Origin of the sequence: Streptomyces hoynatensis, assembly GCF_003626535.1 — a bacterium.
Classification (GTDB): Bacteria; Actinomycetota; Actinomycetes; order Streptomycetales; family Streptomycetaceae; genus Streptomyces; species Streptomyces hoynatensis.
The window spans coordinates 1-113,365 of the sequence record NZ_RBAL01000015.1; the positions used below are offsets into that span (position 1 = coordinate 1).

The 113,365-nt window shown below is 74.6% G+C and carries 95 protein-coding genes, 1 tRNA gene, 5 pseudogenes and 1 riboswitch (1 of these 102 cut by a window edge); of the genes and pseudogenes, 48 read left to right on the forward strand and 53 right to left on the reverse strand.

The window, feature by feature from the left end; translation table 11 throughout:
* The 5 genes and pseudogenes from D7294_RS22335 to D7294_RS22355 all read right to left on the reverse strand — a co-directional run.
* A partial coding sequence (locus tag D7294_RS22335) for a 3-hydroxyacyl-CoA dehydrogenase NAD-binding domain-containing protein (protein ID WP_120682577.1) occupies positions 1-2,371 on the reverse strand: 2,371 nt, incomplete at its 3' end.
* A 75-nt stretch (positions 2,372-2,446) separates the two neighbouring features.
* On the reverse strand, positions 2,447-3,661 hold the full coding sequence (locus D7294_RS22340; RefSeq protein ID WP_120682579.1) for an acetyl-CoA C-acetyltransferase: 1,215 nt from the start codon (positions 3,659-3,661) through the stop codon (positions 2,447-2,449).
* A 113-nt stretch (positions 3,662-3,774) separates the two neighbouring features.
* Positions 3,775-4,911 (reverse strand): annotated as a pseudogene (locus D7294_RS22345) (acyl-CoA dehydrogenase family protein); the annotation flags it as partial.
* A complete protein-coding gene (locus D7294_RS22350) occupies positions 4,908-6,092 on the reverse strand; it encodes a CaiB/BaiF CoA transferase family protein (RefSeq protein WP_120682583.1) in 1,185 nt (394 codons plus the stop codon). The gene D7294_RS22350 and the pseudogene D7294_RS22345, both read right to left, overlap by 4 nt.
* A 255-nt stretch (positions 6,093-6,347) precedes the next feature.
* Entirely contained in the window at positions 6,348-7,574 is a 1,227-nt protein-coding gene (locus D7294_RS22355; RefSeq protein ID WP_120682585.1) for an ROK family transcriptional regulator, read from the reverse strand.
* A 162-nt stretch (positions 7,575-7,736) separates the two neighbouring features.
* Between D7294_RS22355 and D7294_RS22360 the strand changes: the two genes are divergently transcribed.
* The 3 genes from D7294_RS22360 to D7294_RS22370 are packed head-to-tail and all read left to right on the forward strand — an operon-like array spanning position 7,737 to position 10,969.
* Entirely contained in the window at positions 7,737-9,050 is a 1,314-nt protein-coding gene (locus D7294_RS22360) for an ABC transporter substrate-binding protein (RefSeq protein ID WP_120682587.1), read from the forward strand.
* Positions 9,051-9,054: 4 nt separating this feature from the next.
* Complete coding sequence (locus tag D7294_RS22365; protein WP_120682589.1) at positions 9,055-10,092, forward strand: carbohydrate ABC transporter permease; 1,038 nt, start codon at positions 9,055-9,057, stop codon at positions 10,090-10,092.
* A complete protein-coding gene (locus tag D7294_RS22370; RefSeq protein WP_120682591.1) occupies positions 10,085-10,969 on the forward strand; it encodes a carbohydrate ABC transporter permease in 885 nt (294 codons plus the stop codon). Before D7294_RS22365 ends, D7294_RS22370 begins: the two co-directional genes overlap by 8 nt.
* A gap of 109 nt (positions 10,970-11,078) precedes the next feature.
* On the opposite strand, the gene D7294_RS22380 is transcribed toward D7294_RS22370, so the two are convergent.
* The 3 genes from D7294_RS22380 to D7294_RS22390 all read right to left on the reverse strand — a co-directional run bounded on the left by D7294_RS22380 (position 11,079) and on the right by D7294_RS22390 (position 13,981).
* On the reverse strand, positions 11,079-11,333 hold the full coding sequence (locus D7294_RS22380) for a hypothetical protein (protein WP_120682593.1): 255 nt from the start codon (positions 11,331-11,333) through the stop codon (positions 11,079-11,081).
* Positions 11,330-11,599: a hypothetical protein gene (locus tag D7294_RS22385; protein ID WP_120682595.1), complete on the reverse strand. Its 270-nt coding sequence runs from the start codon at positions 11,597-11,599 to the stop codon at positions 11,330-11,332. The genes D7294_RS22380 and D7294_RS22385 overlap by 4 nt, the downstream gene beginning before the upstream one ends.
* A gap of 288 nt (positions 11,600-11,887) precedes the next feature.
* Positions 11,888-13,981 (reverse strand): bifunctional serine/threonine-protein kinase/ABC transporter substrate-binding protein, encoded by a 2,094-nt coding sequence (locus D7294_RS22390; protein WP_158674682.1) that lies wholly within the window; start codon positions 13,979-13,981, stop codon positions 11,888-11,890.
* A 261-nt stretch (positions 13,982-14,242) separates the two neighbouring features.
* Between D7294_RS22390 and D7294_RS22395 the strand changes: the two genes are divergently transcribed.
* Positions 14,243-15,322 (forward strand): aminotransferase class V-fold PLP-dependent enzyme, encoded by a 1,080-nt coding sequence (locus tag D7294_RS22395; RefSeq protein ID WP_120682599.1) that lies wholly within the window; start codon positions 14,243-14,245, stop codon positions 15,320-15,322.
* Positions 15,323-15,360: 38 nt separating this feature from the next.
* On the opposite strand, the pseudogene D7294_RS22400 reads toward D7294_RS22395, so the two are convergent.
* Positions 15,361-15,759, reverse strand: a pseudogene (locus tag D7294_RS22400) (endonuclease V); the annotation flags it as partial.
* A 2-nt stretch (positions 15,760-15,761) separates the two neighbouring features.
* Complete coding sequence (locus tag D7294_RS22405) at positions 15,762-17,213, reverse strand: glycine hydroxymethyltransferase (protein ID WP_120682603.1); 1,452 nt, start codon at positions 17,211-17,213, stop codon at positions 15,762-15,764.
* Positions 17,214-17,261: 48 nt separating this feature from the next.
* Positions 17,262-17,352, reverse strand: a riboswitch (ZMP/ZTP riboswitch).
* A gap of 123 nt (positions 17,353-17,475) precedes the next feature.
* Here D7294_RS22405 and D7294_RS22410 point away from each other — a divergent pair.
* Positions 17,476-17,763, forward strand: coding sequence for a dodecin (locus D7294_RS22410; RefSeq protein ID WP_120682605.1), 288 nt, complete (start codon positions 17,476-17,478; stop codon positions 17,761-17,763).
* Positions 17,764-17,975: 212 nt separating this feature from the next.
* On the opposite strand, the gene D7294_RS22415 is transcribed toward D7294_RS22410, so the two are convergent.
* The 7 genes from D7294_RS22415 to D7294_RS22445 form a co-directional block, all read right to left on the reverse strand.
* On the reverse strand, positions 17,976-19,193 hold the full coding sequence (locus tag D7294_RS22415; RefSeq protein WP_241562552.1) for a cytochrome P450: 1,218 nt from the start codon (positions 19,191-19,193) through the stop codon (positions 17,976-17,978).
* A 176-nt stretch (positions 19,194-19,369) separates the two neighbouring features.
* A complete protein-coding gene (locus D7294_RS22420; RefSeq protein ID WP_120682607.1) occupies positions 19,370-19,960 on the reverse strand; it encodes a GTP-binding protein in 591 nt (196 codons plus the stop codon).
* Positions 19,935-20,309: a DUF742 domain-containing protein gene (locus D7294_RS22425; RefSeq protein WP_120682609.1), complete on the reverse strand. Its 375-nt coding sequence runs from the start codon at positions 20,307-20,309 to the stop codon at positions 19,935-19,937. Before D7294_RS22425 ends, D7294_RS22420 begins: the two co-directional genes overlap by 26 nt.
* Positions 20,306-20,707 (reverse strand): roadblock/LC7 domain-containing protein, encoded by a 402-nt coding sequence (locus D7294_RS22430; RefSeq protein WP_120682611.1) that lies wholly within the window; start codon positions 20,705-20,707, stop codon positions 20,306-20,308. The genes D7294_RS22425 and D7294_RS22430 overlap by 4 nt, the downstream gene beginning before the upstream one ends.
* On the reverse strand, positions 20,704-21,837 hold the full coding sequence (locus tag D7294_RS22435; protein WP_120682613.1) for an ATP-binding protein: 1,134 nt from the start codon (positions 21,835-21,837) through the stop codon (positions 20,704-20,706). Before D7294_RS22435 ends, D7294_RS22430 begins: the two co-directional genes overlap by 4 nt.
* Before the next feature lie 372 nt (positions 21,838-22,209).
* Entirely contained in the window at positions 22,210-23,160 is a 951-nt protein-coding gene (locus tag D7294_RS22440) for a PfkB family carbohydrate kinase (RefSeq protein WP_120682615.1), read from the reverse strand.
* A gap of 262 nt (positions 23,161-23,422) precedes the next feature.
* The gene (locus D7294_RS22445; RefSeq protein WP_120682617.1) at positions 23,423-24,214 is read right to left on the reverse strand and encodes a helix-turn-helix domain-containing protein; all 792 of its coding nucleotides are present in this window, start codon (positions 24,212-24,214) and stop codon (positions 23,423-23,425) included.
* A 290-nt stretch (positions 24,215-24,504) separates the two neighbouring features.
* Here D7294_RS22445 and D7294_RS22450 point away from each other — a divergent pair, with 290 nt between their 5' ends.
* Positions 24,505-25,320 (forward strand): SAM-dependent methyltransferase, encoded by an 816-nt coding sequence (locus D7294_RS22450; protein ID WP_120682619.1) that lies wholly within the window; start codon positions 24,505-24,507, stop codon positions 25,318-25,320.
* A gap of 150 nt (positions 25,321-25,470) precedes the next feature.
* Here the strand turns inward: D7294_RS22450 and D7294_RS22455 are convergent, their stop codons facing one another.
* The gene (locus D7294_RS22455; RefSeq protein ID WP_120682622.1) at positions 25,471-26,391 is read right to left on the reverse strand and encodes a helix-turn-helix domain-containing protein; all 921 of its coding nucleotides are present in this window, start codon (positions 26,389-26,391) and stop codon (positions 25,471-25,473) included.
* A 91-nt stretch (positions 26,392-26,482) separates the two neighbouring features.
* Entirely contained in the window at positions 26,483-26,728 is a 246-nt protein-coding gene (locus D7294_RS22460) for a DUF397 domain-containing protein (protein WP_120682624.1), read from the reverse strand.
* Between the two features lie 292 nt (positions 26,729-27,020).
* On the opposite strand from D7294_RS22460, the gene D7294_RS22465 reads away from it, so the two are divergent.
* Positions 27,021-27,647, forward strand: coding sequence for an ATP-binding protein (locus D7294_RS22465; RefSeq protein WP_158674683.1), 627 nt, complete (start codon positions 27,021-27,023; stop codon positions 27,645-27,647).
* Here the strand turns inward: D7294_RS22465 and pdxR are convergent.
* Together pdxR and D7294_RS22475 are read right to left on the reverse strand one after the other, a co-directional pair.
* Positions 27,586-29,079 carry a MocR-like pyridoxine biosynthesis transcription factor PdxR gene (gene pdxR, locus D7294_RS22470; protein ID WP_120682801.1) on the reverse strand — a complete coding sequence of 498 codons (1,494 nt, stop codon included), beginning with the start codon at positions 29,077-29,079 and terminating at the stop codon, positions 27,586-27,588. The genes D7294_RS22465 and pdxR overlap by 62 nt on opposite strands.
* A gap of 232 nt (positions 29,080-29,311) precedes the next feature.
* Entirely contained in the window at positions 29,312-30,100 is a 789-nt protein-coding gene (locus tag D7294_RS22475; RefSeq protein ID WP_120682628.1) for a thioesterase II family protein, read from the reverse strand.
* Positions 30,101-30,309: 209 nt separating this feature from the next.
* Between D7294_RS22475 and D7294_RS22480 the strand changes: the two genes are divergently transcribed.
* Positions 30,310-30,394 (forward strand) — tRNA-Leu (locus D7294_RS22480).
* Between the two features lie 100 nt (positions 30,395-30,494).
* Here the strand turns inward: D7294_RS22480 and D7294_RS22485 are convergent.
* Positions 30,495-30,746, reverse strand: a complete 252-nt coding sequence (locus D7294_RS22485) for a hypothetical protein (protein ID WP_120682630.1) — start codon at positions 30,744-30,746, stop codon at positions 30,495-30,497.
* A gap of 83 nt (positions 30,747-30,829) precedes the next feature.
* A complete protein-coding gene (locus D7294_RS22490) occupies positions 30,830-31,162 on the reverse strand; it encodes a MazG-like family protein (RefSeq protein ID WP_120682632.1) in 333 nt (110 codons plus the stop codon).
* Positions 31,163-31,293: 131 nt separating this feature from the next.
* Here D7294_RS22490 and D7294_RS22495 point away from each other — a divergent pair, with 131 nt between their 5' ends.
* Positions 31,294-31,914, forward strand: a complete 621-nt coding sequence (locus D7294_RS22495) for a hypothetical protein (protein ID WP_241562554.1) — start codon at positions 31,294-31,296, stop codon at positions 31,912-31,914.
* 52 nt (positions 31,915-31,966) lie between these two features.
* Here D7294_RS22495 and D7294_RS33415 read toward each other — a convergent pair whose 3' ends face one another.
* Together D7294_RS33415 and D7294_RS22505 are read right to left on the reverse strand one after the other, a co-directional pair.
* Positions 31,967-33,118: a hypothetical protein gene (locus D7294_RS33415; RefSeq protein WP_241562555.1), complete on the reverse strand. Its 1,152-nt coding sequence runs from the start codon at positions 33,116-33,118 to the stop codon at positions 31,967-31,969.
* Positions 33,119-33,147: 29 nt separating this feature from the next.
* Positions 33,148-33,783: a TetR/AcrR family transcriptional regulator gene (locus tag D7294_RS22505; RefSeq protein ID WP_120682634.1), complete on the reverse strand. Its 636-nt coding sequence runs from the start codon at positions 33,781-33,783 to the stop codon at positions 33,148-33,150.
* A gap of 142 nt (positions 33,784-33,925) precedes the next feature.
* On the opposite strand from D7294_RS22505, the gene D7294_RS22510 reads away from it, so the two are divergent.
* On the forward strand, positions 33,926-34,684 hold the full coding sequence (locus tag D7294_RS22510; RefSeq protein ID WP_120682636.1) for an SDR family NAD(P)-dependent oxidoreductase: 759 nt from the start codon (positions 33,926-33,928) through the stop codon (positions 34,682-34,684).
* A 48-nt stretch (positions 34,685-34,732) separates the two neighbouring features.
* Here the strand turns inward: D7294_RS22510 and D7294_RS22515 are convergent.
* The 8 genes and pseudogenes from D7294_RS22515 to D7294_RS22550 all read right to left on the reverse strand — a co-directional run.
* Positions 34,733-35,142, reverse strand: a pseudogene (locus D7294_RS22515) (Tn3 family transposase); the annotation flags it as partial.
* A 65-nt stretch (positions 35,143-35,207) separates the two neighbouring features.
* Positions 35,208-35,716: pseudogene (locus tag D7294_RS34025) on the reverse strand (Tn3 family transposase); the annotation flags it as partial.
* Positions 35,653-36,642, reverse strand: a complete 990-nt coding sequence (locus D7294_RS22525; protein ID WP_120682640.1) for a dienelactone hydrolase family protein — start codon at positions 36,640-36,642, stop codon at positions 35,653-35,655. The pseudogene D7294_RS34025 and the gene D7294_RS22525, both read right to left, overlap by 64 nt.
* 451 nt (positions 36,643-37,093) lie before the next feature.
* On the reverse strand, positions 37,094-37,477 hold the full coding sequence (locus D7294_RS22530; protein ID WP_147450897.1) for an SH3 domain-containing protein: 384 nt from the start codon (positions 37,475-37,477) through the stop codon (positions 37,094-37,096).
* A gap of 449 nt (positions 37,478-37,926) precedes the next feature.
* The gene (locus D7294_RS22535) at positions 37,927-38,439 is read right to left on the reverse strand and encodes a hypothetical protein (protein WP_120682644.1); all 513 of its coding nucleotides are present in this window, start codon (positions 38,437-38,439) and stop codon (positions 37,927-37,929) included.
* The gene (locus tag D7294_RS22540; RefSeq protein ID WP_120682646.1) at positions 38,436-41,798 is read right to left on the reverse strand and encodes a CHAT domain-containing protein; all 3,363 of its coding nucleotides are present in this window, start codon (positions 41,796-41,798) and stop codon (positions 38,436-38,438) included. Before D7294_RS22540 ends, D7294_RS22535 begins: the two co-directional genes overlap by 4 nt.
* A 296-nt stretch (positions 41,799-42,094) precedes the next feature.
* Positions 42,095-42,334 carry a DUF6332 family protein gene (locus D7294_RS22545; RefSeq protein ID WP_120682648.1) on the reverse strand — a complete coding sequence of 80 codons (240 nt, stop codon included), beginning with the start codon at positions 42,332-42,334 and terminating at the stop codon, positions 42,095-42,097.
* Between the two features lie 84 nt (positions 42,335-42,418).
* Positions 42,419-44,029, reverse strand: a complete 1,611-nt coding sequence (locus D7294_RS22550; protein ID WP_120682650.1) for a serine hydrolase domain-containing protein — start codon at positions 44,027-44,029, stop codon at positions 42,419-42,421.
* A gap of 84 nt (positions 44,030-44,113) precedes the next feature.
* Between D7294_RS22550 and D7294_RS22555 the strand changes: the two genes are divergently transcribed.
* From D7294_RS22555 to D7294_RS22570, 4 genes are all read left to right on the forward strand, one after another.
* Positions 44,114-44,767, forward strand: a complete 654-nt coding sequence (locus D7294_RS22555; RefSeq protein ID WP_120682652.1) for a TetR/AcrR family transcriptional regulator — start codon at positions 44,114-44,116, stop codon at positions 44,765-44,767.
* Between the two features lie 156 nt (positions 44,768-44,923).
* Complete coding sequence (locus tag D7294_RS22560; RefSeq protein ID WP_120682654.1) at positions 44,924-45,658, forward strand: hypothetical protein; 735 nt, start codon at positions 44,924-44,926, stop codon at positions 45,656-45,658.
* A gap of 32 nt (positions 45,659-45,690) precedes the next feature.
* Positions 45,691-46,995 carry a sensor histidine kinase gene (locus D7294_RS33785; RefSeq protein ID WP_277751110.1) on the forward strand — a complete coding sequence of 435 codons (1,305 nt, stop codon included), beginning with the start codon at positions 45,691-45,693 and terminating at the stop codon, positions 46,993-46,995.
* Positions 46,992-47,711 carry a response regulator gene (locus D7294_RS22570; RefSeq protein ID WP_120682658.1) on the forward strand — a complete coding sequence of 240 codons (720 nt, stop codon included), beginning with the start codon at positions 46,992-46,994 and terminating at the stop codon, positions 47,709-47,711. Before D7294_RS33785 ends, D7294_RS22570 begins: the two co-directional genes overlap by 4 nt.
* A 35-nt stretch (positions 47,712-47,746) precedes the next feature.
* Here the strand turns inward: D7294_RS22570 and D7294_RS22575 are convergent, their stop codons facing one another.
* A complete protein-coding gene (locus D7294_RS22575) occupies positions 47,747-48,211 on the reverse strand; it encodes a hypothetical protein (protein WP_120682803.1) in 465 nt (154 codons plus the stop codon).
* Between the two features lie 250 nt (positions 48,212-48,461).
* Here D7294_RS22575 and D7294_RS22580 point away from each other — a divergent pair, with 250 nt between their 5' ends.
* On the forward strand, positions 48,462-50,102 hold the full coding sequence (locus D7294_RS22580; RefSeq protein WP_120682660.1) for a translation initiation factor 2: 1,641 nt from the start codon (positions 48,462-48,464) through the stop codon (positions 50,100-50,102).
* A gap of 59 nt (positions 50,103-50,161) precedes the next feature.
* Here the strand turns inward: D7294_RS22580 and D7294_RS22585 are convergent, their stop codons facing one another.
* Positions 50,162-52,141 (reverse strand): hypothetical protein, encoded by a 1,980-nt coding sequence (locus D7294_RS22585; protein ID WP_241562569.1) that lies wholly within the window; start codon positions 52,139-52,141, stop codon positions 50,162-50,164.
* 335 nt (positions 52,142-52,476) lie between these two features.
* Complete coding sequence (locus tag D7294_RS22590; protein ID WP_120682665.1) at positions 52,477-53,070, reverse strand: lytic polysaccharide monooxygenase auxiliary activity family 9 protein; 594 nt, start codon at positions 53,068-53,070, stop codon at positions 52,477-52,479.
* A gap of 979 nt (positions 53,071-54,049) precedes the next feature.
* Between D7294_RS22590 and D7294_RS22595 the strand changes: the two genes are divergently transcribed.
* From D7294_RS22595 to D7294_RS22620, 6 genes are all read left to right on the forward strand, one after another.
* Positions 54,050-54,994: a carbohydrate ABC transporter permease gene (locus D7294_RS22595; protein WP_120682667.1), complete on the forward strand. Its 945-nt coding sequence runs from the start codon at positions 54,050-54,052 to the stop codon at positions 54,992-54,994.
* On the forward strand, positions 54,987-55,910 hold the full coding sequence (locus D7294_RS22600; RefSeq protein WP_120682669.1) for a carbohydrate ABC transporter permease: 924 nt from the start codon (positions 54,987-54,989) through the stop codon (positions 55,908-55,910). The genes D7294_RS22595 and D7294_RS22600 overlap by 8 nt, the downstream gene beginning before the upstream one ends.
* Before the next feature lie 32 nt (positions 55,911-55,942).
* Positions 55,943-57,265, forward strand: a complete 1,323-nt coding sequence (locus tag D7294_RS22605) for an ABC transporter substrate-binding protein (protein WP_120682671.1) — start codon at positions 55,943-55,945, stop codon at positions 57,263-57,265.
* A 165-nt stretch (positions 57,266-57,430) separates the two neighbouring features.
* On the forward strand, positions 57,431-58,582 hold the full coding sequence (locus D7294_RS22610; RefSeq protein WP_241562556.1) for a Gfo/Idh/MocA family protein: 1,152 nt from the start codon (positions 57,431-57,433) through the stop codon (positions 58,580-58,582).
* Positions 58,579-59,517: a DUF6807 domain-containing protein gene (locus tag D7294_RS22615; RefSeq protein WP_120682675.1), complete on the forward strand. Its 939-nt coding sequence runs from the start codon at positions 58,579-58,581 to the stop codon at positions 59,515-59,517. The genes D7294_RS22610 and D7294_RS22615 overlap by 4 nt, the downstream gene beginning before the upstream one ends.
* Positions 59,511-60,257, forward strand: coding sequence for a cupin domain-containing protein (locus tag D7294_RS22620; RefSeq protein ID WP_120682677.1), 747 nt, complete (start codon positions 59,511-59,513; stop codon positions 60,255-60,257). The genes D7294_RS22615 and D7294_RS22620 overlap by 7 nt, the downstream gene beginning before the upstream one ends.
* Positions 60,258-60,358: 101 nt before the next feature.
* On the opposite strand, the gene D7294_RS22625 is transcribed toward D7294_RS22620, so the two are convergent.
* Complete coding sequence (locus D7294_RS22625; protein ID WP_120682805.1) at positions 60,359-61,447, reverse strand: LacI family DNA-binding transcriptional regulator; 1,089 nt, start codon at positions 61,445-61,447, stop codon at positions 60,359-60,361.
* Between the two features lie 547 nt (positions 61,448-61,994).
* Here D7294_RS22625 and D7294_RS22630 point away from each other — a divergent pair.
* Positions 61,995-62,447, forward strand: a complete 453-nt coding sequence (locus D7294_RS22630) for a PGPGW domain-containing protein (protein WP_120682679.1) — start codon at positions 61,995-61,997, stop codon at positions 62,445-62,447.
* Between the two features lie 30 nt (positions 62,448-62,477).
* On the opposite strand, the gene D7294_RS22635 is transcribed toward D7294_RS22630, so the two are convergent.
* The 4 genes from D7294_RS22635 to D7294_RS22650 form a co-directional block, all read right to left on the reverse strand.
* Positions 62,478-64,166 (reverse strand): ABC transporter substrate-binding protein, encoded by a 1,689-nt coding sequence (locus tag D7294_RS22635; protein ID WP_120682681.1) that lies wholly within the window; start codon positions 64,164-64,166, stop codon positions 62,478-62,480.
* A 183-nt stretch (positions 64,167-64,349) separates the two neighbouring features.
* A complete protein-coding gene (locus D7294_RS22640) occupies positions 64,350-66,641 on the reverse strand; it encodes an NACHT domain-containing protein (RefSeq protein ID WP_120682683.1) in 2,292 nt (763 codons plus the stop codon).
* A gap of 331 nt (positions 66,642-66,972) precedes the next feature.
* Positions 66,973-67,173, reverse strand: coding sequence for a hypothetical protein (locus D7294_RS32655; protein ID WP_206619545.1), 201 nt, complete (start codon positions 67,171-67,173; stop codon positions 66,973-66,975).
* Between the two features lie 447 nt (positions 67,174-67,620).
* The gene (locus D7294_RS22650; protein ID WP_206619546.1) at positions 67,621-68,277 is read right to left on the reverse strand and encodes a TetR/AcrR family transcriptional regulator; all 657 of its coding nucleotides are present in this window, start codon (positions 68,275-68,277) and stop codon (positions 67,621-67,623) included.
* 246 nt (positions 68,278-68,523) lie between these two features.
* Between D7294_RS22650 and D7294_RS22655 the strand changes: the two genes are divergently transcribed.
* Positions 68,524-68,754 (forward strand): hypothetical protein, encoded by a 231-nt coding sequence (locus D7294_RS22655; RefSeq protein WP_194117762.1) that lies wholly within the window; start codon positions 68,524-68,526, stop codon positions 68,752-68,754.
* On the opposite strand, the gene D7294_RS22660 is transcribed toward D7294_RS22655, so the two are convergent.
* From D7294_RS22660 to crtI, 3 genes are read right to left on the reverse strand one after another with little or no spacing between them, the layout of a single operon-like run.
* Positions 68,736-69,815 carry a Rieske (2Fe-2S) protein gene (locus tag D7294_RS22660; protein ID WP_241562557.1) on the reverse strand — a complete coding sequence of 360 codons (1,080 nt, stop codon included), beginning with the start codon at positions 69,813-69,815 and terminating at the stop codon, positions 68,736-68,738. The two genes, D7294_RS22655 and D7294_RS22660, sit on opposite strands and share 19 nt — an antisense overlap.
* On the reverse strand, positions 69,812-70,786 hold the full coding sequence (locus tag D7294_RS22665) for a phytoene/squalene synthase family protein (protein ID WP_120682685.1): 975 nt from the start codon (positions 70,784-70,786) through the stop codon (positions 69,812-69,814). The genes D7294_RS22660 and D7294_RS22665 overlap by 4 nt, the downstream gene beginning before the upstream one ends.
* A complete protein-coding gene (gene crtI / locus D7294_RS22670; protein WP_120682687.1) occupies positions 70,783-72,324 on the reverse strand; it encodes a phytoene desaturase family protein in 1,542 nt (513 codons plus the stop codon). Before crtI ends, D7294_RS22665 begins: the two co-directional genes overlap by 4 nt.
* 433 nt (positions 72,325-72,757) lie before the next feature.
* On the opposite strand from crtI, the pseudogene D7294_RS22675 reads away from it, so the two are divergent.
* The 3 genes and pseudogenes from D7294_RS22675 to D7294_RS32535 form a co-directional block, all read left to right on the forward strand.
* Positions 72,758-73,642: pseudogene (locus tag D7294_RS22675) on the forward strand (deoxyribodipyrimidine photo-lyase); the annotation flags it as partial.
* A 68-nt stretch (positions 73,643-73,710) separates the two neighbouring features.
* A complete protein-coding gene (locus D7294_RS32530) occupies positions 73,711-75,036 on the forward strand; it encodes a lycopene cyclase family protein (RefSeq protein ID WP_194117763.1) in 1,326 nt (441 codons plus the stop codon).
* A complete protein-coding gene (locus tag D7294_RS32535; protein ID WP_194117764.1) occupies positions 75,033-76,664 on the forward strand; it encodes an FAD-dependent oxidoreductase in 1,632 nt (543 codons plus the stop codon). Before D7294_RS32530 ends, D7294_RS32535 begins: the two co-directional genes overlap by 4 nt.
* 17 nt (positions 76,665-76,681) lie before the next feature.
* On the opposite strand, the gene D7294_RS22690 is transcribed toward D7294_RS32535, so the two are convergent.
* Positions 76,682-77,818, reverse strand: a complete 1,137-nt coding sequence (locus D7294_RS22690) for a DUF1152 domain-containing protein (protein ID WP_120682689.1) — start codon at positions 77,816-77,818, stop codon at positions 76,682-76,684.
* 337 nt (positions 77,819-78,155) lie between these two features.
* On the opposite strand from D7294_RS22690, the gene D7294_RS22695 reads away from it, so the two are divergent.
* The 6 genes from D7294_RS22695 to D7294_RS22720 all read left to right on the forward strand — a co-directional run bounded on the left by D7294_RS22695 (position 78,156) and on the right by D7294_RS22720 (position 83,685).
* The gene (locus D7294_RS22695; protein WP_120682691.1) at positions 78,156-79,562 is read left to right on the forward strand and encodes an STM4012 family radical SAM protein; all 1,407 of its coding nucleotides are present in this window, start codon (positions 78,156-78,158) and stop codon (positions 79,560-79,562) included.
* Positions 79,563-80,147: 585 nt separating this feature from the next.
* On the forward strand, positions 80,148-80,717 hold the full coding sequence (locus D7294_RS22700) for a GTP cyclohydrolase I (protein WP_158674684.1): 570 nt from the start codon (positions 80,148-80,150) through the stop codon (positions 80,715-80,717).
* An 11-nt stretch (positions 80,718-80,728) separates the two neighbouring features.
* The gene (locus tag D7294_RS22705) at positions 80,729-81,115 is read left to right on the forward strand and encodes an MDR/zinc-dependent alcohol dehydrogenase-like family protein (protein ID WP_120682695.1); all 387 of its coding nucleotides are present in this window, start codon (positions 80,729-80,731) and stop codon (positions 81,113-81,115) included.
* 16 nt (positions 81,116-81,131) lie between these two features.
* The gene (locus D7294_RS22710) at positions 81,132-81,635 is read left to right on the forward strand and encodes an SLOG cluster 4 domain-containing protein (RefSeq protein WP_120682697.1); all 504 of its coding nucleotides are present in this window, start codon (positions 81,132-81,134) and stop codon (positions 81,633-81,635) included.
* Between the two features lie 20 nt (positions 81,636-81,655).
* Entirely contained in the window at positions 81,656-82,447 is a 792-nt protein-coding gene (locus D7294_RS22715) for an NUDIX domain-containing protein (RefSeq protein WP_120682699.1), read from the forward strand.
* Positions 82,444-83,685, forward strand: a complete 1,242-nt coding sequence (locus D7294_RS22720; RefSeq protein ID WP_120682701.1) for an MFS transporter — start codon at positions 82,444-82,446, stop codon at positions 83,683-83,685. The genes D7294_RS22715 and D7294_RS22720 overlap by 4 nt, the downstream gene beginning before the upstream one ends.
* A gap of 64 nt (positions 83,686-83,749) precedes the next feature.
* Here the strand turns inward: D7294_RS22720 and D7294_RS22725 are convergent, their stop codons facing one another.
* Positions 83,750-84,691 (reverse strand): alpha/beta hydrolase, encoded by a 942-nt coding sequence (locus tag D7294_RS22725; protein ID WP_120682703.1) that lies wholly within the window; start codon positions 84,689-84,691, stop codon positions 83,750-83,752.
* Between the two features lie 336 nt (positions 84,692-85,027).
* Here D7294_RS22725 and D7294_RS22730 point away from each other — a divergent pair, with 336 nt between their 5' ends.
* Genes D7294_RS22730 through D7294_RS31645 form a run of 4 tightly spaced genes read left to right on the forward strand, consistent with a single transcriptional unit; the run spans position 85,028 to position 90,092 of the window.
* The gene (locus D7294_RS22730) at positions 85,028-85,669 is read left to right on the forward strand and encodes an isochorismatase family protein (protein WP_120682705.1); all 642 of its coding nucleotides are present in this window, start codon (positions 85,028-85,030) and stop codon (positions 85,667-85,669) included.
* A 3-nt stretch (positions 85,670-85,672) separates the two neighbouring features.
* Positions 85,673-85,924 (forward strand): phosphopantetheine-binding protein, encoded by a 252-nt coding sequence (locus D7294_RS22735; RefSeq protein ID WP_120682707.1) that lies wholly within the window; start codon positions 85,673-85,675, stop codon positions 85,922-85,924.
* Positions 85,921-89,886 (forward strand): non-ribosomal peptide synthetase, encoded by a 3,966-nt coding sequence (locus D7294_RS22740; RefSeq protein WP_120682709.1) that lies wholly within the window; start codon positions 85,921-85,923, stop codon positions 89,884-89,886. The genes D7294_RS22735 and D7294_RS22740 overlap by 4 nt, the downstream gene beginning before the upstream one ends.
* Entirely contained in the window at positions 89,883-90,092 is a 210-nt protein-coding gene (locus D7294_RS31645; RefSeq protein WP_241562558.1) for an MbtH family protein, read from the forward strand. The genes D7294_RS22740 and D7294_RS31645 overlap by 4 nt, the downstream gene beginning before the upstream one ends.
* A 107-nt stretch (positions 90,093-90,199) precedes the next feature.
* Here the strand turns inward: D7294_RS31645 and D7294_RS22750 are convergent, their stop codons facing one another.
* Positions 90,200-91,423, reverse strand: coding sequence for an isochorismate synthase (locus D7294_RS22750; protein ID WP_120682713.1), 1,224 nt, complete (start codon positions 91,421-91,423; stop codon positions 90,200-90,202).
* A 235-nt stretch (positions 91,424-91,658) separates the two neighbouring features.
* Here D7294_RS22750 and D7294_RS22755 point away from each other — a divergent pair, with 235 nt between their 5' ends.
* The 7 genes from D7294_RS22755 (at position 91,659) to D7294_RS33425 (ending at position 100,975) form a co-directional block, all read left to right on the forward strand.
* On the forward strand, positions 91,659-92,465 hold the full coding sequence (locus D7294_RS22755; protein WP_120682714.1) for a 2,3-dihydro-2,3-dihydroxybenzoate dehydrogenase: 807 nt from the start codon (positions 91,659-91,661) through the stop codon (positions 92,463-92,465).
* 104 nt (positions 92,466-92,569) lie between these two features.
* Entirely contained in the window at positions 92,570-94,198 is a 1,629-nt protein-coding gene (locus D7294_RS22760) for a (2,3-dihydroxybenzoyl)adenylate synthase (RefSeq protein ID WP_120682716.1), read from the forward strand.
* 276 nt (positions 94,199-94,474) lie between these two features.
* A complete protein-coding gene (locus D7294_RS22765) occupies positions 94,475-97,582 on the forward strand; it encodes an FAD-binding and (Fe-S)-binding domain-containing protein (protein WP_120682718.1) in 3,108 nt (1,035 codons plus the stop codon).
* Positions 97,583-97,643: 61 nt separating this feature from the next.
* On the forward strand, positions 97,644-98,324 hold the full coding sequence (locus D7294_RS22770; protein WP_120682720.1) for a cytochrome c oxidase subunit II: 681 nt from the start codon (positions 97,644-97,646) through the stop codon (positions 98,322-98,324).
* On the forward strand, positions 98,321-100,009 hold the full coding sequence (locus tag D7294_RS22775) for a cytochrome c oxidase subunit I (RefSeq protein ID WP_120682722.1): 1,689 nt from the start codon (positions 98,321-98,323) through the stop codon (positions 100,007-100,009). The genes D7294_RS22770 and D7294_RS22775 overlap by 4 nt, the downstream gene beginning before the upstream one ends.
* Positions 100,006-100,374, forward strand: coding sequence for a hypothetical protein (locus tag D7294_RS22780; protein ID WP_120682724.1), 369 nt, complete (start codon positions 100,006-100,008; stop codon positions 100,372-100,374). The genes D7294_RS22775 and D7294_RS22780 overlap by 4 nt, the downstream gene beginning before the upstream one ends.
* 73 nt (positions 100,375-100,447) lie before the next feature.
* Positions 100,448-100,975, forward strand: coding sequence for a cytochrome c oxidase assembly protein (locus D7294_RS33425; RefSeq protein WP_241562559.1), 528 nt, complete (start codon positions 100,448-100,450; stop codon positions 100,973-100,975).
* A 19-nt stretch (positions 100,976-100,994) separates the two neighbouring features.
* Here D7294_RS33425 and qcrB read toward each other — a convergent pair whose 3' ends face one another.
* Entirely contained in the window at positions 100,995-102,719 is a 1,725-nt protein-coding gene (qcrB, locus tag D7294_RS22790) for a cytochrome bc1 complex cytochrome b subunit (RefSeq protein WP_120682726.1), read from the reverse strand.
* Positions 102,720-103,066: 347 nt separating this feature from the next.
* Here qcrB and D7294_RS22795 point away from each other — a divergent pair, with 347 nt between their 5' ends.
* Positions 103,067-104,848 (forward strand): glycoside hydrolase family 15 protein, encoded by a 1,782-nt coding sequence (locus tag D7294_RS22795; protein WP_120682728.1) that lies wholly within the window; start codon positions 103,067-103,069, stop codon positions 104,846-104,848.
* 98 nt (positions 104,849-104,946) lie between these two features.
* Here the strand turns inward: D7294_RS22795 and D7294_RS22800 are convergent, their stop codons facing one another.
* Complete coding sequence (locus D7294_RS22800; RefSeq protein ID WP_120682730.1) at positions 104,947-105,525, reverse strand: hypothetical protein; 579 nt, start codon at positions 105,523-105,525, stop codon at positions 104,947-104,949.
* A 217-nt stretch (positions 105,526-105,742) separates the two neighbouring features.
* Positions 105,743-106,888, reverse strand: coding sequence for a substrate-binding domain-containing protein (locus D7294_RS22805; RefSeq protein WP_120682733.1), 1,146 nt, complete (start codon positions 106,886-106,888; stop codon positions 105,743-105,745).
* 438 nt (positions 106,889-107,326) lie between these two features.
* Here D7294_RS22805 and D7294_RS22810 point away from each other — a divergent pair, with 438 nt between their 5' ends.
* The 3 genes from D7294_RS22810 (at position 107,327) to D7294_RS22820 (ending at position 110,543) form a co-directional block, all read left to right on the forward strand.
* Positions 107,327-108,613: an ABC transporter substrate-binding protein gene (locus D7294_RS22810; RefSeq protein WP_120682735.1), complete on the forward strand. Its 1,287-nt coding sequence runs from the start codon at positions 107,327-107,329 to the stop codon at positions 108,611-108,613.
* Positions 108,614-108,726: 113 nt separating this feature from the next.
* Positions 108,727-109,665: a carbohydrate ABC transporter permease gene (locus D7294_RS22815; protein WP_120682737.1), complete on the forward strand. Its 939-nt coding sequence runs from the start codon at positions 108,727-108,729 to the stop codon at positions 109,663-109,665.
* A complete protein-coding gene (locus tag D7294_RS22820) occupies positions 109,662-110,543 on the forward strand; it encodes an ABC transporter permease subunit (protein WP_174248412.1) in 882 nt (293 codons plus the stop codon). Before D7294_RS22815 ends, D7294_RS22820 begins: the two co-directional genes overlap by 4 nt.
* 79 nt (positions 110,544-110,622) lie before the next feature.
* On the opposite strand, the gene D7294_RS22825 is transcribed toward D7294_RS22820, so the two are convergent.
* Positions 110,623-111,690, reverse strand: a complete 1,068-nt coding sequence (locus D7294_RS22825) for an SGNH/GDSL hydrolase family protein (RefSeq protein ID WP_174248411.1) — start codon at positions 111,688-111,690, stop codon at positions 110,623-110,625.
* A gap of 262 nt (positions 111,691-111,952) precedes the next feature.
* On the opposite strand from D7294_RS22825, the gene D7294_RS22830 reads away from it, so the two are divergent.
* Positions 111,953-112,780, forward strand: a complete 828-nt coding sequence (locus D7294_RS22830; RefSeq protein ID WP_241562560.1) for a class I SAM-dependent methyltransferase — start codon at positions 111,953-111,955, stop codon at positions 112,778-112,780.
* Positions 112,781-112,858: 78 nt separating this feature from the next.
* Here the strand turns inward: D7294_RS22830 and D7294_RS22835 are convergent, their stop codons facing one another.
* Together D7294_RS22835 and D7294_RS22840 are read right to left on the reverse strand one after the other, a co-directional pair.
* Positions 112,859-113,044: a DUF397 domain-containing protein gene (locus D7294_RS22835; RefSeq protein WP_120682741.1), complete on the reverse strand. Its 186-nt coding sequence runs from the start codon at positions 113,042-113,044 to the stop codon at positions 112,859-112,861.
* Positions 113,041-113,365 carry the 3' portion of a helix-turn-helix domain-containing protein gene (locus tag D7294_RS22840; protein WP_120682743.1) on the reverse strand. The gene runs 524 nt beyond the window's last position, so the window shows 325 of its 849 coding nt (coding positions 525-849); its start codon lies beyond the right edge, outside the window; its stop codon occupies positions 113,041-113,043. Before D7294_RS22840 ends, D7294_RS22835 begins: the two co-directional genes overlap by 4 nt.

Consider the following 113,365-nt stretch of genomic DNA (forward strand, 5'->3'; position numbering starts at 1 on the left):
GGAGCCGATCACCGGGTTGATCAGGCCCGGAGCGGGGACGGCCCGCAGCAGGGGGGGGGTGATGCCGAGTAAGATCCTCCGTTCGTCCCTGCCCGGCCCGGCCCTCCTCGCCGTCCGCGCCGTCCTCGTCGGTGAACCGCCCGCCGCGGCTTGCCCGTTCGAGCAGGCCGGGGGGCGGGGCGAACCGCTCGCCGTACCGCTCGGCCAGCTCCCGCGCGCGGTCCACGAAGCCGGGCAGGCCGCCCGGGTAGCCGTTGACGTACTGGAGCGCCCCGCCGGTCCAGGCGGGGAAGCCGATGCCGAGCAGCGAGCCGACGTTGGCGTCCGCGACCGAGCGCAGGACGCCCTCGTCGAGCAGCCGCACCGTCTCCAGCGCCTCGGCGAACAGCAGCCGCTCGCTCAGGTCGCGCAGCGGCGGGCGCGTCCCGTCGCCGAAGTGCTCGCGAAGCCCGGGCCACAGGCCGGCCCGCGTCCCGTCCCGGTACTCGTGGAACCCGGCGCCTGCGGCCCGCCCGCCGCGGCCGAACTCGTCGAGCATGCGGTCCACCACCGCCTGCGCGGGCTCCGGCCGCCAGGGGGTGCCCGCGGCCTCGGCCGCGGCCCGTTCCGCGGCCCAGATCCGGCGGGGCAGGCCCAGCGTCAGCTCGTCCGCCAGGGCGAGCACCGGCGTGGGATAGCCGGCCTGGGCCGCGGCCTGCTCGACGGAGGCGGCGGGAACTCCCTCGCCGACCATGGCGATTCCCTCGCTGAGGTAGCGCCCGATGACCCGGGAGGTGAAGAAGCCCCGGGAGTCGTTCACCAGGATCGGGGTCTTGCCGAGTTGCGCGGCGAGGTCGAAGGCGCGGGCCAGGGCGGCCTCGGAGGTGTGGGCGCCGCGGATGACCTCGATGAGCGGCATCCGGTGCACGGGCGAGAAGAAGTGCAGCCCGAGGAAGTCGGCCGGGCGGTCGACGGCCCCGGCGAGCTCGGTGATGGGCAGGGTCGAGGTGTTCGAGCACAGCAGCGCGCCGGGCGCCACGACCTCCTGGACCTCCTGGAACACCTTGTGCTTGAGCCCGGGGTCCTCGTAGACGGCCTCGATGACCACGTCGCAGCCGCTCAGCTCGGCCGTCTCGGCGGTCGGGGTGATCCTGGCCAGGGCCGCCTCGCCTTCCTCCTGGGTGGCGCGGCCGGCCGCGACGGCCCGTTCCAGCAGCCGCTCGGCGTGCCGCCTGCCGCGCTCGGCCGCCTCGCGGGTGACGTCCTTCAGCACCACCTCGGCGCCCGCCACGGCGCAGGCGTGGGCGATGCCGGCGCCCATCATGCCGGCGCCGAGCACGGCGACGCGGCGGGCGCGGCGCTCGGGCTGCCCGGCGGGGCGCGCGGCCCCGGACCTGACCCGCCTGAGGTCGAAGAAGAAGCCCTGGATCATGTTGGTGGAGACCTGTCCCGTCGCCACCTCGGTGAAGTGGCGCGACTCGATGGTCAGGGCGGTCTCGACGTCCACCTGCGCGCCCTCGACGGCGGCGGCCAGGATGTTGCGCGGGGCCGGGGCGGGCGCCCCGCCGGTGCGCTTCCGCAGGAGGGCGGGGAAGGTGGGCAGTTCGCCGGCGAACCGCGCGTCGGCGGGGGTGCCGCCTGGGATGCGGTGGCCCGGCAGGTCCCAGGGCTGCGCGGCGCGCGGGTTCTCGGCGATGAACGCCCTGGCGCGCCGCAGCAACTCCGCCTCGTCGGGGACCACCTCGTGCACCAGGCCGAGTTCGAGCGCCCTGGCGGGCGGGAACGTGGCGCCTTCGAGCAGCACCTGGAGCAGCGCCTCGGCGATGCCGAGCAGCCGGACGGTGCGCGTCACCCCGCCGCCGCCCGGCAGCAGGCCGAGGGTGACCTCGGGCAGGCCGAAGCGGCTGCCGGGCGCGTCGAGGGCGATGCGCCGGTGGCAGGCGAGGGCGATCTCCAGGCCGCCGCCCAGCGCGCTGCCGTTCAGGGCCGCGACGACCGGCACGCCCAGCGTCTCGATCCGGCGCAGGGCCCCCTTGACCCGCTGGGCGGCGGCGAAGACCTCCGCGGCGTCCCCGGGACCTGCCGCGCGCAGCTCGCGCAGGTCCGCCCCGGCGAAGAAGGAGCGCTTGGCCGAGGTGACGAGCACGCCGCGCAGGGTGCCGGCCTCGGCCTCGGCCCCGAGCCGGCCGGCGACCTCGGCGAGGGCGGCGGCGAAGGCGGCGTCCATGAGGTTGACCGGGCTTCCCGGCGCGTCCAGGGTGAGGGTGACCACGCCCTCCGCGTCCCGCTCCCAGCGGATCGGGGAGGCGGCGGGCCCGGGGCTCCCGGCCGGCTCGCCCGCGGGCGGGCCGCCGGCGGCGCGGGGGGCCGTCTCCTGTGCGGTTCCTGTCATCTCTCCGGGCGCCTTCGCTGGCTGGTCGGCGGGCATGTCGGTGTCTCCAAGGGGGGCGTCGGGTCGGGGGCGGGGTCAGACGCGTTCGATGACGGTGGCGATGCCCATGCCGCCGCCGACGCAGAGGGTGGCGAGGCCGTAACGCAGCTCGCGCCGCTCCAGCTCGTCGACGAGGGTGCCCAGGATCATCGCGCCGGTGGCACCCAGCGGGTGGCCGAGGGCGATGGCCCCGCCGTTGACGTTGACCTTGCCGAGGTCGAGGCCGAGTTCGCGCACGAAGCGCAGCACGACGGCGGCGAACGCCTCGTTGATCTCCACCAGGTCGATGTCCTCGATGCCGAGACCGGCCTTGGCCAGGGCCTTGCGGGTGGCCGGGGCGGGTCCGGTGAGCATGATGGTGGGCTCGGAGCCGGTCACGGCCGCCGAGACCACCCGGGCGCGCGGGGTCAGCCCCAGGCGCCGGCCCGCCTCCGCGCTGCCGAGCACGACCAGGGCGGAGCCGTCCACGATGCCCGAGGAGTTGCCCGCGTGGTGGACGTGGTCGATGCGTTCGATCCAGTGGTACTTCTGCAGGGCGACGGCGTCGAAGCCGCCGCGTTCGCCGAGTTCCGCGAAGGAGGGCGAAAGCCGCGCCAGGCTGTCGGCGGTGGTGCCGGGGCGCAGGTGCTCGTCGTGGTCGAGGACGATCAGGCCGCTGCGGTCGGCGACGGGGACGACGGAGCGGGCGAAGCGGCCCTCCTTCCAGGCGGCGGCGGCGCGTTCCTGGGAGAGGGCGGCGTACTCGTCCACGTCCCGGCGGCTGAAGCCCTCGATCGTGGCGATGAGGTCGGCGCCGATGCCCTGCGGCACGAAGCCGACCTCGTGGTTGGTCATCGGGTCCATCATCCAGGCGCCGCCGTCCGAGCCGATCGGCACCCGGGACATCGACTCCACGCCGCCGGCCAGGACCAGGTCGTCGAAGCCGGCCCTGATCTTGGCCGCCGCCGCGTTGACGGCCTCCAGTCCCGAGGCGCAGAAGCGGTTCAGCTGCACCCCGGCCACGGTGTCCGGCAGCCCGGCGGCGACGGCGGCGATCTTCGCGATGTCCGAGCCCTGGTCGCCGTGCGGGCTGACGACGCCGAGCACGATGTCGTCGATCTCGGCCGGGTCGAGGCCGGGGTTGCGGCGCAGCAGCTCCCGCACGAGGCCGACGACGAGGTCGATGGGCTTGGTGCCGTGCAGCGCGCCGTTCGCCTTGCCCCGGCCGCGCGGGGTGCGGACGGCGTCGTACACGTACGCCTCGGTGGTCACGGTTGCCTTCCTCTCGCCCGGCCCTCGTGGGGCCGTGAACTCTTCGGGTGCTACGGGGCCTTGGGGCCTTCGGGGGTCTTCCCGCCCGCGCCGGTGCCCGCGGGCCGGTCAGCGAGCAGCGAGCGGCCGATGATCTCCTTCATGATCTCGGTCGTGCCGCCGTAGATGGTCCCCACGCGGGCGTCGGTGAACGCGCGGGCCACCGGATTCTCGGTCATGTAGCCGGAGCCGCCGTGGAGTTGCAGGCAGCGATCGGCGACGCGCAGCTGCAACTCGGTGGCCCACCACTTGGCCATGGAGGCGTGCACGGTGTCCAGGCGGCCGGCCGCGTGCTCGGCGATGCAGCGGTCGACGAAGGCGCGGGTGACCTCGCACTCGGTGGCCATCTCCGCGATGGTGAAGCGGACGTGCTGGAGCCTGGCCAGCGGCCCGCCGAACGCCTCCCGCTCCCGCACGTGGGTGGTGGTGGCGGAAAGGACCCGCTCGGCCGCGGCGAGGGCGCCGACCGCGATGGTCAGCCGCTCCTGCGGGAGGTGGTCCATGAGGTGGCCGAAGCCGCCGTGCAGCCGGCCCAGCAGGTTGGCCTTGGGGACGCGCACGTCGTGGAAGAAGAGCTCGGCGGTGTCCTGCGCCCGCTGGCCGATCTTGTCGAGCTTGCGGCCGCGTTCGAAGCCCGGCATGTCGCGTTCCACGGCGAGCAGGCTCAGGCCCTTGGCGCCGCCCTGCGGGGTGGTGCGGGCCACGACGATGACCAGGTCGGCGAGGATGCCGTTGGAGATGAACGTCTTGGCGCCGTTGAGGAGCCAGTGGTCGCCCCGATCCGTGGCGGTGGTGCGGATGCCCTGGAGGTCGGAGCCCGCGCCCGGCTCGGTCATCGCGATGGCGGTGATCAGCTCGCCGGAGCAGAAGCCGGGCAGCCAGCGCCGCCGCTGCTCCTCGGTGGTGAGGGCGGTGAGGTAGGGGCCGATGACGTCGTTGTGCAGGACGATGCCGAAGCCGCGGGCGCCCGCCCGGGAGAGCTCCTCGCCCAGCACGGCGCTGAAGCGGAAGTCGCCGGACCCGCCGCCGCCGTAGGTCTCGGGCACGGCCAGGCCGAGCAGTCCCTGGCGCCCGGCCGCGCGCCAGGCCTCGCGCGGGACGATGCCCTCGCGCTCCCAGCGCGGGTAGTGCGGCAGCACCTCCTTGGCCAGGAAGGTGCGCACGGTCTCCCGGAACGCCTCGTGTTCCGCGTCGAAGATCTGGCGCTTCATCCGTCCTGCCTTTCTGGCTGCGTGGATTCCGGTGCGGCCGCGGTGGCCGGGGCCGCCCCGGCCGGTCCGGGCAGGTCCCAGTCGCGGGCGACGGCCGCGGCGTCGGCGCCCGGGGTGGCCGGGCCGCGGCGGAGGGCGGCCGGGGTGGCGGAGAAGCGGGGGGCGGGGGCCGGCTGCAGGACGCCCGCTTGTTCGGCGAAGGTGGCGCGGGCCGCCAGGTGGGGGTGGCGCGGCGCCTCGCGCAGCGAGAGGACGGGGGCCACGCAGGCGTCGGATGCGGCGAAGATCTCGGCCCACTCGTCGCGGGTCCTGGTGGCGAAGCGGGCCGCGATCTCGGCCCGCAGCTCCGGCCAGCGGGCCCGGTCCTCGCGGTCGAGGGCGGCGGCGTCCAGGCCGAGCAGCCGGGCGAACTCGGCGTAGAAGCGCGGTTCGAGGGGGCCGACGGCCAGGTGCCCGCCGTCGGATGCGGTGTAGACGCCGTAGTAGGGCGAGCCGCCGTCGAGGAGGTTGGCCTCGCGCCGGTCCTGCCAGGCCCCGGCCGCGAGCAGCCCGTGGAGCATCGTGGTCAGGTGGGCCGCGCCGTCCACGATGGCGGCGTCCACGACCTGTCCGCGGCCGTGGGCGCGGGCGTGGTGCAGGGCGGCGAGGACGCCGACGGCGAGGTAGAGGGCGCCGCCGGCGTAGTCGCCGAGCAGGTTCGCGGGGAAGGCGGGCGGCCCCGTGGCGGGCCCGGTCAGGCCGAGCGCGCCGCTGAGGGCGAGGTAGGTGAGGTCGTGGCCGGCGCGGGAGGCCAGCGGCCCCTCCTGGCCCCAGCCGGTGATCCGGCCGTACACCAGGCGCGGGTTGCGGGCGTGGCAGTCCTCCGGGCCGATGCCGAGGCGTTCGGCGACGCCGGGCCGGAAGCCCTCGATCAGGATGTCGGCGCGGGCGGCGAGGCCGAGCGCCTGCCCGGCGCCCTCGGGGGTCTTCAGGTCGAGGAGGACGGAGCGCTTGTTGCGGTGGGTGAGGTCGGCGCCCGGCGGCAGCGGCGGCCAGGTGCCGCCGGGGCGGTCGACTCGGACCACGTCGGCGCCGAGGTCGGCGAGCAGCATCGCGGCGAAGGGGCCGGGCCCGATCCCGGCGAACTCCACCACGCGCACCCCGTCGAGAGGGCCGTCGCCCCGCTGCTTCGCTGCTGTCATCGGGCCCCCAGGCGCTGCACTGCCGCGTGCCGCGAGTGCGCTGACAGACGCGATGATAAGAACGTGTTTCACTTTTTACAACCGCCGCAGGTCACGGCGGGCGCGCGGCCGGCCGGCGGCGCGCGGCGGCCGGGGGCCGGGGGCGCCCGGACCGCCGGGGCCGCCGCGGCCGGGCGCAGGGCGCGGGCCGGCGCCCTGCCGCGCCGGGTCCCGCCCCGGCGGGCCGGGGCTCCCGCCCGGCGCGCCGGGGTGCCGCTACGCCGAGGCGCCGCCGCGGGCCAGGAAGTCCGCGAGCGGCAGGGTCGCGGCGCCGACCGTGACCGCGTCCGCGCCGAGCCGGCCGAGGTCAATGGTGGCGCGGTTCGCTGGGTGGCGCAGGGCGTAGGCCCCGGCCGCGCTGCGCACGGCGGGCAGCAGGCGGGGGCCGAGCAGCAGCCCCGCCCAGCCGCCCAGGACGATCCGCTCGGGGTTGAAGAGGTTCACCAGGTCGGCGATGCCGGCGCCGAGGTACTCGGCCGTCTCCCCGAGCAGGGCCTCGGCCTTCGGGTCCTCCTTCTCGGCGGCGGCGAGCAGCGCGGCCAGCGCCACCTCCTGGTCCGCCGCGGGGACTTCGCCGCCCGCCTCGGCCCAGCGTTCCAGCAGGGCCCCGGCGCCGACGTACGCCTCCAGGCAGCCCAGGGCGCCGCAGCGGCAGCGCCTGCCGCCGACGCGCAGGGTGGTGTGCCCCCACTCGCCCGCCCCGCTGCCCGCGCCGCCGTAGGGCACGCCGTCGGTGACGATGCAGGCGCCGACGCCCGAGCCGAGCAGCGCGATGACGGCGTCCCTGGCTCCGCGCCCGGCGCCGAACCACATCTCGGCCTGGCCGAAGGTGCGGGCGCCGTTGCCCACGAAGAAGGGGACCTCGGGCGGCAGTTCCACGGCGGCGCGCAGCAGCGCCTCCAGGGGGACGGCGTCCCAGCCGATGGTCTGGCCGTGCACCACCGCGCCCCCGGCGCCCGCCGGGTCGCGCGCCACGATGCCCGGCACGCCCACGCCGACGCCGAGCAGCAGGCCGGGGGCGGCGTGCGCCTCGCCGAGCACGTCGGCCACGCCCTGCCTGATGTGCGCGACGACGAGGTCCACGTCGTGCCCCTCGTCGGCGAGCGCGTACTCGGCCCTGGCCAACTCGGCGAAGGTGAGGTCGAAGAGCTCGACGCGCACCCGGGTCTCCCCCACGTCCACGCCGATCAACCGGCCGCAGCCGGGGTCGACTTGCAGCAGGGTTCTGGGCCGCCCGCCGTCGGACTCCACCGAGCCGGCCTCCCTGAGCAGGCCGTCGGCGAGCAGCCCCGCGGTGACGTTGCTGACCGTGCCGGAGCTCAACCCGGTGGCCTGGCCCAGCTCGTGGCGGCTGAGCGGGCCGTGGAAGTACAGCTCCCGCAGGAGCGCCGCCCGGTTGGCCCGGCGCAGGTCGCGCACGGTCTGTCTCTTCGCTTCACGCATGTAACCCTCCGCTGAGCAACCTACCTGTGGTCAGACTCTTGACGCACCCTTCTCTTCCCACTTAACTTACGCCAAAATTTAAGCACCCAGGCCAACGAACTCGCGGCCCTGCGGGTGCTGTTGAGAGCCGTCCAGGAGCACCCCGAGAAGGGCCCACCGACCATGCGCAGAACCCGCAGAGCCCTCGCCGTCGCCGTGACCGCCGCACTCGCGGCGGTGGCCGCCACCGGCTGCGGCGGCGGCAGCACGGACGCCGGCAGCAACGACGAACCCGACAAGCTGACCTACTGGGCCAGCAATCAGGGCACCAGCATCGAGAACGACGAGGAGGTGCTGAAGCCCGTCCTGGACGCCTTCACCGAGGAGACCGGCATCGAGGTGGACCTGGAGGTCATCCCCTGGGACAGCCTGCTCGACCGCATCCTGACGGCCACCGCCTCGGGCGAGGGCCCCGACGTGCTCAACATCGGCAACACCTGGTCCGCCTCGCTCCAGGCCACCGGCGCGCTGCTCCAGTTCGACGAGGAGACCTTCGCCCGCATCGGCGGCGCCGACCGCTTCGTGCCCTCCGCCCTCGCCGCGACCGGGGCCGAGGGCCAGGACCCGGCGGCCGTTCCCCTCTACTCCCTGGCCTACGCGCTCTACTACAACAAGCAGATGTTCGCGGACGCCGGGATCGAGACCCCGCCCACCACCTGGGAGGAGCTCGTCGAGGACGGGCAGCGGCTGACCGGGGGCGACACCTATGGCCTCGCCGTCGAGGGCGCCTCCATCCCGGAGAACACCCACCACGCCTTCGTCTTCGGGCAGCAGCACGGCGCCGACTTCTTCGACGCGGAGGGCAACGCCACCTTCGACACCCCGGAGGCCGCCGAGGCGATCAAGCAGTACATCGACTTCCTGGCCGCCGACGGGATCGTCGCCCCCGGCAACGCCGAGTACGCGCAGAACCAGTCGCTGGCCGACTTCGCCGGCGGCAAGGCCGCCATGCTCCTGTGGCAGGCCGCGGGCACCGCCCTCGAACACCAGGGCATGGACCCCGACGCCTACGGGATCGCCCCGGTGCCCTTCCAGGCCGACCCGCCCGAGGGCGGCCGGCAGGTCAACTCCATGGTGGCCGGCATCAACCTGGCGGTCTTCCAGAACACCGACAACCTCGACGGCGCCCTCGACTTCGTGACGTACCTGACCAGCGACGAGGTGCAGGTCGAACTGAACGGCGCCTACGGCTCGATACCGCCGGTCCTCGCCGCCCAGGACGCCCCCGAGTTCGCCACCGAGGAACGCGCCGTGCTGCGCCAGACCCTCGCCGACAGCGCCGCCCCGCTCCCCCAGGTGCCCGCGGAGGACCAGTTCGAGACGCTGGTCGGCACCGCCATGGCCGACCTTTTCGCCGACGCCGCCTCGGGCAACGAGGTCACCCTGGACTCGGTGCGCCAGCGGCTGCACGAGGCCCAGCAGCAGGTCACCGGGTGATCGCGTGACCACCACCGCCACCGGAAACGTTCCGCCGCCCGCCGGAGCCGGCGAGGCCGGGGGAACCGGCGGAACCGGGAAGAGCGGCCCCGGCGCGCGGCGGTCCGCGCGCCGCCGGCCGCGGCTGCCAGGCCGGCTCGGGCGGGGCGCCCTGCCCTACCTCTTCCTGCTGCCCGCCCTCGTGCTGGAACTCCTCATCCACCTGACGCCGATGGTCGTCGGCGTCGTGATGAGCTTCCGCGAGCTGACCCGCCTGTACATCCACAACTGGGGCGAGGCGCCGTGGAGCGGCCTGGACAACTACCGCGTCGCCGTGGACTTCGACGGCCCGCTCGGCGAGTCGCTGCTCCACTCCTTCCTCGTCACCTGCCTGTTCACCGTGGTCTCGGTGGGCCTGTCCTGGCTGCTCGGCACCGCCGCCGCCGTGCTCATGCAGGACCGGTTCCGGGGGCGCGGCCTGCTGCGCGCGCTCTTCCTGACGCCCTACGCGCTGCCCGTCTACGCGGCGGTCATCACCTGGGCCTTCGTCCTCCAGCGGGACAACGGCATGCTCAACCACATCGTCCACGACCAGCTCGGGCTGACCGACCAGCCGCCCTTCTGGCTGATCGGCGACAACGCCTTCTTCTCCCTCGTCGTCATCTCGGTCTGGCGCAACTGGCCCTTCGCCTTCCTCATCCTCACGGCCGCCCTGCAGAACATCCCCCGGGAGGTCTACGAGGCCGCGCAGATCGACGGCGCGGGCGTCTGGCAGCAGATCCGGCGGATCACCCTGCCCTCCGTCCGGCCGGTCAACCAGGTCCTGGTGCTCGTCCTCTTCCTGTGGACCTTCAACGACTTCAACGTGCCCTACCTGCTGTTCGGCAAGGCGGCCCCCGACTCGGCCGACCTGATCTCGGTCCACATCTACGACTCGTCCTTCGGGACCTGGAACTTCGGCTACGGCTCGGCGATGTCCGTGCTGCTGCTGCTCTTCCTGCTCCTGGTGACGGCCGTCTACCTCGTGTTCACCTCGCGCGGAAGGAGGGCGGAGGATGGCTGACACCGCCCGCGCCACCGGCCGGGCGCGCCGCTCCCCCACGGCGCCCCCGCCCTCGTTCGTCTGGACCAGGCGCGTCGTCCTCACCCTGCTCTCGCTGTTCGCGGCCGCCCCGATCTACGTCATGCTCAGCAGCTCGCTGAAGCCGCTGCGCGACGTCACCGGCGAGTTCCACTGGCTGCCGAGCGGCCTGACGATTCGTCCCTACATCGACATCTGGCACACGATCCCGCTGGCCCACTACTTCGTGAACTCGCTGATCGTGGCGGGCTGCGCGACCCTGCTCTCGGTGGCCGTCGCGATCTTCGCGGCCTACGCCGTCAGCCGCTACCGCTTCCGCGGCAGGCGGGTCTTCACGGTCACCGTGCTGTCCACCCAGATGTTCCCCGGCATCCTCTTCCTGCTGCCGCTCTTCCTGCTCTTCGTCAACATCGGGAACACCACGGGCGTCGCCCTCTACGGCTCCCGCGGCGGCCTGATCCTCACCTACCTGACGTTCTCGCTGCCGTTCTCCATCTGGATGCTCGTCGGCTACTTCGACTCCATCCCCCGCGGACTGGACGAGGCCGCCCTCATCGACGGCTGCGGACCGGCCGGGGCGCTGTTCCGGGTCGTGGTGCCCGCGGCCGTGCCCGGGATCGTGGCGGTGGCGGTCTACGCCTTCATGACCGCCTGGGGCGAGGTGCTCTTCGCCTCGGTGATGACCAACAAGACGACCCGCACCCTCGCCGTCGGGCTCCAGGGGTACGCCACGCAGACGGAGGTCTACTGGAACCAGCTGATGGCCGCCTCGCTCGTCGTCAGCGTCCCGGTCGTCGCCGGCTTCCTGCTGCTCCAGCGCTTCCTGGTGGCCGGGCTCACCGCGGGGTCCGTCAAGTGACGGGCCCGGCGGCCCGGCCGGCCCCACCGCGCCGGGCGGGGCCGGCCGCGGCGGCGTTCGGCCCGGCCGCCCCCGGCCCGGTACCCGGGCCCCGGCGCGGCCGGGCCCCCTACAGCTCGGCCCGGATGACGCGCACCACGGTGACGGTCGAGACCGAGCCGCTGACGTAGTAACGGATGATCACGTCGTCCACGGTGGCGTCCCTGCGGTCCCGTTCGCCGCCCACCGGGCTCGACCCGTGCCCGTAAGGGTCCGTGGCCAGCGTCCCGGCCAGGACCTCGTCGAAGCGCCTCCTGATCCGCGGGGGCATCGCGTCGTGCGCCTTCTCCGCGACGGGGTCGTAGACGACGCGGCAGCGCCTCATGCCACCCCGCCACCCGGGCCCTGCTCACGGTCCTGACGGGCGAGCTCGTCCAGGTCCCGCTGCATCTGCGGGTCGTACTGGTCGAGGAGCTCCATCACCCAGCCGCGGAGCACCGCGTGGATGTCGAAGACGCTCGCGCTCTCCACCGCGTCGTTGAACGCGGCCCGGCGCGCCGGGGGCAGTGCGGCCCTGATGTCGCGGATGGTCGAGGGGAGCGTGATCTCCCTGCCGTCCCCCGCGATGGTGCGCAACGGCCTCGCGCTCATGCCCCGCCTCCTCCACTCGCCCGCCGCCCGCCCGAGCCGGCCGGAACGCCGCCAGGGGACGTGTCAACGCCACGGTACGGCACGGCGGATGGCCCTCGCGCGGCCATCCGGCCCTTTCCCCGGCTCTCCCCGGCTTTCCATGGATTTCCCCCGGCTTTCCCCCGCATCCCCCGGCTCACCCCCGCATCCCCCCGGCTTGCCCCCTCCCCGGCCTGTCCCGGCCCCGAGGCCGCGAGCCGGCGCCGGAGGGGGCGCGGAACGCGGTGGCCCGGGGCGAGGCTTGGTCGTTCAGGAGGCGGGGAAGCGGACCGGGCCGCGGAAGGAGACCTCGTCCTCGCTCACCCGGTACAGGTAGGCCATCGGTCCGCGGCCCGCGTAGTCGCCCACCGCGTCGAAGGCCAGGTCCCTGGCGATCCCGTGGTAGCCGGCGGCCCGCAGCCGCGTCAGCAGCCTGCCGCGGGTGAGGCCCTGCCCGGCGGCGAGGAGGCCGCGCATCGCCTCCAGCACCATGAGGGCCGCGTCGTAGGCCTCCGCCGCGTACGGCCCGGCGTGCCGCACGAAGCGGCGCCGGTAGACCGTGTCGAAGCCCCGCGTTCCCGAGTCGAAGGCCGCGTCGGTGTAGGCCGTCAGGAAGTACCAGCCGTCGGCCGCCGCCCCCGCCTCCTCGAAGAAGGGCCGGTGCAGCGCCTGTTCCGTGGCCAGCGACGCGCCCGTGTAGCCCGCCTCCCGCAGCGCCCTGGCCAGCCGGCCGGCCCCGCGCGCGAACCCGCCGTAGACCACCGCCTCCACCCCCGCGGCGGCGCACGCGCCCGCCACCTCGCCGAAGTCCTCGGTGCCGGTGGGGAGCACGTAGGGCAGCAACTCGACGTCCTCGGGGTCGAAGGCGCCGCGCGCCGCCTGCGTGGTCTGCCTGCTGTAGGTGCCGGCCGCACGGTCGTCGATCACCCCCACCCGGCGCGGCCCCACCTCCTCGGCCAGGCAGCCGGGTATCGCCAGGCCCACCGACCTGGTGTTGGGCCTGGCGTGCAGCAGGGTGCCAAGGCCCTCGCGCGGCTCGAAACCGCCCACGGAGAGCGCGAGCAGCGGCAGGCCCGCCTCGGCGTAGGCCAGCGCCGCGGGCCTGGCCACCTCGTCGGCGGTCGGGCCGATCACGGCCAGCACCTCGCGGTCCGCGGCGAGTTCCCCGGCCGCGGCCACCGCGCGGGCCGGGTCGCCCCCGTCGTCCACGGTGTGCAGGCCGACCTCGAAGGGCAGCCCGCCCAGCTCGCCCGACTCCTCCAGGGCCAGCGTGATGCCGTTCTTCTGGCTCTCGCCGAACGCCGCGTGCCTGCCCGTCAGATCGGCGTGCAGCCCGATGGCGAAGCGCCGGCGGCCCGCCGCCGCGGCGCCGCCCGGGGTGCGCAGCAGCCGGGCCGCGGCGGCCCCGGCCGCGAGCAGCGCCCCGCCCCCGCCGAGCAGGGCCAGGACGCGGCGCCTCGGCACCGGCCACGGCCGCCGCCGCGCCGGGGGCTCCTCGGGGGCCGGCGGCCCGGGGCGCGCCGCCGGGGGCGTCCCGGCGGCCGGCTCCTGCTCCGGCTCGGGCACCCGGGCGGCAAGCCGGGCGGCGAGCTCGCGCGCCAGCGGCCCGGGCAGCCAGGGGCCCGCCCCGGCCGGGCGGGCGAACTCCACGATCAACTCGGCGGCGGTGGGCCGCAGTTCGGGATCGCGCTCCAGGCAGGCCTGCAGCACCTCCAGCAGGGCGCGCGGCACGTCGGCCAGGTCCGCCGGCTCCTCACGCGGCGCCGCGGCCGGGTCCCGGCCGCCCTTGCCGAACGGGGCCCGGCCCGCGGCCGCGTAGGCGAGCACCCAGCCGAGCGCGAACACGTCCTTGGCCGCGCCGCCCGGCGCCGTCGGCTCCTCCCTGGTGCCGGTGGCGCCGAAGCCGGTCAGCCGCGGGCCGTCCGGCAGCAGCAGCACGTGCCCCGGCCGCACGTCCCGGTGCGCGACCCCGGCCGCGTGCACCGCGTCCAGGGCCTGGGCCAGCATCCCGCCGAGCGCCCGCACCGAGTCGGCGGGCAGCGCGCCGTGTGCCGTGACCGCGGCCGTCAGGGTGGGTCCGGGCACGTAGGGGGAGGCCGCCCACACCGTGCCGCCCGTGGTGTCGGAGGCGAGCAGCGGGACCAGGTACCGGTGCGACACGCCGGCGGTGGCCGCCACATCCCTGGCGAGCCTGGCCCGGAAGCCGGGGTCGAGCGCGTACTGCGCCCGCACCAGCTTCAGCGCCACCGGCAGGCCGCCGAGCGAACGGGCCAGGTAGACCACGCCGGTGCGGCCCTCGGCCAGCCGCCGCACCAGCCGGTAGCCGCCGATCCGCCGGGGGTCCGCGGGTTCCAGCTCCCTCACCGCAGTTCGCTCTCTCCCGCTCTCGAACGGCATGCGCCGCGCCGCCGGCCAGGGCGGTCCCGCCACGCCCCGGGGCCCGCGGCGCTCAGCTCCCGCCCGGCTCCCCCGAGTTGACCATCACCTTAGCGTCCCCCTCCGGCGACCGGGAGTGGCCACAGGCGCAATCCCCAGGCGGCCGGGGGCACATGCGCCCCGTGCGCAACCGCACGGCCGGGGCGCGGCCTCGTGGACGCCGGCCGCCGCGGGACGCACACTGCGGCCATGCAGGAATCAGAGGAATCACTCGCCCCGGGCGAATACCGGCTGACGACGACGTATCTCAACACCGCCTCCCACGGCCTGCTCCCGGCCCGCGCGGTGGCCGCGGCGCAGGCCATGCTCGCCCAGCTCAACGAGGGCACCGTGGAGGTGGCCGACGGCTTCCGCTCGATCCGGGCCGCGCGCGAGTCGTTCGCGAGGCTGGCCGGAGTGGGGCCCGAGCGGGTGGCGATCGGGGGCAGCGTCGCCGGGCACGCCGCCCTCATCGCGGGAAGCCTGCAGCCGGGCTCCGAAGTGCTGTGCCCGGACACGGAGTTCAGCTCCCTGGTGACGCCCTTCGCGCAGCGTCCCGGGCTGCGGCTGCGGACGGTGCCGCCGGCCGGCCTGGCCGAGGCGGTGGGGCCGGACACCGCCCTGGTCGCGGTCTCCGCCGTGCAGTCCCTCGACGGGCGGGTGGCCGACCTGCCGGCGATCCACGAGGCGGCCGGGCGGCACGGCGCCAGGCTGCTCGTGGACCTGACGCAGGCGCTGGGCTGGCTGCCGCTGTCCGCCGACGACTTCGACTTCACGGTCTGCGCGGGCTACAAGTGGCTGCTGTGCCCGCGCGGCACCTCCTTCCTCACCGTGCCCGCCGACGGGGGCGGGCTGCCCGCCCTGCACGCCGGCTGGGTGGCGGGCGAGGAGCCCTGGCGCAGCACCTACGGGCCGGTGGGCGAACTGGCGCACACGGCGCGGCGCTACGACGAGGACCCCACCTGGCTGTGCTACGCGGCGGCGGCCGAGTCGCTCGCGCTGGTCGAGGAGCTGGGGCCCGCGGCCCTGCGGGCCCACGCCCTCGGGCTCGGCGACCGGTTCCGGGCGGGGCTGGCCTCGCTGGGGATCGAGGCGATCCCGGCGGCCTCGCCGATCGTCTCGGTGCCCGGCGCCGGCGAGGCCGCCGGGGCGCTGCGCGAGGCCGGGGTGCGCGTGGCGGCGCGCGGTGGCCACCTGCGCGCCGCCTTTCACCTCTACAACACGGCGGCCGATGCGGACCGGGCGCTGGGCGCCCTCGCGAGGGCCGTTCACGCCTCCCGCGGCGCCTGACGGCACAGCCGGTCGGCGTGCCGCGTGGTCTCGGGCAGCCGGTAGCGGTGGGCCAGGCCGTGGCCGTCGCAGACGACGAGGTCGACCGGCACCGTGAGCCGCCCGAGGGCGTCGAGCACCGCGGGCAGCTCACGGAAGGCCGGCAGGCCCGGCACGTAGGGGCACGTAGGGGCCACGTAGGGGAAGGAGACGCGGCCGACCGCCGTGGCCTGCTCGACGACGGTCAGTCCTGGCGCCTCCAGGGCCACCGCCGCGGCGGCGACCAGGTCCCTTGCCTCGTCGTAGGCCACGTCGACGCCCACCACCACGGTGCCCGGCGCGCCGGGCGCGGGCCCCGAGCCGTCCAGCAGGACCCGCTCGCGCAGTTCCTCCTGGACGGCGATCGCCTCGGCCTCGCCGGCCGGGGTGGTGTGCGGGTGGAGCACCCGCAGGGCCATGCTCAGCCCAGGTCGACTTCCGGGTAGAGCGGGTGCGTGGCGAGCAGGTCGGCGGCGCGCTCCTCGACCTGCTTGGCCACGCCCTCCTCGAGCACGTACGCCGCCTTGGAGGGCTTGCCGTTCTTGCCGGTGCCCGGGGTGGTGCGGCCGAGGACCGTGTCGATCAGCCCGGCCACCTCGTCCATCTCGGCGGTGCCGAGGCCCCGGGTGGTCAGGGCGGGGGTGCCGATGCGGATGCCGGAGGTGTACCAGGCGCCGTTGGGGTCGCGCGGCACGGCGTTGCGGTTGGTGACGATGCCGGCGTCGAGCAGCGCGGCCTCGGCCTGGCGGCCGGTGAGCCCGTAGCCGGAGACGTCGATCAGCGCGAGGTGGTTGTCGGTGCCGCCGGTCACCAGCCGGGCGCCGCGCCGCAGCAGCCCCTCGGCCAGCGCCCTCGCGTTGTCCACGACGCGCTGGGCGTAGTCGCGGAAGGCGGGCTGCCTGGCCTCGGCGAGGGCGACGGCCTTGGCGGCCATCACGTGCGGCAGCGGGCCGCCGAGCACCATCGGGCAGCCGCGGTCCACCTGCTCGGCGAGGGAGTCGTCGCACAGCACCATGCCGCCGCGCGGGCCGCGCAGCGACTTGTGGGTGGTGGTGGTGACGATCTGGGCGTGCGGCACCGGGTCGAAGTCGCCGGTGAGCACCTTGCCCGCCACCAGGCCGGCGAAGTGCGCCATGTCGACCATCAGCGTCGCGCCGACCTCGTCGGCGATCTCCCGCATCAGCCGGAAGTTGATCAGCCGCGGGTAGGCGGAGTAGCCGGCGATGAGGATGAGCGGCCGGAACTCCCTGGCCGCGGCGCGCACCGCGTCGTAGTCCACCAGGCCCGTCTCGGGGTCGGTGCCGTAGCTGCGCTGCTCGAACATCTTGCCCGAGATGTTGGGGCGGAAGCCGTGGGTGAGGTGGCCGCCGGCGTCCAGCGACATGCCGAGCATGCGCTGCCCGCCGAGCTCGCGGCGCAGGGCGGACCAGTCGGCCTCGCTGAGGTCGTTGACCTGCCGGACGCCGGCCCGCTCCAGGGCGGGCGCCTCCACGCGCTGGGCGAGGACGGCCCAGAACGCGACGAGGTTGGCGTCGATGCCCGAGTGCGGCTGGACGTAGGCGTGCCGGGCGCCGAACAGCTCGCGGGCGTGCTCGGCGGCCAGCGACTCGACGGTGTCCACGTTGCGGCAGCCGGCGTAGAAGCGGCGGCCGACGGTGCCTTCGGCGTACTTGTCGCTGAGCCAGTTCCCCATGGCGAGCAGGACGGCGGGCGAGGCGTAGTTCTCGCTGGCGATGAGCTTCAGCGAGGCGCGCTGGTCGTGGAGCTCGGCGCCGATGGCGTCGGCGATCCGCGGCTCGATGCCGCGGATGACGTCGAGGCCGCTGCGGAAGGCAACGGATTCGGTGGTGGGCGCGGCGGGGTCTGTGGTCACTTCGGGCCTCCTTGAGGAGCTGACTCGCTTGTCGAGCTTGCCGAGAGTCGCGATGGCCCAGGCGCACGGCTCCTCATCGCTCGCCGGGCCGCTCCCCGATGGTTCACCCCATCCCGACGCGCCAGTCACGGCCCGCTGTGAGCGTAGCATCGGGCGCTCGCGGGGTGCCCGCCAGCGTTCGCGCGCGGCGGCCGGGTGAGGCACGGTGGAAGGGCGGCCGCGGTGCCGCGGGCCGCGCAGCACTCAGATCGGGAAGGCCGCCATGAGCGAGCACATCTACCGCGTGACCGAGATCGTCGGCTCGTCCACCGAGAGCGTGGACGCGGCGATCCGCAACGGACTCCACCGCGCCGGCCGCACCCTGCGCAAGCTGGACTGGTTCGAGGTGACGCAGATCCGCGGGCACCTCAAAGAAGGGGAGGCAGGGCAGGCTGCGGACGAGGGCGGGGAAGGAGCGGGCGAGAAGGGCGGCGGCTGCGTCATCGCCCACTACCAGGTGGGCCTGAAGGTCGGCTTCCGCCTTGAGGAGGAGGGGCCGGGCGGGGACTGACCTCCCGCCCGGCCCGGGGTCCGCCCGCCGCCTTTGCGGGCGGGGCGGCTTCACGGAAGTGATGCGCGTAGACACCGGGCGTGACGCACGCCTCGCGGCCGGTGCGGGCCCCCGTTTCCCGCGGCGTCACGCCCGGCGCGCCCCGGATCGCCCCGTGCCGTGGGAGGCACGGGCGGCAGGGGCGGCGCGGCCGGGAAGGCCGGTGCCGGGTCTCAGGCCCGCCACCAGTTGAGGAACGAGCTCCAGAACCCGCCCCTGCTCCCGGAGCCCTGCCTGGCCTCGCCCTCCTGGCCGCCGGCCGGCCGCTCGCCCCGCTCGGCGGCGTTCATCGAGGCCGGCCGCCGCACCGGGGTGAACCTGGCGGGCAGCGAGATCAGGCCGCGGTGCAACGGCCCCGGCCGCCACTGCAGGCTCTCCGCCGGCACCGCGAGCTCGATGTCGGGCAGCTCGTTCAGCAGCTTCTCCATGGCGCCGATCGCCATCAGCTGGGCGGCGTCCTTGGCCGGGCAGGCGTGCGGGCCCGCGCCCCAGGCGAGGTGGGCGCGCTTGCTCAGCATCTGCCGGGAGGAGGAGAGCGCCGGGTCGGTGTTGGCCGCGGCGAAGCTGATCGCCACCGGGTCGCCGACGCCGAGCTTGACGCCGAAGAGGTCGACGTTCTGCGTGGGGTAGTGGATGGCGTAGTTGGCCACCGGCGGGCTGTTCCACAGCACCTCGTCGATGGCGTCCTCCACCAGCAGCGCCCCGCCGTACTGCCCGCCGAAGAACCGCTCGTCGGAGAGGATCAGCAGCAGGCCGTTGCAGATGAGGTTGCGCACCGGGTCGGAGCCGGCGCCGGCGAGGATCACCAGCTGGTGCATCATCTCCTCGTCGGTGAGCCCCGCGGCGTGCTGCACCAGCCAGGAGGTGACGTCGTCGGCGGGCTGGCGCCGCTTGTGCGCGATCAGCTCCATCAGCGCCTGGCCGACCTTCTGGCCGGCGCCCTCCGGGTTGACGCCGTCCCACATCTCGGACATGCCCTCGGCGAGGCGGTCGCCGATCTGCGCCGGGCAGCCGAAGAGCTCGTTGAAGACGAGCAGGGCGACGAGCTTGCCGTACTCCTCGACCAAGTCGGTCGTGCCGCGGGCGCTGAACTGGTCGATCAGGTAGGAGGAGACGCGCTCGACCTGGCGGCTGAGCCGGTGCGAGTCCAGCTTGGCGAGGCTGTCGGTGATGGCCTGACGCAGCCTCAGGTGCTCGGCTCCGTCGGAGAAGAGGGTGTTGGGGCGGTAGGCCATCGCGGGCAGCACGGGACTGTCGGCGGGTATGCGGCCCTCGTTGTAGTCGCGCCAGCGGCGGGAGTCCCTGGCGAACACCTCGGGGCTCTGCAGCACGTGCAGGGCGGCGGAGTAGTCGGTGACCAGCGTGGCCGGGACGCCGGGCGCCAGCTCCACGGGCGCGGCCGGGCCGAACGTGCGCAGGTAGGCGTAGTAGGTGTCGGGCGCGGCGGCGAACTCCGGGCCGTGCAGGGGGACTCGCTCGCTCTTCGGGCCGCTCCCGTTCGCGGACTGGTGCGCCGGGCAGCCGGGGGGGTGGCGTCGCGAAGTCTGGGTGAGAGTTCACTGTTCTCCTATCGGGTGCGGCTCTGCAGATAGCGAACCAGAGCCACCAGGGCGTTCGCGGACGACTTCTCGTCGCGCGCGTCGCAGGTGACGACGGGGGTCTCCGGCAGGAGGTCGAGCGCCTCGCGTAGCTCCTCCTCGGAGCGAGCCAGAGTACCGTCGAAGTGGTTGACGGCGATCGCGTAGGGGACGCCGTACTTCTCGACCAGGTCCATGACGGCGAAGGACTCCTTCAGCCGCTGTGGGTCCACGAGCACCAGGGCGCCGAGCGCGCCCCTGGTCATGTCCTCCCAGACCTGAACGAAACGCTGCTGCCCCGGCGTTCCGAACAGATAGAGGACCAGTCGCTCGTTGAGCGTGAGACGGCCGAAGTCCATGGCCACGGTCGTGGTCGTCTTGCCCGTGGTGCCCTTCAGGTCGTCGATGTGCGCGGCGGCCTGCGTCATGGTCTCCTCGGTCCGCAGCGGCGGAATCTCCGACAGCGTCCCGATAAAGGTCGTCTTGCCCACGGCGAAATGGCCCACCACGAGGATCTTCGCCGCGATCTGCACCTTGTCGTGCAGAAGTGTCTTCTCACCCGAAACGTGCTTGGAGTCCATCCAGCACCTCCTGAAGGACCTGAATATCGGCAAGCTGGGCCGGAGGTATCGGAGCCCGGGTCAGGATGTACCCGTCCTCGGCGAGATCCGTGAGCAGGACCTTGATGATGCCGATGGGCAACTTCATGTGTCCGGCTATTTCGGCGACGGAGAGGTAGCCGCCTTCACAGAGCTCGACGAGTTCACGCTTCTCCGGGCCCAGGTGGGCCTTTCGCTGCTGGTCGGGCGCCGCCGTGACAAGGGTGACGAGATCGAACCGGTCACTGTCCGAGAATCCGCGGCCGTTGGTGATGACGTACGGCCGTACTAATGCGTCGAACTCCGGCTCGTGCTCCTCCGATGTTGTCATGCCTGAATACCGGTATTCTCACGAGGAGGTGTGGTGAGGGCCTTGCCGAGCTGGCCGACAAGCTGCTGCATCCGGAAGGTGATGTCCGCCATGTCGACGTTCGGGGAGGCGGATACGGCGAGATAGGCGCCTTCGCCGGCCGAGATGAGGAACACCCAGCCACCGTCGAACTCGACCACCGTCTGGCGCCACTGCATCGCGCCCTCGCCGCCGAAGCCGGCGACCGTGCGGCTGAGCGACTGCATGCCGCTCATGGCCGCCGCGATGGTGTCGGCCTGGTCCTTGTCGACCTCGCTTGAGCGCGCCATGAGCAGGCCGTCGGCGGACACGAGGATCGCGTGGCGGGCCTCGGGGACCTCGAGGGCGCTCTCAAGCATCCACGATAGTTCGGTATTCACTGGACCTCATGCCCTTCCCTGCTCGGTTCGGTCCTGCTCGAATCGGCCGAACGGCCGGACTGCGTGCCGCGCTGGAATGCGCCCATGATCGACGCGGTCTCCTCGCTGGAGCGCGCGGCGACGGTTCCCCGCTCGGTCCTGGCCTGGGGAACGATGGCCATCTGCCCTCTGCGGCGGCGCTTGGGCAGCCCGCCGGCGGTGGTGGCCGGCTGCTCCCTCGGCGCCTCGGCTGCGGGCTCCTCGGAGGCGGGCGAATTCTCCTGTTCGGGCATGCTGGTGAGCAGCTCCTGGGGCAGAAGGACTACGGCCCGCACGCCTCCGTAGGGTGAGGAGGAGTCGACGGAGACGCTGAAGCCGTAACGGGCGGCGAGCACGCCGATGACCGCGAAGCCGAACTGCGGCGGGTTCCCGAGTTCGGTCACGCCGACGGGGTGCTCTCCCGACAGCAGCCGCGCGGCCCTCGTCTTCTCCTCCTCGTTCATACCGACGCCCGCGTCGTCGACGATCACGCAGACGCCCTTGGGCACGCTTCGGATGTTGATCTCGACCGTGGTCTCCGGGGCCGAGTAGCTGGTGGCGTTGTCCAGCAGCTCGGCGAGGACGAGCGCCACCGGCTCCACCGCACGGCTGATGATGGCGAAGTTGCTCTGCGAGCGGACCTCGACACGGGTGTAGTGCCTGATCCGCCCCTTCGCGCTGCGCGCCACGTCGTACACGGAGGCGACCGCCCGCTGGCGGCCGAGCCAGCCGTCGCACAGCACGGCCACGGACTGGGCGCGGCGGCCGAACTGCGAGTTCATGTGGTCGATTTCCAGGAGGTCTTCGAGGATGTGCTGGTCCCCGTATTTGTCCTGGACCTTGGAAATAGCCAGCTGCTGCTCGTTGGCCAGACCCTGGAGGGTCCGCATGGCGGATTTCAGCGCCGACTTCGTCGCCTCCTCGGCGCGCAGCCGGGCGTCGTCAACGGCATCGGTGAAATTGTTCTGAAGCTCGGTGTGACGCGATTCGAGCTCGTCTTTCTGCTTACGCAGTCGCGCGGTCGTCTTCCGCCCTTGGTAAATAACGGTGGCAGCCAAGGGAGTACCAACGATCAGACCCCAGAGCGCCGGATCCTGTATGTATTGCGTCATGAGATTCTCTTTAAGCTAGACCGCCAGATACTGAGAACAGAGGGTGTCGTGTCCTGAATCCGACTTCCCCCGATGCGGATCCGACCCACCCAGCGACCTGGCACGACGGCGGGGCCCACTCAGCCCGTGGAACCGGTCCATATGCCCCAGTGACGGCATAGTGCTCCTCGGGTGAAACCCTCTCGGCGGCCTTTTCGCGCCGATGCCTGACGCGCTCTCAGATCGCTTGGCAAGCGCGGCGATCGTATCATCTGAGCGGGACTCGTCGACCGTGCACCCAAGTCCACCCAAGTCCCTTACGAGACCTGACGATCACGCAACCATGCCGTGTTTCAGGACGGTTAACCTGGGTCGATCGCGCACACGCCAAAGTCACACATCCGTCAGCTCGCTCCGGTGCGGCGGGTCGGCTCCGACCCTGGTGCAGGTGAGTGCCGCGGCCGCCGCGCACCGCGTCAGCACGGCCGAGAGCGCCCCGGCCCCCACGGGCGGGCCGCCGCCGGTCACGATGGCGTCGAGCAGCGCCGCCTGGAAGGCGTCGCCCGCGCCGACGGTGTCGGCCACCGCCACGGCGGGCGCCGCGACCGCCACCTCCGTGAGGCCGTCCAGGCCCGCCGCGGCTTCTCCTCCGCCCGGGCCCCCGTTCTTCGCGTCCGCCGCCACCGCGAGGGCGCCCGCGGCGCCCAGGGTCACCACGATCAGCCGCGGCCCCGCGGCCAGCAGCGTGCGGGCGGCCTGCGCGGGCCCGGCGCCCGGATAGAGCCAGGCCAGGTCCTCCTCGCTGGCCTTCAGCACGTCGACCGACCCGGCGAGCCGGCCGGCCACCTGCCGGTACGCCTCGCGGTCGGGCAGCACGGCGGGCCGCACGTTGAGGTCGGCGGCCACCGTCACCCCGCGCGCCCGCTGCGCGCGGCACAGCTCGAACACCCGGGAGGCGCCGGGCTCGATCGCCACGGCGAGCGAGCCGGTGTGCAGCACCGCGGTGTCCTCGGGGACCGGGAAGGCGCTCGGGTCCCAGGCGGCGAGGAAGTCGTAGGAGGCGGCGCCGTCCGCGCCGAGGTAGGCCAGGGCCACGGTGGTGCGGTCGCTCTCGGCCGGCAGCCGCCGCACCTCGACCCCGGTGCCGGCGAGGTGGGCGCGCACCAGCTCGCCCGGGGGATCGTCGCCCCACGCGGTCAGCAGCGTCACCTCCCGCTCCAGCCGGTGCAGGCCGACGGCCACATTGGCCGGGCTGCCGCCGGGGACGGCGCGCAACTCGCGCGCCCCCGCGCGCCACAACAGGTCGACCAGGGCCTCTCCCACGACGGTGACCCGATTCCTCACCCTGCCCGCTCCCTCCTGCCGTCCGGGCGCCCCCGGGCGCGGCGGGCACGCTCGCCGGCCCCGGCCACGCGGTGCACCCCCGACCGTACCGGACCGGCCCGGCGGGCTCCCGGCGCCCCTCGCACCGGCGAAGTGGCCCCGGAGCAGGCCGGATCACCCGCCCCGCGCCGTCCCCGCCGGCCGGGGCCGCCGGGCGATGCCGCGCCCTGCCCCGGGCGGCCGTCCGGCGGCCCGGCGTGTCCCGGCCGCCGCCGGGGGACGGCTACCCGGCCTGCCGCAGGTACGCCGCGGTCTCCGGGTCCGCCGGCAGGAAGGTCTCCATCGCCAGCTCGGACACGGTGACGTCCACGGGCGTGTTGAACGTCGCGATGGTGGAGAGGAAGGACAGGCGCCTGCCGTCGTGCCGGATCACCATGGGCAGGGCCAGCCGGCTGCTCTCCCCCGCCCGCTCCTCCCCGCCCGGCGGCAGCGGATAGCCGCTCACCTCCTCGTACAGCTCCCGCAGCGGGCGGGAACGCAGCAGGGCCAGCTGCCGGCGCATCTGGTCCAGCAGGTGGCCGCGCCACTCGCGGAAGTTGAGGATGCGCGGGGCGAGCCCCTCGGGGTGGAGCGTGATCCGCATGGCGTTCATCGGCGGTTCGAGCAGCCAGGGCGCCACGTCCGCCATCAGCATGCCGATCCCCGAGTTCGCCGCCCACACCTGGTAGGTCCCGTCGACGACCAGGGCCGGGAAGGGCTCGTAGCCGGTCAGCAGCCGGTCGATGCCGAGCCGCAGCACGTCGAGGCCGGGCGAGTCGAGCGAGGACTCCGGGTAGTACGGGGCGTGGCCCGCGGCGACCAGCAGCGCGTTCCGCTCCCGCATGGGGACGTCGAGGTGCTCGGCGAGGCGCAGCACCATCTCCTGGCTCGGCCGGGACTTGCCGGTCTCGATGAAGCTGATGTGCCGGGCGGAGGAGTCCGCGCGCAGGGCGAGCTCCAGCTGACTCACCCCCGCCCGCTGCCGCCACTCGCGCAGCAGGGGGCCGACTCCCGGGCTGAGGGTGGCGGTGGTCATGTTCCGGAGGATACCTCCCACCGCGGCGCCCGCCGTTTCATACTGGCTGCGGCAACGCCGCCCCCGTCCCCGGCCCGGCGGCCCCGCCCGGCTCCCGGCCGTCCCACCCGCGCGCGGACTCCCCGGGCGCGCGGGCCCGGACTCCCCGGGCGCGCCGCCGCGGACGGGCCCGATCGGTGCTGACGGCAGGTCAGTTGACGTTCATTCCGTGAAAGGATGCGAACTTCACCAGGTTGCACAGCTTTCATGCCCGACAGCTCCGTGACTCCCGGATGAGGAAGGAAGGCAGCATGCCCGAAAAAGGCGAAGGCGTCCTGCGGGAGGTCGACGTCAACGTCCCGAGCGTGGCGCGCATCTACGACTACGCGCTGGGGGGCAAGGACAACTACGCCGTGGACCGCGAGGCCTACGACCAGCTGGAGGCGCTCGCCCCCAGCGCGCGGCCGCTCGCCATCAACAACCGGCGCTTCCTGCGCCGCGTCGTGCGCGTCCTGGCCGAGGACTACGGCATACGGCAGTTCCTCGACCACGGTTCCGGGCTGCCGACCCAGGACAACGTGCACCAGGTCGTCCAGCGCATCGACCCGGAGGCCCGGGTGGTGTACATCGACAACGACCCCATCGTCCTGGCCCACGGCCGGGCCCTGCTGGAGGAGAACAGCAACACGGCGGTGATCCAGGCGGACTTCAGGGACACCGAGGCCATCTTCGCGCACCCCGACGTCGAGCGGTTGATCGACCTCTCGCAGCCCGTGGCCGCCCTGTTCGTCTCGGTGCTGCACTGCATTCCCGACAGCGACGACCCGGCGGGCCTGGTGCGGCGGGTGGCCGACCGGCTGCCCTCCGGCAGCTTCCTGGTGATCAACCAGCTGATCGGCGAGGACCCCGAGGTCAGGGAGCGGATCACCCGGCTGATGGTGGAGTCCACCCAGGGCGCCTGGGGCCGGATGCGGGAACGCTCCGACGTCAGGCGGTACTTCGAGGGCCTGGAAATCCTGGAGCCGGGCCTGGTGGAGATCAGCACCTGGCGCCCGGACAGCGAGCTGGGGCCGCGTCAGCTGACCGACGAGTGGATCGAGTTCGGCGGCGTGGGCCGCAAGCCCTGACCCGCCCACGCTCCGCACCCGGCGCCGGCTCCGGCCGCTCCGGGTGCAGACGGGCCCGGGGCCCGCGCCGCGCGGCGTTGCGCCGTCTCGCGGTGCGGGCCCCGGGCCCGTTTCCGTCTTTCCGTGGGCCGGCCGGGCGGCCCTCCGCGCTCACATCCGCTTGAGGCCGTCGAGCAGCCGCAGATTGTCCAGCACGTCGGGCGTCTTGCCGTGCGGCTCGGCCACGGCGCACAGGCTGTCCATGACCGCCAGGTAGTCCTCGACGTCCTCGCGCTTGTCCAGGTAGAGCGCGCTGTTGAGCTGCTCCAGGTAGACGATGTCGGGCAGGTCGGGCTCGAGGAAGCGCAGGATGGTGACCGGCCCGCCCGCGGCGGACAGGCCGCCGAGCCGGAAGGGCGCGATCTGCAGCGTGATGTTGGGGCGTTCCGACATCTCGCGCAGGTGCCGGATCTGCCGGCGCATCGCCTCGGCGCCGCCGAGCGGCCGTTGCAGCGCGGCCTCGTCGACCACCGCCCACAGTTTGGGCGCGTGGGCGCGCATCAGCAGCTCCTGCCGCGCCAGCCGCAGCTCGACGCGGCGGTCGACCTGCCGCCTGGTGGCGCGCGGGTTGCCCAGCTCGATGCAGGCGCGGGCGTAGTCCGCCGTCTGGAGCAGCCCCGGCACGAACTGCACCTCGTAGGTGCGGATGACCGAGGCGGCCTCCTCCAGGCCGATCAGCGTCTCGAACCAGCTGGGCAGCACATCGCTGTACTGCTGCCACCAGCCCGGAGTGCTCGCCTTCCTGGCCAGTTCGAGGAACTGGTTGCGCCGCTCCTCGTCGTGCACGCCGTAGAGCGTGAGCAGGTCGGCGATGTCCCGCTCCTTGGCGCCGACGCGGCCGAGTTCGAGTCGGCTGATCTTGGCGTGCGAGCCGCGGATGGCGTCCCCCGCCGCCTCCCTCGTGATGCCGCAGCTCTCCCGCAGCCGTCGCAGATTGGTGCCGAGCACGATCCGCAGTACCGTCGGACCGCCTCTGGGGTGGGAGAGAAGGTCTCTCACCCCGGAGGCGGGACCCGCTTGTGCTGACGCCATGGTTGTGTCCCCTGAGTGTTGAATTCGCGCCCAGTGTTGCACTGTTCGGGCGAGGCGTACAGTCGCCCCCGCGCGACTCAGGGTGATTCGGTCAGTCGGTGCCGGCGATGTAGTCGTCGAAGTCGCCGTCCTTCGCGCCGAGCACGAAGGCGGTCATCTCCGCGCGGGTGTAGATGAGCGCCGGCCCCTTCGGGTCACGCGAGTTGCGCACCGCCACGTCGCCGCCGGGCAGCCCCGCCACCTCGACGCAGTTGCCGTTCGGGTTGCTTCGCCTGCTCTTGCGCCAGACCGCTCCGGCGAGCTGGTCGGCCGGAACACCGTTGACGAACTGCGGCATTGTCACTCCTACGTTCGCATTCGTACTTGCCGACCCGCGTGGGGTGCGGGACGGCCACTGACGGCATAGTGCCCCAAGGAGCCGCGTTCTTGCACCTGTTCTTGCAGATGTTCTTGCATTCGTAGCGTGTAGGCGTCCTTGCAGACGCCCTTGCAGGTGTCCTTACATCGGTTCGTGCATCCGTGCTTACGCCTGTTCTTTCGGATGCACTTGCAGCGATACGCTCGGTTCGGTGAGGATGGACCCAGCGGAGTCATCACGCCGGTCAGGACAGCAGTCAGCGGAGGTCTTCATGACAGCTTTTCCGTTCGCCGCCCTGGCGCCCCACCAGGCGCCTACGGCCAGGAGCGGAGCCGCTGACTCGGCCGGATTCGCCACCTTCCCCCTGGCCAGCGCGCCGGAAGCCTCCAGGTCCGCGCGGGAGATGACCCGCAGCACGCTGCACGGCTGGGGCCTGGACGAGCTCGCGGACGACGCCATGGTGATCGTCTCGGAGCTGGTCACCAACGCCGTGCGCTACGGGCTCGGCGCCGCCCGCCGCGACCGGCCGCTGCCCCCCGCCACCCCGGACCAGCCGTTCCTGCTCAGCCTCGTGCACTGCGAACGCTCGGTGCTCTGCGCGGTGTTCGACCCCGGCAGCGAGGTGCCCCAGGTCAAGGAGCCCGACTACTTCCAGGAGTCGGGACGCGGCCTGCACGTGCTGGAGTCGCTCGCCGAGAGCTGGGGCTGGACCACCCCCGACCGGCACGGCAAGGCGGTGTGGGCACTGCTCGTCGCCGGCGACGTCATGCGGCCCCTGTCCCGCTCCGACCCCGAGTGGGAGCCGCTGACCAGGCTGCTGCTGCTGCTCGAACTGCTCAGCGGTCCCTCGTGGCTGAAGGCCCTCGGCTCCTCCGCGGTGCCGCACACCGCGGGCTGAGCGCCGCCTCAAGCACCAGGCAGAGCGCGTCGAGCGCCGCCGCGAAGCCGTGTTCCGGCGGCGCGCCGTAGCCCACCACTATTCCCTCGGGGATTCCCTCGGGTATGACCTCGGGTATTCCCTCGGGTCCTTCACCTCCCCCACCCCCCTCGCGCTCCCCACGCCGCTCCCGGCTCTCGTGCGCCGGTCCCTCCCGCTCCCCCGGGCTCGCCTGATGCCGGTACGCCGCCAGTCCGCTCAGCCCCACCCCCCGCCGCCGCGCCTCCCGCAGCACCCGCCGCTCGGCGCCCGCGGGGAGTTCCACCACGGCGTGCAGGCCCGCGGAGATCCCCGTGACCCGCAGCCCGGGAAGACGCGCCGCGAGCGCGGCGACGAGCTGGTCGCGCCGCCGCCGGTAACGCTGCCGCATCCGCCGCACGTGCCGGTCGTAGCCCCCCGACTCCAGGAAGTCCGCCAGGGTCAGCTGGTCCAGGCTCCCGGTCGTCAGCTCCCACGGGCCCTTGACCGCAAGCACCTCCTCCACCAGCCCCGCCGGCAGCACCAGCCAGCCCAGCCGCACCCCGGGGCCCAGGCTCTTGCTCACCGAGCCCAGGTACCCCACCCGCTCCGGGTCCAGGCTCTGCAGGGCCCCGAGCGGCTCCCGGTCGTAGCGGTACTCGCCGTCGTAGTCGTCCTCGATCACCAGGCCGCCGCTCTCCCTGGCCCAGTCCACGACGGCCGCGCGGCGCTCGGGGTGCAGCCAGGCGCCCGTGGGGAACTGGTGGGCCGGGGTCAGCAGCACGGCCCCGGCCTGGCGCCCCGCCAACTCGCCTACGACCGCGCCTCGTTCGTCGACCGGCAGCGCGGTGGTGCGTACCCCTTCCGCCGCGAGGAGCCGGTGCTGGGCGAACAGTCCGTACGACTCGACGGCCAGCGTCCGGCGCCGAATCCGCGGCACCCGCGCCAGCAGCCCGAGCCCGTGGTGGAAGCCGGAGCAGACCACGATCCGCCCCGGCTCTGCGAACACCCCGCGCGCCCTGGCCAGGTAGTCGGCCAGGGCCAGGCGCAGCTCGGGCCGGCCGCGGGGATCGCCCACGCCGAGCGCCTCCCGCGGCGCGGCGCCGAGCGCGCGGCGCGCCGAACTCAGCCAGGCCGCCCGCGGGAAGGCCGCCACGTCGGGCCGGCCAGGCAGCAGGTCGTGCACGGGACGCGGCGCCGCCTCGGGCCGCGGCGGCGGGGACGCCTCGGCCGCCGGGCCTGAGGCGGCGCGCGGGGCGACCCTGGTGCCCGAGCCCTGCCTGGCGACCAGCCAGCCCTCGGCGGCCAGCTCGGCGTACGCCCCGGCCACCGTGTTGCGCGCGATGCCGAGATCCGCGGCCAGGGAACGCGAGGAGGGCAGCCGGGTGCCGGGCGCCAGCCGCCCGGACCTGATGGCATCCCGCAGCCCGCGCATCAGCCCGGCCCGCGGCCCGCCCGCACCGCCCGGATCCAGGTGCAGGTCGCGGCCCGCACCGCCCGAGGGGATGGCCCGGCTACCCACCGCCCCAGTGCACCACACCCCCGCCCGCCCCCCGCGCGCGCCCACCACCCCGCGCCCCGCGGTGACGCCGGAGCTCCCCTTTCCCGGGGCCGCGCCGGGGGTGGGCGGCGCTCCTGCGCGCCGGGGGTGGGCGGCGCCCCTGCGGCTACGCCCCGGTCCGCCCCGCGGCCCGGCTGAACGCCTCTTCCCGGTCCCGCCCCAGCACCGAGACGATCCGCTCGGCCGTCTCCGCGAGCCCCGGCACCAGATAGAAGTGGCCGCCGGGGAACACGTGCAGCTCGAACCCCCCGTCGGTGTGCCCCTCCCAGGCCCGCGCCTCCTCCAGGGTCACCCGCGGATCGGCGTCCCCGACGAACACGCTGACCGGGGCGCCGATCCTGGCCCCCGGCTCACCGCGGTAGGTCTCGATGGCCCGGTAGTCCCCGCGGATCGCGGGCAGCACGAGCCGCAGCAGCTCCTCGTCGCCGAGAACGTCGTTCTCCGTCCCGTTCAGCCGCCGCAACTCGGCGATCAGCCCGGCGTCGTCACGCTGATGCACCGTCTCGTGACGGTAGGTGCCCGGCGCGCGGCGGCCCGAGGCGATCAGCCGCACGAGCGGGGCCACCCCGGGGCGGCCCTGGAGGAGCCGCGCGGTCTCGAAGGCGACGATCGCGCCCATGCTGTGCCCGAAGAACGCCCACGGCCTGCCCGCCCACGGCACCAGCGCCTCCGCGATCGAGGCGGCCAGCTCCCGCACATCCCCGAACAGGGGCTCAGCCCTGCGGTCCTGCCGCCCCGGATACTGCACGCACAGCACCTCGACGCCGGGGCTCAGCCGCCGCGACAGGGGCTGGAAGAAGGTGGCGGAGCCCCCCGCGTGCGGAAAGCACACCAGCCGCAGGCTCCCCTCGCGCGCCGGATGGAAGCGCCGCACCCACAGCTCACCGTCCGCCATCCTCTCCTCCTCCGCTCCCGCCTCGCCTCCGCGGCCCGCCCACACCACCCCGGCTCGCGCACCCTCCGCTCACAATCCTGCACGCGCCGCTAACGCGCGTCTAAAGCCCCCCCTCGAGCCCCTCCCTCCCGCCAAACCACCGCGAGAGCACCCCACGAAACTTGGTATGGTTGACCCAGTCGCGACGCCCCACCGGGCGCGCACACCCTGTCCGGGTGGCGGAATGGCAGACGCGCTAGCTTGAGGTGCTAGTGCCCGTTTAAGGGCGTGGGGGTTCAAGTCCCCCCTCGGACACTCCCAAAAACCCCAGTTGACCTGGGGTTTTTCTGTTGTCTGGCCTCTTGCGAGGCCCTTCGTGGCCAACCGCGTGGCCAACGGAAATGACCTTGCTCCGTCAGGCCGCGACCGTGGACAACCCGGTCCGGTCCGCGCTCGCGGTCGCGAGCCTCTTCGCCGAGTCGGCCCGGCGCCGGCCGTAGGCCCGCATCGTGCAGCCCGGGTTGTGGTGGCGGGCGTTCGCCGCAACCTCGACGAGGTTCTCGCCCGCGTCGAGATCATCGTTGATCTTGCTCGCGCGCGAGTCGTGGAGCCGGAACTTCCCCGGCAGACCAAGGCGCTTGCGGACCGTGCGCCAGCGGGCCGTCACCTTGTCGGGCCTCTACCAGGTCGGGAGGGCCGCCCCGTTGCCTTCGACGTCGATGGCCCGCAACCGAGGCCACGACTCGTGCTTCACGCGATGGGCCCCGCCGCGTCAAGGGAGCGCTCGGCGACGCGGTTGAGGTGGTACTCGAAAACCTTCTGCGCGTCCGGGTTGAGGGTCGCCAGGGACACCATGCTCGTGAGGATGACGTCGCACAGTTCCTTCTCCACATCGGTCCAGGTGTGGCTGGCGCCCTTCCTCGGATTCGAGCCCATGGCCCCGTGGATGGCCTCCGCGACCTCCCCCGCTTCCTCCTGGATCTTGATCACGCGCAGCAGACGTGTCAGCTCCGGGGGGTTGGTGTTGTTGGCATCGAGCCATTCCACGAGGCGCGCGATCGTGGTCCAGGTCGCCGAGTCCATGTGCTCACCGATTCGTGAGGGAGGTGGGGCGCCAACTGTCAGAAGAGAGTTTCTGCGGCCGGCGTGACGGACGGGTCGGACACTACCAAGGGGCCGGCGTTGGGAAGGCGGAGTTCGCCAGCCATCGCGGAGTGGTCGTCGCCCTGCGCCCACTGTTCACCTGGGCCAAGCGGAACGGATTGATCTTCTCCAACCCCACCAGCCGGATCAAGATCGGGCAATACGAGTACGCCGTGCTGCAACCGCTCGTCCCCAAGCAAGTCGATCGCTCCGTCGCGACGGCCACCACCCCGGCGACGCGGCTCACCCTCGCCTTCGCAGCGGTCCACGCCGCTCGGGTCGCCCAGATCGCCAACCTCATGCTCGACGACGTCGACCTCGGCAACCGTCGGCTGACCATCGCCGGACGTGTCCGCCCACTCGACGATCTGCCCCGGAAGCTGCCGCTGGACTGGCCGGAGCATCGGCGCCGCCGGTGGCCGAACACCGCGAACCTCCACCTACTGATCAACAACCAGACCGCCACGAAGACCAGCCGCGCCAGTCACCACTGGATCAGCCCCGCGATGCGCGGGCAGGACGCGACGCCGGAACGGCTCCGCGTCGACCGGCAACTCGAAGAGGCCCTGACGCACGGGCCCGACCCCCTCCACCTCGCCGAGGTGTTCGGGCTCGACGAGAAGACCGCCATGCGCTATGCGGACTCCGCACGGGCGCTGCTGCACCAGGCCGCTGAACAGCCACTTCAGTGAGGTTTGCCTGACCGGTCCACGCCGTTGCCGAGGATGAGCACGCCAGGCAGAGTCAGCATCCGGGGCCGATCGGCGGAGACGATGTCAGGGCGAGGGCAGCGTTCCGCAGCTGGGCCGCCCACGTCTGCTGGTCAAGCCCCAACGTGTACTCGATGCAGCAATCGCATTGCGGGATCAGCGCCACGAACGATTGCTCAGCCGCGGTCTCGACCTCCGTCTCCCACCAGTCGTCCGTCGCCAGGTCAGCGGGAGTTATCTCTCCATCGATGAGTCTCGCAGCCATCCGGCGCAGAGCGTGGCGCCGTGCCAGGCCCCGATCCGGCAACCCGATCCCGGACTCGGCAAGTGCCTGCTCGAACGCGTCGCGAATATCGCGGGCATCCGCGTTGCGAGGCCAACCGGCGAGCTCGCACAATGCCGGGGTGTCCAGTCCGGCTGCGAGCGCCTCAGCAGCGATCATCGGCAGTTCCTCCGGGCGTACCTCATCCGCCTGATAACGGCACGCCACTTCACCCAGAGATGCGAGCCCACTCTGCATAGAGGTTTCCGGTTCCGGTGTCGTTCCTTCTGCTCTCATGGCTCCTCCAGTGTCAGTACCGTTTCCAGGGAGGGCACCAAGGGGCCCGCTCGGCACCCACCCCACGTGTTCGCCCGAACCCGGAGGCCGAACCCACGAGAACACCACCGTCCATCCTCGGCTTCCCGCGAAAGGTCCTTCAGTTTCCGCGAACTCGCGGGCCTCTCCGGCCTCGGGACATCGGTACAGCGGGCGCTGAGAACGATCATGGTCAGGACGTGAGGGCGCTGCCCCTGTTCTCCTCCTCGCGGCGGCCTTGCGCTGGGCCGGGGCTGCGGGGAGGGCCTGGCCGCCGTCGGGTGGCCGGCAGCGGGCGAGGAAGTCGGCGACCTTGCCTGGCATGTCGAGCGTGACCGGCAGCTCCGGGGCCGGGGCGTCCTCCTCGGTGGCGGTGTGGTCGGGCAGAAGGTCGGCGACGGCCGTGCGGATGGCGCCGCGGCTGACGCCGTGTTCGCGGGCGAGGGCGGCGATGGAGCGGCCCTCCAGGTATGCGGTGCGCACGTCGGTGGTCTTGCCGGCCGGGACGGCGGGGCGGCGTCCGCCCTTGCTGCCCATGGCCTCAGCGGCGCGCAGCCCGTCGTGGGTCAGCTCGCGCTGGAGGTCGCCGGCGGCGGCGAGGGTCTGCACCGTGAACTCGTACGATTTCCGGCTCCGGCTCAGGCTGGTCGATCGGAGGCATAGCGGGCGAGCGTGGTCTCCACCGCTTGCTCGACGGCGTAGCGGATGTCGGAGGCCGTGGGGTTCCAGTCGGTCAGCAGCATGCGGGGCCACAGGACGTAGTTGGCGATCATCCCGAGGAACTGGTTGGCGGCGCTCTCGGCGTCCGGAACGTCGGCGTTACCGGCCTCGTGCTCCGACTCCAGGTAGCGCTGGACGGAGGTGAAGTAGGGCAGCTTGCCGAGCTGGAACTGCATCCGTCCCAGTTCGGGGAAGCGAGGCAGCTCGGCGATGACGATGCGGAACAGGGCTGTCATGCCGGGCCGGCCGATCAGGTCGGCGTAGCGGTGGCCGATGGAGGTCAGGCCGGAACGCAGATCTCCGGCCTGAGGTCGCGCGACGGCGTCGGTGGCGTCACGCTGCCATGACTCGGTGACGATGGCCTCGAAGAGGGCTGCCTTGGTGGGGAACTGCTTGAACAAGGTGGACTTCGAGACTGCCGCTCCTTCGGCAATGCGCGCGAGGGACGTGCCGTCGTAACCGTGGTTCAGGAAGAGGTCCGTGGCCGCGGAGATGATCGCCTCACGCTTTTGCTGGGCGAGACGGCGGTGGTGCGCGGAGAGCTCTGCTGCCATGCGTGCAGTATGCCCCAGACCCGAGGCGAGTCACTTGACTCGCCTCTTTGGGGCTGCCTACGCTGCAAAGGCGAGTCAAGCGACTCGCATTTGAGGGCGGTGCCCGATGTCTCTCCGGTGCCGTGTGACGAGGGAGTAGCGCATGACAGCCGACAGGATCGCTTTGGTGACCGGTGCGAACCGTGGTCTGGGCCGGAGTACGGCTCTTGCGCTGGCGGCGCGCGGGGTGTGGGTCGTGGTCACTCATCGCGGTGATGTGGCCGGGGCCGAGGAGACGGAGCAGCACGTGCACGCTGCGGGTGGGACCGCCGCTGTCGTGCGTCTCGACATCAGCGACGTCTCCTCTTTCGGAGCCTTCACTTCCGAGCTGAGCGGACTGCTTGAGCGCTGGGGGGCTTCGCGGCTCGACATCGTGGTCAACAACGCGGGGGTGGGTGTCTTCGGCCCACTGGAAGCTGTCACGACCGACGACTTCGACACGGTGTTCGGGACGAACGTGCGGGGCACGTTCTTCCTCATCCAGTCGCTTGTGCCGCTGCTGGCGGAAGGTGCCCGCGTCATCAACGTCTCGTCGTCGTTGACTCGCCACACCAGCCCCGCGACCTCGGTCTACTCCGCCTCGAAGGCCGCCGTCGAGGCCCTGAGCCGCACGCTGGCCGCAGAACTCGGCCCCCGGGGCATCCGGGTCAACAGCATTGCCCCGGGGCCGACCGCCACCGACTTCAACGGCGGTGCCATGCGGGATGACGCCGGTATGCGCCAGGGTCTGGCCGGGCAGACCGCGCTTGGCCGCGTCGGCGAACCCGAGGAGATCGGCGCCGCCATCGCCACGCTGGCGTCCGACGGCCTGCGCTGGATGACCGCCCAGCGCATCGAGGTCTCCGGCGGCGCCCTCCTGTGACCGACCGGGCGGGTCCGTTTCGGGGTCACGGGCAACGGCGCGCCGGATTCATTCCGCGCCAGTCTCGTCTTCATCCGGCTCCGACACGTCCGGGTCGCGCAACGGACGGAGAGCGCCGGCGGCCGGGACGCCGGCGGTGAAGCTGGAGCGGCCGAGTAGGTTCAGGTTGCGGTGCTTGAGCGGGGAGAGCCGGACGATGTCCTCGTCCCGGATCTCGTGGATCTCGGCGCGGAGCTGGGCGACGGCGGCGTCGATGTCCTTCGTGGTCCACAGCACGATGGCGTTGAGGACCGGGCCGAGCGCGCCGAGCCGGTTTCCTCCGTCCCGTCCCGGTACGCCTGGTGGATGGTGCCGCGCTTGCCGTGGCACACGTCCCGGGCCGGCGCGCGCAGGTAGTACCGGTCGACGTGCACGAGCCGGGCCCGGGTCAGCGCCTCGTAGCCGGGATCGACCACGGGGGCCAGGCCGATGGTGCATGCCTCGGACACCCAGCCCGCGCACCAGCTCCGCCAAGTGCTCGGTGACGGGACGCCTTTTGCAGCTGCGGCAGCGTCGACAGCCGCTCCTTCGCCGTCTTGCGCTTCGCGGTGTTCGGCAGCCGGGTGGCCATGAGGACCTGGAACACGTCCAGGGCCTCGTCGATCGCCTTCGCCTCCAGGTGCCGCATCACCGCGGTGAGCATCGCCGTGCGCTTCGGCTCCTGAGCCCGCTCCAGCAGCGGCGCCTTCGACCCCAGCGCGTACCGGGCCAGCACCGAGACCCCGGGCAGCAGCACCCGGTGACGGCGCAGCCGGCCCACCGCATGAGGGCCTGACCGGGGGCCGCGATCCGGTCAGGCCTGGGCCACAGGCGAGGGGCGCTGGGTCCTTCGGGTCTTACCCGAGGGATCACCGCTGGCCGGCCCCGCCGTTGCAGTTCCGCAGGACCAGTGGGGTGCCGTTGGTCTGGGAGCCGTTCGGCACGTCCGCTCAGCGATCGATCTGTGCGCCGGCGATCAGGCGCTCGTCCGCCGACATGGTCGTCGATCCGCCGGGCTCGTAGGGGCAGGTGTTCGCGTACCGGGAGACGCCGGTGGAGTCGGCCAGCCCCGGGCACAGGAACTGGGTGTAGCGGGTGTCGTTGTCGAGGAAGGTCTTGAGCCAGGGGATCACCCGCCGCGTCACCTCGGAGTTGCCCCAGGTGGGGAAACCGTGGCCACCGCCGGAGAGTTCGACGAAGGCCCCCTCGGTGCCCGCGGGCAGGGTGGCGTAGAGCCGGTCGAGGGTGTCCGGCGTGATGGTGCCGTCGTCCCGGGCGCCCATGATCATCGTCGGGACCTGGACGCCGGAGAGGTCCTGGGAGAAGGAGGCGGGTGCCAACGGGACGGCCGCCTTCAGCGAGGGCCGCCGCTGGGCCGCGCTGATGGCGCCGCCGCCGCCCATGGAGTGGCCCATCACCGCGAGCCGCTGGGGGTCGACCCGGTCGCGCACCGGGCTGCTCTGGGTGAGGTAGTCCAGCGCGGCCAGGAGCTGGGTGCCGCGAGCGGTGTCCCAGTCGGTGCGGCTGTTCGTGTCGATGCCGATGACGACGAATCCGAAGGAGGCGATCCAATGCCCCATCCAGGCGCCCTCGGCGTCCCAGGTGGCCGTATAGCCGGGAACGACCGCGACCGCGCCCCAGGTGCCCAGGCTGGTGTCGGTGGGGTAGTAGATCCTGCCGCCGTTGAATCCGTTGCCGGCGGGCACGCTGACCTCGGCGGTGGCGAACGTTCCGCGCTGGGCCGCAACGCTGCTCACCGTCGGGTCCGGGCCCCGCTGGTAGGGGTTGTCCTCGGCCGACGCCGCCGGCATCCCGGTCAGGGTGCCGATCAGGCCGATCAGGACGGTGACGAGTGCCGCCAGGGCCGTCCTCGCCCTCGGCCCGGCTCCGTGGGGTCCGGCTCTCCCGGAGCGCCGGTTCTCGGTGGTTCGTGATCGCATGGTGTACCTCCTGATGTGGGGGTCTGTCCCCCTGCACGCCTGCACGGCGCACAGGAGGACGCGGCCATGACAAGCGATCGCGCTGCCGGAACCGCGCCACCCTTGGGGTGAATACGGTGACGTGCGGCACCGGGGCGTCGTACGGCCCGGGCGTGAGGGCTTCGGTCCGGCGCGCGCGGCTGCTCATCGCGACCCTGAAGAGGTCCTTGAGGTTCTTCCGGTTCTGCTGACGATGAGGGACGGTACTGAGGCACCCGGTGCGCGGCAAGACATCACATTCGCCAACTTCCGGCAGCCGGAGGACGCCGGCGACGGCACCTGCGGCCGGGCGCTCGTCAGGCCCCGGCGGCGCGCCGCGCACTTCCGGCCCGGGCATCCGACGGGAGAGGGAGGCGCGGCCACCCCGGGGCGGCGAGGCGTCGCCCCGGGGTGGCACCTCCGGTGATCCGGCTCAGCAGAGCTGCGTCGAACCGTGGTCGACCAGGTTGCTGTCCCAGATCCAGCCGCTGATCTCCCTGCCGTCGTAGATGCTGACCGCCCGGACATGGCTCCAGGTGTTCCCGGCGCTGTTGTACGTGTAGCAGTGCAGGTAGACCTTGTCCGTGTACCGCGCCATCCCGACCACGCCGCAGCCCGAGTTGGGGCCGGTCCTGATGGGGGCCTCCTCCAGCGCGGCGCGCACGTAGTCCACCCCCGAGTCCTTGTTGGACCAGCTCGGGTGGGTGCAGACCGCGGCGTCCTCGGCGTCTGCGACGGCGCTCGGCGCCGCCCCGAGTCCCACCGCCAAGAACAGCGTGGACAGGCCGAACACCATGGACCGGCGAATTGACCTCATGTCGCTTCCCTCATCTCGCGTCAGGACCGGCTTCCATGGCGTCGGTTCGGACCGGCAGGAATGCGAATCCCCTCCATGACGTTCCGTTACCAAGTCCGGGGTTCTTGCTGGACATGGGCACCCGAACGCCGAAGGCTCCGCTCCGTCATCCATTTGCGGACGACAACATAGCCTGCACATGCACCGATGGGGAACGCCCGTGCGACTCTTCCGCCGTCCTGAGCTGTCGTCGGGGGACGGCTTCTCCGGCCGGTCCCCGGCGCCGCAGCGGAGGGATGAATCATGGTGTGGCGAGCCGGCCGCGGGCTTCGGCCCGCCTCGCGTGGCCAACGCGTGGCCGACAACGGTCGGCACCAGGCGCGAAGACCTGCTTCATCTCGGCATGCCGATGGGGAAGTCGGGCAGGTCGCGCCAGGTGGTGGGGAGGCCGGCCCGGCGACGGCATCGCCTTACCGGCCTTGCTGCCGGAAGAGGTCGACGATCGAGCCGAGAGCGTCGGCGGGGTTGACGTACTCGGTCTTCTCCCGCTCTACGAACGTGCCGTCCGGCTTGTGTGTCGTGGTCTTCTCGTGCCTCCTGATTCCACGGGTGGCCAGGAGGTACATGCCGAACATGCACGCGATGGCGATGATCCCCACCTCGATCACGGGCATCTTGCCTTTGGTCTCGGTCAGCACCGCGCGGAGCCGATCCCGCTCGGACTCCTCCGCCCACGCCGCCGACAGCACGACCAGGGCAGCGTTCTCCAACGACCGTGGGTCGCGCCCGAGTTCGGCACACGCGGCGTCCACACGGTCCCGGTCGGCAGCCTCGTACATCTGCTTGAGCATGTCCTCAGGCGGCAGGTCGTCGAGGCGCTCGGCGAGGTAGTAGCGGAGCGCCTGATGGACGCCGTCGGTGTCGACTGCGCGAGCGTTGAGCTCGTCGGCAAGCGATGAGGTCGATGAGGTCGATGAGGTCAATGCCAGGCTCCTTCGAGGATGAGCGCGTGGGCGGACCACGCGGGGACGCCGCGGTGGATCGCATGTCGCACCGCCTGACGGACGCACTGGCCGAGCCCTGCCTCCCGCGCCACAAGGAGGGCGCGGATCTCGCCGAGAACGGGGAGCACGTGGGATGCGACGATGTCCCACTGCGGTGCAATGAGCGATCGCAGGCCGACTTGGCGCAGCACGTTGTACAGGCCGAGGTGCTCGCCGAGGCCGACGATGTGGCTGCCCCCCGTGCCGCAGGCTGCCGACAGGATCACCCGCGGCGCGCTGGTCAGTTCAGCGTACTCCCGCCAGCCGAACCGGTGCCTTCGGCCGCGTTCGCCGGACGCGGCGACCGAGTGCGCGAGGGGCAGCGAACCGTCCGCCGCGAGCATCAGCGCCACCTCGCTCTCCTCCGCGCTGGTGTACCCGTGGGCGAGCAGATGGGCGAGGTCGACGTTCGCCAGCAGGTCGGTCACCGCGCCCCGGTCCGCATCGACACCTTCCAGCACGCGCGTTTCGGCCCCGCAGTCCGCCACGTACCGGGCCATCGCGCCGGTGATCTCGGCCGGATCGCCCACGCGGGGGACCGCGACCACCCCCTCGCGCCTGAGTTCCGCCGCCGGCCTACCGGTCACGGTCGACAGCAACGCCACCCAGCCCGGTTCGTAGGAGCAGGTCACGCGGTCGAAGGCAGCCACGTGCCACGGCAGGTCCCGCCAGCCGGCGAACGGGATGACGACCAGGTGGTCATCGGGTTCGAGGTGCTCGTCGAGCAACTGATCCAGCCAGGCCCGGCAGGTGTGCCACCCGGCGACGCCGAACGGGTCGCCGGCCCGCCCGGCCCGCCACGTCGACAGGCGCCATCTCATGCGCCTGGCCACCCGGCCGAGGTCGGCGTCCGGCAGCGGAACTGCCGTGCCGGCGACGGAACCTGCGGCGTCGACCACGGTGATCAACGCCCGGGTATCGGTGCCGTCGCTCACCCACTCCAGCACCCCGACGCGGCCCCGGCCCGGCGCGATCTCGGCCACTACCGCGTCGTCGAGTCCGTGCTGCCGCCACGCCTGCTTCTCTCCCTCACGCCGTACCGCCCGGCCGGCCATGCCCCGGCGAAGCTCGCCGGCGAGCCGGAGATCCGCCTGCGTGGCACCGGGCTCGGCGAACAGCTCTGAAGTGACCAGGTCGACCTCGCTCGCGGTGTGCCCACCCGCCAGGGCGGCGGCGCCGATCCCGCTGTCGTGGCCGAGTTGGGCGGTGTTGTTGAGGTGGGACGTCAGCGCCTGCCGGGCCCTCGCCAAGAGGCCGATACGGATGCAATGCGCCGCGATGTACAGGTGGGCGTCGAAGGTGGCGGTGCCGAACTCCTCGGACAGCACGCCCGGCATGCGAACCCACGAGCGCAGTGCCGTATCGGGTCGATGGGTCTCGTCGTACAGCGCGGACAGGTAGAGCGCGCGGTGTGCCACGTGGGCGTCGCGTTCTGCCTGCGCTTGCTTGAGCACGGTCTCCACTCCGGCCCGGACGCGGTCGACGAACGCGCGCCGGGCGGCGTCGACCTCGGTGGCCCCCCTGATGAGGAACGCAGTCGCGGCGAACAGGTCCCGACTGGGGTCGGCCGGTTGGTGCTCGCCCATCGCGGGGCCGATCAGGTCGGCATCCGGCTCCCGGCCGCCGATCGCCTGGCACCACAGCGCCTGCGCTGCGAACCGCCCGACCTGCCAGGCCGCCCGGTCCCGCAGCGCCCTGGTGTAGGCGGCGCGCGCGTGGGCGGCGGCCTCCGTGTACCTGCCGAACCGGAGCAGCGTCGCCATGAGCGTCTCGTGCAGGGGCGGTTGCGGGTCTGTCGTCTCTGCGAGCAGGGCTTCCAACTGCGCCAGTGCCGTGGCGGGTGAGCCCAGCTCGCGCACCAGCCGCGCACGCGCGATGCCAAGGCCCTGCTTGCCCGTTGGCTCGTCGAGCACCTCCTGCGGCGCCGAGTCCAGTAACGCCAGCGCGTCAGCGCGCCGACCGAGCGCACGCAGTGCGCTTGCGCGCAGTTCGAGCAGCTCGCAACGGGCGGTGACGGGCATCTGGTCCTCGTCTGGCCCTGGTGCTTCGCCGGCCTCCTCGATCAGACGGTTCGGCATACGCATCTCGAAGAGCTGACGGCAGTACCACACGGTCACTTCGGCGGCCTTGGCCGGGTGCGCCGCACGCATGGCGTCCGCGACCCGTTTCAGGTCGTCGCTGCGGCGCGCCTCGACCAGCGCCATGGACTCGGCCTGGGTGATCCGCAGCAAGGCGTCCACATCCTGGCCGTCTCGGTTCAGGATGGCGATGACGAGGTCGGCGACCTCCTCGATCGGATGGTGGAGTCGCGTGCCGTCGTAGAGGGACAGGTGCTGCTCGCCGAAGCCGGCCTCGTGGTACGCCTCCTGCATGCACCTCATGAATGTCTCGACGTTCGCCCGGGTCACCACGCCGTTTCTGTGATCCGTCAGCGTCAGGCCCAGCAGCTCCGCGCCCGCGTAGCGAGCGCTGTCGGGCGGAATCGTCCGATGGAGCCGGTCCACCGACACCGCGAGTCCGGGGACCTCGGCCACCCCGCGGCCCCCCGCGATACGCAGCTTCAGCTCCCACCACAGCCAGATGAGGGCCCACCGGTCCGCGAGGGGATCCGGTTCGCCGACCCGGGCATGGAGACTCGCGCGCAGCGCCTCCTGACGGTACGTGTCCATGCTTGCGAGGTCGTCTCGCGTCGGGGGCGGGACGTCTGCCAGGCGCTGAGCGAACCGGAGCGGATCACCCAGAAATGCCGTCCGGTCCACGTACTCACTCAGGTCCTCCTCCCACGTCCCCACGCCCAGGCCGCAGGACCAGTCCCGCAACATCCACGTCCACATTCTCGCTTGCAGTGACTCGGCCCGGCCTTCGACGTGGTCCTGTCCCTCGCCACACGCAGCGCTCGCGAGGACATTGATCCCCGGCACCCGTCCGGTCATCGCCACTCCGGCCGCCGCCATCACCGGAGCGGTGAACAACCGCCAGTTGTCGCACAGGTACCTCGCATCTCCCCTGTCGTGCGCGCCACCGGTCATCACGGGAAGAAAGACGCGTACCCGCCGATCGATCAGGTCCCTGGCGACACGGCGAAGCTTCTCGTGATCAGCGACGACCTCGACGATCGCGGTGACATCGGAGAACTCCTCTGCCAGATTGGCCGGCGCGACGTGTTCTCCCGGCGCCACATACAGGCGGCCTGCTTCGCTGTCGTGAAACGCCACGGTCGCCAGCGCGTCCTGCCGGCACCCGGCCTCGCACCACACGTGGTCGAGGTCGCCAGTCAGCAGGTCGGCGATTCCTGACACTTCCAGATCAGCGACGACGCGCCCTGGACCTGACCCCTCGCGTGCAGGTGCCGGCCCCCCGCATTGAGCACATCTGGCCACGACGTCATTCTGGTGGACGGCGCCAGGGGCTGTCCCGGGTTCTGCAGAGTCCGAGGCCGTGTGATCAGGCGCCTTGCGGGTCGGCAGATGTCACAGCACCGACCGCACCCCCGCTCTGCGGGGGTGCCAGGAAGCCCAGGCTGACGGGCCGTGACGGGGCCCGTGCGGGGCCGTGGGGCGGGGGCGCGTGGGCGGCCGGCGGGCCTGCGGCCGGGTCAGGCGCGGCGGGAGTCGAAGCGGAGCAGGACCCGGGCCACCCGCCAGATCCACAGGGCGCCCGCCCCCGTCGCCGCGCTCAGGCCGACGGCGCGGGCGGCGGTGCCTTCCAGGCCCAGGAACCAGATGGGGCTCGCCGGCAGGAGAGCCGCACACCCGGCCAGGAACAGCGCCGAGAAGAAGGCGAAGCCGATCTCCACGGTCATCGCGTCCCGTTCGCTCTCGCTGCGTGGCGCCACGGCTCCCCCTCGTTGTGTCCCGCCTCGGTCACAGGGTACTCGCGGCCGCCCGCGCGAGCGGCGTAGCGCCCGGCCCGGCCGGGGTCAGGGCTCCGAGACGGGCTGGGGCGACGGGGCGATGCGGCGCTGTGGGCGCTCGCCGGAGGGCTGGGGCGGCCGCCGGCGTCCTGCCCGGCGGGTCAGGGGGCGGATGGCGAGGAGGAGACGGAGGAGGGCGGTCAGGACACCGGCGACCGCGGCGACGGATGCGGCAATGGTCACATCGGGCACCCAGGTCATCATCTGCCCGAGCCCCGCCTCGCCGAGGAGTGGCACGGCGGCGAGGCACGGCGCCGCGCCCGCCACACACCACAGAACGGTCACCGTGGCGCGACGCGGCCAGGCGGCCGGCTTCGGCGGGCGGCGCAGGAGCCAGGCGGAACGGCCGGCGGCCAGGGTCAGCGCGACGGCCAGGACGGTGAGGCCCCAGACCGTCACGTGGTATGTGGACGCGGAGGCACCGCCCGGCGCGGATCCGCCCGCGAGCATCCGGGCCGCGCCGAAGCCGACCTGCATGATCGCGTCGTCCTGGAGGAGTCCGTACAGGTTCTGTTGCAGGACCAAGGCGAGGTCTTGATCCGGCAGCAGGAAAAGCATCGCCGAGTAGCCGGGGGTGGCCCCCGTGTGCCAGATCGCGTCGTCCAGTGGCGCTTCCAGGCCGCCGACCCGCCAGCCCAGCCCGTACCCGGTTCCGGTCCCGCCGGGCTGCAGTCTGCCCTCCTCGCGCATGAGGCGCACGGACTCGGGGGTGAGGACGGCATCGCCCTCGGCGGTCGTTCCCGCCCGCAGCTGGAAGGATGCGAACGCGGCCAGGTCGTGCAGGTCGCCGCCGAGATAGCCGTAGCCTGCGCCGTCGTCGTCCACGCCGTCGGCGATGGCGGCGGGAAAGCCCCACAGGAGCTGGTGTCCCGGGGACAGGTGCCGTCGCCTGGCCGTGCCCTGGCCGGTGATGGCGCCGTCCATGCCGGCGGGGGCGAGCACGGACTCCCTGAGGTAGTCGGCGTAGGGACGCCCGGTGACGGCTTCCACCAGGGCGGTGAGGACCAGGTAGTTGGCGCTGGCGTAGGCGTACTCGGCGCCCGGCGGGCCGAGCGGCCCGATGTCGTCCAGGGCCCGCAGGCGTTCCAGGGCGGACGGGCAGTCCGCGTCGACGCAGTCGGTGACCTTGGCGGTGGGCAGCTCGGGGAGGCCGGCGGTGTGGCTGAGCAGGTGGCGCACCGTGATGCGGGAGGCGTGCCCGGGGCCGCCGAAGCGGAAGTCGGGCAGGTGGTCGACCACCCGGTCCTCCAGGCTCAGCCGGCCGTCCTGGACGAGGGTCATCACGGCGGTCGCGGTCACCGGCTTGGCAACCGAGCCCCACAGGAACGGGGTCTCGGCGGTGACGCGGTCGCCTCGCCCGTCGGTTCCCCAGGACCGCTGGTGGAGCGGCCCTTCGGGGCCGACCACGGCATAGGAGAGGCCGGGGGTGTGCGTGGCCTCCATCCGGCCGTGGACGTAGGCGTCGATCGCGTCGTAGTCGACGGCGCCGTCGCCGGATGGCGAGGGGGAGGCGGCGGGTGGCGGGGTGGCCGATGCGGGGGCGGCGGGCGCCCAGAGGAACGGGCACAGCAGCAGGATCACGGCACGCGCGGCGGCGAGCCGTAGCCGGAGGGGCATGGGACTCCTGGGGGCGGAGGACGCGGGCAGGACGGATAACCATATGGCCATACGGTTTTTACCGGATGGCGGTACGGTTATCAAGTGCCGAGGACCGCCGACCACGACCAGCGCCGACGTCAGATCGCCGACGCCGTCTGCACGCTCATCTCCGGTCACGGCCTTGACGCCGTCACCGTGGCCCGCACGGCCGCCACCGCCGGCATGTCGGTCGGCCTGGTGCAGCACTACTTCCGCTCCAAGGACGAGATGCTGCTGCACGCGTTCCAGGAGGTCACCGCCCGCATTCGGGCCCGGGCCGAGGACCGGATCCGGGCCGGCATCGAACACCGGCAGCCCATCTCCTGGGTGCTCGCCGGGGCACTGGCCGAGTTCGTCCCCCTGGACGAGAGGCGCCGCACCGAATTCCGGGTCACCACGGCGTTCGCGGGCCGGGCGCTGGATGCCCCGGCCCTCGCCGAGGTCGACGTCGCCACGGCCCGGCGGCTGCGGGAGGACATCGCCCGGGCCGTCCACAACGGCAAGGAGTGCGGCGAGGTCGACCCCGGCCTCGACCCCTGGCCCGCCGCCGTCCGCCTCGCCGCCGTGACGGAGGGACTGGCGATGCAGGTGCACCGCGATCCGGCCGGAATGAACGGCGTGCCCGCGGCGGAGCTGACGGCATCGATCATCCGGGCCGAACTCGCCGTGGTCTTCACCGGCGAGTGCCGCCAGTACGCCGGGATGTCCGGCTCGTAACGGCCACCCGCGCCGGACCGGCAACGCACCGCGCGGGACCGGCATCGCGTCCGACCCGGGGCGGACGGCGGGGGGCGGAGTGGGACCACGGTCCGATCCGGAAGTGGGGGCCGTGCTCCGACGACGCGGCGGGGGCGGCGGCCGGATCGTTGCCCCATGAGCATTCCGCATCCGTCAACCGCCGTGCCGCAGGCCGCCTTTCCCGGCCGCTGGGTGGGCGGCGCCTCCCTCCTCGCCGGGCCCCCGCTGGTGCTGGCCGGGGTACTGCTCCGCCTGCGCTTCGGCTTCTTCTTTCCGGACCAACTGCGGGCGTACGAGGGGCATCCCGGCCTCATGGCGGCCTCGTACGGGCTGATGTCCGCGGGGTGGGTGCTGCTCTTTCCCGGCGTCGCGCTGCTCGCGGCCCGCATCGCCGCGCGCTTCCGGGAGGTGGCCGTGTGGGGCGGCGTCCTCACCGTCCTCGGCCTGTTCGCGCGCACATTCCACGCCGGGGTCGACCACGCCGGCTTCCGGCTGGTGACCGCCGAGGGGGCGGCCTCGGCGACGCGGACGGTGGGCGAGACCTATGGCGCGTTCCACCCCTTCAGCACGCTCAACGCCGCCGTCATGGGCGGCTGGATACTGCTGGCCTTCGGCGCCTGCCGTGCGCGGGTTCTCGGTCCCCTGCGCGCGGCGGCCCTGGCGCTGGCGGCCGCGATGCCGCTCGGCGTGCTGAAGGGGGCGACCGCCTGGTCGGTCGTGGCCGCCGCGGGGCTGTGTGTGGCCCTGGTTCCGCTGGGGGTGGCCACGGTGCGCGGCGGGCCGGCCCCGCGGGCGGCCACCGCCGCCGGGAGGCTCGCGCTGGTGGGCGCCGCGGGCGTCGCCATGTTCCTCTTCGGGCGGGCCGGATGAGGACCCTTGGGTATCGTCGCCCGGTGCGTACGATGCCATGGCGGCTGCGGACCGGGCCCCATCTGCTGGTTCTCGACGCCGGCGCGGCCGGGGTCGTGACGGCCGCGTACCTGGCGCTGGCCGGGCAGGGCGGCTCGGACGGCCTGCCCCGGTTCGCCGGCCCGGCGTGGCTGGGCTGGCTGGCCGCCCTGTGCGTGGGGGCGCCGCTGGCCGTTCGGCGCCTGTGGCCGCTGCCCGCCTTCGCGGCGGTGCTGGGCGGCACGGCGGCGGCGACCCTCCTCGACATCACCCGCGACCCCTACCTCTCCCCCGCCCTGGCGCTCTACGCCGTGGCGCTCCTGGAGCCAACGCGGAGGGCCGCCTGGGCGCTGGCCCTGTCCCTCCTGGTCTCCGCGGGCGCGGTGCTCGCCGGGGAGGCGGCCCTGACGCCGTCGGGACCGTGGCCCGAGGCCGCGGGCACCGCCGGGTTCGTCTGGCTGGCGGGCGGCGCGGCCTGGGCGGCGGGCCGGATCGTGCGGGAGCGGCGGCTCCTGGCGGCCCGCCGGGAGCGGCGGCTCGCCGAGGAGGCGCTGGCCGGTGAACGCCTGCGGATCGCACGCGAATTGCACGACATCGTCTCGCACAGCCTCAGCGTGATCGTCGTCAAGGCCGCGGTCGCCAACCACGTGGCCGGCGAACGCCCCGGGGAGACGCGGGACGCCCTCCGGGCGATCGAGGCGACCGGCCGCGAGGCGCTGTCCGAGATGCGGCGCGCCCTGGGCATGCTGCGCGGGGGCACCGCGGGAGGGCACACCGGGAGCGCCGGCTCCGCCGAGACCGCGCCCCCGCCCGGGGTGGCGGACCTGCCCGCGCTGGTTCGGCGCGCAGCAGAGGCCGGCATCCGCGCCACGCTCCGCACCCGGCTGAGCGGCCCCCTCCCCGCGGGAACGGCCCTGGCCGTCCACCGGATCGTGCAGGAGGCCCTGACCAACGTGATCAAGCACGCCGGCGACGGAGCGCGCTGCGAGGTGGTCGTCGCCGCGGACGACCGTGGCGGAGTGCGGATCGAGGTGGTGGACGACGGGGCGGGGAACGCGGCCCTGCCGGGCCGGGCGGAACTCGGCGGCGGCCACGGCCTGGTGGGGATGCGGGAGCGGGTGATGATGTACGGGGGAACGCTCGGGGCCGGGCCCCGGCCCGGCGGCGGGTTCGCCGTCTCGGCCCGCCTCCCGGCGGCATCCGCGTCCGCCCCACCCGCCACCACCGAACCCGCCGCCACCGAACCCGCGTCCGCCGGGCCCGCGTCCGCCGGGCCCGCGCAGGATGTGGCCCCAGGCCCCGAGGAGAGCGCCGCGTGACCGAACCGATCCGGGTACTCGTCGCCGACGACCAGGCCCTGCTCCGGGCCAGCTTCCGGGTGCTCATCGACACCGCCCCCGGGCTGACCACCGTGGGCGAGGCGGGCACCGGGGCGGAGGCGGTCGAGCAGGCGCGGCGCCTGCGCCCCGACGTGGTGCTGATGGACGTCAGGATGCCCGGCATGGACGGAATCGAGGCGACCCGGCAGCTGGCCGGCTCCTCAGGAACGGCCGGCTCTCCCGGAGCGGCGGGGACGCGCATCCTCGTCCTGACCACCTTCGACCTCGACGAGTACGTGTACGGCGCCTTGCGGGCCGGAGCGGCGGGGTTCCTCCTCAAGGACGCCACCCCCGAGGTGCTGCTCGCGGGCATCCGCACGGTCGCCGCCGGGGAGTCCCTCCTGGCCCCCTCGGTGACCCGGCGCCTGATCGCCGAGTTCGCCCGGCTGCCCCGCCTGCACCCGGCGCCCGGCTCCTCGCCGGGGAACCTCACGGACCGCGAGCGCGAAGTGCTGGTGCTCGTGGCCCGCGGCCTGTCCAACGCCGACATCGCCGGATACCTCCACCTCAGCCACGGCACCGTCAAGACCCACATCGGGCGGCTGCTGAGCAAACTCCGGGCGCGCGACCGGGCGCAACTGGTCATCTGCGCCTACGAGACGGGGCTGGTGACGGCGGCCGGACCCCCCGAGGACCGCGCCGGCCCCCGGCCCTGAACCGGCGCCCGGCGCGGCGTGGGCACGCGGGCCGTTCAGGAAGGGACGGGAGCGGACAGGGCGGCGCGGGCCGCGTCGGCGAAGGCGTCCCTCGCGCGGTCGATCTCCTCGACGGGCACGTGTCCGGAGAGGGAGGCGACGAAGCCGCGGGCCGCGTGGGCGACCTCCCCGGGGCCCTCCAGTTCCACCGCGGCCAGGGCGCGCGCGAGCGACTGCCCGTCCTCCGCCGCCCTCCCCGGGCTTCTCCTGGCCACAAGCGCGACGTGGGCGGCCTGGAGGAACTGCACGTACGTCTGCCGGCGCAGGTCGAGCAGCCGAACGGCGCGCCCGTCCTCCAGGGTCCTGCGGACCGTGTCGAGCAGGGCGTCGGCCTGCCGGTCGCCCGCGTGCCTGGCCGCCTCGGCCTGCCGGTTGCCGACGATCCAGGTGAACCAGCCGGTGACGAGGCTGCCGGCGAGCGCCGAGCCGGCCGCGATGAGCGCGATTCCCCACTCGTCCATGCCGGGCATTATTCCGTGATCAGCGGAAAAGCGGTCCGAACACAGGGCCGGTATGATCGCCGCATGCCGCCCGTCCCGCTCCGAAAAGGCCCGTTGAGCTGCGAGGACATTGCCCCACGGAAGTCCCCTTATTAGGATGGATACTTCGGGCGACGGGCGACGGGCGACGGGCGACGGGCGACGGGCGACGGGCGACGGGCGACGGGCGACGGGCGACGGGCGACGGGCAACGGGCAACGGGCAACGGGCCGTGTTGTTTGCGGCGCGTTCTGCGGCGGCGCTGTACCGGCTGCTGGATGTGCTGCCGGTGTTCGCCGGGGACGACCGGATCGTGCGGGAGTTCACCCTGGTTCCCGGCTCCGCGTTCGGGATCGACGCCCTCGGCGCCCTGGAGCGCGCCGGGGCGCGCGGCGTTCCCTGGGGGCGGGCGCTCGCGGGTGACTACGACCTGGTGCTCGCGGCCAGCCCCAAGGGCGAGCTGAGCCGGCTGCGGGGCAGGCGGGTGCTCCTGCCGCACGGCGCGGGCTTCGGCAAGTCGGTGGACGGCGAGGGCACCCCGGGACTCGCCTCGGGACTCGACCCGGCCTACCTGCTGTCCCGGGGCGTCCCCCTCGCCGAGGTGCACGCGCTGGCCCACCCCAGTCAGGTCTCCAGGCTCGCCGCCCTCAGCCCGCGGGCGGCGGAGCGCGCCACCGTCGTCGGCGATCCGACCCTGGACCGGCTCCTGGCCTCGCGCGGGTTGCGCGAGCGCTACCGGGCCGCGCTCGGCACCGGTGGGCGCACGCTGCTGGTGGTCACCTCCACCTGGGGCCCGGAGTCCCTGCTGCACCACCGGCCCGGCCTCATCGGCGAGCTGGCGACCCAACTTCCCTTCGATGCCTACCAGTTGGCGCTGGTGGTGCATCCCAACGAGCGCAGCAGGCTCGGGGAACTCGGCCTGGCCGAGTGCCTCTCCCCCGCCCTGGAGGCGGGGCTCCTGCTGCCCGAGCCCTACGAGGAGTGGGCCGCGGTGCTCGTGGCGGCCGACGCCGTCCTCAGCGATCACGGCTCGACCGCCCTGTACGCCGCGGCGCTCGGCCACCCGGTGCTGAGTGCCTACGAGGGCGGCGGCGAACTGCTGCCCGGCAGCCCGATGTCCGCCCTCCTCGCCCGCGCCCCGCGCTTCCTCGGGCCACAGGCGCTGCCCGGGCAGCTGGCCGCCTTCGAGCCGGCGCGGGCGCGCGAGGCGGCCGATGCGGCGTTCGCCGAACGGGGCCGGGCGCTCGGCCTGCTGCGGGCACGCCTGTACGCGCTGCTCGGCCTCGATCCGCCCCGGGTTCCCGCCGAGGCGCGCCCGCTGCCGCTTCCGGCCGGGCCCGCGCGCCTGCCCTCCGCCTTCGCCGTCCGGGTGCGCCTGCGCGACGCCGCCGGGACCGAGGCCGAGGTGGAGCGGCGCCCGGCGCACGGCGAGGCCGCGGCCCACCACCTCGCCGCCGAGCACGGCCCGGCCGGGGAACGGCACGCCCAGTCCGCGGGCCTCCTGTATCGCCGGGCCTCCTCGCCGGGGCCGGGCGCGGGCGGCGCGCCGTACAGCGCCGCCTGGACGGCGGGCGGGTGGATCGGGGAGGTTCTGGAGCGCTACCCCGGCTGCGGGGCGGCCGCCGTCGTGCTGGGCGAGGAGCGGTGCCTGATCCGTGCCCGCTCGGGCCCGCTGCTCTCCGTGCGGGTCGGGGCGTGCCGCGAGGGCGGGCGGCTGGTGCGCACGGACCCGGCCGCCGCGCTGAGCGGGGTGCACGCCTGGCTGCCCCGGTGCGCCGCGCTGCCCGCCGAGTTGAGCTGCCTGATCGGCGGGCGTTCCTTCCCGGTGCGGGTGCGCCTGGCGACGGCGGCCGAGGCCGCCGCGGTCTGCTGAACCGGCCCCGCCCGATCCGCCCCGCCCCGGCCGAACCCGCCGCCCGCTGCCGAACCGGCTCAGGCGAGGCCGCCGTTGCGCTCCCGGATCGCGTCGGCGGCCCGCCGGTGCGCGGCCGCCGCCGCCGCGTCCCCGCTCTCCTCGGCGAGAGCGGCCAGCGCGGCAAGGACCCGCGCCTCCTCGTGCTCCGAGCCCCGCAGGCGTGCGCTCTCCAGCGCCGCCAGGTAGCGCGCGGCGGCCTCCTCCCGGCGGCCGAGGCCGCGCAGCGCGTGGCCCAGTGCGAAGCCGGTGCGGGCCGTCATCCGCGCCCGGCCCAGCGCGCCGGCCGCCTCGTGGGCCTGCCGCAGCAGGGCCGCGGCCCGGTCGTACTCCCCGCGCCGGGTCAGGGCCTCCCCCAGGCGGTAGGTCTGGAGCATCTCGCCGTAGGCGTTGCCGATCGCGCGGTGCATTTCGCGGGACCGCTCGAACTCGCGGGCCGCGGCGGACCAGTCGCCGCGGGCTCCCGCCAGCATGCCGCCGAACTCGACGACGGAGGCCGCCAGTCTGCGGTCCCGCGCCGCCTCGCCCAGGGCCGAGACCGCGCCCAGGGCCTGCCGCAGTTCCGCCTCCGCCTCGTCGAAGCGCTCCAGCTCCCACAGCGGCCTGGCCAGCTGGCAGCGCAGCCGCGCCAGGGCCCGCACGTCGCCCAGGCGCTGGGCGGCCCGCACGCCGAGGCCGAAGCTCTCGACGGCCGCCGCGTGCTGGGGGAAGGCCACGAAGTGCGTCCACAGCGGCTCGCACAGCGCCCACGCCTCGGCGTCCAGCTCCGCCTCGCAGGCCAGCCGCACGCACGCGTGCAGGGCGTGCCGCTCCCGCGCCAGCCAGCCGTACCCCTCGCGCGCCGCGTCCCGCTCCCCGGCCTCGGGGAGGGGCACGTCGGGGGCGTCCGGCACGGGGCCGGCCGGCGCGGCGAGCGTCAGCCGGGGGCCGGCGGCCGCGGCATCCGCCCGCTGCGCCTGCCGCAGGTACCAGCGCACCATGCGGCGCACCCCGGCGGCGCGCTCCGCGGGCGCGCCGTCGCGCCGCGCCCGGCGCCGGGCGTGCGCCCGAAGCAGCTCGGGCAGCCGCACCCGTTCCCCCGCGCCGCCGCCCAGCAGGCCGACGGCCTCCAGGTCCTCCAGCGCCTCTTCCGCGGCCTCGGGGCCGCGCCCCAGCAGGGCCACCACCGCCTCGGCCGGGCAGCCGTCCGCGGGGACGTCCGCCAGCAGGCGGTAGAGCAGGGCCGCGTCGGGGCCCAACTCCCCGTAGGCCGCGTCCCACACCTTCTCGACCACGGGCAGTCCCTCTTCGTCGAGGTCGGCGGTCCATCCCTCCAGCAGCCGCGACAGGGGGCGGCGGCGCTGGCGGCGCATCCGCGCGGCCGCCACGTGCAGGGCCGCCGGGAGCCCGGAACAGAGCCGGACCAGCTCCGCCACCGCCTCCGGCTCGGCGGCCAGCCGCGGGTCGTCCACCAGGCCGCGCAACAGCGCGGTGCCGTCCCGCTCCGCCAGCGGTCCCAGGGGGATGCGGACGGCCTCGCCCTCCGCCAGGTCGTGCAGGGGCGCCTGGCCGGCCACGATGACCACGCTGTCCCCCGAGGCCGGGAGCAGGGGCAGCAGCTCGGAGCCGAACCGCGCGTTGTCCACGATCAGCACCAGCCGCCGGTCGGCGGTGCGTGCCCAGTACTGCCGGCGGCGCGCCGCGAACGAGCGCTCTAGCCACTCCGGGGCCACGTCCAGATCCCGCAGCAACTCGCCCAGGACGTCGGCGACTTCCACCGCGCCGTCGCGTCTGGCCTCGTCGAGGTCCACGTACAGCACGGCGTCCGGGGCATAGCGTTCCCGCAGCAGCCGGGCGATCCGGAACGCCAGCTCGGTCTTGCCGACCCCGCCGAGCCCGCTCACCGCGAGCGTCACCGGCCGGGATGCTCCCCCGCCCCACTCCGCGACGGCCCGCAGGGCCCGTTCCTGTTCGTCCTCCCGGTCGACGAAGTGCGCCGTCTCGGGCCGGATGTGAAACACCAAAGGGTCCGCCCCCCGCTCCCGGATGCCAGGGCGCCGAGCCTACCGACCGTGACCTGGGGAGCTCAACGCCGCGCCCGGGCCGCCCTGAGGTGCGGAACGCCGCCGCGCGGGCGCGCCGCCGCCTGCGGCCCGGCGGCGAACGGCCGCGCCCCGCACGGGGGTTCGCAGGCTGCGCGGCGGGCGGGCGCCGCGGCGCCGGCCTGGCCCGCCGCGGGCCGGCGCTGGGGGCGCGGGCCCGCGGCGGGGGTGCGGCGCGCCGGGCGCCAGGACCGCGGCGCGCCCGGCACGGCGCCGGCGGGGGTCCGGCGCGGCGCGGTCCGGTGCGTGCGCGGTCAGAACTCCACGTCGGAGCAGGCGTAGAACGCGTTGCCCGTGTCGGCCACGTTCCACACGGCCAGGATCAGGTGCCGGCCGCTGCGGTCCGCGGGGAGGGTCCCGGTGTGGTGCTCGGTCGCGCCGGGCCGGGCGCCGTTCAGGTTCACCTGGAGGAACGGCTCGGGGTCCAGGTCGGCGCGGGTGAGCGGCCGGGTGGGGTCGTAGGAGTCGTTGGTGAGGTAGTAGTCGAAGGTGCTGGTGCTGTGCCCGACGGTGAACGTCCAGCTGAAGGTGTAGGTGCCGCCCGCGGTGAGGTGCGTGGCGGGCCACGAGCCCCCGCGCGGGTCGTCGAGTTGCGCGAAGCGGCTGTTGCCGCCCGAGCAGATCTGCCCGTCGGCGGGGCCCGCCTGGGGGAAGTTCTTGGGGCCCTCGACGCTCTGCGGCTCCCAGACGATCTCGCCGCAGCCGCTCACCACGCCCTGGGCGCAGTAGGACTGGCGGCTGGTCGGGGAGGTGGTGTAGCCGTGCGCCTGCGCGGTGCCGCTGGTGGCGAGGACCGAGGCCAGGGCCAGGCCGGCCCCGGCGAGGGCAACGCCGGTCTTTCCGAGCATGATGCGCTCCCTTGGGTGTGGGGGGTGGAGAGAGGCGGGGTGCGGGGGTGGGGGAAGCGAGCGCCGGTCCTTGGTCTGGACCAAATCGAACGTAGCGAACGCTTCCTCATCATGTCCATACCAATGACGCGACGGGACAGGCGACGGGAGGCGGCAGCGGCACGGCCGCGGGCAGGGCGCCCGCGGGCGGCGGGGCGGCGGCCCGCCATGCCGCACGGCCGGCCCGGGCGCCCACCCCCCGCCCCGGGCCCCCGGCGGCGCCGGCCACGGACCCCGCCGCCGGAGCGCCACGGCCCGCACCGGGGCCCGAGGGGCGCACACCGCCCAAGAATTCCCACATTTCCAATCAGGTTTCGATTCACATTCGATCGAAGTTCCATCAAAAACTGACGCCGAGGGATTGACTCCGGAGGCGGGAGGGCGTCACCCTGTTCAGCACGCCGCCCGCGGCCCGTACCGCAGCGTGACCGCGAGGCACGCCGGAGAGGGGCGCGACCACGGGCGCGCGGCGGCCTGGATTCCTGACGGCCGGTCACCCCACCGGTGGCCGCGCCCGGCGCGGAGGACCGGTGCCGCCGCAGCCGCGCACGCCGCCGGACCAGGCAGGACCGCCCCGCGCGCCCCGGTGGGCCACCGCCCGCGGGCACCCCGAAGGGGCGCCGCGCGGCCGAGCCGGGGACGCGAACCCACAAGGGCGGGCGGCCGGTTGCGGCGATCCCGCAGCAGACACCCACGGTGACCGAGGCTTCACGAGCAGAGGCTTGTGTGATCGATCACTTGGACTCTAGAGTCACGCAACGGCAATACCGCCCCTCCCCCGCGGTGCCGTGCGTGCAGTGCCCTTCGCTCAATGGAGAGGAACCACTGGTATGGATGTGACCACGCCACCTCCGCAGGTGGGAGCGGCGCCGCCCCGGCGTGGGCCCCGCCGCCCCGGCCGCGCCGGGCGGGCCATACGGCAGGCCGGGGCGGTCATCGGATGAGCGCGCTCGGGGAGTTCAGGACGCTGCGGCGGCCGGCGGGCCGGCTCAGCGCCGCGGAGAAGCGCGAGCAGACGCGGGACACGAAGGCCGCCGCGGTCTTCCTCACGCCGTGGCTGCTGGGGCTCTTCGGCATCACGATCGGGCCGATGATCGCCTCGCTGTACCTGGCGTTCACGGACTACAACCTGCTGCAGGACCCGAAGTTCACCGGCCTGGACAACATCCGCCGGATGTTCACCGACGACCGGCTGGCGCATTCGCTCCAGGTCACCTTCACCTACGTGATCGTCTCGGTCCCGCTCCAGCTGGCCCTCGCGCTGGCCCTCGCCCTGCTGCTGGACCGCGGCGTGCGCGGCCTCTCCCTGTACCGCTCGGTGCTCTACCTGCCCTCGCTGCTGGGGGCGAGCGTGGCGATCGCCGTGCTGTGGCGCCTGGTGTTCGGCGCCGAGGGCCTGGTCAACGCCTTCCTCTCGCTCTTCGGGGTCGAGGGGCGCGGCTGGGTGTCCGAACCCGACACCGCCCTGGGCACGTTGATCATCCTGCACGTGTGGACCTTCGGCGCCCCGATGGTCATCTTCCTCGCCGGCCTGCGGCAGATACCCCGCGAGCTGTACGAGGCCGCCTCCACCGAGGGCGCCTCCCGCATCCGTCAGCTGTTCTCGATCACTCTTCCGCTGCTGAGCCCGATCATCTTCTTCAATCTCGTCCTCGGGATCATCGGCAGCTTCCAGTCCTTCACGCAGGCGTACATCGTCTCCGGCGGAACCGGCGGGCCCAGCGACTCCACGCTGTTCTTCTCGCTCTACCTGTACCAGGAGGGCTTCACCAGCTTCCGCATGGGATACGCCTCCGCGCTCGCCTGGCTCCTGCTGATCATCATCGGAGCCTTCACGGCACTCAATTTCTGGGCCTCGAGATTCTGGGTCTTCTACAATGACTGACGCCCTCGCCACCCTTCCCCACCGCGACCCCGCGCGCCCGGCGCGGGACCAGGCGGCCCCGGCCCCCGGGCGCCGCAGGAATTCCGCCAGGCGGCGGTTCGCGAGCATCGTCAAGCACGCCTGCCTGATAGCCGTGTGCCTGCTCATGCTCTATCCGCTGCTGTGGATGGTGGCCAGCTCGATACGGCCCAACGACGACATCTTCACCAGCTCGGGCCTTTTCGTCGACACCTTCGACTTCGACCACTACCCCACCGGCTGGGACGCGCTCGCCTATCCCTTCAGCACCTACCTGCTGAACTCCTTCCTGGTCGTCCTCGGCTCGGTCGTCGGCAACCTCATCTCCTGCTCGATGGCCGCCTACGCGTTCGCCCGCCTCCAATTCCGCGCCCGGCGGCTCGCGTTCGCCGCCATGCTGATCACGATCATGCTCCCCATACACGTGCTGATCATTCCCCAGTACGTCGTCTACGCGCAGCTGGGCTGGATCAACACCTATCTCCCGCTGATCGTGCCGAAATTCCTGGCCACCGACGCGTTCTTCGTGTTCCTGATGGTCCAGTTCATCCGCGGCATCCCGCGCGAGCTGGACGAGGCCGCCAGGATCGACGGGGCGGGCCACGCGCGCATCTACGCCCAGATCATGCTCCCGCTCATGATCCCGGCCCTGGCCACCACCGCCATCTTCACCTTCATCTGGACCTGGAACGACTTCTTCACCCAGCTGATCTTCATCACCAAGCCCGACCTGTACACCGTGCCCGTGGCCCTGCGCTCCTTCATCGACGCCCAGAGCACCTCCGACTACGGCGGCATGTTCGCCATGAGCATCGTCTCCCTCGTCCCCGTATTCCTGGTGTTCCTGTTCGGCCAGCGATTCCTCCTCCGCGGCATCGCCACCACCGGCGGCAAGTAGCCGGCCCCCGGAAAGGCCAGAAAGGCAAGAACATGACCCATCGTGTGCGAAGCGGCGCCCGCGCGGGCCTCGCCGCCGCGGCCGCGGGTCTGCTCCTCGCCGGCTGCGGCGTGGGCGCGGACCCCGTGCAGAACCCGGAGCTCTCCGACGGGGAGGTGACCATCACCTTCAACTGGTGGGGGGCCGACGCCAGGACCCAGCAGACCCTCGACGCCATCGACCTCTTCGAGCAGGAGCACCCCAACATCCACGTCGAGCCGCAGTACTCCGACTGGAACGGGTACTGGGACCGCATGGCCACCACCACGGCCGCCGGCGACATGCCCGACGTCAGCCAGTTCGACCAGCTGTACCTGGCCTCCTACGCCGACCGCGGGGCCCTGCTCGACCTGTCCACCGTCGCCAACATCCTGGACACCTCCGCCCTCGGCGACAAGATGCTGGACGCCGGCCGCGTGGACGGCGACCTCTACGCCGTGCCCACCGGCGGCACCACCAACGGCGTCATCGTCAACACCACCCTCTTCGAGCAGTACGGCGTTCCGCTGCCCGACACCTCGCACTGGACCTGGGAGGACATGGAGCGCGCCGCCACCCGGCTGACCGAGGCCTCCGGCGGCGAGGTCCACGGCATCAGCCCCTTCGGCAGCGACTCCTTCAGCCTCACCGTCTGGGCCCGCCAGCACGGGGGGCGGCTGTTCGACGAGGAGGGGAAGCTCGCCATCGACCCGGATCTGCTGGCGGGTTACTGGCAGCGCGAGCTCGACTTCATCGACAGCGGGGCCGCCCCGTCCGCCGCGCAGCTCACCGAGAAGGTGGGCCTGCCCCTGGACCAGTCCGACCTGGTCACCGGCAAAACCGCCATGTCCTTCATCCCCGCGGGCCAGTTCAGCGCCTACCAGGCCGCCGCCCCCGACTACGACTTCGCCCTCGTCAACTGGCCCGCCGATTCCGACACCGAGCCCGGTTTCCAGTACCTCAAGCCCAGCATGTACTGGGCCGCCGCCTCCACTTCGAGGCACCCGGCCGAGGCCGCGCTCCTGATCGACTTCCTCACCAACGACACCCGCGTCGGCGAGCTGTTCGGCCTGGACCGCGGCGAACCGGGCAACCCCGCCTTCCGGCGGGCCATCGAGCCCACCCTCGACGACAGCGGCCGGGAGGCGCTGGCCTTCACCGAGGCCATGTCCGACGAGGTGGGCGAGACCCCGCCCATCACCCCGGCCGGGGCCAGCGCCATCGAGACCGTCCTCGCCCGCTACAACCAGGAGGTCCTCTTCGGCGAGTCCTCCCCGCGGGAGGCGGCCGAGGCGTTCCTCAACGAACTGGGGGACTCCATCAACGCCGCCGGCTGACCGCCGCCGTTGCCGTGCCCCGGCGCGGCAACGGCACCGGGCGGCAACGGGCACCGGGCCCGTCCCGCCACCGTCCTCGCCCTCGGAAACCACCACAACCCGACTGTGTGATCGTTCACTTGAGCGCGGGTACCTGCCCCGCTCGTTCTCTCAGGAGCCCTTGCAGTGTCCTCTTCAGTGCCCTCCTCGCCCTCTCGCCCGCCCCGGCTGCGCGTCGCCGCCGTCGGCACGGGCGGCATCGCCCGGGGAAACCACCTGGCCGCCCTGCACGCCCACGCCGGGCGGGCCGAACTGGTCGCCGCGGTCGACGTCGACCGCGGCAGGCTCGACGCCTTCCGCGAGGCGGCCGGCGCCCTCGGGATGCCGGACGTGGCGGGCTACGACGACCTCGGCGCGATGCTGGAACGTGCCCGCCCCGACCTGGTGCTGATCGGCACGCCCCCCTCGCTGCACCGGGCGCAGACGGTGGCCGCGCTTCAGGCCGGCGCCTGGGTGCTGTGCGAGAAGCCGCTGTGCCTGTCGCTGGCGGAGTACGACGCGATCGCCGAGGCGGAGAAGTCCTCGGGCGCCTACGCCTCGGTGGTCTTCCAGCACCGGTACGGCTCGGGCGCCGTCCACGCCCGCGAGCTCATCGCGGCGGGCGCGCTCGGCGCCCCGCTGGTGGCGCACTGCCAGACCACCTGGTACCGCGACACGGCCTACTACGAGGTGCCCTGGCGCGGCCGCTGGGACAGCGAGGGCGGCGGCCCGACCATGGGACACGGCATACACCAGTACGACCTGCTGCTGCATCTGCTCGGGGACTGGACCGAGGTCAGGGCGATGGCCGCGCGCCTGGTGCACGACGTGGAGAGCGAGGACGTGTCCACGGCGCTGGTGCGGTTCGCGAACGGGGCGGTGGCCACCGTGGTCAACAGCGTGCTGTCCCCGGACGAGGTCAGCCGCATCCGGATCGACTGCGCCGACGCGACCGTGGAGCTGACCCACCTCTACGGCCACCGCAACGAGGACTGGGTCTACACCCCGCGCCCCGGCCTTGCGGACGAGGCGCGCGTCGCCCGCTGGCGCACCCCCGCGGCCGACCTGCCCAGTTCCCACGCCGCCCAGCTCGGCGCCCTGCTGGACGCCTACGAGCGCGGGGAGCGTCCCCCCGGCAGCGGCCCCGACGCCCGCCGCACCGTCGAGTTCGCGGCGGCCCTCTACAAGGCGGCCTTCACCGGCCTGCCGGTGAAGGCGGGCGAGATCGCGACCGGCGATCCGTTCCACGAAGCCATGCACGGAAACCACCCCGACTGGGCCCCAAGGGAGCAGAAGTGACCCCCCGTCTCTCCGTCGTCCACACGCACGGCGAACGCATCCGGATCGCCGCCGCGGGCACCGAGATCCTGTCCTACGTCTACCGGCCGGACCCGGACCCCTTCGAGTCGCGGAAGCCCTACCTGCACCCGCTGCGCACGCTGGGCGGCAACCTCGTCTCGGGCTACCGGCCGAGCGACCACCGCTGGCACAAGGGCCTGCAGATGACGGCGAGTCACCTGTCGGGGCAGAACTTCTGGGGCGGGAACTCCTACCTGGGGCCCGGGCGGGGCTACCAGCGGGTCCCCGAACTGGTCGGCTCCATGCGCCACGACGCCTTCGCGGCGCTGCGGGCCACGGAGGAGTCCTGCGAACTGGCCGAGGACCTCACCTGGCTCAGCCACGAGGGGCAGGAGTGGGCCCGCGAGCGCCGCGGGATCACCGTCCACTCCGTGGACGAGGAGGCCGGGGCCTGGGCCCTGGACTGGGCGATCCGGCTGACCAACCTCCGTGCCGAGCCCCTGCACTTCGGCTCCCCGACCACCGCGGGCCGCGAGGCGGCCGGCTACACGGGGCTGCAGTGGCGCGGTCCGCGGGACTTCACCGGGGGCCGGGTGCTCACGCCCCAGGGCCCGGCCGCCGACCAGGCGGTCATGGGCCTCCCGGCGGCCGAGGTCCCGTGGATCGCGTTCACCGCCGAGCACGACGACGTCTCCGCGCACTCCACGCTGGTGTTCGCGCACGCGCCGGAGAACTCGGGTCCTGCGGCGATCCACCCCTCCCACTGGTTCGTGCGGTCGGAGCCGATCCCGACGGTAGCCTTCTCCTGGGCCTTCTTCGAGGAGTTCGCGCTGGCTCCCGGGGAGACCTTCTCCTTCCGCTATCGCGTCCTCGTCGCCGACGGCGCCTGGGAGAGCGACCGCGTCGCCGAGCACCTGGAGGGCCTGCCGTGGTGAGCCTGCCGCATCCGCTGCCGGGGGCCGTGGGCCTCTCGCACCTGTCCGCCTACGACTGGGAGGCGGCGGACGGGGTGTGCGGCGGCAGCCCGCACCTGCACCTGGTGTGCACGGAAGGCTACGTGGTGACGGCGGGCCGGGGCGCGGTGCAGACGCTCAGCCCCGACGGCTACCGCGACCTCCCGCTGGAGGCGGGGTCGGTCGCCTGGTTCACGCCCGGCACCGTGCACCGCATGGTGCAGGGCGGCGGGCTGCGGATCACGGTGCTGATGCAGAACAGCGGGCTGCCGGAGGCGGGGGACGCGGTGTTCACCTTCCCCACCGAGGTGCTGGAGGACCCCGAGCGGTACGCCGCCGCGGCCGCGCTCCCGGCCGGGACGGGCCCGGAGGTGGCGGCCGCGGCCCGCAGGCGCCGGGACCTGGCGGTGGCGGGCTTCCTGCCGCTGCGCGAGGCCCTGCAGGCCGGGGACAACGAGCCCTACCTGCGGTTTCAGCAGGCGGCTGCCCGCCTGGTCCGCGCCAGGGTGCCCACCTGGCGGGAGCTGTGGCGGGCCGGGGCCCTGGCCGCGGCGGAGCGCACCGGCGCGCAGCTCGACGCCCTGGAGGCGGGCGATCCGCGGTATCTGGCCGAGGCCACGGCGTTCGGCGCCCGCCCCACGCGGCTGGGCGGGTACGGGATGTGCGGGCGGCGCGACGAGTACGCGCTGCCCGGAGTCACGCTCCCCCAGTCCGGCGACTGAGCGCGCGGCGGGCGCGCGGGTGCCTCGCGCGCCCGCGCGCCCGCCGGAGTGCGGGGGGCCGGCGTCCCGCCGGGGCGGGGCGGGCGGCGCCGCGGCGCGGCTCAGGAGCCGCGGGTGCGCCCCGTGCGGGCGCGCCCCGCGCGGGTGGGGCCGGCGGGCGCCGGGCCCGTGGAGTCGCGCAGGATGATGCGGTTGAAGTTCGTCATCTCCTGGGGGCCGAAGTCGGGTTCGCCGCGCAGCAGGGCGAGCAGCCGGCGCACCGCCTCGCGCCCCTGGCGTTCCCGGTCCTCGCTGATGGTGGTGAGGGAGGGGCGGAAGAAGCGGCTGAGTTCCAGATCGTCCCAGCCGAAGACGCTGACGTCCTCCGGCACCCGCAGCCCGACGCTCTGCAGCCCGGTGATGACCCCGTAGGCGACCTGGTCGGAGGCGGCGAACACCGCGGTGGCGCCGGAGCGCGCGATGACCTCCCGGGCGGCGTGCCAGCCGGACTCGACGCTCCAGTCGCCCTCGATCAGCGCGCGGGATTCGAGCCCAAGATCGGCGACGGTCGCCTCGTACACCGCGCGCCGGTCCCTGGCGGAGGACCACTCGGCGGGGCCCGCGACGTGGGCGAAGCGGCGGTGCCCTCGCTCCGCGAGGTACCGCAGCAGCTCGGCGGCGCGCGAGCCCTCGGCGAAGAAGCCGAGGGTGCGCATGTTGTCGTCGTAGACGCCGTCCACGACGATCGGCACCGGGAAGTCGGACAGCGCAAGCCCGCCGAAGCTGCTGCCGAGCGAGGTGAACGACAGGATGCCGTCGGTGCTTTCCGGCTGCAGCAGCGCCTCGAGGCGGGACGTGCGGGTGGCGGCGTCCCCTTCGAGGCTGACCACGTCCAGGAGGTAGCCCGCCTCGTGCGCCGCGGCCGCGGCCCCGGACAGGACCCGGGTGGGCACGCGTTCCGCGCTGCCGGGGAGGATGACGGTGATCCGGTGGGTCCTGCGGGTGCGCATCGTCCGCGCCGCCCGGTTGGGCCGGTATCCCAGTTCGGCGACCGCCTGTTCCACCCGCCGGGTGGTCTCCGGGCGCATGGTGGGGTCCTTGTGCAGGAAGCGGGACACCGTCTGGTGCGACACGCCCGCGAGTTTGGCCACCTCGTAAATGGTCGGCGGCTTCTTCCTGGCGCGCGGTTCCCCGGGCGGCTTCTTTACCATGTCCGCCACCCTATCCGCCGCACGCCTCGCCGTAAGTGGCAGGGTGGCGCGAATTCTCCCGCCGGAACGGCCGGGTTGCGCGGCCGGGGAAGGCGGGCCCGGCCGGCCGGATTCGGGAATCTCCCGCGGGCCGGAAACACGCCCGCCCTTCCGGCCCGGCCCGCGGCGCGCCCCGCGCCCCTGCGCTGCCCGGCCTTCTCTCCTGCTTCCCCGCTTCCCAGAAAACCGGGCGCTCCCGGAAAACCGCCTGCGCCTTCTCCCTTCGAATGCCGGGGCGGCCCCGGAAAGGGGGAAAGCCGCCGGCGCAGGCGCCTCCCCGAATGGGCGCGGTGGGCGCGGGCGAAATCGCGGGACGGGCCGCGCGGGCGGAAAGGCGGCGGAAACAGGGCGGTAAGACGGCGGGAAGTCGACCCCTCGGGTGAGGGGGCGGGGCCGCCCGTCCCGGCCGTCCGCGGCGCCCGCGGGGGCCGCATACGATGAAACCCGGCAAAGCGCCACATCTCGGCTGTCACCAGACGCCGTCCTCGGCCACGACGGGAGCAGCGGCATGCAGTACGGACGGGCCTTCCGGCGGGCCCTCGCCCTGACCGTGGGCGGCCTGCTGGTGCTGGCCGGGCTGGCGCTGCTGGTGCTTCCCGGGCCGGGGCTGTTGCTGGTACTGGCCGGTCTCGTGGTCCTGGCGCAGGAGTTCCCCGGCGTGGCGCGTTTCGTGGCCCCGGTGCGGGAGCGCGCCATGAAGGCCGCGGAGGACAGCGTCTCCTCGCCCTGGCGGATCGCGGGTTCCGTGGCGACCGCCCTCGCCCTGGCCGGGGCGGGCGTGGTGTGGGGCCTGGTGCCGGCGCTGCCGTTCAGCGGCTGGAGCACCGGGGTCGCCCTGATGATCTCCTCCGCCCTGCTCTGCGTCCTGCTGGTGTGGAGCAGGCAGCAGGTGCGCGTGCAGCGGGCCCGTGGGGAGCGCCCGCCGTCCGGCCCTGAGCCGCGGGACGGACGGGGGCGCTGAGGCCGGGTCGCGGCCCGGGCCGTTGGGGCGTCAGTCCTTGTGCGCCGGCCTCAGGTGCGTGTAGAGGATGGCCTGGTCGGGGTGGCTCCAGGTGGCGGGGAAGGCGTACATGTCCTCCGCCGAGGGCCAGCCGCCGAACTTCTCGGCGTGGAACTCCGTCGTCGTGCCCGCCGTCAGCAGCGGGATGTAGGGCATGTCCTGCTCGATGCGCGCCTGGATGGCGTCGTAGTGCGCCCGGCGCGCCTCGGTGTCCGCGGGGTCCGTCCGGCGCAGGGCCTCGATGGCCGCGTCGACCTCGGGCACGGAGTAGCGGGAGTAGTTGGTCGAGGCGGACTCGCCCACCTCGGCGGTGTTCTCCGAGCCGAAGAAGTAGCTGTACAGGTAGTACGGGTCGGCGGCCGGGCCCGGGTAGAGGGCGTCGATCAGCAGCTCGAAGTCGCCGCGGGCGCGGGCGTCCAGCATCTCGTTGGCGGAGACCTGCGCCACCGTCAGCTCGATCCCGGCCGCGGCGAGCTGCTCGGTGAGGACGTCGAGGGCGGTGATGTAGTCGTTCCAGCCGACGACGACCTTGACGGTCAGGGAGAGCCGCTCGCCGTCGCGGGCGTAGAAGCCGTCGCCGTCGCGGGCGTAGCCGGCGCCGGTGAGGATCTCGTCCACCCGGTCCTGGTCGGCGCTCATCGGGGCGGTCGGGTCCTCCAGCTCGCCGGAGACGAGGGCCGCGTCGCGCTCCGGCAGGGCGAAGCCGGGGGACACCTCGCCGCCGGTGTCCTGGAAGGCGAGCGCGTTGAGCTGCTCGCGGTCCATCGCGTAGTAGACGGCGCGCCGGACGGCCGGGTCGGTCTGCGGGCCCTCGCAGCCGAGGTCCGGGTTGGCGCAGGTGTCGAGCACCGTCTGGTTCATGGGCACGGTGATGGCCTGGTAGCCCGGGTAGTCCTCCTCGACGTGGGCGATGTCGGGGACGGGCCCGCTGAAGACGTCGACCTGGCCGGCGGACAGGGCGTCCGCGGTCGCCTGGTTGCCCGAGAGCGCGTCGTACCTGACGTGCGTCAGGGCCGGTTCGCCGCCCCAGTAGCCGGGGTTGGCGGTCAGCGTGAAGGACTGGGGCTTGAACTCGGTCAGCGTGTAGGGGCCGGTGCCCACCGGCTCGTTGACGGGGTCGGTGCCGGGGTCCTCGATCGCGCTCCAGAGGTGCTCGGGCACGATCCAGATCTTGCCGAGGAGTTGCGGGCCGTCCATGTAGGCCGGCCCCTCGAAGGAGACGAGGACGTGGGTGGGGTCCACCACCTCGGTGGTGCCGGAGAAGCCGGTGGTGTTGGGCACGCCGCCCGAGGCGAGCAGGTCGAAGGTGAACTTGACGTCGTCCGCGGTGAACTCCTCGCCGTCCGACCAGGAGACGCCGTCGCGCAGCGTGATCGACAGCTCGGTGCCGTCCTCGTTCCAGGCGTAGTCGGTGCCGAGCAGCGGGGTGGGCTCCTGGCTCCGGCCGGCGAGGTTGAAGTAGAAGAGCGACTCGAAGATGGTGCCCGAGCCCTCGATGGCGTTCGGCGAGTACGGGTTGAAGTTGCGCACGTAGTCGCCGTTCTGCCCCGGGACGATCAGCGTGTCGGCCGCCGTGGAGCCGCCGTCGCCGCCCGGGGAGTCCCCGCAGCCGGCCACCAGCAGCGCGAGGGCGCTCGCGCCGACCACCGCGGCCCGCACCCGTCCGGCTCTCAGGCTCATCGCGTATCTCCCGTCGTCGGCCCCGGCGTTGGGGCGTGGGCGGAAAATTGTTAAGTCGCCAAATGAAGTAAGTCAAGGGGGTGGAACGCCCCTGGTTTCCGGGCGTCCCAGGGGGACACATCCCTCCCCCGGGGCCCGCCGCGCTACGAGTTCCGCCGCGCCCGGCCCGGGCCCGGCGGAGGGTCAGCGGGCGCCGTCGCGGTACTCGCCGGCGAGAGCCTCGCGGAGCCGGCCGTGGCGGAACTCGTAGCGCGGGCCGTCCGCCCGCAGGACGCGTTGCCGGTGGGCGTCCCGGAGGAAGCGCATCCCCCGTACGGGGAAACGGAGTTCGCGGCGCGCGTGGAGCTGGAGGAAGAGCAGCGTGGTACGCCAGTTGTCCGACATGCCGGCCGTCCCGGCGAGCCCGGCAAGCAGGATGTGCCCCGCGCTGCCGACCAGGCCCGTTTGCAGGCCGCTGTCCAGGCCGTTGGCGATCCCGTGGGGCAGGCCCACGCACAGCCCGGTGAGCAGGCCGAACACGGCGGCCTGCCGCAGGTCGAGGGACCAGGAGGTGGGCGGGTCCGTGCGCGGCTCCGGCCGGGCCGAGGGCCGGGCCGCCCCGACGATCAGCGCGGCGGCACAGGCGCTGAAGAGGCCGGCCTCAAGACCGGCGGCCAGGCCGTTGCCCAGCCAGTAGGCCACCCCGACGGGCAGCCCCGTGGTGCATCCGGAGGCCAGGGCCAGGCGGGCCGGCGGGAGGCTCCACCGCGACCGCCTCGCCGGCCGCTCGCGCGCCGAGTCGAAGACGGCCGTGAGCCCGGCCACCAGCCCGGCGGCCGCCCCGTAGAGGTGGTCCGTCATGTTGCCCGCGGTGATCGCGACGCCGAGGCCGACGACCGCGCCGACCCCGGGGTTGCCCGTGGAGACGAGGGTGCGGCCGGGCCCGCCGGGCCGGGCCGGGCGGCGGGGGCGCGGGCCGCGGCTCTCCGAGAGGGCGCCGACTGCGGTGCCGAAGGTCAGTCCGAGGGCCCCGGTGTACAGGGCCCCGAATCGGGCGCCGCTCCTGCCGAACGTCGCGTAGTCCCCGGCGGGCCCGTAGGTCACCGCGCCGACGAGCACCCCGGCGAGCATGCCGATCACCCCGATCGCCAGCACCCGCGGCCAGGCCGGCGCCCACCAGTGCATCCGCCGCCAGTCCAGGCCCTCCCTGCGGCCTTCGGACAGCCGGTGGGCGAGGTAGCCGAGCCAGCGCCTGACGTCGGCCTGGTGGTAGCCGGGGCCCCCGGACGAGCGGGCGGTGGGGCCGGAGGGGTCTGCGGGGTAGGCGATCTCCAGGAAACGCCGCAGCAGGAACGCCTCGACCGCGGCCCGGTCGGCGAACTCCCGGGTGAGCAACTCGGCGACCTCATCGGTGCCCCCGGCGTAGGTGTCCCGCACCAGCGTCAGCAGCAGCGGGGAGCCGAGCGCCTGGGCGAGGGGGCCCGCCGGCCGCCGCCGCAGGTCCGTCATCAGCCGCCGCCACGCCTCGGGGACGGGATCGGCCGCGTATTCGGTGAGGAACCGCACCGCGTCCTCGGTCTCCACCGGGGCGAGTTCGAGAACGGCCGCGCCGTGCAGTCTTTCCCTGGTGACCGCATCGGCGAACTCCTCGGTACGGGAGAACAGCAGCAGCCGGAAGGGGAGGCGCCGGTTCAGCCTTGCGATGGCCGCGCGCCGCAACGGGGCGTCCATCTCGTCGAAGCCGTCGAGGAAGAGTGCGATCCGGCCGCTGTTCACCAGTTCCCGCGCGGTGCGGGCGTTGAGCCAGCGGAAGTCGGCGCGGAGCCGGTCGGCGACCCAGTCGGCGATCTCCTCCTCCGCCGGATTCCACTCGCGGGCCGAAAGCAGCACCGGCACCGGCACCCGCGCCCCGGCTCCGGCGTCCAGCGCGCGGCGCCGCTTCAGCGCCTCCCAGGCGGTCAGCAGCGCCGCGTCCGACTTGCCGTCGCCCGCGCCGCCCAGCAGCACGACCCGGCCGGAACGCAGCCCGGCGTACACGGAGTACAGGCCGCCGGCCACCTCGCCCCGGCGCAGCGCGCCGGCCTCGGCGGCGGGGACCCCGGGGAGCGGGGGGAACGCGTCGTCCCTGAGCACCGAGTCCATCGAGTCCTTCACCGGCCGCGACGTCCAGGCCCAGGGCACCCGGATGGGACTGGGCAGCACCTTGCGGTTGCGGGCCTCCTCGTCCCACTGGTCCCACCTGTCCCGGGCGAGGTCCTCGGCCGCCCGGTCCACCGCGTCCCCGGCGGGCCTGCGCTCGGCCTGGGCGGCGTTCTGCCGGAAGGTCAGCCAGGACAGGTACGACATCGGCAGCGCGGCGACGGTGGCCACCGCCGTCTCGTGGAGGTCGTAGGCGCGGGCCAGCAGCAGGGAGCCGGAGAGCGCGACCAGCGTCAGCAGTCCGTAGACCAGTCCGGCGCGCTGGAGCCACGGGATGTCCGCCTGCCGCGTCTGCACACTTTGCCCCCGCCCTCGCGACCGTCGCCCGGCGATGAGGCTGCGTCAGGGGTCGTGGCCGTCCGCCCGGCCCGGTGCACACCCACCTACCTCGCTCATGGTGTCACGCACATGACTGGTTGTGAAGCCCATGCAACTCGCCCTGGGCTGCCCGGAGTTCGGGCCGCCGGGCGCCCGGCCCCGGCGCGGTGGGCGGGCCGCGGCGGCGGTGCCGCGGCGGCGTCCGCGCCCCCCTCGGGCCGTGTGCGGACGCCGCCGGGCGCCGGCCGGTCTCCCTCCGGCCGGCTTCGGGGGCGGTGGGGCCCGGCGGCCTCCCGCCGGGCTTCACCGCTCAGGCGAGGAGCGCGTCGCGCACGGAGGCGAACGCCTCGTACTCCTCCCTCTGGTCGACCGGCAGCTGGTAAAAGCCCGCGGCGATCTTCGGCACCGAGGGCAGGATGGTGAAGCGGAAGGTGCGGCCCTCCGTGGTCTGGAGCACGAAACGCCCCTGGAGATCCCGCTTCTTCGCCGAGGCGAGCGTGGCCTTGTCCACGCGGAGTCCACGCGGATCGGCGTGTCGGCGAGGTAGCGGTCGCTGTCCTCGCCGATGGGGAGGATGACCAGGTCGGTCTCGCCCGGCCTGAAGCCGATGACGAAGTTGGCGACCGTGGTGCGCGTGAAGACGAGGTAGTTGGCCGTCTTGATCTGCGCCGCGTACAGCTTGGTGTAGGAGGCGCCGTCGGGCACCGTCTGGTCGAACACGGCGTGGACGGCCCGCTTGATCTCTTCCTTGGTGGGCAAGGTCTCCCTCTTCTGTGGTCCCGGTCGAACCCGGCGGTTCTTCCGTGCGGTCGGTGAGGTGGACGGTGCGCGCGCCGCGGCGGGCGCGCGGGGCGCGGCCGCCGGGGGGCGCGGGGTGGTGCTTCGCCGTGGGGGGTGCGGGGTGGGTCGGCGTCTCCGGCGGGCGGCCGGGGTTGCCCGGCCGCCCGCGGGGGCGGGTTCAGGCCTCCGGCCTGGCGGCGCGCAGCCTGATCGGGCCGGTGCGCTCGGCGAACAGCGGCTGTGGCTCCGGGAGCCGGTAGAGCCGGTACAGGTGACGACGGGCGTCCTCAAGCGGGTAGGTGTCCTCGTAGACGGCGAGCTTGAACGTCACGCCTTCCAGGACGCTGCGGAACATGACGTGTTCGAGCGCCGGGTCCTCGGCGCCGCGCGCGGCGAACAGCGACTCGACCGCGGCCTCGGCGGCCGCGACGCGCTCCGCGGAGGCGGTCTCCACCTCCGCGAACACCGAGCGCGCCGAGGGCTGCACCATCAGGGCCAGCATCAGCCTGGTGACGGAGAGGTTCGCCCCGGCGCCGGTCAGCACGCCGTCGATCAGGCGGGCGAGGCCGCGTTCGGGGTCCTCCTCCTCGCCGGCGCTGATCATCAGGCCGCAGATCTGGTCGAGCCAGGCCGCGAAGACCGAGGCGAGCAGGTCGCGTTTGGTCGAGAAGTAGTAGCTGGCCAGGCCCTGCGAGACGCCCGCGGCCCTGGTGACGGCGGAGAGCGAGGTCGCCTCGAACCCGCGCTGGGCGAAGAGTTCGAGCGCCGCGGCGGTGATCCGGGCGCGCGACTGCTCGCGCATCAGCTTGTTCTGCACGGGATCGCGGGGAGACAACGCCCTCACTCCTGTTGACTGTTCAGACAGTCAATGAATACACCAGGCGGGCTCGCGCGCACAAGCGGCGGTGGGCGGGACGGCGCGTCAACTCGCCTTTGCGGCACGGGGGTTCGGATACGAGGGCCCGCCGGGCCCCACCACGTCGCACACTCCCGCTCATGCATGAAGAATGATGCACACTTCTTATTGATCGCGCGCCACGTTGGCGTTTTCTCGTGACTCTTGTTCGCCGTCCTCGACGGCATGACCGGGGCGCCCCGCGCCCTCTGCCCGAACGGCGACCACGACGAGCTGATCGTCTTCACCACCGACCGGCCCACCGGCACCAGGCTGTACACGCCGGCGCAGAACCCCGCCCACCGGAACGCGATGACCCTCCACGGGGACATGCAGTCGCACGAGCCGGACTACTTCCTCGGCGAGGGCATGGCCGGGCCGCCCCGCCCGAACATCCGCTACGTGACCGGAGGCTGAGCCTCCGCGCCGCCGGGACCACCGGGCCGCCGCCCCGCTCCGCCGGGGAGGCGGCCCGCGCGCCGCAGGGTCCAGCGGCGTTCGGCATACGCCAGGTCGTCGCGCCACAGCCGCCCCGAGGCGGCGCGCAGCAGGGGCCGCAGCACGGGCGCCGCGGCGCGTACCGCGGCGAAGCCGCGCCAGTCCGAGACGGCCACGACGGCCTCGGTCACGAGGGTGACGGGAGTGGCGGCGCCCGCCGGGGTGAGGGGCGTGGCGTGGGTTTCCACCACCGAGCCGGCCCCGGTGCCCTCGACGATCCGCATCACGACGGTGCGCGGACCCGGCGCGGCGAACTCGGCCCGCACCGGCACCACCGCCGGGCCGGCCAGCCGGAAGGAGACGTCCACGGCGAACTCCACGGGGAACTCCCCGCACCCGGGCCCGCCCGCCGGGTCGGCCTCCTCGCCCGGGTCCTGCACCACCGAGAGGTCGGTGAAGGAGTAGGGGTGGAGCCAGGCGCCGTGCCAGGGGTCGAGGCGGTTGGCCAGCACGTCCTCGGGCTCGCAGCGCCCCCGCCCGGCGTACACCGCCGCCACGCCCCCCGCGGGCCTGGGCGGGCAGGGCGGGCGTTCCGTGGGCGGTTCGGCGCCCACCCGGTCCAGCCGCACCCACAGCAGCAGCCCGTCGTCGTGGGCGGGCCACGGCGCCCAGCCCGCGAACCGGCGGCCGTCGAGGGCGAGTCCGTGCCAGTGGCACAGCAGGCGCCCGTCCCTGACCGCCGCCCGGCGCAGCGGCGCCCCCAGGTGGGGGCAGGCGCCAGGGCCCGCGAGCGGCCGTCCGCGGGCGTCGCGCCACAGGACGAGTTCGGTGCCCGCGACGGTGCGGCCGAGCGGCCCGTCCGGCCGCAGCTCCCGCGAGGCGCCGACGACGTACCAGTTGCCGGCGGGGCGGGCCTGCGCGCGGGCGAGGGCGGCCCCGATCGCGGCGGGGGCCGCCTCCCGCCAGGTCGGCCGCTGCCGTTCCCAGGGGGTCGGGCCCCGCCGCAGGCGCAGCGGGAGGCGGCGCGGACCGGGGCTCACGCGGGCGCTCCCGGCGTGGCCCGGCGTGCCGGGGCGCCCGGGCGCCGGGCGCGCACGCGGGCGGCGGCGGCCATCCCGCCGAGCGCGACTGCCGCCCGGCGCCCGCGGGGCACCACCGCGCGCCGGTGCACGGTGGCGTATCCCTCGGCCTCGATCCGCTCCAGGATCGCGCCGTAGAGGGTGAACGCGGTCCGCACGCAGGGCCGGGACGCCGGGTCGAGCAGCGCGATGCCGGGCTCCGCCTCCCGGTACACGGCCCGCGTGAGGGCGACGGCGGCCCGCAGCGCGGCCGTGATGCGCGGATCGCCGCGGCCGGTGCGCCTGCTGTGGACGAGCAGCCCGCGGTCCACGCCGTGGGCGGCGAGCAGGTCGGCCGGCAGGTAGACGCGGTCGCGGTCGAGATCCTCGCCGAGGTCGCGCACGAAGTTGGTCAGCTGGAAGGCGATGCCGAGGGCCGCGGCGTACGGGGCGGCCTCCGCCGGGTCGGTCACCGTGCCCAGGACGGGCAGCAGCTGGAGTCCGATGACGGCGGCCGAGCCGTGCATGTAGCGGCTCAGCTCCGCGTAGTCGGCGTAGCCGGTCACCTCCAGGTCCATCCGCATGGAGGCGAGGAAGGCCGCGAAGTACGAGGGGTCGATGCCGTGGACGCGGACCGTGTGGACCAGCGCCCGCACCGCGGGCTCCTCGCCCGGCCCCTCGGCGAGCGCGGCGGCAAGCCGCCGCTCCAGGGTGGTGAGCGCCGCGGCGCGCGCCGCCTTCCGGGCGCGGGGGCCCGGCGCGTCGACGATCTCGTCGGCCCTGCGGGCGAAGCCGTACAGGGCGTGCACCGCGGGCCTGCGGCCGGGCGGCAGCAGCCGGGTGGCGAGGAAGTACGTCCTGCCGTGTGCCGCGTGGAGGCGCCGGCTGACGGCGTAGTCGGCGCGCAGCGAGGGGGCGGTGATGCCCGCGGCGTCGAGTTCCCTGGCGCTCACGCCGGCGCCCCCTCCGCCCGGCGCGCGGCGGGCGCGCTCCGGGGCGCCCGCCGCCGGGCGCGGGGGCCGGTCACCCGGGCGGCGGCGAGCTTCCCGGAGAGTACGGCGGTGGGCACGCCGACGCCCGGCGTGGTGCCGCAGCCCGCCAGCACCGCGTTCTCGGTGCCGCGCACCAGGTTGCGCGGCCGGAAGGGCCCGGTCTGGGCGGCGGTGTGCGCGGCGGAGAAGGGGGTGCCCGCCGCGTGCCCGCGCGCCGCCCAGTCGGCGGGGGTGACCAGGCACTCCTCCTCCACGGCCGAGGCCAGTCCGCACAGCCCGCGCCGTTCGAGCTCCGCGAGCAGTGCGTCCCGGTACCGGGGGCCGAGCTCCCGCCACCGGTGGGCGGCGGGGCCGAGTGCGGTGTTGGGGCAGGGCGCGAGGAGGTACAGCAGGTGGCGCCCTGGCGGGGCGAGCGCCGGATCGGTGGCGGTGGGGCGGGTGACGAGCAGGGAGGGGTCGGCCGGCAGCTCGCCGGTGCGGGTGAGCCGCCGGAAGGCCGATTCCCAGGAGGCACCGAACCACAGGGTGTGGTGGCCGAGTTGGGGCCAGGTGCGGTCGCAGCCCGCGTGCAGCACCACGGCGGAGGGCGCGTGCCGCAGCGGCAGCGGCCGGCGGGGGCGGCGGCCCAGCAGCCGGTAGGCCGTGGCCAGTTCGCAGGTCAGGACGACGGCATCGCAGGGAACGCGCTCCGCCTCGGTGTGGACGGCGGTGATCCGGCCGCCGCGGCGCTCCAGGCGGGTGACGGCGTGGCCGTAGCGCAGGTCGGCGCCCGCGGCCTCGGCGGCGGCGGCCAGCGCCCGCGGCAGGGCGTGCATGCCGCCGCGCGGGAACCAGACGCCGGCCACCGTGTCCATGTAGGCGATGACGGCGTACGCGGCCAGCGCGCGGGCGGGCGGGAGTCCGGCGTACAGGGCCTGGAAGGAGAAGACGCGGCGCAGCCTCGGGTCGCGCAGGAAGCGGCCGATGGCGGCGTCCAGCCTGCCGAACCCGCCGAGGGCGGCGAGCCGGGCGAGGTCGGGGCCGAGCAGCTGCCAGGGGGAGTCGAAGTTGGCGTCGATGAAGCTGCGCATCTGCACGGCGTGCAGCCGGGTGAGCCAGGCGCGCAGGCGCAGGTATCCGGCGGCCTCGCGCGGCCCGGCGAGGCGCTCGACCTCGGCCGCCATCGGCCCGGCCTCGCTGTGCACGTCGAGGGAGCTGCCGTCGGCGAACCTCGCCCGGTAGGCGGGGTGCAGCGGCACCAGTTCGAGCCGGCCTTCGAGGCTGTCGCCGACCGCCGAGAACGCCTCCCCGACGAGGTGCGGCATGGTCAGGACGGTGGGGCCGGTGTCCATCAGGTAGCCGCCGCGGGCGAGCAGTCCCGCCCGGCCGCCGGGCAGCGGCTCGCGTTCGAGGACGGTGACGCGGCGGCCGGCGCCCAGCAGGTGCAGCGCGGCGGAGAGCCCGGCCAGGCCCGCCCCCACCACGGCCACGTGGCCGGTGGGCCCGGGCAGCGTCCTCATCGGGCGGCGGCCACGGCGGGCGGGCGGGAGTAACCGCCCGGCGGGCCCTGGCGGCCGTGGGGTGGTCCCGGGCGGCCAGGACGGCTCTCGTGGGATGCGGGAGGGAACATCGGGCTTCCTTTCACCTCGTCGGCCTGCGGGCGCCGCCCGGCCGGCCGGAGAGCGCCGGCGGGGGCGGCGCCGGGCGGGCCGTGGCCGCCCCGTGAAGTGCACCACCGGCGGCGCCACTTCCCCCCGGGCGGCTCGCGGCCCCGGTGCCGGGTCGCTCCTACGGGGGAGGCGGGCCGTGCGCCGGGGGAAGGCGCCCCTCACCCGCCCGGGTGCTCCGGGCCGCGCGGCGCGGAGGCGCGGCGCACGGGCGCGCCCGGCCCGCGGCGCCGTGCGGTAGGAGTGGCCCGAGGGGCGGCGGCCCTGCCCCGCGGAGGAGTGGTGCATGAGCGTGTCCGTCGTCCTGTTCACCTCCGGCCTGCGCCTGCACGACCATCCGCCGCTGCGCGCGGCGCTGCGCGGCGGGCGGGAGGTGGTGCCGCTGTTCGTCCGGGACCGGGCCGTCGCCGCGGCCGGATTCGCCGCGCGGAACCGGCAGGCGTTCCTCGCGGACTGCCTCGCCGACCTCGACGCCGGGCTCAGGGAGCGCGGCGGGCGGCTCGTGGTGCGCTCGGGGGACCTCGTGGCCGAGGGGTGCCGGGTGGCCGCCGAGGCGCGGGCGGACACGGTGCACCTGGCGGCGGGGGTCAGCGGCTTCGCCGCCAGGCGCGAGGTGCGGCTGCGGCGGGCGCTTCGGGCGGCGGGCCCGGGGCTGCGCGTGCACGAGGCGGTGGTGAACGTGGTTTCTCCCGGCGCCGTGACCCCGGGGTCCTCGGGCCACTTCGCCGTCTTCGGCCCCTGCGTCAGGCGCTGGTCGCAGCAGCGGCCGCGGCCCGTGCCGGCCGCGCCCCGGCGCGTTCCGGTGCCGGGGCACCTCGGCTCAAAGCCGCTGCCCTCCCGCCGGGGCCTGCCGGGGGTGTCGCCCGGGCTCGCGGCCGGCGGCGAGCGGCGGGGGGAGGCAGCGGCTGTCCGCCTGGCTGCGCGGCGGCCCCGGCGCGTACGCCGGCCGGCGGGACGACCCGGCCGGGGACGCGACCTCCCGCCTCTCCCCCACCTGCCCTTCGGCTCCCTGTCCGCGGTGGAGCTGGTGCACCGGGCGCGGCGCCGCGGCGGGGCCGGCACCGAGGCGTTCGTCAGGCAGCCGGCCTGGCGCGACTTCCACCGGCAGGTCCTGGCCGCCCGCCCTGGGGCCTCGGCCGCCGACCACCGCACCCGGCACGACAGGTGGCGCAGGCGAGGCGGCGTGGGACGGGCGGGCGCGCCGGCGCCGGGAAGGGGCGGTGCCGGGTGAGCGGGCGGGTGCTCGACGCGGACGTGGCGATCGTGGGCGCCGGGGCGGCGGGGCTGTGCCTGGCGCACCGCCTCGCCTGCCCGCCGCCCGGGCTCGCGCCGCCCGGGCTGGTGCTGCTCCAGGCGCCCGAGGGGCCGCTGCGGGCGCCGCCGCGCACCTGGTGCTTCTGGGAGGCGGGCGCGGGGCGCTTCGAGGAGGCGGTCTCCGCCTCCTGGGGGCGGCTGCGGGTCCACGACCCGCGCGGCGCCGCGACCGTGGCCCGCGTCGCGCCGCTGCGCTACAAGATGATCAGGTCCGCGGACCTGGAGGCCCTGGTCGCCCGCGAACTGGCCGCGCGGCCTGGGGCGTACGCGTGCGAGGCCGCCGTGCACGCGGTGCGGGACGTGCCGGGCGGCGCCGAGGTGCACGCCCGCGCCGGGGACGGCAGTCCGCTGCTGGTGCGGGCCCGCTGGGTGTTCGACTCCCGGCCGCCGCGGGAGCTGCCCGCGGCGCGCACCACGCTGCTCCAGCACTTCCACGGCTGGTTCCTGCGCAGCCGGCGGCCGGCCTTCGACCCGGACACCGTGGAGCTGATGGACTTCCGCGCCCCGCCCCCGCCCCACGGCCTCGCCTTCGGCTACGTGCTCCCGACCGGGGAACGCACGGCCCTGGCCGAGTACACGGTGTTCTCCGCGGCCCGCCTGCCGCGGAGCGCCTACGCGCACGCCCTGCGGCGCTACCTGCGGGAGGTCCTCGGCCTCGGCGAGGTCCTGGTGACGGGCGAGGAGAGCGGCGTCATCCCCATGACGGACGGGAGGTTCGCGGGGCGGGCCGGCGCGGCGGTGTTCCGGATCGGCACCGCGGGAGGGGCCACCCGTCCCGCCACGGGCTACACCTTCGCCGCTGTGCAACGGCAGACGCGTGCCCTGGCCGCCGCCGTGCACGCCGGGCGCAAGCCCCGTTTGCGCGCCCCCCATCACGCCCGCGCGCGGGTCATGGACGCCGTTGTGCTGCGCGCCCTCGCCGCCGGGCGGGTGGAGGGCGCCGAGCTCTTCCCCCGGCTGTTCTGCCGCGTTCCCGCCGAGCGGCTGCTGCGCTTCCTCGACGGCCGCACCACGGCCCGCGAGGACCTGGCCGTCGGCCTGCGGATGCCGCTGCTGCCGATGCTGCGCACGGCCGCGGAGTTGCCGCGGCTGCCGCGGCGGCCCCCTGCGGGCCCCTGGCCACCGCCCGCGCCCGCCGACCCGCCGCCCGCCGACCCGCCAACCGCCAACCCGCCAACCGCCGACCAGCTGCCCGCCGACGACCTGCCCGCAGGGCCGGCGCCCGCCGCGCCGGGGGAGGGCGCGCCGTGAGCGCGGCCCGGCGCCCGGCGGGCGGCGGCCGGGACCGGCGCGCGCAGTTCGTCGCGCCCCGCCCGGGCCGCCCACGCGCCTGCGCCCCCGGCCCGTCGGCCGCCGTGGTCGGCGGCGGGATCGCGGGGCTCGCCGCGGCGACGGCGCTCGCGGAGCGCGGCGTGCGCGTCACGCTCTACGAACGCGAGGAGGTGCTCGGCGGCCGGGTCGCGGGCTGGCCGGTCACGCTGGCCGACGGCTCGCGGGCCACGATGAGCCGCGGCTTCCACGCCTTCTTCCGGCAGTACTACAACCTCCGTGCCCTGCTGCGGCGCGCCGATCCCGGGCTGCGGGCGCTCACGGCGCTGCCCGACTACCCCCTCTGGCACGCCGCGGGCCTGCGCGAGGGCTTCTCCCGGGTGCCGCGCACCCCGCCGTGGAACGCGCTGGGCTACCTCGCGCTCAGCCCCGCGTGCGGCGCCCGCGACCTGCTGCGGATGCGCCCCTCGGCGGCCCTGCCGCTGCTCGACGTGCGGGTGCCCGAGGTGTACGAGCGGCTGGACGGGATCAGCGCCCGCGCGTTCCTGGACGCGATCCGTTTCCCGCCGGCCGCCAGGCACGCGGCCTTCGAGGTGTTCTCCCGCAGCTTCTTCGCCGACCCCGGGGAGTTGTCGGCCGCCGAGATGGTCCTGATGTGCCACGTGTACTTCCTGGGTTCGAGCGAGGGGCTGCTCTTCGACGTACCGCGCGAGCCCTTCCCCGCGGCGCTGTGGGAGCCCCTGGCGCGGCACCTGGGCGGTCTCGGCGCCGAGATCCGCGCCGGGGCCGCCGTGCGGCGCGTCGAGCCGCTGCCCTGCGGCGGGTTCGAGGTGCTCGCCGCCTCGCCGGGCGCCCGCCGCCACGACGCGGTGGTGCTCGCCCTGGACACCGCGGGCCTGCGGGGGCTGGTGGCGCGCTCCCCGCGGCTCGGCGACCCGGGCTGGCGGGCCACGATCGCCGCGCTGCGGACCGCCCCGCCGTTCCTGGTGAGCCGGCTGTGGCTGGACCGCCCCGTGGCGGCCGGGCGCTCCGGGTTCCTCGCCACCGGCGGCTTCGGCACGCTGGACAACGTCAGCGTGCTCGACCGCTGGGAGGGCGAGGCCGCGCGCTGGGCCGCGCGCACCGGCGGCTCGGTGGTGGAACTGCACGCCTACGCCCTGCCGCACCACGCCGATCCCGCCGGACAGCAGCGCCTGCTGCGCGCGGAGCTCGGCCGGGTCTACCCGGAGACCAGGGCGGCCCGCGTCCTGGACGCCAGGCACCTGTGGCGCGAGGACTGCCCGCTGTTCGCCGTCGGCGGGCACGCGGGGCGTCCCGCGGTCCGCACCCCGCATCCGCGGCTGACGCTGGCGGGCGACCTGGTGCGCACGGGGCTTCCGGTGGCCCTCATGGAACGGGCCGCGACCTCGGGCCTCCTGGCGGCGAACGCCCTGCTGGCGGGCTGGGGGCTGGCGGGCCACCCGCTGTGGACGGTGCCCGGGCGCGGCCGTTTCGCCGCCCTGCGCGCCCTGGCCCGCCTCGGCCGGGCCCCCTCCCCCACCCACGGGCGCCCCGCCCGGCCCGCCGAACCCGCCGTCCCGGCCGAACCCGGCGGGCCCGCCGCGTCCTGAGCCCCGGGGCCGGCGGCTCAGCCCAGGGGGCGGCCGGCGGACGGCGGCCCGGGACACAGCCGCCACAGCGGCGGCGCGTGGCGCGGGGGTGCGGCGGCGCGCAGCCGCCCCAGCAGGCCCGTCAGGGCGGGCCGCGACAGGCCGAGTTCCTCCGCGATGCGGCGGGTGGTCACGTACTCGACTCCCGTGGCGGCCGTGCGCCGCTCCCATGCGGCGAACTCCGCGTCCAGGGCCGCGGGTTCCGGGTTCCTTCCGGCGCCGGGACGGGCGCCGCCGCGGGCCGCGAGGTCCAGGGCCCGCTCGCGTTCGCGGGCGATCTCGGAGAAGCCGCAGACCGCGCGGCTCGCCTCCTCGGCCTCGCCGAGCGAGGCGGCCCCCTCCAGGGCGCGCGCCAGCCGGTTGACCGCGAGGGCCGCGGGCAGCGTCAGCCGGTGGACGGCGGCGCTCCCGGGGCCGAGCGTGAGCGGGCGCGGGGCGTCCCGGGTCCCGCACACCCCCCGCACGCCCCTCGCGGCGGCGACCAGCAGGGCGCTCGCCTCCGAGGGGTGCCAGGCGAAGACCCGGTCCACGCAGGCGGTGTCCCCGGCGGTGAGGGTGAAGGCGGGCGCGCCGAGCCGGGGACGCAGCCGGGCCTCGGGCACCTCGTTGTCGAGGCCGGGGCCCGCGATGAGCACCGAGGCGGGCAGGCCCGCGCGGGCGCAGGCGGCGAGGACCAGGGCGTCGCCGAGCGGGCTGCGCAGCGTGGGCTCGTCGCCCTCGGCCAGCGCGTCGCCGCCGACGTCGACGATCTCGACCCGGTCGGCGGCGCAGTACGCGGCGGCCTCGGCGATCTGGCGGGCGAGGCCCACGGTCCCCTCGTAGGGGTCGAGCAGGCCGAGTTCCGGCCGCAGGTCGGCGGCGAGCCGCGGCAGCAGCGAGCCCGCCGGGGGAAGGGGCGCGGAGGCGGGGGTGACCAGGTGGAGCCGCGGGGTGGGGCGGAGGGTGCCGGAGAAGTCGGACGGCCGCCTCGGCCCAGGCACGGGGTCGACCACCAGGCGCTCCCAGGCATAGGTGAGGACGAGGGCCTCGGTCCCGGCACCGTGCAGGGCGGCGTGGACCATGGCGGTCGCGATGGCGTCGCCCCCGCCCCCGGCCGCGATGAGAAGTCGCTTCATGCGTACGACACTTCCCCACCCGCCCCGGTCGTCCCCGCCGCCGCGGCCCGGTGGCGGAAATGGCGGCCACGGCAGGCGGCAATACCGGCAGACGCGCGGAAGCCGCGAAGAATCCGCGGAGAAACCACGGGGAAGCCACGGGGAACCGGCGCGGAAGCCGCGCGGACGTCACGGCAGGTGCGGGGAATTCGGCCATGATCGGGCGGCCGCGGGGGCGGCAAGTCGGCCAGTTCGCGTCATTACCCGGCGTCGCGCCGGGCAACTAGCGTGCCCTTCGGCTCTCCCCTCCCCCAGCATTCACGCACGCACGGAAACACGGAAAGAGGTCGGAGCACCCATGGCCACATCCCTCTCCCTCCCGCTGGTCCCGCGCCGCCCTGACATCCCCGAGACGCCCTACAAGCAGTACGTGTACGCCTACCCGCACCAAAAGGCGTACCGGTACCTGGAGAACGGCCCCTTACTCGGCGACCTGTGGAAGGACGAACGACTCGACGCCCTCTCGCTCTACGTCCACATCCCGTTTTGCGAGATGCGCTGCGGCTTCTGCAATCTCTTCACCCGCACCGGGGCCCCCGAGGAGGTCACCGGCGCCTTCCTCGGCGCCCTGGAGCGGCAGGCGCGGGTGACCCGCGAGGCGCTTGAGGTCAAGGGCGATCCCGTGCGGTTCCGCATGGCCGCGTTCGGCGGCGGCACGCCGACCTACCTGACGGCGGGCGAGCTCACGCGGCTGTGCGACCTGTGCGAGGAGGTGATGGGCGCGGACCTGCGGGCGGTGCCCTGGTCGGTGGAGACCTCGCCGGCCACCGCCACCGCGGACCGGCTCGCGGTGCTGGCGGAACGGGGGGCGACGCGGCTGAGCATCGGCGTGCAGAGCTTCGTCGACGCGGAGGCGCGCGCCGCCGTCAGGCCACAGCGGCGGGCCGAGGTGGAGGCGGCCCTCGCCCGGCTGCGCGAGGCGGGCTTCCCGGTGCTGAACATCGACCTGATCTACGGCATCGACGGCCAGACGGAGCGTTCCTTCGAGGTGTCGCTCGACGCCGCGCTGGCCTGGGAGCCGGAGGAGATCTACCTGTACCCGCTGTACGTGCGCCCGCTGACGGGCCTCAGCTCCCGGCACGACCGGGACGGCAGACGGTGGGACGAGCAGCGGCTGCGGCTGTACCGCCACGGCCGCGACCACCTCCTCTCCCACGGCTACGAGCAGACCTCGATGCGGGTCTTCAGGCGGCGCGGCGCCGGGCAGGCGGGCGCGGACGGGCCGCGGGACGAGAGCATCGCCGAGTACAACCAGCAGGCCGGGATGGTGGGGCTCGGCGTCGGGGCGCGGTCCTTCACCACCGGGCTGCACTACACCACCGACTACGCGGTGGCCATCCCCGAGGTGCGCCGCATCATCGACGACTACCTCGCCACGCCGGACGAGGAGTTCCGGCGCGCCAGGTGGGCGTTCCGGATGGACGAGGACGAGCGGCGCAGGATGCTCGTGCTGCAGCTGCTCCTGGAGGTCGAGGGGCTGCCGGCCGGGCTCTACCGGCGCCGGTTCGGCAGCTCGCCGCTGGAGGACTTCCCCGGGGAGTTCGGCGCGCTCGCGGACCGCGGGTGGCTCGAACCCGGCGCCGGGGAGGGCGGGGAGGCGGTGCTGCGGCTGACCCCGGAGGGGCTGGCCTGGGCGGACGCGATCGGGCCGCTGTTCTTCTCGCCGCGGGTGAAGGAGGCGATGGCCGCCTACCGGGACCGCTAGCGCCCGGACCGGAACCCCGGGGAACAGCGGCCGACAACGCCCCCTGGAACTCCGGCCGAACCCACCGGCCGGAGGCCGCCGGGCGCCGGTCCTGCCCCTCGCGTGCGGCGGCGAAACGGCGCGCGGACGCGGCGGGATCGGCGCCCGGGCGGGGCCGGCGCATTTTTTGCGTTTCCTGGGTTTCTTGCGCTTCTTGCGTTTCTTGCGCCTCAGGCGCCGGGTGGCGTTCACCCCTGCCCCAAAACGCCTCCTCCTCATTCGGCAGATACGCGGAGGGCGTTCGGGAGGCGTTCGGAAAGCGCCGGGGAAACAGCCGGGGAACGGGCGGGGAACGCCGGCGGGCGCGGCGCGCCGCGGAACGCCTTTGCACGCGCCCCGCCCGGGACGCGCGAAATCCGGCCAGTCGGTTTTCCCCAACGCCCTGTTGACCTCCGCTCGGCGGCGCACCTAGCCTGACGGTCGATCACACGAATCCCCGGGATTCGCCGCGCCTTTCTTTCCGGCGCGACGCCGGGGCGAATGAAGGGTGGCGGCATGGCGGAATTAGAGGAGGCGGCGTCACCGCTTCCCCCCAAAAGGGTGGACGTGGACGCGATCGAAACGGCCGTCGGCGATCTGCTGCGCGGCCTGGGACAGGGCGACAAGGCGGAAGTCATGGCGCAGACCCCGCGCCGGGTCGCCGAGCTGTACGCCCAGTCGATCAATCCGGGAGACATCGACATCGAGGAAGACTTCAAGGTCTTCGACAATCCCGGCCTCGACGACCTGATCCTGGTCAACGACGTTCACTACGTCTCCATGTGCGAACATCACCTGGCGCCGGCGTTCGGCATCGCCCACCTCGGCTACGTGCCCGACCGGAAGGTGGCCGGGTATTCGAAGCTCAAGAAGGGCCTCAACTACCTTTCGCGGCAGCCCCAGCTCAACGAGCGCCTTGTGGTGCAGGCGGTGGACTTCCTGGAGTCCCGCCTGCAGCCGAAGGGGATCGGCCTGATCCTGCGCAGCGCCCACTGCTGCATCGCGCTGCGCACCAACGCCCCGAGCCAGGAGGTCGTCACGGTGGCGGACCTGCGCGGCGTCCTGCGCGAGGACCGCTACCGGCAGCCCCTGTGGTCGAGCGCGGTCGCGGAGAGGCCCTCTTTCCTGGGAAGGTAGGTGCCGCGGCGATGGGCCCGGACAGGAAGTCACCCGCGCCCGCGGCGGCCGGGACCGAGGACCCGGTGCGCCCGCTGGCCGAGCAGATGCGGCAGGCGTTGCAGACCTGCTCGGTGCACACGGTGGGTCCCGTGGCGGCGTTCGAGAAGTGCACGACGGCACTGGAAGGGGGCAGGATCGACTACGACCAGTTCCAGGAGATCGGCCGGAGAGTCGCCTCGCAGTCCCGCGAGCGCATCCGCGCCTACGAATCCGAGGGAGACCGCCCCGAGACCGCGCGGAAGATCAACCGCGAAAGGCGGATGATTACCTTCGTCGACGCGCTCTTCTCTCTCGATCCCGACCCGGCGCACGACGGGAAAACCGACGGGAAAACCGACGGAAAAGTCAACGAGTAAAAGGAATGACGCACTGGTGGAGAAATGGCCGGACGTTCTGATCGCCGTGGTCGGAAAGGGCCGCAATTGCCCGCCGCCCGTGTACGAACTCGCCCGCGAGGTGGGCGGGCTGGTCGGCAGGCAGCCCGGCTGCCTGCTGGTGACCGGCGGCCTCGGCGGCGCGATGGAGGCGGCGGCGCGCGGCGCCAAGGAGAACGGCGGGCGGGTGCTCGGCCTGCTGCCGGGCAAGGACAACCGCACGACCTCCCCCTTCACCGAGGCCGACCTGGTCCTGGACACCGGGCTGACGGCCAACGGCCGCAACATCGTCCTGGCCAGCGCCGTCCACGCCATGATCGCCGTGCCCGGCTCGCACGGCTCCTTCCAGGAGATGATCATCGCGGTCGACGCGGAGAAGCCCGTGTGGGCGGTCGGTGAGCACCGCACCCGGCTGCCAGGCGTCGACTACCTGTCCTCTCCGGCCGAACTCGCCGACCGGCTCGGCGCCTTCACCGGCGCCTCGGCCGGCGCGCGCGAGTAGCGGGCAAGGAGCCGGGGCGCGTGGCCGCGGCCGTGCTGACGGTCGACCTGGTGGTGCTCGGCAACGAGGGCGCCGGCTGGCACCTGCTGCTGATCCGCAGGGGCAAGGAGCCCTGCCGCGGGCGGTGGGCGCTGCCGGGCGGAAAGGTCGGGGAGGAGGAGGACGCGGCGCGCGCCGCGTGCCGCGAGCTGGCCGAGGAGACCGGACTGCGCGCCTCCCCGGCCGGCCTGGTCCCGCTCTCCTGGCGGACCGCGCCGGGGCGGGACCCGAGGGGCAGGTACGCCAGCCTGGTCTACGCGGTGCCCTTGCCGTGGCTGCCGCGGGTCAGCGGCGGTGACGACGCCGCGGCGGCGTGGTGGCAGCCGCTCGCGGAACTGCCGTGGGACGAGGCGGATGCGAAGGGCACGGAGGACGCGAAGGACGCGGAGGACGCGTACCCCGGTCGGGCCTTCGCGTTCGACCACGCGGAGATCCTGCGGGAGGCCCTGCCTGGCGTGCCGCGGGGCGGGCCGCCCGAGCCCAGCTTCCGCGCGGCCACCTGGGCGGACGTCTGGCAGCTCGGCCGCCTGGCCGGGGCCGGGGGGCGGGCGGCCTGCCGCGCGCTCGCCGGGGACGCGGACGCCTTCGGCGCGGTGCGGGTCGCGGCCGTCGGCGGCTTCCTGATCGGCTGCTCCCTCCCCGCCCCCGGGGAGCCGAACGGCCGCCTGGTGCGGGTGAGTCCGCACTGGCTCGGGCGCGGCGTCGAGGAGGGTCTTGCCGCGGACGCGCCGCCCCGCGGCGGCGCCGGCGGGCGCGGGGAAGGGCCCGGATGAGCGGGGGCGGCGCGGCCCGCACCGCCCGCGGGGCCGCCCGGCCGGCGGAGGCGGGACCGGGCCGCGGGACCTTCGCGCTGCTGAGCGTGGGCACCGGCCTCGCGGTGGCGAGCAACTACTACATGCAGCCGCTGCTCGGCTCCATCGGCCGGGACCTGGATCTGCCGGAGGGGCGGGCCGGGCTGCTGGTCACCGTGGCGCAGACCGCGTACGCGGCGGCCCTGCTGTTCGTGCTGCCGCTCGGGGACCGGCTGGAGCGCCGCCGCCTGGTGAGCACGCTGGCCTGGGCCTGCGCGGCCAGCCTGGCGCTGATGGCGAGCGCCCGTTCCTGGCCGGTGCTGCTGCTGGGCGCGGGCCTGGTGGGCCTGTGTTCCGTGGTGACCCAGGTGATGGTGCCCTACGCCGCCTCCCTGGCCGCGCCCGAGCGGCGCGGCCGGGTCGTGGGCACGGTGATGGCCGGGCTGCTGTGCGGCATCCTGGCCGCCCGCACGGCCGCCGGGGCGCTGGCGCAGTGGGGCGGCTGGCCCACGGTCTACTGGTGCGCCGCGGCGCTGCTGGCCGCCTTCGCCCTCGCGGCGGGCCGCCTCCTGCCGCCGTACCGGGAGCGGGAGGCGCCCGGCTACCTGGAGTTGGTCGGCTCGGTGTTCACGCTCCTCGCGCGGGAGCCGGTGCTGCGGCTGCGGGCGGCGTACGGGGCACTGTCCTTCGGGGCGTTCAGCGCGCTGTGGACCTCGCTCTCCTTCCTGCTGTCCGGGCCCCCTCACCACTACTCCCCCGGCGCGATCGGCCTGTTCGGCCTGGCGGGGCTCGCGGGGGCGCTGGCCGCGGCCAGGGCGGGCCGGCTCGCGGACCGGGGGCGGGGGCAGGCGGTCACCGGGCTGAGCGCGGTGCTGCTGCTCGTGGTGTGGCTGCCGCTGGCTCTCGGCGAGCGCGTGCCGTGGGTCCTGGCGGCCGGCATCGTGCTGCTCGACCTGGGCGCCCAGGCCCTGCACATCACCAACCAGAGCGAGATCTACCGCCTGGCGCCCGCGGCCAGGTCGCGGCTGACCTCCGCCTACATGACGGCGTACTTCCTGGCGGGTGCGGTGGCCTCCGCCCTGTCCTCCCTGGCCTGGACCCACCTCGGCTGGGGCGGGGTGTGCCTGGTGGGCGGGGCCTTCGGCGCGGGGGCCACCGTCCTGTGGGCGCTGTCCTCGCGGCGGGCCCCGCGCCAGCGGCGGGCGGCGGGCGGCGCCTGACGGGACGCCGGCCGCCGCCTGGCCCGGCCGCGTGCGGGGGGTGCGCCCGGCCGGGCCGGGTGGGTCAGCGGGCGGTCAGGAAGGCGGCCATGCGCTCCAGGGTGGCGTCGGTCTCCGCCAGGGTGGGCGGGCTGTTGAGGTGCCCGTGCAGGACGCCGGCGGCCAGGTGGGTCTCCACCTCGACGCCCTGCCTTGCGGCGCGTTCGGCCGTCTCGGCGGCGCCGAGCCTGAGGTCGTCGTACTCGGCCAGCACGACCAGCGTCCGCGGCAGGCCCGCCAGGTCCGCCTCCTCGAAGCCGGCGTAGGGCGTGCCGGGGCCGCCGCCGGTGTAGGTGTCCCACATGGCGTCAAGCTCCTCCTGCGGGAAGCGCAGCACGGGCGGCACGGCGGCCATCAGCTCCTCGTGCGCCGGGGAGGTGAGGAACCTCCGGTAGAGGGCGGGGTAGGCGAGCAGGAGCGCGTGCGGCCCCTCCTCGCCCAGATCGCGCAGTTCGCAGGCCGCGGCGAGGGCGAGGTTGCCCCCGGCCGAGGCGCCGCCGAGCGCGAGGCGCCCGGGGGCGAAGCCGAGGCCGGCGGCGTGGGCGCGGGCCCAGCGCACCGCCTCGGCGGCCTGCCGGTGCAGCGCCGGGTAGACGACGGTGGTCCCGTCGGCCAGGTGGTAGTCGAGGGACAGCACCACGAGCCCGGCGCGCGCGCACAGTTCGCGGCTCACCGTGTCGGCCTCGTGGTCGTCGAGCGAGCCGTGGGAGAAGCCGCCGCCGTGCAGCCACAGCAGGGCGCCGCGTGCTCCGTCCAGCCGCCCCTGCGGGCGGTAGACGCGCGCCCTGAGCGTCCGGTCCGCGTCGGCCCACTCCTCCCGCACCGCCACCTGGGGCGCGGCGTAGGCGCCCTGCCCGCGGTAGAGCGCGGAGACGGCGGCGCCGAGCGCGGGGTCGGCGGCGGCCTGCGCACGGGTGACCCCGGCGAGTGCGGTCACCTGCTGCTCCAGATACGGGTCGAGAGGCATCGGCCGGCCTTTCCGTGCGGGCGGCTGCGCGGGGCAGCGAACGAGCGGGGGCGCCTGGGGCAGCGCCTGGGGCGGGGTGCGGGCGCGCGGGAGCGGGCACGCACCGAGCGCGGGCGGCACGCAGGGAGCGCACCACCCGCGCCTGAATCGTTTTAGCACCCCGGGTGCGAGCCCGGCCCGGCGAGGGCCCCGAGGAGACCCCACCCGGCGGCACACCCGGGCGCCTCGCCCCGGTCGCCCCCCGCCCCTCCGCGCCCCCACCCACCCGGAAAAGACTTAGGTTAGGCTAACCTAACTTGCTGCTGCCCGAACCGCCGACAGAAAGGCAGGAGTCCCATGGCGCTGCCCGCCATCGCCGCCTACCCGCTCCCAGGGCCCGGGGAGTTGCCGGACAACCGGGTCGGCTGGACCGTGGACCCGGGCCGGGCGGCCCTGCTCGTGCACGACATGCAGAACCACTTCCTGCGGCCCTTCCCCGAGGGGGCCGAGCCGCTCGGCGGCCTGCTGGCCAACGTCGGCCGGCTGGCCGCGGCCTGCCGCGAGGCGGGCGTCCCGGTGCTGTACTCGGCGCAGCCGGGGGGCCAGACCCCGGCGGAACGCGGCCTCCAGCAGGACTTCTGGGGGCCGGGGCTGCCCGCGGACCCCGCGGCGGCGGCCATCGCCGCGCCCGTCGCGCCCGAGGCGGGCGACGCGGTGCTGACCAAGTGGAAGTACAGCGCGTTCGTCCGCACCGACCTGGCCGAGCGGCTGGCCGCCCACGGCCGGGACCAGCTCCTCCTCGCCGGCGTCTACGCCCACATCGGCGTCGCGCTGACGGCCGCCGACGCCTGGATGCGCGACCTGCGGGCGTTCCTGGTGGCCGACGCCGTCGCCGACTTCTCGGCGGAGCACCACCGCGAGGCCCTGCGCTGGGCGGCGGGCACCTGCGCCCGCGTCCTCACCACCGACGCGCTCCTGCGCGCCCTCAAGGGGGCCTGAGCCATGGCCCTGACCCGGCGGCTCATCCGCGAGGACGTCGCGCGGGCGCTCGGCGAGGACCCGGACGAGCCCGGCGACGCCTGGGAGTTCGGCGACGAGGAGAACCTTCTCGACCTGGGGCTCGACTCGGTCCGCCTGATGAGCCTGATCGCCCGCTGGCGCCGCGAGCACGATGTCGAGGTCTCTTTCGCCGACCTCGCCGAGCGGCCGAGCGTCGCGGCCTGGGCGGCGCTGCTCGTCGAGGCACCCTCATGACCGCCGCCGCCCCGGGACTGCCCCTGACCGCCGCCCAGGCGGGCATGTTCTACGCCCAGGATCTCGACCCGGCGAGCCCCGCCCTCAACACGGCCGAGTGCGCCGACATCCGCGGCCCGCTCGACCCCGGCCTGTTCGCCCAGGCCCTGTACCGGACCGTCGGCGAGGCCGAGGCGCTGCGGATGCGGGTGGTGCGCGCCGCCGGGGGGCCGCGGCAGCTACCGCTGGTCATCGAGCCGCCGGGGAGCGGCTTCCCCCTCGACGTCGCGGACCTGCGCGACCGCACCGACCCCGAGGCCGCCGCCGGCGCCCTGATGCGGGCCGACCTGGCGCTCCCCCAGGACCTGGCGGCGGGCCCGCTCTTCCGGCACGGCCTCTACCGGGTGGGGCCCGAGCGCTGGCTGTGGTACCACCGCGCGCACCACGTCCTGCTCGACGGCTACGGCCACGCGCTGGTGGCCCGCCGGGTGGCGGAGGCGTACACGGCGCTGGCCGCGGGCGCGGAGCCGGGGCCGAGTCCCTTCGCCTCCTTCCGCCGCCTGCTCGCCGAGGACGGGGAGTACCGCGGCTCGGCGGCGTACGCGGCCGACCGGGCCTACTGGCGGGGCCTGTTCGCCGACCGGCCGGCCGTCCCGGTCCTGGCCGGGGAGGGCGGCGGCGCCCTGCCCGCGCGCACCGCCCTGCGGCGCTCGGCCCGGCTGCCGGCCGCGGTCACGGAGCGGCTGTCGGCGCCGGCCGGCGCGCCGGGCGCCACCTGGCCCGAACTCGTCCTCGCCGCCCAGGCCCTGTACACGGCCCGGGTGGCGCGCGCCCGCGAGGTGGTGCTCGGGCTGCCGATGATGAACCGCCTCGGCTCGGCGGCGCTGCGCGTTCCGGCGATGGTGATGAACGTGCTTCCGCTGCGGCTGGCCGTCGGCCCGCGGGACAGCCTCGCCGAGCTGGCCGCCAGGGCCGCCCGCGGCATCCGCGAGGCCAGGCGCCACGGGCGGTACCGCTACGAGGAGATCCGCCGCGACCTCGGGCTGCTCGGGGAGGGCAGGGCGCTGGTGGGCCCGCTGGTCAACGCCATGCCCTTCGACGGGCGCCTGCGGTTCGCGGGCGCCCCGGCCACCGTCCGCACGCTCGCGGCCGGACCGGTGGAGGACCTGACGGTGCACGTGTACGACCGCTCGGACGGCACCGGACTGCACGTGGACTTCGAGGCCAATCCCGCCCGTTACGACGCCGCCGCGCTGGCCGCCCACCACGCGCGGTTCCTCGACCTGCTCGACCGGCTGACGGCGGCGGGCCCGCGCCTGCCGCTGGCCCGGCACGCGGTGGCCACGGCGGCCGAACGGGCCGAGGTGCTGGGCACGTTCAACGACACCGCGGCGCGGGTGCCGCCGACCACCCTGATCGGCCCGATCGAGGCGCGGGAGCTGCACTCCCCCGGGGCCTGCGCCCTGGTGGCGGGCGAAGTGGCCCTGAGCTACGGCGAGCTCGGCGCCCGCGCCAACCGCCTGGCCAGGCACCTGGTGAGCCTGGGGGTGCGCCCCGGGGCGGTGGTGGGGGTGTGCCTGCCGCGCTCGCCCGAGCTGGTCGTGGCCCTGCTCGCCGTGCTGAAGGCCGGGGGCGCCTACCTGCCGCTCGATCCGGAGCACCCCGCGCCGCGGCTGGCCGGCATGGTGGCCGACGCCGCCCCCGTGTGCGTGATCGGCGACGGGGAGGGCCGGCTGCCGGACACCGGGCGTCCCACGGTGCTGCCCGCCACGCTGGACCTGAGCGGCCTCCCGGGCGTTCCCCCGGCGCGGCCCCTCACCCCGCGCGACCCGGCCTACGTCCTCTACACCTCCGGCTCCACCGGGCGCCCCAAGGGCGTGGTCGTCTCGCACGCCGCGATCGACAACCGGCTGCGCTGGATGCAGCACGCCCACCCGCTGACCGCGAGGGACCGGGTGCTGCAGAAGACGCCCGCCGGCTTCGACGTCTCGGTGTGGGAGTTCTTCTGGCCGCTGCGGGAGGGCGCCACGCTGGTGCTCGCCGAGCCCGGCGCCCACCGCGATCCCCACGCCCTGGCCCGCACGATCGAGGAAGCGGGCGTCACCGTCTGCCATTTCGTGCCCTCCATGCTGGAGGTCTTCCTGGCCCAGGGCGCCGCCGCCCGGTGCGCGGGCCTGCGCCGGGTGTTCAGCAGCGGCGAGGCCCTGCCCCGCGAGACGGCGGCGAAGTTCGCCCGCCTGCTGCCCGGGGTGGCGCTGCACAACCTGTACGGCCCCACCGAGGCGGCCGTGGACGTCACCCACCACACCTGCCGCGCCGGGGACACCGGACCGGTGCCGATCGGCAGGCCGGTGTGGAACACGCGGGTGTACGTGCTGGACGACGCGCTCCAGCCGTGCCCGCCCGGCGTCACCGGGGAGCTGTACCTGGCCGGGGCCCAGCTCGCGGCCGGCTACCTGGGCCGCCCCGCGCTGACCGCCACCAGGTTCGTCGCCGACCCGTTCGGTCCGCCGGGGAGCCGGATGTACCGCACCGGGGACCTCGGCCGCTGGACGCCGGAGGGCGAGGTCGAGTTCCTGGGGCGCACCGACCACCAGGTGAAGCTGCGCGGCCAGCGCATCGAGCCGGGGGAGGTGGAGGCGGCGCTGACCGCGCTGCCCGAGGTGGCGGGGGCGCGGGTGCTGGTGCGCGAGGACCGGCCGGGCGACCGGCGGCTGGTCGGCTATGTCACGCCGGGCGCCCCGCAGCCGGAACCGGACCGGCTCAGGCAGCGGCTGGCCGCGGTGCTGCCCGCTCCCCTGGTGCCCGGGGCGATCGTGGTGCTGGACGCGTTCCCGCTCACGCCCAACGGAAAGCTGGACCGCGCGGCGCTGCCCGCCCCGCGTCCGGCCGGCGGGCGCGGGGGCGCGGCGCTGCGCCCGCCGCGCACGCCGCGGGAGGAGGCGCTGACCCGCCTGTTCGCCGAGGTGCTCGGCCTGCCCGCGGTGGGGTGCGAGGAAGGCTTCTTCGACCTCGGCGGCACCTCCCTGCTGGCCGTGTCGCTCGCCGGGCGCGTCCGGGAGGAGCTGGGCGTGGAGCTGGCGATCGGCACGCTGTTCCGGGCGCCCACGCCCGCCGCGCTGGCCGCCGGGCTCGCCGCCCCCGGGGACCACGCACCCGCCGGAGGCGCAGGAGATGCCGGACGTGGCGGGGCCGACGGCGACGACGCCCTCGGCGTCCTGGTCCCGCTGCGGGGCGGGGGCGACCTGCCGCCGCTGTTCGCGGTGCACCCGGCGGGCGGCCTCAGCTGGTGCTACTCGGGGCTGCTCGGCGGACTCGACCCGCGCCAGCCGGTGTTCGGGCTCCAGGCTCGCGGCCTCAGGGGAGACGAGCCGCTGCCAGGCACCCTGGAGGAGATGGCGGCCGACTACGTGCGGCAGATTCGTGCGGTCCGCCCGCACGGCCCCTACCGGCTGCTCGGCTGGTCCGTCGGCGGGGTGATCGCGCACGCGATGGCCGTTCTCCTGCAGGAGGCGGGCGAGGAGGTGGAGTTGCTCGCGCTGCTCGACGCCTATCCGGCCGACCAGTGGCGCGGCCGGGCGGGCCCGGGCGAGGCGGAGGCGCTGACGGCGCTGCTGCGGATGGCCGGCTTCGACCGGCGCGGCGAGCCGAGCCGCGAGGAGGTGCTGGCCACGCTGCGCCGCGAGGGAAGCGCCCTGGCCGGGCTGCCGGAGCGCACCCTGGCCGCGGTGCCGGACATCGTGGTGAACAACGCCCGGCTGATGCGGGCGCACCGGCATCGGCACTTCGCGGGCGAGGCGCTGTTCTTCACGGCCGCGGCGCCGCGCCCCGAGTCCTGGCTGACCCGGGATGCGTGGCGGCCGTACGTCGGCGCCCTGGTCAACCACGACCTGCCCTGCACGCACCCGCGGATGACCACCGCCCCGCACATCGGCACCCTCGCGGCGCTGCTCGCCGCCCGGCTGAAGGAGCTCGACAGGTGAACGACTCGCCCGCCTCCCCCTTCGACCCGGACGACGGCGCGGTGCCGGGCGCGGGTCATGCCGCGGCGTACCTGGTGCTGGTCAACGGCGAGGGCGCGGTGTCGCTGTGGCCGGACTTCGCCGTGGTGCCCTCGGGCTGGCGGCCGGTGCACGGGCCCGACTCGCACGCCGGCTGCCTCGCCCACGCCGAGTCGGCCGGCGGCTGAGCGCCACCGCAACGGGCGCGGCGTCGACGGGCGCCGCGGATGGGGCCGCTGCGGGTCCCGCGCGGCCCTCGCCGCGCGGGACGAGGCCGCCCCGCGGCGGACCCCGGCTACCGGCCCGGCTGCCGCACGGGCTGCCCGCCGGCGCCGAGGGCGGTCAGGAAGGTGCGGAACTTGGCGGCCGTCTCCGCGATTTCGGCCGCGGGCCGGGAGGCGGGCACGATCCCGGCGCCCGCGTACAGCCGCACGGAGCGCTCCCCGGCCTCGGCGCAGCGCAGGGTGACGACCCATTCCCCGTCGCCCCCGGCGTCCATCCAGCCGACCATGCCGGTGAACCAGCCCCGGTCGAAGGGCTCGGTCTCCCGAATCACCCGGCGGGCCTCGGCCGTCGGGGTGCCGCAGACGGCGGGGGTGGGGTGCAGGGCGCGGGCGAGTTCCAGGGCGGAGGCCGGGCGCGCGCCGAGGTCCCCGGTGACGGTGGTGGACAGGTGCCACATGGCGGCGGTGCGTACCAGGGTGGGCCGCGCGGGCACGTGCAGCCGGGCGCAGTGGGGCGCGAGCGCGGCCCGCACCGCGTCGACGACCACGGCGTGTTCGTGCAGGTCCTTGGGGGATTCGAGGAGCGCGGCGGCGCGCCTGATGTCCTCGGCGAGGTCGGCGCTGCGCGGCGCCGAGCCGGCCAGCGGGTTGGCGACGAGGCGCCCGCCGGTGCGGGACACCAGCAGCTCCGGGCTGGCCCCGAGGAGGGTGCGGCCGGGGCCGGTCGGCAGGGCGAAGGTGTAGCCGGCGGGGTCGCGGCGGGCCAGCCCGCGCAGGACGCCGGGGAGGTCGAGGGGCCGGTCGGCGTCGAGTTCGAGGGTGCGGGCGAGGACGACCTTGCGCAGGCCGCCCTCGCGCATCCGGCGCACGGCTGCGGCGACCAGCGCCCCGTACCTCTCGGGCGCCGGCACCTGGCGTATCCGCCAGTCGGCCGGGGCGGGCGGCTTGGCGGGCAGGGCGCTGAGCGGGTCGGCGGAGAGCGGCGGGGCCGTCCGCAGCGCATCGGCCACGACGAGGGCGGCGGGCGCCCGTTCGTCGAAGGGGACCGCGCCGAGGGCAAGCGGCGCGGGGTGGCCGGCGGCGCGGGCGGCGCCGAGGGCGGCGGCGACCCGTTCGGAAAGCGGTGTCTCGCCGTGCGGCACGGTGCTGTGCACGCCGCCGGCCAGCAGGGTGCGGGTGGGGGTGGCGAGGAAGCGGGCGCCGGGCGCGTAGGCGTCGAGGAGCGCGGTGGCGGCTCCGACGGCGGAGGGGAGCGGGGTGGGGGGCTGCCGGGCGAGGTCGGGTACCGAGGACACGGGGACTCCACTCTCGGGTGCCCGCCGGGCGGGCGTTCCGGTCAGGGGCGGGCAGGGCGGGGCGTGCCCAGGGTGGGACGGAGCCCAGCGGGGCAGCCTCGCAGTTAGGTTAGCCTAACCTAAGTTGACTGTCCGGAGTGGCGCCACGTCGCGCCCCGCCGTCACCTTCGGCGGATCGCCGACCCCGGCGCCGAATGTTAGGTTAGGCTTACCTAAGTGACCTTGAGGAGTGCGCATGGCAGCCCATCAGGCCGCGCAGGCAAGGGAGTTCGAGGGACGCGTCGCCCTGGTCACCGGGGCCGGCAGCGGCATCGGCCTGGCCACCGCCCGGCTGCTGGCGGAACGCGGCGCCCAGGTGGTGGCGGCCGACCGCGCGCCCGCCGCCGCGGCGCCCGGCCCCGGGGCCGGCTCCGCCACCGGCTCCGGTGCCCTGCACGCCGTGCGGCTTGACGTGACCGAGGGCCCGCGGGTGCGGGCCGTGGTGGCCGAGACGGAGCGCCGCTTCGGCCGCATCGACGTCCTGGTGAACGCCGCCGGCATCCTCCGCCCCGGCACGGTCGCCGAACTCGCCGACGAGGACTGGGCCGACACGCTCGACGTCAACGCCACCGGCGTCATGCGGGTCAGCCGGGCGGTGGCCCCCGGGATGGCGGCCAGGCGCAGCGGAGCCATCGTCACCGTCGGCTCCGACGCCGCAGGACTGGCCCGCACCGGCATGGCCGCCTACGCCGCGGCCAAGGCGGCGGCGGTGGCCTTCACCCGCTGCCTCGGCCTCGAACTCGCCCGCCACGGCGTGCGCTGCAACATCGTCTCCCCCGGCGCCACCGACACGCCCCTGCAGCGGCGCCTGTGGACCTCGCCCGAGGCGGCGGCCCAGGCCGTCGCGGGGGACCCGGCCCGCTACCGCGGGCCCATCCCCCTCGGCCGCCTCGCCGACCCGGCCGACGTCGCCGAGGCGATCGCCTTCCTCGCCTCGGACCGGGCCCGGCACGTCGCCCTGCACGAACTGCGCGTCGACGGCGGCGCCACCCTGCACCGCTGACGCGCCGCCACCGCCCTCCACCGGACCCGCTCCCCCACCGCCACCGGGCCCGGCAGAGACCCCCGAGACCGCCCCAAGCCCCAATCCTCAGACGGGAGAACCAGGTGACGCCAGGCGAGTCCGCCGCCGCACCCACGTGGCCTGCCGAGTTCGCGGCACGCTACCGCGCGGCCGGCTGGTGGCGCGGCGAGACCTTCGGCGCGATGCTGCGCGACCGCGCCGCCGCCCACCCCAAACGGATCGCCCTCACCGCGGGCGACCGCCACCTGACCTACGCCGCACTCGACGAGGCCGCCGACCGGATGGCCGCCGGCCTGCTCGCCCTCGGCATCGCCCCGGGCGACCGGGTGGTGGTGCAACTGCCCAACGTGCCCGAGTTCTTCGAGGTGATCTTCGCCCTCTTCCGCATCGGAGCCCTGCCGGTCTTCGCCCTGCCCGCCCACCGCGAGGCCGAGATCTCCTATTTCTGCTCCTTCACCGAGGCCGTCGCCTACGTGATCCCCGCGACCTGGGAGGGCTACGACCACCGCGCGCTGGCCACCCGCGTCCTGGCCGCCGCCCCCACCCTGCGGCACGTCCTCGTCGCCGGCGAACCGGGCGGCCACACCGCCCTCGGCGCCGTCCCCCGGGACCCCGTCGCCACCCCGCCCGGGCCCAACCCGGAGGACCTGGCCTTCCTCCAGCTCTCCGGCGGCTCGACCGGCGTGCCCAAGCTCATCCCCCGCACGCACGACGACTACCTCTACTCGCTGCGCGGCTCGAACGAGATCTGCGGCGTGAGCGCGGACACCGTCTACCTGTGCGCGCTGCCGGCCGCGCACAACTTCCCGCTGAGCTCCCCCGGCACCCTCGGCACCCTGTACGCGGGCGGCCGGGTGGTGCTCAGCCCGCGGCCCGACCCGGACACCGCCTTCCCGCTGATCGCGCGCGAGCGGGTCACCCTCACCGCCCTCGTCCCGCCGCTCGCCCTGGCCTGGGCCGAGGCCGCCGCGGGCACCCCGCACGACCTCGGCACCCTGCGCGTGCTGCAGGTCGGCGGCGCCAAGCTCAGCCGCGAGGCGGCCACGCGGCTGCTGCCCGCCTTCGGCGCCACGCTCCAGCAGGTCTTCGGCATGGCCGAGGGCCTCGTCAACTACACCCGGCTCGACGATCCAGAGGAGCTGATCGTCTCCACCCAGGGCCGCCCCCTCTCACCGGACGACGAACTCCGCATCGTGGACGAGGAGGGCCGCCCGGTGCCGCCCGGCGCCCCCGGCCACCTCCTCACGCGCGGCCCCTACACCATCCGCGGCTACTGGCGCGCCCCCGAGCACAACGCCAGGGCCTTCACCCCCGACGGCTTCTACCGCACCGGCGACCTCGTCCGCCTCACCCCCACCGGCCACCTCGTCGTCACCGGCCGCGCCAAGGACCAGATCAACCGGGGCGGCGAGAAGGTCGCGGCCGAGGAGATCGAGAACCACCTCCTCGCCCACCCCGCCGTCCACGACGCCGAGGTCGTCGCCCAGCCCGACCCCTACCTGGGCGAGCGCATCTGCGCCTACCTCATCGCGCGGCAGGGCGCCGAACTCCCCGGCAGGGCCGCCGTCCGGGCCTGGCTCAGGGCGCGCGGCCTGGCCGAGTACAAGCTCCCCGACCTGGTCCGGGCGGTCACCGCCTTCCCCACCACGGGCGTCGGCAAGGTCTCCAAGCGGCACCTGCGCGAGCCCGCCCCGCCAGGGGCCGGCTCCTGAACGCCCGCGGGCCCCGTCCCGGCGCGGCCCTCCCCGCCCGCCCTCCGCCCGCCCTCCGCCCGCGGCCGCCGGGCTCACGCGGCCTTCCGGGACCGGGCGGCCTTCCGGGACCGGCGTGGCTGGGCCGTCCGGAGGAAGCCGCCGGAATGAAAAGGGCGGGGCACACGCCGGGAAGGAGGGCCCCGCCCCGCCGGCTGCGGACACTTGGGTGTCGCTGCGCGGGCCAGGGCGGCGACCACAGCCGTCCACCCGGCACCGACAGGAGGGCCACGGACGATGACCAGCGCCTCCCCCCACCGCAGACGCCGGCCCCCGGCCGCGTCCGGCGCCCGGCAGGACCTCGCGAGACGCAGGCTGGAGCGCGCGCTGCGCGCCGAGGTCGAGGGCGAGGTGCGTTTCGACCCCGGCTCGCTGGCCCTCTACGCGAACGACGCCTCGAACTTCCGGCAGGTCCCCGTCGGCGTCGTCGTGCCGCGCAGCCTGGAGGACGTGGTGGCCACCCACCGCGTCTGCCGGCGCTTCGACGTTCCGCTCCTCAACCGCGGCGGCGGCACCAGCCTGTCGGGCGAGACCGTCAACGAGGCCGTGGTGATCGACCACTCGAAGTACCTGACGCGGATCGGCGACTTCGACCCGGAGCGCCGGCTGGTGACCTGCGAGACCGGCGTCGTCAACGAGGAGCTGAACCGGCACACGGGCGCCGCGGGACTCGTCTTCGGCCCCGACCCCTCCTCGCACTCGCGCTGCGTCATCGGCGGCAACATCGGCAACAACTCCTGCGGCACCCATTCGCTGCAGTCCCAGCTCTACGGGCCAGGGCCGCGCACCTCGGACAACGTGCACGCCCTGGAGGTGGTCACCTACGACGGCGTCCGCTTCTGGACCGGCACCGGCGAGGAGGAGCGGCTGGCGGACGTCATCAGGGCGGGCGGGCGCAAGGGAGAGATCTACGCCGCCCTGCGCGACCTGCGGGACAGGTACGCCGGCCTCATCCGCGAGCGGTTCCGGCCGGTCTCCGAGGTGCCGCGGCGCGTGTCCGGCTACAACCTGGACGAGCTGCTGCCCGAGCGCGGCTTCAACGTCGCCCGCGCCCTCACCGGAACCGAGGGCACCTGCGTCACCGTGCTGCGGGCCGTGCTCCTGCTCACCCCCGCTCTGCCCGAGCGGGCCCTGGTGGTGGTCGAGTACGGCGACCTGGCCGAGGCGGGCGAGCCGGTGGCGGAGATCGTGGAGCGCTGGCGGCCGATCGGACTCGAGGCCGTGGACCACCGGCTGGTCCGCGACCAGCGGCTCCTTGGCATGAACGCGGAGAACCTGCCGCGGCTGCCGCGCCCCGGCGGCGGCGCCTGGCTGCTGGTGCAGTTCGGGGCGGACGAGCCGCGGGAGGCCGTGGAGCGGGCCGGGGCCTTCGCCGACTGGCTGACCGCGGAGCGCGGCGTGGCCCGCGAGCGGGTGACCCGGGCCGGAAGCGCCCAGCTCGGCGGCAGCAGCGAGGCCCTGTGGTCGATCCGGGAGAGCGGCCTCGGCTCCTCCGCCTTCTCCCCCGAGGGCGTGGACCACTGGCCCGGCTGGGAGGACTCCGCGGTGCCGCCGGCCAGGGTGGGCGCCTACCTGCGGGAGCTGCGCGCCCTGCTGGACCGCCACGGCCTGTCCGGCGCCATGTACGGGCACCTGGGGCAGGGCTGCATCCACTGCCGGCTCGACTTCGACCTGCGCAGCGCCGCGGGCCTGGCGCGCTACCGTGCCTTCCTCACCGAGGCCGCCGACCTCGTGGTCTCCCACGGCGGCTCCCTCTCGGGCGAGCACGGCGACGGGCAGCAGCGCGCGGAACTCCTCGACAAGCAGTACGGCCCGGAACTGGTCGAGGCGATGCGGGAGTTCAAGCGGATCTGGGACCCGCGCGGGCGGATGAACCCGGGCAAGGTCGTGGACCCGTACCGGATGGACGAGAACCTCAGGCTCGGCACCGACTCCAACCCGCCGCGGCCCGCGGTGACCTTCGCCTACCCCGAGGACGGCGGGGACTTCGCGCACGCGGCCCTGCGCTGCGTGGGCATCGGCAAGTGCCGGGTGCCGCGCGCGGAGACCACCATGTGCCCCAGCTACCAGGTCACCCGGGAGGAGAAGCACTCCACCCGGGGCAGGGCGCGGCTCCTGTTCGAGATGCTGCGCGGGGAGGTGATCACCGACGGCTGGCAGTCGCGGGAGGTCGCGGAGGCCCTCGACCTGTGCCTGTCCTGCAAGGGCTGCACCAGCGACTGCCCGGTGGGAGTCGACATGCCGACCTACAAGGCGGAGTTCCGCCACCGGCACTACCGCTCCCTGCGCAGGTGGCGGCCCCGCCACGCCTACGCCCTCGGCTTCGTCGACCAGGCCGCCCGGCTGGCCGCCCTGCTGCCCGAGGCCGCCGCCCTGCTCACCAGGACGCCCGGCCTGGCGCGGCTGACCAAGCTCGCCGCCGGGATCGACCCCAGGCGCCCGCTGCCCGGCTTCGCGCCGACCACCCTCCAGCAGTGGTTCCGCCGCCGCGGCGGCAGCCGCAACCCACAGGGCAGGCCGGTGGTCCTCTTCCCCGACACGTTCACCAACCACCTGCACACCGACGTCGGCGTGGCCTGCGTCGAGGCCGTCGAGGCGGCCGGCTGGCGGGTCCTCCTGCCGGCCGGCCACCTGTGCTGCGGGCGTCCCCTGTACGACTACGGCTTCCTCGACGCGGCCGTGCGGTACCTGCACCGGGTGCTCGGCGCGCTGCGCCCGTACGTGCGGGCGGGGGTGCCGGTCGTCGGCATGGAGCCGAGCTGCCTGGCGGTCTTCAAGGACGAGCTGGGCAAACTGCTGCCGCACGACGACGACGCGGCCAGGCTGGCGGGCGGCTCCTACCACTTCCCCGAGTTCTTCCGCGCCTTCGGCATCGAGCCGCCGCCGCTCACGGGCCGGGCCCTGCTGTGGGGCCACTGCCACCACCGCGCCACCGGCGGGATGGAGCCGGAGCGCGCGCTGCTGGAGCGGATGGGCCTGCGGGTGGAGCCGGTGACGGGGGGCTGCTGCGGGCTGGCCGGCTCCTGGGGTTTCGAAAGCGGCACATACGGGATCTCCATGGACTGCGGGGAACAGGCCCTGTTCCCCGCGGTGCGGGAGGCCGCCGCGGACACGCTGGTCGTGGCCGACGGCTTCTCCTGCCGCACCCAGCTGGCGCACGCGGCGCCGGGCCCCGCCCCGGTCCTGCACACCGGGCAGGTGCTGCGGCTGGCCACGGCCGCCGGCGGCGTGGACGAGGTCCGCGCGCGGCCGGGCGCGCCCCTGGCCCGGCGCGCGGCGCGCGTCGCCCTGGCGGCCGGCGCGGTCGCCGCCGCGGGCGCGGGCCGCGCGCGCCGGCGGCCGTGAACGGACGGCGGGAGCGCGCGGGCGGGCGGGCAGGCAGGCCGGAGGCAGGACGGGAGGACCGATGAGGCAGGCGGACGTCTTCGGCGAGGTCTTCGCCGTGGAACTGATCATGGCGGGCGCCGTCTTCCTCGCGGTCCTCGCCGCGGTGCTGTACGCCGTGCTGCGCCGCAGGGCCGGGGCGGCGGCCGGGCCCTCGGAGCGGGCGGAACGCCCGCGGCTCGAGGCGGCGTACGTGGCGGTCCTCGCCGCGGTGGCCGTCTTCCTCGTCGTCTACACCGCCCTGGCCAACCACCGCGAGCACCGCACCGGCCACGTCGGCGCCCCCGCCGGCCCACCCGCCGCGCCCGAGGTCGTCGAGGTGGACGTCACCGCCTTCCAGTGGTGCTGGACCTTCCGCCACCCGCGCCCGGGCGGCGCGGGGGCGACGAGCGGGACCTGCCGCGCGGAGGAGGTGCCCACCCTCGTGGTGCCGACCGGGCGCCCGGTGCGCGTGGAGCTCACCTCGCGGGACGTCATCCACTCGCTGTGGGTGCCGGAACTGCGCTACAAGATGGACGCCTTCCCCCACCACACCAACAGCTTCACCCTCACCCTCGACGAGGAGGGCAGGTGGCTGGGGCGGTGCGCGGAGTTCTGCGGCTACCGGCACTACGCGATGCACTTCTGGCTGCGGGCCGTCAGCCCCGGGGAGTACGAGCGGTGGGTGGCCGGTCACCAGGCCGCCGCGGGGGGCGCCGCATGAGCCTGACCGGAACGGCGGATGTCGAGCCCGCCCGGCACCGCCCCGCCCCGGCGCCGGGCGGCTGGCTCGGCTGGCTGACCACCACCGACCACAAGCGGATCGGGCTGCTGACCCTGGGCACCTCCCTGCTGGTGATGCTGGGCATGGGGGTGCTCGCCCTGCTGATGCGAGGTCAGCTGGCCCAGCCCGAGGAGCACCTGGTGGGGCCCCAGGTCTACAACCAGCTGTTCACCATGCACGGCTCGGGCATGATCTACCTGGTCATGACGCCGTTCGCGCTCGGCCTCGGCGTGTACCTGGTGCCTCTTCAGGTGGGGGCGCCGGTCATCGCCATGCCGCGGGCCACGCTGCTCGGCTACTGGCTGTACGTCCTCGGCGCGGCGATCATGCTCTCCGGCTTCGCCACCCCGCAGGGGGCGCACTCGGACGGCTGGTTCTCCTACCCGCCGATGGCGGCCCGCACCTACACCCCGGGCGTGGGCTCCGACCTGTGGATCGCGGGGGTCTTCCTGGCGACCACGGGCGTGATCCTCATGGCCTGGGCGGTGCTGTGGACGGCCCTGCGGAAGCGGGCCGAGGGCATGACGATGCTGCGGATGCCGGTCTTCAGCTGGTCGATGGCCGCCACCTGCCTCATGGTGATCGGCGCCTTCCCCGCCCTGCTCGCCGCCCTGGCGCTGCTGGCGGCGGGCCGGGTGGAGCCGGCGGTCTTCGACTCGAACCTGTGGGTGATCGGCTACCAGCACCTCTTCTGGTTCTACGGCCACCCCGTCGTGTACGTCATGTTCTTCCCCTACCTGGGGGCGGTGGCCGAGGTGCTCGCGGTCTTCTCCGGCCGCCGGTTCTTCGGCTACCGCGGCACCGTGTTCGCGCTGCTGGTGTTCGCGGCCCTGTCGATGAGCGTGTGGGGGCACCACATGTTCACCACCGGGCAGGCGACGAACGACTACTACTCGCTGACGAGCATTCTGCTGCTGGTGCCCGCGGGGGTGGAGTACTTCGCGATGCTGGGCACGATCCTCGGCGGGCGGCTCGTGTTCCGCACGCCGATGCTGTTCGCCCTGGCCTTCGTGCCGCAGTTCCTCATCGGCGGCCTCACCGGCATCATGGTCGGCACCCCCGTCCTGGACTACCACGCGCAGGACAGCTACTTCGTGGTGGCGCACCTGCACTACGTGCTGTTCGCGGGCAGCGCCTTCGGCCTCTTCGCCGGCTTCTACCTCTGGTTCCCCAAGGCCACCGGGGTGCTGCTGGACGAGCGGCTCGGCCGCTGGCACTTCTGGCTGCTCGTCGTGGGCACGAACCTGACGTTCTTCCCGATGTTCTTCCTGGGCTACGCCGGCATGCCGCGGCGGGTGGTCACCTATCTGGACGGGGACGGCTTCGGGCTGCTCAACCTGCTGTCGAGCTGCGGGGCCGCGGTCCTGGCGGCGGGCATGACCGTGTTCGTGGTGAACCTCGCGCGGGCGGCGCTGCGGCGGGCGCCCCGCGCCGGGGACGACCCGTGGCGGGGGCACACCCTGGAGTGGGCGACCTCCTCCCCGCCGCCGCGGCTGAACTTCGACGCGGCGCACCCGCTGCCGCCGCTCACCAGCGAGGCGCCCCTGCTCGACCTCAGGCGGCGGGCGGCGGACGAGGCGCGCGGCGCGCGGGAGGGGCGGGGCGCGCGGGAGGGGCGGGCGTGACGCGGCATCCCGGCTTCCTGCTCGTCGCGGGCTGGGCGCTGCTCAACGGCCTCCTGCTCGCCGTGCTCGCGATCTACGGGGAGAGCGCGACCGCCCTGGCCTGCTACGGGATCGCGGTGGGGCTGCTCGCCCTCGCCGCGCTTGCGGTGCTGGCCTCCTCGGTCCGCGGCCCGCGCGAACACACCCGCTACCGGCTGCCCGTCCGGCCGGGCTCTGCGGTGCTGCCGCTGGCCGCGGCGGCGGGGCTCGCGGTCCTCGCCTACCCGTACGGCTGGTGGCTGCTGCCGATCGCCGCCGCGCTGCTCGGCCTGTCCCTCGCCCTGGCGGCCCACGACCGCGCCGCGCGCCCGCGGCGGAGCCGGTGAACGCGGACGGCTCGGGCGGCATCGACAGCACCGGCGGCGCGGAGCGTCGGGGGGCGCGGCAACGCGGTGCGGCATGGACGGGGTGAGCGGCGTGGCCGGGATGGGCGGCGGCGGGGTGGATCTCTGGGGGGCGGCGCTGATGGGGGGTTCCGGGCTGCTGGTGTCCGCGCTGGTTCCCTGCCTGCTGCTCGCCACCCGCCGCGGCGGGGCCTGGGCCCGGCTGACGCCGCCCGCCTGGGCGGCCTGGCCCGGCTTCCTGCTGCTGCACGCGGCGACCGTGCTCGCCGAGGCCGGGCACCCCTCGGCCCGCGCGCGGCTGCTCCTCGAAGGGGCGCTGGCGGCCGGGGCGTTGGCGTTCTGGCTGCCGGTGCTCGTCCCAGGGCCGCGCCGGCTGAGCGCACCGGGCCGCTGCCTCTACCTCTTCCTGGCCGCGCCGCTGCTCGACCTGCCCGCGGTGGCCCTGGTCGCCTGCGGCCACGCCGCGGGCGGCCTCGCCATGATCGCCGGGATGCTGCCGCTTCCGCTGGCCGCCCTGGCCGTCACCTGGCGCTGGGTCCTCGCCGAGGAACGGGCCCGGCCGCCCGGCGGCCACCCCGCCTGAGGCTTCCCCTGGGCCCGGCTCAGCGGCCGCGCCCGCGCAGCAGCCAGCGCACCGCGTGCCACACCTGCCGGCCCGGGCTGCGCGGGGGCAGCACGCGCGCCCGCGGCGGCGCCGGGTGGGTGGGCGGGGCCAGGATCTCCTCGATGCGGCGCCGCCGCTCCTCGTCGGCCGGCAGGTCGACCCGCTGCCCGAAGTACCAGGCGCTGAGCGCGTCCCGCACCCTCAGCCGCAGCGGGCGGCGCCGCAGCAGCCCCCGGCGGTGGTGCCCGGCCGCCGCCGGGGTGCGACCGGTGGGCACCGGCACGTCGCGCACGAGCAGCGCGTACGCCGCCTCGGCGGGCAGCGGCAGTCGCTCCTCGGCGTAGCCGCCCGCCGCGGTCCGCACGGCCTCCCCGCTCCCCTCCCCCTCGGCCAGCCGCCTGCGGTCGGTGGCCTGCAGGCCGAGGCACAGGCGCTTGGTTGCCAGGTAGGCCAGCACGGGCACCACGAAGAAGGCCACCCGGAACACCCAGACGAGGCCCTCCAGGGAGGTGTGGAAGACGTGGGCGAGCACGTCCTGCCCGCCCGCGAGGAGCAGCACGGCGTAGCCGGCGACGCCGCCGGCGCCGAGCGCGGTGCGGGTGGGGTGGTTCCGCGGCCGCTCGCACAGGTGACGTTCCTGCGAGTCCCCGGTGAGCCGGCGTTCGAAGAACGGATAGGCGTACAGCACCGCGAACAGGGCCACCGGCAGGACCACGCCGGTCAGGAAGGTGGTCCAGGCGAGGGTGTGCCCGGCGAGGTCGGTCTCGAAGCCGGGCATCAGCCGCAGCGCGCCCTCCAGGAAGCCGACGTACCAGTCGGGCTGGGCGTCGAGGGAGGCCAGGTCCGGCCGGTAGGGGCCGTACTCCCAGACCGGGTTGATCTGCACGGTCGCGGCCAGCACGGCGAGCACGCCGAAGACGGCGAAGAACAGGCCGAGGGACTTGGCGGCGTAGGCCGGCCACAGCGGCTTGCCGACGACGTTCCGGTTGGTCCTGCCGGGCCCGGGCCACTGGGTGTGCTTCAGGTAGACGACAAGCAGCAGGTGGGCGGTGATCAGCGCCACCAGCAGCCCGGGCAGCAGCAGCACGTGCGCGAGGTAGAACCTGGAGACGATCTCCTCCCCGGGGAACTCGCCGCCGAAGACGAGGAACGCCAGGTAGGAGCCGACGACCGGGAGGGACAGCATGATGCCCTCGGCGATGCGCACGCCCATGCCGGACAGCAGGTCGTCGGGCAGCGAGTAGCCGCAGTAGCCCTCCAGGAGCGCGAGCCCGAACATGGTGACGCCGATGACCCAGTTGACCTCGCGCGGCCTGCGGAAGGCCCCGGTGAGGAACACCCGCAGCAGGTGGCAGCCGAGGGAGGCGACGAAGATCAGCGCCCCCCAGTGGTGGATCTGACGGATCAGCAGGCCGCCGCGCACCTCGAAGCTGATCCGCATCGTGGAGGCGTACGCCTCGGAGACGAGGGTGCCGCGCAGCGGCGCGTAGGGCCCCGCGTAGGGGCGGTGGGCCATGTCGGGGTGGAAGAAGAAGGCGAGGAAGGTGCCGGTGAGGAGCAGCACCACGAAGCTGTAGAGCGCGATCTCACCCAGCAGGAAGGACCAGTGGTCGGGGAACGCCTTCCGCAGCAGTTCCCTGCCCGAGTCCAGCGCGGGCAGCCTGGCGTCGGCGGCGGAGACGGCGCGCTCCGCTCTGGCCCGGCTCTTCGGGGATGAGGTCACCGCGCTTCCCTTCGACGTGGGGAGGTGCCTGTGCGGGGGACGGTGGGGGCGCCGCGGAGGCGGCGGGGCCGGCCACCCCACGGGGACGCACCTTTCCGCTCTTTCCGCGCTTTCCGGTCCTTACGGTTTTTCCAGTCTTTACGGTCTTTACGTTTTTTCTCCGACATTCACCGCGGAAGGTAGTCGAGGAGCGGGGCTGGGGAGCGGGGACAGGCCGGGTTCCTCGCATCGCGGGGCGGAAACCCGGCCTCCGGCGGCCCCGGCCGCCGCGGTGGCGCGCCGGGCGCGGCGCGGGCCGGTGACAGGATCGGGAACACGGCTCAGGGCAGGCTAAGGACAGGGAGGACATGGTGGTGGAGCGAGCCGAGGGCGAGGACGGAAGCGGCACCCGCGCGCCGGGTTTCCTGCGGCCCAGGCCCTGGGTCCTGCGCGAGTACGCCGTCCTGGGCGACGGCGAACGCGGCGCCGTGGTCGGCCCCGAGGGGGAGGTGGTGTGGCTGTGCGCCCCCAGGTGGCACAGCGACCCGGTGTTCTCCTCGCTGATCGGCGGCGCGGGGGCGTACGTCCTGCGGCCGGAAAGCGACTGGAACGTGTGGGGCGGCCACTACGAGGAGGGCACCCTCGTCCACGTGGGCCGCTGGGTGACGGCCGACTCGGTCGTCGAGTGCCGCGAGGCCCTGGCCATGCCGGCCGATCCGGACCGGCTGGTGCTCCTTCGGCAGGTGCGCGCCGTGCGCGGAGCGGCGCGGCTGCGGCTGCGGCTGGACGCGCGCGCCGGGTTCGGGGCCCACGGCATGCGCGAGACGCGCCTGGAGGAGGGGGTGTGGCGGGCCGCGAGCGGGGAGGTGCGGCTGCGCCTCGCCGGCGTGCCTGAGGCGCGGCCGGGCCCCGAGGGGGAACTGCGGGCGCTGCTGACCGTGCCGGCCGGGGAGACCCTGGAGGTGGTGCTGGAGCTCTCCCGGCGCGAGGAGGGCGGGCGGCTGTACGCGCCCGCGCTGTGGGAGGCCACCGAGCGGGAGTGGCGCCAGGCGGTGCCCGACTGCCGGGACCTGCCCGCGCCGCGCGACGCCCGGCAGGCCTACGCCGTCCTGCGCGGCCTGACCAGCGCCTCGGGCGGCATGGTCGCCGCCGCCACCACCTCGCTGCCGGAGCGCGCCAACTCCGGGCGCACCTACGACTACCGCTTCGCCTGGGTCCGCGACCAGTGCTACGCCGCGCTCGGCGTCGCGGCCCACGGGCCGCACCCGCTGTTCGCGGGCGCGGTGCGGTTCGTCGCCGAGCGGGTGCTGGCCGACGGGGACCGGCTGCGGCCGGCGTACACCGTCGCCGGCGGGCCGGTGGCCCCCGAGCGTTCCCTGCCGCTGCCCGGCTACCCGGGCGGGGCCGACCGGACCGGGAACCAGGCCGCGGACCAGTTCCAGCTCGACGCCTTCGGCGAGGTCCTCCAGCTCTTCGCCGCCGCGGCCGAACACGGCCTCCTCGACGCGGACGCGCGGCGGGCCGCCGAGGTGGCGGTGGCGGCGGTCGAGCGGCTCTGGCGGCGCCCGGACGCCGGGATCTGGGAGCTGGAGGAACGCTGGTGGACGCACTCGCGGCTGGCGGTCGTCTGCGGCCTGCGGGCCCTGGCCCGCCACGTCCCCGGGCCCGCCGCCCGCCGCTGGAAGGAGCTGGCGGCGGCCATCCTGGCCGAGACGCGGCGCCGTTGCCTGTCCACGCGTGGCTGGTGGCGCCGGGCCGAGCACGACGACGGCGCCGAGTCGGCCCTGCTGCTGCCGCTGGCCCGCGGCTGCCTCGCCCCCGGCGACCCCTCGGGCCCGCTCACCCGCGAACTCGTCACCCGCCGCCTCGCGCAGGACGGCTACCTCTACCGCTTCGAACGGCCGGGGGTGCCCCTGGGCGAGGCGGAGGGCGCCTTCCTCATGTGCGGCTTCGCGATGGCGCTCGCGGCGCGCCACGACGGGGACCGGACGACCGCCTTCCGCTGGTTCGAGCGGACCCGGGCGGCCTGCGGCTCCCCCGGCCTGTTCACCGAGGAGTACGACGTGACGCAGCGGCAGCTGCGCGGCAACCTGCCCCAGGCGTTCGTGCACGCCCTGCTGCTGGAGTCCGCGGCGGCGCTGCGCTGCTGAGCGCGGCCCGCCCGGCGCCGGGCCGGAAGCGGTGCCCGTTCGGCGCGACGCGCCCGTTCGGCCCGGGCGCGGGCGGCGCGGGTCGCGGCGGCCCCGTCTCAGGAGCCGGGGGGCCGGCCGAACAGGGAGGTCACCACCTCCTGCGGGTCCGGCCAGGCGACCTGCCCGGTCACCGCCCGCTCGACGCGCCTGGCGTACGCGGCGCGCGCCGCCCGCAGGTGCTCCTCGTCGAGCCGGCCGAGCCGCGCGAGCGCCGTGGCCAGCCCCACCACCCCGTCCTCCTCGGCGCGGAACCCGTGGTCGCGCAGGTACAGCAGGGCCGCGCGTTCCTCAGGGCTGTCCGCCTCGGCCGCCTCCTCGGTGAGCTGTTCCCGCTCGGCCTCCCGCAGCGCCTCCCGGGAGGGGGCCGTGCGGGAGGGCTCGCGCGCCCTGACGCACTCCAGGATCAGGTGCCGGTAGCTCGCGGCGCTGCCGACGGTGAGGTCGTGGACGTCGCGCCCACGCCGGTACCGCTCCCTGACCACGGCCACCACCGCGTCCCAGGAGATGTCGAGGACCAGGTGGGCGGGCACCCGTCCCTCGCGCGCGAGGCGCTCCGTCTCGGGGCCGATGACCTCGAAAAGCCGGTACAGCAGGGCTTCCCGCTCCCGCCGCCCGCCGCGTCGCCGAAAACGCACGGCCGCCCTCCTCCCCGGGGAGGGCCCCCGCCCTCCCGGCGTCGGCACCGTAGCAACGCCCGGCGGGACCGGTCCCGCCCCGCGCCGCCGGGGCGCGCGGCCCGGGCCCGCGGCGGACGGCAGGTCCAACGGGCCGGTTCCGGCGCGGAGTTGACGGGCGGGTGACGAAGGGGGCGAGGCGGGGCGGGGCGCAGCCGGGCCGGGCCGGCGGCAACGGCTAGGCGCGCAGGGAGGCGCCGCAGGAGGACCTGACGATCAGGCGCGGCTGCACGTGCAGCCGCCGGAGCGCCGGGGGGTCCGCGGCGTCGAGGCGGTCCAGGAGCAGGCCCGCGGCCTGCTCGCCGAGCTCGTGCTTCGCCGGGGCCACCGCCGTCAGGGGAACCTCGGCGAGGGAGGCGAGCTCGTCGTCGTAGGCGATCAGCGCCAGGTCCTCCGGGGTGTGCAGGCCGCGTCCCCGCAGCCGCCGCATCATCTCGATCGCGTCGTGGTCGGAGTGCACGAGCGCGGCCCCGGTGCCGGTGGCCAGGCAGCCGTCGAGGAAGGCGTCGTAGTGTTCCGCCGCCTCGTCGGAGCCGAGCGTGGGCCGTCCGCTGTCCACGACGGGGGCCGCGGCGTCGAGCCCGAGCCGCTCGACGGCCGCCGCGTGGCCCTCGCGGACCAGTGCGGCGGTGGGGCTGCCGTTGGTGAAGAGCCCCACCCGCCCGTGCCCGAGGCCCGCGAGGTGGGCGACCGCGCCGAACGCGCCCTGCCTGTGGTCGGAGACGACGAACTCGCAGGGCTCGTACGGGTCGCGGGGCTGCCGTTCCAGCAGCACGAAGGGCAGCCGGCTCTCCCGCAGCCGGTCGAGCATCGGCGCCGACACCCAGTGCCCCTCCGCGGAGGCGACGAGCAGGCCGGAGACGCCGGCCGCGGCCAGCTCGTCGACCTGGCGCCGGTCGCTCGGGCTGGCGTAGCCGGTGAGGCCGATGACGATGCGGGCCCCGCGGCGCTCGGCCACAGCCCGGACGCCCGCGATCACCCGCGGGTAGTAGTAGGTGGCCGAGGGGACCAGCAGCCCCAGCGTGTGGGCGACCGCGGGCGTGCCGCCGGGGGCCGGCGGGGCCTCGGGCCCGGGTGCCGTCCCCTCCGCGGGCCCCTCGCCCGTGCGGGCCGCGCCCTCGGCGCGGCGCGCCGGCGTGACGGCCATCGCGCCGCCACGCAGCCTGGTCACCCGCCCGGCGAGCTCCAGGTCGGCCAGGTCGCGCCGGATCGTGGCGCCCGAGACGCCGAAGCGCGCGGCGAGTTCGGAGATCCGCAGGACGCCGGCCGCCTCCAGCTCCCTGACCAGCAGCTCGTGCCGCTGCGCGGCGAGCAGGTCGGCCATCTCCCCCTCCAGTGAGCGATGGGGAGCATCGTAGGCGGCGGGCACCGAGCAGGCGCAAGGCGCGGGCCCTCGCCGCGGCGGCCCCCGCCCGCTCCCCGCTCCCCGCCCACCCGTTCCCCTTCTCGCCTCGCTTCCCCCACATCTCCCCGCGCGCGGCGTCGTGTTCCATCGAATTCCGATCGAATCGCTTTCACCGCAAAGCCCTTCCGTAAGGGATCGAGGCGGTATTGACCCATTGATCCGCCAACTTTGCCATGTTTCACGTATGGACAGGGCTCGTTGGCCGGGGATAGGTTCTGCGCCGAAGCCGACGCCGCCCTCGTTCGGTCGATGACCCGTCCCTGCGGTTCCTCTGCACCTTCCTGCGCACCGCTGCCGGTGGGGCGTTGCCCGGTCGCCGGTGGCCCGGAGCCGATCGACCGGACGAAAGACCAGTTCATGCACGGACGAATTGCGCGGCGACTCGCCGCGATGGCGAGCGTGACGGCGCTCCTCAGCTCCTGCGGCGCGATCACCGGCGGCGACGACGACGTCGTCACCCTGGACTTCTGGTGCTGGGGCGACGTCCAGACCGCACGCGTCGACGCGTTCAACGCCTCGCACCCCGACATCCAGGTCCGCCGCACCGACGCGGGTGGCGGCAACGACACGGCGACCAAGCTGCTCACGGCGAGCCGGGCCGGCAACGCCCCCGACGTCGCCTGCATCGAGTACCAGACGGTGCCCGCGATGGTGGTGTCGGACGTCCTTGCGGACATCGCGGACAAGACCGGGCCGCTGACCGACACGTTCACCGAGGAGACCTGGCAGCTCACCGACTTCGAGGGCCACGTCTACGGCGTGCCCGACGACATCGGCCCGATGGTGCTGCTGTACAACAAGGCGCGGTTCGACGAGCTCGGCCTCCGGGTCCCGGAGACCTGGGAGGAGTTCGCCGAGGTGGCGGCCGAGGCCAGGGCCGCCGATCCCGACACCTACATGGCGACGTTCTCGCCGACCGAGTTCGGGAACTTCGCCGGGCTCGCCCAGCAGGCCGGCGCCACCTGGTGGCAGGTCGAGGACCGGAACTGGACCGTCGGCTTCGACGACGAGTCCTCCCTGCGCGTCGCCCAGTACTGGCAGGACCTCATCGACCAGGACCTGGTGACCGCCGAGCCGCTGCTGACCCCGGAGTGGAACAACCGGGTCAACCGCGGCGAGATCCTCACCTGGCCGGCCGGCCTGTGGTCCCCCTCCGTGATCTACAGCATCGCCGAGGGCCAGGCGGGCGACTGGGCCATCGCACCCCTGCCGCACTGGGAGGGCGACTCGAACGCCGTGGCCCTGCAAGGCGGTTCCGCGCTCTGCGTGACCAGCAACTCCGATCAGGTGGACGCCGCGGTGGAGTTCCTCACCTGGATGGCGACCGCCCAGGAGTCCACGGACGCGCAGATCGCGGGCGGCCAGTACCCCGCCTCCCTCAACGGCCAGGCCGCGACGGCCGAGAGCCCACCGCCCGCGCTGACGGGCAGCCAGGAGGACTACTGGGAGGTCGCGACCGAGGCGGCGGCGAGCACCGTCCCGCACATCCAGTGGGGGCCGAACGTGACCACCGCCAACGACGCCTTCGCGGACGCCTTCTCCGCGGCGGTCCGCGACCACACCCCGCTGACCGACGCCCTCAGGAACACCCAGGAAGAGGTGGTCGAGGAGATGGAACGGGTCGGGTTCCACGTCACCGGCTGAGCCTCCCGGCGCCCCGGGCCGCCGCGTGGCCCCGGGCGCCCGGGCCGGCCTCGCGGGCGTGCCGCCCGTCCCCCGCCTCCCCTTTCGTCACCGCACCCGTCAGGAAAGCAGCCATGTCAGGTAACTCCCCGCCACGCGTCCCCTCCTCGGGCCGCGGCATCAGCAAGTTCCTCGCGCCCTACGTGTTCCTCACCCCGGCGCTCGTCCTCTTCGCCGCCTTCCTGGCGATCCCCGTCCTGTACGCGCTCTACCTCAGCGTCCACGGGCTGCGGATCGTCGACGAGGGCGTGTTCGGCCTCCGCAAGGAGGTGTTCGTCGGGTTCGCCAACTACGCCGACCTCCTGGCCGACGGCTCCTTCTGGGCCGGGTTCGGGCGCATGGCGCTGTACGGCCTGCTCGCCGTGCCGCTCACCCTGGGCCTGGCCCTGCTGTTCGCGCTGCTGCTCGACCACGGCGGCTCGCGCGCCCGCCGCTTCTCGCGGGCCGCGCTCTTCATTCCCTACGCCGTCCCCGGGGTCATCGCCTCCCTGCTGTGGGGCTTCATGTACCTGCCCTCGACCAGCCCCTTCAGCTACCTGACGGACAAGATGGGCCTGGGCACCATCCCCTTCCTCGACGGCAACGGCATCTACCCCTCGCTGGCCAACATCGCCATCTGGGGCGGCACCGGCTTCAACATGATCATCATCTACACCTCGCTGCGCGGCATACCGCCCGAGCTGTACGACGCCGCCCGCATCGACGGCTGTTCCGAGTGGCGCCTGGCCTGGCGGATCAAGGTGCCGCTGGTCGCCCCCGCCCTCGTCCTGACCGGCCTGTTCTCCCTCATCGGCACGCTCCAGGTCTACGGCGAGCCCAAGATGCTCAGCCCGATGACCATCGAGATCTCCCAGACCTGGGTGCCCGTCATGCACATCTACCGCGACGGCTTCGTCCGCGACGACCTGCCCATGGCCGCGGCGGGCTCGGTGATCATCGCCGTGGGCACCCTGCTGCTCTCCGTCGGGCTGCTCAGGGTCACCCAGCGCAGGACCTTCGGAGGCTTCCAGTGACCGAGACGAACCCCGGGCCCTCCCGCCTGCGCCCCACCCTGCTCCCCCACCAGCGGGCGAAGATCCTGCCCACGGCCGTGCTGCTGATCGGGGCGGTCTACTGCCTGATACCCGTGGCGTGGATCGTGGTCGCCTCCACCAAGTCGCGGGCCGAGCTGTTCTCCACCTTCACCTTCAGCCCCGGCTCCGGCCTGCTGGACAACCTGCACGACCTCTTCGCCTACGAGGACGGCAGATACGGGCAGTGGGCCCTCAACAGCCTGCTCTACGCCGGACTCGGCTCGCTGCTGTGCACGCTGATCTCGACGGTCGCCGGATACGCCTTCTCCCGCTACGAGTTCCCCGGCCGCACCGTCCTCTTCTACACGATCCTCGGCGGCGTGCTGCTGCCCGGCATGCTGCTGGCGATCCCGCAGTACATCATCATGACCAAGGTCCACATGGTGGGCAGCTACTGGTCGGTCCTGCTGCCCGGGCTGATCTCGCCCTTCGCCATCTACCTGGCCCGCGTCTACGCCGACGCCTCCGTCCCGCTGTCCACGATCGAGTCGGCCCGCATCGACGGCGCCAGCGAGTACCGGATCTTCGGGACGATCGCGCTGCCGATGATGCTGCCGGGCATGGTCACCATCTTCATGCTCCAGTTCGTGGGCAACTGGAACAACTTCCTGCTCCCGTACATCATGCTCTCCGACGAGAGCAAGTTCCCGATCAACCTGGGCCTCTACACCCTGCTCTCCAAGGGCTCGGGCGAGCCCGCCCTGTACGGCATCGCCATCATCGGCACCGCCGTCTCGGTGATCCCGTTGATCGCGCTGCTGCTCTTCCTGCAGCGCTTCTGGCGCCTGGACATGATCAGCGGCGGCCTCAAGGGCTGAGCGGCACCGGCCCGCGACCGGGTCCGCCCCGGCGCGCCCGCCCGCCTCCCGGGCGCGCGGGCGCGCGGGGCCGCTGCCGCTACAGGCGGGCGGCGATGATCGGGGCCAGGTGCCGGGTGATGGTGCGGTGCCCCTGGTCGTTGGGGTGCACCGCGTCGCTCAGGTCGGAGGCGCTCAGCCAGCCCGTCGTGTCGACGAAGGAGACCCGGCCGTCGCCCTCGCCGGCCACGGTCTGCACGGCGGCCTGCGTCTCGGCGACGTAGCGCCCGCGGAAGGTCTCCAGGGCGAAGATCCACGCGTTCGGGTAGGCGGCGCGGACGGTGCGCAGCAGATGCGCGTACGCCTGCTGGAACTGCGCGCCGCTGACCCCGTGACCGACGTCGTTGGTGCCGAGGTTGATCACCACGGCGTCGGCCTGGTACCGGGAGAAGTCCCAGTCGGGCGTGGGGGCGTTCGGGTCGAGCCTGGCGAACTGCTCCTCCAGGCCCACGCAGCCGGCCGCCACCAGGCAGGCGCCGCCCTGGGCGATGGCCGTGTGCGCGGCGCCCAGCTGCTCGCCGATCAGCCAGGGGTAGGCGGTGAGGTGGTTGAGCGAGGTGGTCGTGCCGACGGTGATCGAGTCGCCGACGAACTCGATCAGGTGCTCCGGCTCCGGCAGGGCGTAGGTCGTGGCGCCCGAGTCGAGCGTCAGCCCCTGGAAGACGGCGTCGCCGTGGTAGGAGCCGGCGATCACCCGGTAGGTGACGCGCAGGGTGTGCCGGCCCGCGGCCAGCGGCTGCGGGGTGAGGTTCACCTCGCCGCTGACGTTCAGGTGGCCGACCAGCGGCCCCCCGTCGATGGCGGCCCACAGGTCGATGGTGCCGCGCTGTTGCAGCTTCACGGTCGTGCCGGTGAAGCCGACGTCCAGGTACGCGCCCGCCCAGTACGGGGTGTACGCCCCCGGGTCCGTGGTGTCCCAGCGCCCGGTGAAGTGGATGTTCCGGTCCCCGGGTTCGCCGGGGGCGGCGGCCGCCGCGGCGGGCGCCGCGGCCAGTGCGGTGCCCCCGCCGGCGAGCAGGGCGGCGGCCACGGCCAGCACGGCGGCCAGGGCCCTGCCCAGGGCCGCGGGACGACCGAGAAAGCGCTTTCTCAACGGTATGTCGTGCACTGACAGCACCTCCGATGGCGGCCCCCGGATTCGTTGTCGCCGCCAGGGTAGGGAGCGAACTCCCCTTCGGCAACGGGCAGATGAGCCGCCTTCGCCGTGCCGGGCCGCGGCACGGCACCCGCGCGCAACGGGCCTGCCGTCCCGAACGAAAAGGGGAAGGGACGGCGAAGCGACGGCGGCGGAACGGCCGTTGCGCGCCGGGACACGGCAGGCGGGAAGAAATGGGGTGGCGCGGGCGGGGTTCGGCCCCCAGGCTGGGCCGGTGACCAACGATCAAGCCCGGCGCCGGGACGGCACGGACGGCGGCCAGGAGACGAGCGCCGCCGGGGAAGAGCTCTCCCTCTTCGCCGACCCGAGGTACGCCGCCTGCTACGACGCGTTCTTCCCCTGGGAGGACCGCGAGGACTTCCACTTCTACCTCCCGCGGGTGACGGCCGCCGACGCGGTTCTCGACGTCGGCTGCGGCACCGGCATGCTGCTGCACCACGCCAGGGAGGCCGGGCACGCCGGGCGGCTGGTGGGCCTGGACCCGGCCCCCGGGATGCTGGAACGCGCCAGGCGGCGCACGGACGTGGAATGGGTGCGCGGCGACCTGCGCTCGGTGGCCTGGCGGGAGGAGTTCGACCTGGTCCTGATGACCGGGCACGCCTTCCAGGAACTCGTCACGGACGCCGACCTGCGCGCCGCGCTGCGCGCGGTGAGCGCCGCGCTCGCGCCCGGGGGCAGCTTCGCCTTCGAGACCCGCAACCCGGCCCTGCGGGGCTGGGAACGCTGGGACTTCGAGTACTCGCTCGCCGTCCCCGACCCGGAGGGCTCGGGCGGCACGGTGCGGATGGCCATGCAGGCCGAGGGCCCGGCGACTCCCGCCCCCGGCGGCGGGACCCTCGTGCGGGCGGTCACCCGGCTGACCGGCCCGGCCTGGCCCGGGCTGCGCACCCACAGGTCGGCGTACCGCTTCCTGAACGCCGCCGAGCTGCGGGGCTTCCTGGCCGAGGCGGGCCTGGAAGTGGCCGAGCAGTACGGCGACTTCGACGGCTCGCCGCCGGACGACTCCGCTCCCGAGATCGTGACCGTCGCCCGCCGGGCCTGAGTCGCGCGCCGTCCCCGCCGGGGCACGCCCGGCCTCACGCCGCCCGCCGCCTCATCGACGCGGCGGGCGGCCGGACGCTCAGCGGCCGGCCGCGAAACGCACGAAAAACTCCCAGCCCTCACGGCCGACGGCGAACTGCCCACGGCCCACATCCTTCGAGTCGCGCACGTGCACCGCATCCACGCCCACGGCGACCTCCACACAGCTGTCGCCCTGGGTGCCGCTGTAAGTGGACTTGAACCAGGCGAGTTCCGTCACGTTCATCGCTCTCCTCGCAACCGCTTCAGCAGGCCCTGCGAGTCCTTCGAATTCAGGGCTTGTGAGCGCAGTGTGTCATAGCGCTGTTGCAGGAGGCGCACCTCTTTGCGATCGGTGATGAGCCGCCCGTTCTGCTGTCCCTCGGAGTAGGCGAGCCGCCGCCCGTCCGGCGTCTCAAGCAGTTGCACCGGGCCGTCGAGGCACGCGTGGGACTCGACGTCCAGCGGCACGACTTGAAGCGTCACATTGCGCAGCGTGGCGAGTTCCAGCACGCGGTCGAGCATGTCCCGGGTCACCTCCGGGCCGCCGAGCCTGCGGTGGAACACG

Bases quoted from the DNA above. Each gene is read 5' to 3' on its own strand.
- D7294_RS22735 (WP_120682707.1), top strand. From the start codon at position 85,673: ATGGCCCTGACCCGGCGGCTCATCCGCGAGGACGTCGCGCGGGCGCTC.
- D7294_RS22810 (WP_120682735.1), top strand. From the start codon at position 107,327: ATGCACGGACGAATTGCGCGGCGACTCGCCGCGATGGCGAGCGTGACG.
- D7294_RS22450 (WP_120682619.1), top strand. From the start codon at position 24,505: ATGCCCGAAAAAGGCGAAGGCGTCCTGCGGGAGGTCGACGTCAACGTC.
- D7294_RS22435 (WP_120682613.1), bottom strand. From the start codon at position 21,837: ATGACGCAATACATACAGGATCCGGCGCTCTGGGGTCTGATCGTTGGT.
- pdxR (WP_120682801.1), bottom strand. From the start codon at position 29,079: ATGCGCGGGCTGCGGGATGCCATCAGGTCCGGGCGGCTGGCGCCCGGC.
- D7294_RS22350 (WP_120682583.1), bottom strand. From the start codon at position 6,092: ATGACAGCAGCGAAGCAGCGGGGCGACGGCCCTCTCGACGGGGTGCGC.
- D7294_RS22355 (WP_120682585.1), bottom strand. From the start codon at position 7,574: ATGCGTGAAGCGAAGAGACAGACCGTGCGCGACCTGCGCCGGGCCAAC.
- D7294_RS22525 (WP_120682640.1), bottom strand. From the start codon at position 36,642: ATGCGATCACGAACCACCGAGAACCGGCGCTCCGGGAGAGCCGGACCC.
- D7294_RS22590 (WP_120682665.1), bottom strand. From the start codon at position 53,070: ATGCTCGGAAAGACCGGCGTTGCCCTCGCCGGGGCCGGCCTGGCCCTG.
- D7294_RS22505 (WP_120682634.1), bottom strand. From the start codon at position 33,783: ATGGCAGCAGAGCTCTCCGCGCACCACCGCCGTCTCGCCCAGCAAAAG.
- D7294_RS22605 (WP_120682671.1), top strand. From the start codon at position 55,943: ATGACCCATCGTGTGCGAAGCGGCGCCCGCGCGGGCCTCGCCGCCGCG.
- D7294_RS22385 (WP_120682595.1), bottom strand. From the start codon at position 11,599: ATGAGCGCGAGGCCGTTGCGCACCATCGCGGGGGACGGCAGGGAGATC.
- crtI (WP_120682687.1), bottom strand. From the start codon at position 72,324: ATGAGGACGCTGCCCGGGCCCACCGGCCACGTGGCCGTGGTGGGGGCG.
- D7294_RS22465 (WP_158674683.1), top strand. From the start codon at position 27,021: ATGACAGCTTTTCCGTTCGCCGCCCTGGCGCCCCACCAGGCGCCTACG.
- D7294_RS22795 (WP_120682728.1), top strand. From the start codon at position 103,067: ATGGTGGTGGAGCGAGCCGAGGGCGAGGACGGAAGCGGCACCCGCGCG.
- D7294_RS22370 (WP_120682591.1), top strand. From the start codon at position 10,085: ATGGCTGACACCGCCCGCGCCACCGGCCGGGCGCGCCGCTCCCCCACG.
- D7294_RS22445 (WP_120682617.1), bottom strand. From the start codon at position 24,214: ATGACCACCGCCACCCTCAGCCCGGGAGTCGGCCCCCTGCTGCGCGAG.
- D7294_RS22655 (WP_194117762.1), top strand. From the start codon at position 68,524: ATGACCGGGGCGCCCCGCGCCCTCTGCCCGAACGGCGACCACGACGAG.
- D7294_RS22530 (WP_147450897.1), bottom strand. From the start codon at position 37,477: ATGAGGTCAATTCGCCGGTCCATGGTGTTCGGCCTGTCCACGCTGTTC.
- D7294_RS22420 (WP_120682607.1), bottom strand. From the start codon at position 19,960: ATGGACTCCAAGCACGTTTCGGGTGAGAAGACACTTCTGCACGACAAG.
- D7294_RS22765 (WP_120682718.1), top strand. From the start codon at position 94,475: ATGACCAGCGCCTCCCCCCACCGCAGACGCCGGCCCCCGGCCGCGTCC.
- D7294_RS22770 (WP_120682720.1), top strand. From the start codon at position 97,644: ATGAGGCAGGCGGACGTCTTCGGCGAGGTCTTCGCCGTGGAACTGATC.
- D7294_RS22720 (WP_120682701.1), top strand. From the start codon at position 82,444: ATGAGCGGGGGCGGCGCGGCCCGCACCGCCCGCGGGGCCGCCCGGCCG.
- D7294_RS22425 (WP_120682609.1), bottom strand. From the start codon at position 20,309: ATGACAACATCGGAGGAGCACGAGCCGGAGTTCGACGCATTAGTACGG.
- D7294_RS22360 (WP_120682587.1), top strand. From the start codon at position 7,737: ATGCGCAGAACCCGCAGAGCCCTCGCCGTCGCCGTGACCGCCGCACTC.
- D7294_RS22815 (WP_120682737.1), top strand. From the start codon at position 108,727: ATGTCAGGTAACTCCCCGCCACGCGTCCCCTCCTCGGGCCGCGGCATC.
- D7294_RS22775 (WP_120682722.1), top strand. From the start codon at position 98,321: ATGAGCCTGACCGGAACGGCGGATGTCGAGCCCGCCCGGCACCGCCCC.
- D7294_RS22730 (WP_120682705.1), top strand. From the start codon at position 85,028: ATGGCGCTGCCCGCCATCGCCGCCTACCCGCTCCCAGGGCCCGGGGAG.
- D7294_RS22510 (WP_120682636.1), top strand. From the start codon at position 33,926: ATGACAGCCGACAGGATCGCTTTGGTGACCGGTGCGAACCGTGGTCTG.
- D7294_RS33785 (WP_277751110.1), top strand. From the start codon at position 45,691: ATGCCATGGCGGCTGCGGACCGGGCCCCATCTGCTGGTTCTCGACGCC.
- D7294_RS22575 (WP_120682803.1), bottom strand. From the start codon at position 48,211: ATGGACGAGTGGGGAATCGCGCTCATCGCGGCCGGCTCGGCGCTCGCC.
- D7294_RS22695 (WP_120682691.1), top strand. From the start codon at position 78,156: ATGGCCACATCCCTCTCCCTCCCGCTGGTCCCGCGCCGCCCTGACATC.
- D7294_RS22625 (WP_120682805.1), bottom strand. From the start codon at position 61,447: ATGGTAAAGAAGCCGCCCGGGGAACCGCGCGCCAGGAAGAAGCCGCCG.
- D7294_RS22395 (WP_120682599.1), top strand. From the start codon at position 14,243: ATGCAGGAATCAGAGGAATCACTCGCCCCGGGCGAATACCGGCTGACG.
- D7294_RS22560 (WP_120682654.1), top strand. From the start codon at position 44,924: ATGAGCATTCCGCATCCGTCAACCGCCGTGCCGCAGGCCGCCTTTCCC.
- D7294_RS22595 (WP_120682667.1), top strand. From the start codon at position 54,050: ATGAGCGCGCTCGGGGAGTTCAGGACGCTGCGGCGGCCGGCGGGCCGG.
- D7294_RS22460 (WP_120682624.1), bottom strand. From the start codon at position 26,728: ATGCCGCAGTTCGTCAACGGTGTTCCGGCCGACCAGCTCGCCGGAGCG.
- D7294_RS22755 (WP_120682714.1), top strand. From the start codon at position 91,659: ATGGCAGCCCATCAGGCCGCGCAGGCAAGGGAGTTCGAGGGACGCGTC.
- D7294_RS22690 (WP_120682689.1), bottom strand. From the start codon at position 77,818: ATGAAGCGACTTCTCATCGCGGCCGGGGGCGGGGGCGACGCCATCGCG.
- D7294_RS22630 (WP_120682679.1), top strand. From the start codon at position 61,995: ATGCAGTACGGACGGGCCTTCCGGCGGGCCCTCGCCCTGACCGTGGGC.
- D7294_RS22635 (WP_120682681.1), bottom strand. From the start codon at position 64,166: ATGAGCCTGAGAGCCGGACGGGTGCGGGCCGCGGTGGTCGGCGCGAGC.
- D7294_RS22725 (WP_120682703.1), bottom strand. From the start codon at position 84,691: ATGCCTCTCGACCCGTATCTGGAGCAGCAGGTGACCGCACTCGCCGGG.
- D7294_RS22380 (WP_120682593.1), bottom strand. From the start codon at position 11,333: ATGAGGCGCTGCCGCGTCGTCTACGACCCCGTCGCGGAGAAGGCGCAC.
- D7294_RS22805 (WP_120682733.1), bottom strand. From the start codon at position 106,888: ATGGCCGACCTGCTCGCCGCGCAGCGGCACGAGCTGCTGGTCAGGGAG.
- D7294_RS22550 (WP_120682650.1), bottom strand. From the start codon at position 44,029: ATGCCCCTCCGGCTACGGCTCGCCGCCGCGCGTGCCGTGATCCTGCTG.
- D7294_RS33425 (WP_241562559.1), top strand. From the start codon at position 100,448: ATGGACGGGGTGAGCGGCGTGGCCGGGATGGGCGGCGGCGGGGTGGAT.
- D7294_RS22410 (WP_120682605.1), top strand. From the start codon at position 17,476: ATGAGCGAGCACATCTACCGCGTGACCGAGATCGTCGGCTCGTCCACC.
- D7294_RS22705 (WP_120682695.1), top strand. From the start codon at position 80,729: ATGGGCCCGGACAGGAAGTCACCCGCGCCCGCGGCGGCCGGGACCGAG.
- D7294_RS22455 (WP_120682622.1), bottom strand. From the start codon at position 26,391: ATGGCGTCAGCACAAGCGGGTCCCGCCTCCGGGGTGAGAGACCTTCTC.
- D7294_RS22490 (WP_120682632.1), bottom strand. From the start codon at position 31,162: ATGGACTCGGCGACCTGGACCACGATCGCGCGCCTCGTGGAATGGCTC.
- D7294_RS22475 (WP_120682628.1), bottom strand. From the start codon at position 30,100: ATGGCGGACGGTGAGCTGTGGGTGCGGCGCTTCCATCCGGCGCGCGAG.
- D7294_RS22740 (WP_120682709.1), top strand. From the start codon at position 85,921: ATGACCGCCGCCGCCCCGGGACTGCCCCTGACCGCCGCCCAGGCGGGC.
- D7294_RS22835 (WP_120682741.1), bottom strand. From the start codon at position 113,044: ATGAACGTGACGGAACTCGCCTGGTTCAAGTCCACTTACAGCGGCACC.
- D7294_RS22600 (WP_120682669.1), top strand. From the start codon at position 54,987: ATGACTGACGCCCTCGCCACCCTTCCCCACCGCGACCCCGCGCGCCCG.